The following is a 115,343-nucleotide window of genomic DNA, read 5'->3' as shown; positions in this document are numbered from 1 at the left end:
CTGGTGGAGCAGGGCATCCTGCCCGACCCCAAGACCTTCATCAATCGGACGCCGCACCAGAGCTTTGTCTGGGGCGAGAAGGACGTGGCCTTTCTCAAGCGCCGCTTTGAGCGTCTGAGTGCCCACCACCTGTTCCGGGACATGGAGTACACCGAATCCCCGCAGGATCTGGAAGAGTGGATGCCGCTGGTGGTCAAGGATCGGGACCCGATGCAGAGAGTGGCTGCCACCCGGATCAAACACGGGGCGGACGTGGATTTCGGCTCGTTGACCCGCAGCATGGTGAACTACCTGGAAAGCCAGCCCAATTTCGAGCTGATGCTGAGCAGCCCCGTACATTACATTGACCAGCGCGACAACGGGCGCTGGAAAGTCCGGGTCAGGAACCAGAAGACCGGCGAGCTTACCAAGCTGGAGGCCGGCTTCGTGTTCCTGGGTGCCGGTGGCGGGGCGCTGCCGATGCTGCAGAAATCCGGCATCGAGGAAGCCCGCGGTTACGGCGGTTTTCCGGTCAGCGGCCAATGGCTGGTGTGCCGCAAGCCGGAGATTGTCGAACAGCACCATTCCAAGGTGTATGGCAAGGCGCCGATCGGTGCGCCCCCCATGTCGGTTCCGCACCTGGATACCCGAATCATCAATGGTGAGCCGGCGTTGCTGTTCGGCCCCTTTGCCGGCTTCACCACCCGGTTCCTGAAACAGGGATCGATTTTCGACCTGATCGGGTCGGTCAAGCCAACCAACCTGCGCCCGATGCTGTCCGTCAGCAAGAGCAACATGGACCTGACCCGCTATCTGATCGGTGAAGTGTTCCAGTCCCACAGCGATCGGGTTGCCTCGCTGCGCAATTTCTTTCCGGACGCCCGTGAGGAAGACTGGGAACTGAAGATGGCCGGCCAGCGCGTGCAGATCATCAAGCAGGTGGAAGGCGGTGGCGGCAAGCTCGAGTTCGGCACCGAGATCGTGGCGGCCAAAGATGGCACGCTGGCGGCCCTGCTGGGCGCTTCTCCCGGTGCATCCACCGCAGCCAACGCCATGCTCGATGTTCTGGAGCGCTGTTTCCCGGAAAGTCTGAAGACTGAGGCGTGGCAGGAACGCCTCAAACGACTGGTTCCGTCCTACGGCCAATCGCTGGTCACGGATGAGGAATTGCTGACTCAGGTGCGTGCACGGACACTTTCGACCCTGAAGTTGGCTTGATATTCCTAATCGGTCTAAAAAGCCTAAAAGCACCGCTGTGTCTGGATCTTACTTGGACACACCCGGTGCTTTTTTCGTTTTCATTGGTTCCCCGATTTGCGATTTCTCAACAAGGGCTTAGGGTTAATAGGCACCCCCACGCAAAGGAGAGAGCCTATGAGTGACCATAAGTATAATCCTGACAAGGGGTACGTCGCGCTCCTTGGTTGGAGCCTTAATGCCGTAGAAGCGGCCGACAAATTCGACCGACGCTATGTGGTCGTGGCCCCGGACTGGGCCGAAGCCTACTGCAAAGAGCACGATATCCCCTACGTGCCCTGGAACTTTGAGCGCCTGAATGATCGCTCCGTTGAAATCGCCCAGACCCTGAAAGATATGGGGGTCGACGTCGCCATACCGTTGTTCGAGGAGACGGTTGAATGGGCCGGTGCCATCAACTCGGTGCTGATGGACAAGCCGAAACTGTTTGGCCAGGCCATGCTGCTGCGCGACAAAGCGCTGATGAAGCGTCGTGCCCAGCTTGGTGGTATCCGGGTTGGCATCTTTGAGGAGGCCCACGACAAGGGCGACGTCATCCGGTTCCTGAAGCGCGTCAACCAGACGCTGCTCAAGCTGGACGGTGACCCGAACGACCCCATCCACCTCAAGGCATTCGACAAGGCCGGTTGCCTCGGCCACCGGGTGATTCGTACCCCGGATGAGGTTGATACCATTCCCGAGGAAGAATTCCCGGTACTCATGGAATCGCACCTGGATGGCTGGGAATTCGCGGTCGAGGCCTGGATTCACAATGGCAAGATCGCCTTCCTGAACATTTCCGAGTACGTCACCCTTGGCTATTCGGTGTTTGTGCCGGCCACGCCGGACCTTGAGAAATACCGGGACCAGATCCGGGGTGAAATCGAGAAGCTGATCAAGACGTTCGACATTGATTTCGGCTTTATTCATCCGGAATACTTCGTGACCAGCGACAGCACCATGTACTTTGGCGAGGTGGCTTACCGTCCACCGGGATTCAAGGTATTCGAGCTGCTGGAGCGTGCCTACGGTTTCAACGCCTATCAGGGCATGATCATGACCTTCGATCCCAAGACTACCGATGAGGAAGTGAAAAACTTCTTCCCGAAAGAGGTAGTGGATGCCAAGGGTTACGCCGGATGCTTCGGTGTCTATCCGCGTCGCCGGGTGGTCAGCAAGCTGGAGATTCCGGAGGAAACCGAGAACCACGAGTATTTCGAGTCTCACGAACTGACTCCGCCGCTGGAAGAAACCGTGACCAAGCGGACCGCCTTCGGGACACACTGGGGGCTCGTGTATTTCTTCGGCGACGATCCGTACATCATGCGAGATCTCTTGAAACATCAGGAAGAGCTCGATTTCTATGTATAATCGGGAGGATCAGTAACAACAGATGGGTTGGCAGGCCCTGAGGATAATCGTTTGAACGATCACCAACCGGGCAGTGCAGCGCCGGCCGTCAATTTTGACAAGCTGGTGCAACGTCTGGATGAGGCAATCCAGGCACTGGAAGAGAGTCGGTCTTTTGCCAAGGCCGGCAAGCTTCCGCGCGTGTTTGATATTGCCAAGCGAGTACTGCTCCAGCCGGAGGGCTGCCGCGTGATCGAGGAGCGCGCCGAGCGCCTCGAACGGGCCGGTGTCTACATCGGTACCGACTGGGCCGATCCCGGTATCCTGCTCCCATCCCTGACCACGCATTCCCTGCAGAGTCAGAATGCAGACACGGTGGTCATTGAAGCGTTCAGCGAGCTCCGCCTCCTGGCGGTGGCTCGCGGCTTTTACCTGCATCCGTCGGTGTCGGCGGAGCAGGCCCACCATTACCTGACTCAGGTGCTTGCGATCAATCTGGGGCTCCTGTTCGGCATGACCGGCGAGGCTGAGCGTGAACAGGGCAAGCTGTCTCTCATCAGCCAGTCCCTGGTCCAGTACGTCGCGCAGCACATTGGCTACGAGCACGTCATTGACAGCCTGATTGAGGAAATCTGGCGGATTCTGCAGCAACGGCCCATTCAGGTCAGCGACGTGCGCCGGATGATTACCCAGATTGCCATTTGCCGGGCCGATCCAGAGGCGGATCTGGGCGGCGCGGGTCGTGGCGCAGACCGTCTGATTTCCAGTCTGTACGGACCCACCCGGGCCTGCAGCGAAGACCCCGGGACCGTGGTGTACGAACAACGCCTGGAATCCATGGATGCCCAGGCGCTGCAGAACGAGGCCACGGGCTTTGCCCGTTCCATGCACGATACCGGGCTGGTGTCGCCGTACCACGCCTCGTTTGTTCGATTTATCCTGGAGGATCAGGATGCCCTGCTCAGTGAGGCTTTGGGGCTGTCGAGCACCGGACGGGATTGCCTGCTGTGTTACCGGGAGCTGGTCTGCACCCTGATTGAGGAGGGCGTGTTTCCGGAAACGGCGCAGGCGCTGTATGGCCTCGCGCTGATGCTGGAGCGCGGCATTCTCTACCAGCCGCCGGTCGCCCCGGCGCTCTGGCGCCAGGCCCGGTTGTCCCTGTGTCCCCAGGCGAGGGAGCGGCTGCAACTGGCCTACGGCTATCAACCCCAGCCCGGAGCCTGGTTGATCCAGGGTGTGCTCAACATGCTTGGCCAGCCGCTGGGTGTGGGCCAGGGCAACAATCCCACCTGCCAGTCGGCGCGGGCTCTGTCGATGTGGGCGTACAACGATCCGGACTACCTGCTGCAGATGGTCGCCTGGGCCGCGCGGGACAACGAGATCATCATGCATTTTGAGGGCAAGCCCGTGTCCTCGGCTCGCAGTATGGGGGGCGTGGCCTCGGAGGTCACCCTCGATCTGGACCCGGTATCGGTGGTGGTGGTGCCCCACCTGGATCGCATTTACGCGGAGATGGGCCGGCTTGTGGCCGACCGCCCCGGTGATCCGCACCAGTGGGTGAACCCGGAATTTCACGGCTGGTCGGCCGGCCGTGGTTTTGCCATCAATGTCGATGTCGCCACCGGCCAACTGGACGACCTGGACGGATTCATTCGGCACTTCTACGCCAGTTACCACCCCTTCTACAACGGCAACCAGCCGCTGATCCACCCCCAGCCTGCGGGCATTGCGGTCACCGACAGTGCTGCCCGGTTCATCGGCTGGCATGCGATTACGGTGCTGCGGGTGGCGCTGGATCCGGAAGGCCTGATGCGGGTGTATTTCTTCAATCCCAACAACGACAGTGGTCAGAACTGGGGCGACGGCGTTCGTGTCAGCACGGCTGGGCACGGCGAACGCTTCGGCGAATCCTCACTGCCGTTTGAACAGTTTACTTCCCGCCTGTACATCTTCCATTTCGACCCTCTCGAACGCGGCGAACCGGCCGACGTGGGCGATGACGAACTGAAGCGCGTGGTGGATGGCATTTATCGTAGCTGGGGCGAAGGTCGCGTGCCGGCCGATGCCTTGCAAGCAGAACCTCGGTAGCCAACTGACGCCCCTCCCGTAATTTTATCCCCGCATCGGACATCCGTAGCCCTGACTGAACGTAACGTTAGTCAGGGAGGGTGTTCTGGCGACAGAATGCTATGCTCGGACTCTCATCCAGCCGCACAGGGGATAATCATGGCAAGCGAACAACCCGCCAACGCGCACAATGGGGCAGAACTGTTCATCAAGGCTCTGGAGAACGAAGGCGTCAAGTACATCTTCGGCGTGCCGGGCGAGGAGAATCTGGACCTGCTTGAGGCTCTGCGCACGTCCAGTATCCAGTTGGTGCTGAATCGCCACGAACAGGCGGCGGGATTTATGGCCGCGACCTATGGCCGGCTGACCGGACGAGTGGGGGTTTGCCTGTCGACACTGGGGCCGGGCGCGACCAATCTGGTGACCGCAGCCGCCTACGCCCAGTTGGGCGGTATGCCGATGATGATGATCTCCGGCCAGAAGCCGATCAAATCCTCGAAGCAGGGTCTGTTCCAGATCCTGGATGTGGTCGACTTGATGCGCCCACTCACCAAGTACACGCGCCAGATCAGCAACGCCAACACGATCCCTGCGAAAGTTCGCGAAGCCTTTCGTCTGGCCTCGGAGGAGCGGCCCGGCGCAGTTCATCTCGAGTTGCCGGAAGACATTGCATCGGAGCGCCCCGAGCCGGACACCCATATTTTCGAGCCCAGCGATGCCCGCCGGCCCTCCGCCAGTGAGAAAAGCCTGGAGATGGCTTGTGACATGCTGCGCAAGGCCCGGCATCCGCTGATCATGATCGGCGCGGGTGCGAACCGTAAGCGGGTGTCCCAGGCACTGATCCATCTGGTCAACGTCACCAACATTCCGTTCTTCACCACCCAGATGGGCAAAGGGGTGGTGGATGAGCGTCACCCCCGGTACCTGGGTAACGCCGCCCTGTCCGCCGGGGATTTTGTCCACTGCGCCATCGACCGTGCTGACCTCGTGATCAACGTGGGCCATGATGTGGTAGAGAAGCCGCCATTTTTCATGAAGGCCGGCGGCAAGCAGGTCATCCACGTGAATTTCAGCGGTGCCGATGTGGACCCGGTGTATTTCCCCCAGCACGAAGTCGTGGGCGATATTGCCAACAGCGTGGAGTACATGGCGGAGCACTGTGGGCATTGCGCCAGCCACGACTTCTCCTGGTTCATGGACGTCAAGGCGGCGGTGGACCGGCACCTGCAGGACCGGGCGGATGACGACCGGTTCCCGGTCATTCCACAGCGCATTGTCAGCGACGTGCGCCGGGTCATGCCGGAAGACGGCATCATTGCCCTGGACAACGGTATGTACAAGCTCTGGTTCGCTCGCAATTACCCGGCCTACGACAACAACACGGTGCTGCTCGACAATGCCCTGGCGTCCATGGGAGCGGGCCTGCCCAGCGCCATGATGGCGGCGATGCTGTATCCCCACCTGAAAGTGATGGCGGTGTGCGGCGATGGTGGGTTTATGATGAATAGCCAGGAAATGGAAACCGCGGTGCGGCTGAAGCTCAACCTGGTGGTGCTGGTGATCGACGACAGCGCCTACGGCATGATCAAGTGGAAGCAGCGCCAGGAAGGCTTTGAAGGCTTCGGCCTGGATTACCGCAATCCGGATTTCGTGAAGTACGCCGAGTCCTACGGTGCGATTGGCCACCGCGTCGAGCGCACCGAGGACTTGCGGCCGACCCTGGAGCGGGCACTGGCCGACGGCGGTGTTCACCTGGTGGACGTGCCGGTGGATTACAGCGAAAACCGCCGGGTGTTCGACGAAGAACTGGCGGACCTGACCTGCCGGCTCTAGGCGGTGTATCATGCCCACCTCGATTCGGAAACAGAGGAAGCATTGGCATGATCCGTTCGCTGTTGCGAGGCTTTGCCGCCGTATCAATGCTCGCGCTCCTGGCGGGCTGCAGTAACCCTGAAACGCCCCAGGAAGTCGCCGAGGTTTTCTGGCAATCGGTCATTGAGAATGACGCCGACGACGTCGCCGAGTTCTCGACGCTGGCCAGTGCCGACCAGTTCGACGGCTTCGGCATGGAGTGGCAGGACGTTTCCATTGCCTGGGGCCGGGTGGTCATCGATGAGGCTCGCGCTACGGTGGAAACCCGCTTCCGCAACGTCGGCGAAGGCAACGAGGACGGCCGGAAGGTTCTGACCTTCCTGGAACTCAGGGACGACGTGTGGCTCGTCGATTACGAGCGTACCCACCGAGTCGTCACCGAGCGCTCCATGTTCGATGGCGTCATCGGCACGCTCAACGACCTGCGGGATCGCCTGAACGAGAGCATCAACCGGTCGTCGGACCGTATGGGGGATCGGCTGGACGAGCTGGCCATTGAACTGGAGGCCCTGTCGGTGGAGGCGCAACAGCGTTCACGGGAAGCACTGGAGGAGTATGGCAACAAACTCCAGGAGCACATCGAGGCGTTGACCGAATCCATCGAAGAGGCTTTGAAAGATCAGCCTGACGCCAGCCCACGGGACCGGGAACTGCTGGAGGCCTCGCGGCAGGATCTGAGCACCCAGAGCGAGCGTCTGGACGAACCTGATCTCCGGGCCTTTGCCGAGAGCAGTCGGGCGGTTACCGAGACCCGGTTCCGGCTGACTGAAGTGGATCAGGCGCGATTCGAAGATTACCGGGACGACTGGCAGGAATGGATGGAAGAGATCGAAGCGGATCTGTCCGAACTGATGGACGAGATGGCCGCCGGGCGGGGTTAACCGCCCGGCGCACCTTCCGGGTTTACGCCATCAGAAGAACAGCGTGAATCCGGAAGACAGCTCGATGTTGTGGGTGAGCTGGGATTCGCGAATCAGGTCGCTGGTGAACATGTGGTCCCGAAAATCCACGTGAACCGTCAGCCAGTCCAGCAGAACCACCCGGAACCCGGTGCCGAGTGTGGTCGTGAAGTTGCTCTCGCCACCAAACTCGGTGTTTCCGACCCCGCCAACCAGGTAGAAGGCGGAGTTGAAGGTCAGCGAGTCGCTGAAAAACACCTCGCCCGGAAAAATGTTGTAGCCCACCAGAAAATCGTAGTAGCTGTACTCCCGGTCAGAATCGCTCAGTAGCCTGACGTTATCGCCACTGAGTTCCTCGAACGACGTCAGCCCCGCCTCGGTATAGCCGTAATTGAACTGCAGGAAGAAGTCCTCGGTGGCATGGAATGCCGCACTGACCCCCACCAACGGTTCACTGCTGAAGTTGTCGATCGTCATCATGCCGGCAAAGGCACCGACCTCGAAAAACTCCGCATCGATATCCGCCTCCTGGATACTGCGGGGTTTTACCTCAGGCGCGATGACCTGGACCGGCGCCGGCTTGTCACTGTCCCCGGTTTCCTGCGCCGTCGCCCACTGTGGAATGGCCAGCGAGCACGCCAGTAGCAGCGCCTTGCCGGTCCCGTAGTCAGAGAATCCTGACCTCAGAAGAAGGTGTTCAGACCGATTTTCCATTCACTTAAACCTGTGCTGTCTGAATTGGAGGAAACCGAATACACGCGGTACTCGGCACGAACAAGAAAATTGCGCCCGATGTAATAGCTCAGGCCGCCTCCGACGTTGACCGCATCGGCATCGCCAAGGTCGCTCAGCAGAACCTTCTGGCGGGCGTCGAAAGAAAAACGGGAGACCCCGGCCAGCGCATAGGGCGTCAGGTCCCACTGGTGGAAGGGCTCGATGATCACGTTGGCGCTGTAGTAGTCACTGGTCACTGACCGGTTGTAGATCTTGCCGGCCTCCAGTTCCGCACCAAGCCAGGTGAGGGGGCGATAGCCGACCGCCAGGCTGAAGCTGGTGGACTGCTCAAATAAACCGGTGGTAAAGCCTACGCGCCAGCTGGAGGCCAGGTATTCACCGTGTCCGACTTCGGGCAGGTCGGCCGGAAGCCCGGTCGGCAGCAGCGTGCGCCCCAGCTGGGCGGCTTTGGTCCAGCCCTCTTCGCCGGACGCAGACCGAACCTTGTACCAATTGGTCTTACGCTTCAGCAGCTCGACCTGCTCCCCTTTCTCGATCACATGGAACACCGGGTAGCCCCTTCCCGGCGCGGTGTGCAGTTCAATAAACGGGTCCACCACTTCCAACACCGCACTTTCATCATCAAAGGCCGTCTGTGCATCAGCGTCTGCCATCGCCACGGTCAACAGGATCATTGACAGGAAAACGTTCCGACAGAGGTTGCCCGGAAACGGAGACGGCAATTTAGAGATGGTGTCTGTGATCGCGTTCATAAGTTCGATGCCGGTTTTCAACAGGTTTGTTAAATAATGTGAACTAATGTAAAGAACTGTTTTTATTGAAAAAAATTGGCTATGTGAGGGAACTCTGACGAGCGCACGGGCGTTCAGCAATAGTCCATGCGTCGTTTCGCGAAGGGAATCACAGAATCTTAATCGAAAAGAAAATGATTAAGCTTCCGCCAAAGAACCTGTGCTAGCGTATTTAACGGTATTTAACGAATGAAGCATGTCTCAACAAAACCGACCGTCCGATCAAACAAGAGCCAATCAAAAAGAGCTTCCCGGACAGAGTCGGTCAACTCAAAAGTCAGTCCCCTGATTGTTCACGGTGAACTGTCAGCGCCCACCCGGCGATCTGGCACAGGAGCAAGATGGTGACGACTCAAAAACCGGGGTCTGTTTACAGGCCGGCAACAACGAAATCACTCTGGATGCGCGCCGGGCTTCTGTCCCTGGTGCTGTCTGCGGGTAGTCACGCGTTCGCAAGCGAAGACGTCGCTCCGCAAGGGCAGGGCAGTGCCGGGGTCGGTGCACCTGCGGCGGCGCTCGACCAGATCATTGAAACGCCGATGTCGGTTCGCAAAAGTCGGGAACGGGCGCAGCGTGCGGTCAACGAACTGTCCCGCGACATTCAGGACCTGAAGCAGTCCGTGGTGGTCCTGAACAAGGATCTGCGGGTGCTTGAGGAAGACCTGCTGTTCCCCGCGAACACCCGTTTTCACGTGTTCCTGTCGCTGAACGTGGGTGAGTTCTTCCACCTCGAAGGGGTTGAGCTGCGGCTCGACAACGAAACCATCGCGTCCTACCTGTACAGCGAGGAAGAGCGCTCGGCACTGGCCAAGGGCGGCATGCATCGCCTGCACCTGGGGAACATCAGTGCCGGCGAGCATACCCTGTCGGCCTTCTTTATCGGGCAGGGGCCCAATGGCCGCGAGTACAAGCGTGGCAGCAGTCTGCGTTTCACCAAAGCGCAGGGGCCGAAGTACGTCGAGCTGAGCATCGCCGACTCCGAAGCGCGGCAGCAGCCCGAATTCTCCGTTCGGGAGTGGTAAGCCATGATGTTCGCACGCGCTGCCCATCGAACGTTCAGAGGCGCCCTGGCCGGGCTGACCCTTGGGGCACTTTGCCTGCCGGCCGTTGCCGCTCCGACGGTTTCCGAGGTTCACGATCTTAAATACGGTGCGATCCTGTTCGAGTTCTACCAGCAGAACTATTTTGAGGCGCTGGTGGAATACGCCTGGGCCGAGGACCAGGGCGGTGTGCAGAATCACGGAACCTACCCGGAACTGCTCAAAGGCGGCATCAGCCTCTCCTACGGGCTGGATACCCAGGCCGAGGAAATCTTCTCGCGGGTTGCCCAGGGCAACCTCACCGAGGAAGTGCGTAACCGGGCCTGGTTTTACCTGGGCAAGATGCAGTACCTGCGGGGCGACACCAGCGTTGCTGCCCGCAACCTGAGCAATATCCAGGGGCCGCTGCCGGAGGCGGTGGACGCCGAGTACCGTTACCTGGCGGCGCTGGTGAACGTAAAGCTGGGCTACTTCTCGGCCGGTGAGGCGGTTGCCGACAGCATTGATGACGACAGCCCCTTTGCGCCCTACTTCTACTTCAACCTGGCCATCGCCTATGGCGCCCAGGAAAATTCCGGTCGCGCCATCGCCGCCCTGGAGAAAGTGATCGATCTGGAGGATGGCAGTGAAGAGCTGCGTCGCCTGGGCGACCGTGCCCGCATGGCGCTGTCCTTCCTCTACGCCGGCCGGGACGATCAAGCCAACGCGGGGCTGCAGCTTTCCCGCATCAGCAGCACCGGGGCCTACTCGAACCGGGGCCTGCTGGGTGCCAGCTGGATGGCCATTAACGAGGGTGCCTTCCCCGATGCCCTCGGCCCCCTGGCGGTTCTGACGACGCGTTCCATTGCCCTGCCGGAAGTGCAGGAAGCGATCCTGCTCCAGCCCCACGTGTATGAGCAAATGGGCCTGAATGGCCGGGCGGCCCGGGGTTTCATCGACGCCGACCACCGGTTCCGCGAGGCCCTGGACTGGCTCCAGAAAGCCCGGCAGTCGCTTGATCACGCGGATGTGATGGAGCTGTTTGTCCAGAACCTCGACAAGGTCCTGGGGGAAAGCGACTGGTTTGGCGCGGCGCCGTCGGTCTCGGTCAACCATCTCTCGCCGTTCCTGGTGGAGTTGATGTCGGACCACAGCTTCCAGTCCGTGCTCAAGGATCTGCGAGACCTCTATGCCATTCGCAACAACCTCGAAAACTGGCAGGCGCGGCGGGATGACTTCGACGTCATTCTCGCCGCCCGGGCCGGCAGCATCGACGGCGAAAGCCATCGCCAGGGCCTGTCCCGGATGGCTCGCCAGGTGGCCGAGAGCCGTAAGCGGTATCAGGTGCTGTCCGGCCGGATGTCCAGCCTCCCCGAAGATGTGCAGGAACGACTGAAGTGGCAGCTTGAAGACCTGGCGTTTGACATCACCCGGGGCGAAAACATGCTGGATGCGCTCAGCGGCGCGCACGCTATTTCCGAGGGGGACCAGTTCAGCCAGGCCGTGGTCAGGATGATGGCGCAGGTTGACGACCAGATGGTGCGCACGGAAGGACTGATCACTCGCCTTGAGGACGTCATGCGGACGCTGGTGGCGACCGAACTGGACATTCACCAGCAGCGCCTGGAGCAGTACCAGGTCGAGGCGCAACTGGCGAAGGTCCGGATTCTGGACCGTTCGCTGCAGGACCTGGAAGTCATCGAAGAGGACGGACAGTCGCCGGAGTCCGCTGCGGCTCCCGCAGACCAGGCGGAAGGAGGCGATCATGCGATCTAGGATTCTGCTGCTGACCCTGTTCATTGGCGGCTGTGCCAACTTCGATGGTGGCCCCACCATCGGCCGGATTCAGGAAAACCACCAGCCCATGGCGGATATTCCGCTGCCGCGGGTGATGCACGAGGACGTCCGCCGGGAGTACCGCGAGCTGCTGAAAACCATTGAGGACCGGAAGCTCAAGGAGCAGATCGAGCGCCGGATTGCCAGCGTTTACATGCTGGAAGGGGACTACAACCAGTTGCGGGGTGTGCTGCCGGGCGATACCGGTTATTTCCCCGACGCCATCGAGGCCTACCGGGACCTTCTGCAGAAGTACCCGGATTCCGAGGAGAACGCCGAGGCCATGTACCAGCTGGCCAAAGCCTACGATCTGGACGGTCGGGACCAGGACGCGCGTACGGTGCTCGAACAGTTCATCCAGGATCACCCCCACTCCGGGCGACTGGCCGAGGTCTATTTCCGCAAGGGCGATATCCATTTCCGGCACGAGGAGTACGAGCAGGCGGAACAGGCGTACAAGGCGGTCATCGCCCTGGGCGGGGATTCGGCCTTCCTGAACAACTCCTATTACCTGTTGGGCTGGTCCCAGTACAAGCTGTCGGATTATGACAACAGCCTGATGGCCTTCTCCCAGGTTCTGGACCGGCTGGTACCGGAAGACGGCAAGGTCGAGAAGCTGGATAACGTCAACCGCTCCCTGGTCGATGACACCCTGCGTATCATGAGTGTCGGCCTGGCCTACGCCGGCGGCGCCTCGAAAATCGACAGCATGTTCGCCAACCGGCCGGAGAGCGCCAAGTACACCTGGATTCTCTATTCCAGCCTCGGCAAGCATTACCTTGAGAAGGAACGGTACGAGGATTCGGCCTCATCCTTCCGGGCCTTCGTCATGCAGAACCCGGACTCCGACCGCGCGCCGGAAATGCACGCCGACATGATCCGCGCCTACGTGGATGGCGAATTCTCCCAGCAGGTGCTGCCGGAGAAAGAAAGCTACGTTCGCAACTACGGGATCCGGTCTGAGTTCTGGAAAACCAAGTCTCCGGACATCAAGTCCAAGGTCATTCCCAACCTCAAGACCTACATCGACGAACTGGCGCGGCACTACCACGCCACCGGCCAGCGCCTGAAGCGTGAGCTGGCAGAAGGCGCCGTGGATGCGGCCGCCAAGGTGGCCCGTGTTTCGGAACAGCGCACCAGTTTCCTGAAGGCGGCCGAGTTCTACGGTGAATACGAGCAGACCTTCCCGAACGATCCCCGTATCCCGGAAATGGTGTACATGCGCGCCGAAGCAGCCTTCGACGGTGGCGATTACCCGACGGCCATCACCCACTACGAGCGCAGCGCCTACGAATTCAAACATCCGAAGTACGGACCGGACGCCGGCTATGCCGCGATCATTGCCTACCAGAAAGAACTGGAGCGCCTGATCGATGCCGGTGGCAAGGGCTCGGAGAAGGTCACCGCCTGGCGCAGCAAGGGCGTCGACAGCCAGCTGCGGTTTGTCCAGGCCTACCGGGATGACGAACGCTCCGGTTCGGTCCTGGCCAAGACGTCCGAGGAACTGTTTGCCCTGGGTCGTTATGAGCGCGCCCTGGAAGTGGCCACCAGCATTGTCAGCCGCGAAGGGGACGTCGACCGGGAGCTGAACCGCACGGCCTGGGGGGTCATTGCCCACAGCCAGTACGAATTGGGCCGCTTCCCGGAAGCGGAAGCCGGCTATCGCAGCCAGCTGCGCTACATCGACGGCAGCGACCCACAGTTCGCCGAAGTCACCGAGCGCATGGCCGTCACCATCTACAAGCAGGGTGAGCAGGCTCTGGAGGCGGATGACCTGGCCGGTGCTGTGGATCAGTTCCTGCGCATCAAGGTGGTGGCGCCGAGAACCGACGTGCGGGTGATCGCGCAGTTTGACGCCGCCACCCACCTGATGACCCTGGAAAACTGGGACCCGGCCCTGGCGGAAATGAACGAGCTGCGCCGGCTCTTCCCCAACCACAAGCTGGCCGCGGACCTGCCCCAGAAGATTGCCTGGGCCTACGAGCAGGACGAGCAGTGGCTGAAGGCGGCACGCGAGTATGAAGACATCTACCGCAGCAACGCCAAGGCCGACGTGCGCCGGGATGCGCTGTTCCTGTCCGCCGAGCTGTATGAAAAGGCGGGCGAGGACCAGCAGGCCCTCACGTACTTCAAGAAGTGGGCCTTCGATTACGAAGAACCCTTCGACACCCGCATGGAAGCGCGCTACCACGTCGCCTACCTGTACAAGCGGATGGATGACCTGAACCGCCATCTTTACTGGTTGCGCCGGGTGATCGACGGCCACAACAAGGCACCGGCCAACTGGCAGAGTGACCGGTCGGCGTGGCTGGCGGCCTGGGCCAACAACGAGTACGGCGACTACTGGCGCATCGAGTTTGACCGGGTCCGGCTCCGTCATCCGCTGAACAAGAGCATTCCGCGCAAGAACGAGAAGCTCAAGAACGCCCTGGACCGGTACCAGAAAGCGGTGGGCTATGAGATGGCCGGGCAGACCACCCGGGCCACGTTCAATATTGCCGATCTCTACGGCCAGTTCGCCCGCGAGCTGATGGACGCGCCCCGACCGAGTGGCCTCAGCCAGCTTGAAGCGATGCAGTACGAGCTGGTGCTCGAAGAACAGGCGATTCCGTTCGAAGACCTGGCCATCGAGGTGCACCAGGCCAACATCGAACGGTCCTGGGGCGGCATGTTCAACCCCTGGATTGCAAAGAGCTTCGACGCGATGGCGAAGCTGAACCCGGCTCGATTCGACAAACAGGAAGTACAGGTGGCGTATGGCGATGGTATCCGTTAAGCACTGGCGCACTGGCGCCCTGATGACGGCGGTGCTGCTGTCCGGTTGCGCCGGTCTGGGCACGGTCGGCGGTCAGGGCAGCACCCCTGAGGCCCCGGCCAAGAAAGTGGTGGAGAGCAAACCGTCGGCACCGAACGATGGCGAGGCCAGCCAGCGCTACCTGCCGCAGCAGGCCTACGACAAGCAGGGCAATAAGATCGCCTACGAGCCGTCGCCGAACCCCTACACCGGAACCTCCGAGCCGGTTCCGCCCGAGGCCGTCACCCGCTTCCGTAAGGCAGACAGCCTGATGGCTGACGAGCAATACCGGGAGGCCCGTAAGGCGTTCGAAGCCATCACCCGGGACTACCCGGACCTGTCCGGACCCTGGGTAAAGCTGGGTGAGCTGGCGGAAATTGGCGAGCGCATGGAACGGGCGGAGAAGTCCTATAAGAAGGCGCTGGAGGTGAATCCGGAGAACGTGAATGCCTATCTTGCGCTGGCCCTGTTCCAGCGTCGCAGCGGGGATTTTGAAGCCGCCCGCGACACCTACATCGCGGCGCTGGCGCTCTGGAAGGACTTTCCCGAGGCCCACCTGAACCTGGCGATTCTGTTCGACCTGTATATGAACCAGCCGGCGCTGGCGCAGCCGCATTTCGAGGCCTACGACTTCCTGACCAGCGGCGACAACCCGCGGGTGGCTGACTGGCTGATCGAGATCCGGCGTCGTACCGGCATCGAGACCAGCTTCATCGACAATCCGCCCCCGGCGCCGAAAGCAACGGAAGAGGCTGCTGCCGCAGAGCCCATGTCAGCGGAGAAAGGCCCGGAAACCACAGCAAACGAAGAGAAAGGCTAGGAGATCGCCATGCCAAGAATCAGAGCGCACCTCGCCGTTATCGCCGTCCTCGCGTCACTGGCCCTGGCACCAGGGGCCTCGGGGCAGGACAAGATTGACCTGGAAAGCACCTTTGTCGGTGACAAGGAGCAGCCCTCGGTCAGTTACTTCATTCCCTGGAAACCACCGGAAGGGCCCGATCAGCTCTACCGGTCAATCACCTCTGTGTCCGGCAAGGTGTTTGAAGTGGTGGACCGGGATATTCACTCAAGAACCATGCAGTTCTACGACGAACTTTCTCTGGAAGCGCCCCCGGGCACGTCCGAGTAAAGCAACAACCAAAACCGATCTATTCGATTAGCGACGTGTGGAGTACCCAACATGAACTTTTACTCAAGCATTGTTTCATTCTTCCAGGAAGGCGGCGCCTTCATGTTCCCGATTGCGCTGGTGCTGATGGTCGGCCTGGCCATTGCCGTTGAGCGCTGGCTGTTCCTCAAGCGTGCCTTCCATTCCAACAAGCACGCCTACGGTGAGCTGTTGCCTCTGATGCACGAAAACAAGTTCGACGAGGCCGAGAAAGTGGCCCAGGACAACGGTTCGGCCATCGGCCGCCTGGTGGCCGTGGCGCTGGATACCATGCGTGCGTCGCCGCGTCGCGACGACATTCACGCCGCCATGCAGGAAGGCGTCATGGAGAGCATTCCGCGCCTGTCCAAGCGCACCAACTACCTGTCCATTCTGGCCAACGTCTCCACCCTGCTCGGGCTGCTGGGCACCATCATCGGTCTGATCGCGGCGTTTACCGCGGTCGCCAACGCCGATCCGGCGGACAAGGCCACCCTGCTGTCTCAGTCCATCTCCGTTGCCATGAACACCACCGCGTTCGGTCTGATCGCGGCGATCCCGTTGCTGCTGATCCACTCCCTGCTTCAGAACAAGACGCTGGAAATCGTCGAGAGCATCGAGATGGCCGGCGTCAAGGCCCTGAACACCATCGTTCGCAGCAACCGTCGGTCCGTTAATACCCGTGAATCCGACGCCTGATCGAAGCAGGTAACCCGTTATGTTTGTAAAACGCAGAGAACTGGAAGAGTCGGACATCGATATCACCGCGTTCATGAACCTCATGATCGTTCTGGTGCCGGTGCTGCTGATGAGCATGGTGTTCAACCATATCTCAATTCTTGAGCTCAACCTGCCCGACCTGACCGGCGCCCAGACCGCCAGTGCCGAGGAAAACCGGCAACTGGAAGTGGTGGTGCGGGAGTCCGCCATCGAGGTTTATTACCCGAGCGGAAACCTGGTGAAGACCATCGACAAGGTCGAGGCCACGGACGACGGCAAGGAGGCGCATCACGATTTCCGCGCCCTGTCCGATGTCCTGCAGGAGATCAAGCGTCGGCTGGCGGCGAAAAACATCGCCAAGAAGGATGCCCTGCTGCTGTCAGAGCCCGGGGTAACCTATCAGTCCCTGGTGTCGACCATGGATACGCTGCGCTCGGCCAAGACGGTCGTCGTTGCCGAAGCCGTGGACGTTGAGCTGTTCCCGGACATCTCCCTGGGCGATGCGCCGAAGAAAGGAGGAAAGTCATGAATGAGAAAGTGACTTCCTTCGGACTTCAGAGCAGCGCCAAGTCGTTCATGAAACCGGCCAAGCTGAACCTGGTGTCGTTGATGGACATCTTCACCATCCTGGTCTTCTTCCTGCTGTTGAACTCCGGCAGCAATGAAATTCTCAAGGTCAACGATGTTGTCCTGCCGGATTCGACGGCGGAAGAGCGTCCGAAGGAGACCACCGTGGTGACCATCACCGAGGACGACATTCTCGTGGACGGCCGCCCCGTTGCCACCATTGACGAAGTGATCACCTCCAACGGCCTGATTGACGGGCTGATGGAAGAGCTTCGGTTCCAGGCGACCAAGCGTACGGAACTGACCGAGCGCGAGAAAACCCTGGGACGGGCGGTAACCATTCTGGGTGACCAGGAAATTCCCTACGAACTCCTGAAGCGGGTGATGCTCACCTGTGCCAAGGCAGATTATCGGGATCTTTCCATGGCCGTTTCCCGCGTTTCCAGCACCAGTGGCGCCTAACGGAGGGAATCGATGACTGCAATGACAACAACACCCTACGAATTCGCTCTGCCCTGGGACGCCAGTGGTGACGAAGACAGCCGCTTCAAACGCATTCTGAAACGACTGTTGCTGTTGCTCCTGTTGCTGGCCGTGGTCTTCCCATGGCTGCCGCTACCGGAGATTGAGCGCGAGGAAAGAGAACGGGTGCCACCGAGCCTGGCCAAGGTGCTGATCGAGCAGCGCAAGGTCGCACCGCCACCACCACCGCCCGAACCGGTCAAGCAGGAAGAGAAGCCTGAAACGGCGGAGAAAAAGGCCGCTCCGGAACCGGCGCCCGCCAAGGAAGTGAAGAAGGCCCGGGAAAAGGTGTCCAAGATGGGTGTGGCGGCCTTCTCCGATGAATTGTCTTCACTGCGCAGTTCGCTGGACGTGGCGAAGCTTCAGGCTCAGAACACCAACGTGAAAACCGGTGCTGCAGCCAAAGCGGCCCGCTCGGTGCTGGGAGCCACATCGGCCACCAAGACCAGCGGGGGTGTGAACAGCTCGGTGATGAACGATTCGGGCAGCGGCACACAGCTGGCGGCGCACTCGTCCACTGCCGTTGATAGCCCGATCGGCAGTGGTACCGGAGGCGGCGGCAGTGGCAGCAGCAGTGGCGGCTCCCATCGCTCCAGCGTGGACGGTGGCCGCGACATGGAATCCATCCGCCGGGTGTTCGAGCAGCACAAGGGCGCCATCTACGCGCTGTATAACCGGGCGCTGCGAAGCGATCCGGGGCTCAAGGGCAAGTTCGTGTTTCATATCGTGATTGAGCCGGACGGCAGCATCTCCAGCATCAATCTGGTGGACAGTCAGCTGGCGGATCAGAAACTGGAGCTCAAGCTTCTGGCCCGGATTCAGATGATTTCCTTCGGACCGGAGGATGTCGCAGCAACACCGGTCAATTACAAGTTCGATTTTATGCCTGGTTAATGGTCAACGGGCTCCGGCCATTCCCGGTCGGAGCCTGATTGACGTTGGATGTTCAGGCAGGGGAGTAGGATCATGCATACATTTCAAAGGAAGGCCCGCGGCCTCGTGCTGGCTGGTCTGGCCGCCGTCGGCCTGAGTGGTTGCTTTGAGGGAGAACTGAGCGATAACGATCAGGCCATCCTCTCTGACCAGCCCTTTGCTTACGTGGTCCGGAATTATCCGGAGATGGGGGATACGTCGTCAGTCAATATACGACCGCCCCTGGATCCGCGTGCGCCCTACGCCTTCAGGCCCGGGGCCAAGCTGATGGTGCGTGATCGAATTGCCCTGAGCTCCAGTGAGCGCAGCATCCTTGATGACTACTTCGGCAGTACCGCCTACGACGTCAAGGATCTGGACGTTTCACCGGACGGTGAGCGCATGGTCTTTGCGGCCCATGGTCCTGCGAACAGCCCGGACAACTTCACCTGGAACATCTACGAATACACCTTCGCGACAGGCACGATTCGCCGCGTTCTGGCGGACGATGACCTTGCGAATGCGGGTGAGGACACCAACCCGACCTACACCAACGAGGGCAAGATCATCTTCTCGTCCTCGCGCCAGCATGGGCGCGGTGACTGGCGCCTGCTGGACCTGCGCGAGTACCTGGAGGATTTCAACGAGCCGGCCTCGCTGCTGCACTCGGTGAACCCCGATGGCACCGAGCTGGCGCAGATTACCTTCGGCCAGTTCCACGACATCGAGCCGAGCACCATGAACGATGGCCAGGTCGTGTTCATTCGTTTTGGTCGGCTCTACGAGACCCTCCAGGACTGTACCCTCGAGAACATCGATAACCCCAACTTCAACCAGCAGCCCCATGGTGGCGGTTTCGGGCAGGGCAATGGCGGCAAATTCCCGTCCGGCCTGGAGCAGCCCAAGGAATGGACCGTGGAAGACAAGTGCGGTGCGTCGCTGGCGGGTGAGGTGGAAGGCGAGCGCGTCTTCGTGGAGGACGTGCTCAGCATGTACCGCATTACCCCCAGCGGCGGCAACGTGCACCGTTACTTCGGTAGCCTCAGCGAGGAATTTTCCGATGCCTCGTTTATCCACTACATGGATCCGATCCCGCTGGATGATGGCAACCTGCTGACCATCATGCGCCACGTCTTCAACCCCATCTATGGCGGCGATGTGGTGATGGTCAACAGTCAGAACTTCTTTGCCGTGGGCAAGCCCGTGGACGAGAGCGTGATCGGCGAAGCGGAAGAATCCATGACCCCCGGCCTGGTCAACTTCTATCCGAACCAGGTGTCGCCGGCGGGTTGGTACAGCGCCGTGGCGCCCTACGGCGACGGCTCCGGCCGGCTGCTGGCCAGCTGGGCCCAGTGCCTGATCTCAGACGCTCAGATCACCGGCGTTTGCGAAGGCTCATCGACCGTCGATAACCTGAGCGATCCCCAGTACGGCATATGGATGGTGGATCCGCAGCAGAACACCCGGCTGCCGGTGGTCCAGGGCCACAAACGCGCGCTGTACACCGACATCGTGATCGCCGATGCCAACGAACTGGCGCAGCCCTACACCGGTGACCAGCACTCCCTGAACCTGGAAGAGAACACCGCCGTGTTCCATATTCGCAGCGTCTACGACATGGACGGTGCAGACATGGCGGAATTGTATGACGGCGGGATTGAAACCCGTCGCGATCCTTCCCTGACCCACCCGGATGACCGGTCTGAGCGGTTTATCCGGGTGCTGGGCATGCGCGAGATCCCGCCTGAGCTTGAACAGGCTATCCTGACCGACCCAATTCTCAATCCCAGTGACGGCCCACAGCCACCGTTGGGCCTGACACCACTGGTCGGTTCCGGTAACCGGATACTTTACGACGTGCTTTCATACGGTATGGTTGAGCCCGATGGCTCCGCCATGGTGAAAGTGCCGGCCGACACCAGCTTCACCTTCGAGGTGGTGAACAAATACGGTAAACGCGTGGATCTGATTGCCGCCGAGGATTACAACTACAACTACCTGACCCAGCACCCGCAGTCGCTGTTGCTGGAGGACGGCCAGCTGCTGAAGTGCTACGGCTGCCACGATCCGGAAGTGGATATCCCGCACGCCCGCACGGACATTGAGCTGGCCTCGGCCAACCCCGGCGCGCCGGGGGATGCCATGCCGTTCCCGAACGCCAACCCCACCATCATTGCGGCCAACTGGAAAGACACCATGGCCGAAGCCCTGTTGAACTCGCTGGGCCAGCTGACCACAACCTGGGCGGACACCGTTCGCTACGAGGACTACTGGAGCAATCCCCCGGACGAGTCCCTGGCGTTCGAGATTCCCTACGCGGACCTGACCACGCCTGCGCCGGTTACCGACGCATCGTGCCTGACCAACTGGACCAGCGACTGCAAGGCCACCATCAACTACAAAGAGCACATCCAGCCGATCTGGAGAGAATGCCGGATTAATCCGAACACGGGAAATACCACGGCGTGCCAGAACTGCCACACGGCTGCCGAGCAGGGTGGCAAGCCATGTCCTGGCGACTCTGGTAGTGGAGCTTCAAATGGTCTGTTACTGGGCAACGGCAATGCCTCCTGGGATGGGCGCCAGCTTGAATCCTATGTCGAGCTGTTCGAGCCCGATTACTACCTGAAGCAGGAGAACGGCGAGTGGGTTGAAGTCGACCCGACCGTGGACGGTGCCTGTCCCGAAGGCGTTCAGGGTGACCTGACCGTGCTGCCGGATCCCGGCGTGTGCTTTGCCCGGCGTTTGATGAGTGCCCGGGGTGCCATCGCCAGCGCGCGCTTCTTCAGCCTGTTCGATGACGATCCGGACGACGATTTGTACGAAGTGGAAACCGCGGGCACCGATGCCATCCGGCAATCTCACATGGGCATGCTCACCGACGCGGAGCTGCGCCTGATTGCCGAGTGGCTCGACAGTGGCGCCCACCTTTACAACGACCCGGAAAAATTTGAGTTCCCGACACCCTAAGAAGGATAAGAAACGTGACAGTTGCAGTAAGCCAGAGCGACATCATAGACCTGGACAACTGGGCCGCACCGAATCTTGAGTTACAACGCCCGGGGTGGGAATTGCCGCCCCGGGAGACCTGGCAGGTGAACAGCAAGCTTCGGCAAACCAATGTGCGTGCCAAGACCAGCACCTTGTTCAAGCGGTTCAATCAGCACTACCTGTTGATCAGCACCCACCGGCGGACGAAGGAGCTGCCGGAACAAGTGCTCGACCTGACTTTCGTGGACCCGGCACCGAGGGAAGTGAAGGACAACCGATACAAACTCTGGTTCGTCGCGATCTGCCTGTTGACCCTGCCGGCGGCCATCTACTCGTTTCTGCCGGCTGCGCCCCTGTGGCTACTGGCGCCGGCGGTGGTGGCGCTGGGGCTGATGGCGCTGGCGCTGCGCCTGCGCCGGCATTGCTATGAATTCGTGGCGTTGAACAGCGATGTGGTGTTGTTCCGCCTGGATGCCAAGCTGTCTGACGAGGCCCGCCTGGCGCTCTTTATTGAGGGGCTGTGCGCAGGAATTACACGGGGTCAGAGCCAGTTGCCGACAGGCAAGCGCCGCATTCCCCTGGCCGTCGCGGAAATGCGTCGGTTAGCCGAGGAGGGCATCATCACCAAAGAGCAGTACGAAACCATCAAGCAAAACTGGTTCGGATTCTAGCCGGATTCCCTGGCGCCCCGCAGCATGGCCTGTAACAGCTCTTTGGCATCAAACTTGGTCAGCGCCTCATTGGCGCCGACCTGGTTCGCGTAACTCAGGCTCATCTCGCTGTTCAGTGAGGTGTGAAGAATCACGTAGGGCTGTTTCAGGGCCGGGTTATCCCGCACGTTGAACGTGAGTTCGTAGCCGTCCAGCCCGGGCATTTCAATGTCGCTCACCAGGATGTTGATGGGGCGGGCCAGTTCGTCGTCCTTCAGCAGAATCTGCAGCGCCTCGTCACCGTTGGAGGTGACCTGGTAGGAAATGCCCTTGCTGTCGAGAACGTCTGACAACTGTTTCCGGGCAACCTGGGAATCGTCCACCAGCAGGATGTTCAGGGCCTTCAGGGTTTCGCTCTCGACATCGGTGAGCCTCACATCGCGGGTCACCAGAGATTGCGGATAGACTTTGGCCAATAACAGCTCCACATCCAGCAACTGGATGATGTCCCCCTCGACGTCCAGCAGGCCAGTTATGAAGGCCCTGTCCCCCAGTGCCTTCGGTGGCGGCATGACATGCTTCCAGTCCGCTTCGATGATCTGGTGCACGCCCCGGACGAGAAAGCCGATCTCCTGGCGCTGAATGTCGGTGATGATGATCGACGCCTTTTGCTGTTCCTCCGGGGTGAGGGGAGGGTGGCCGACCGCCGCCGCCATATCGATCACTGGCACCGCCGAACCGCGAAACGTGGCCGTACCAATCACCGCAGGATGACTGTGGGGCAGCTTGCTCAGCCGCATGAACGGAAGAATTTCACGGATCTTCAGAGTGCCGATTCCGAACAGGCGGGAACCGGACAGCCGAAACAGCAGGAGTTTCTGGGCCTGTTTCGTTTTGCTGGACATGCGGCGGTATCCTTTCAAATTCCAAGCCCCGGGCACAGGCGCTTGATGGCGTATCGATTGGGAATGGCACCCAGGAAATCAACAAGCTGGCGGTGCCTCAGGTGTGTAGCCATAGTAGCAGCTTTGCCCTGAAGCAATATTTAACAGCTTTGTTTCAAATGGTGACCAGGTCTTTCAGAGGGTATCGACCGGAATCGGGAAGTCATTAGGCCGGATAGACCATCCTCTGGCCCATAATTGGCTACGCTGTAGGAATCAGGATCTCTACGAAGCGAAGGTCTCTATGCAACCTCGCCAAGGGCGCAACCAGTCCCGTTCTGTTCCCCATTTCAAAGACCTGCAGGGCGTCTGGCGTTCGCAAGGTTACGGCAAAATACTGGCCATAGAGGGGGATCGATACACGTTGTTTGAGGAAACGGCCATCAGCTGTCTCCCGCTTTACAGGGGCAACCTTCAGGAACTCGGTCATTATTACGAGGATCTGGCGGTGTCTCCGGGTGGTCAGGCGTTCAGTGCCCACCGGGTCAGTGGTGTGACGCGCATTGGCTTTCGCCGCCTGGCCGCCTTGCCCGCCCACGCCGCTGCCACCCCGACACAGGACCCGGCGGACCCGGAGTACAACTTCGAAATCTTTTGGCGAACCTTCGACGAGCAGTACGCGCTGTTTGACCTGAAAGGCGTGGCGTGGGACCAGGCATACCACACCTATCGCCGGCAAATTCAGCCCGGCAGCTCACGGGAAACGCTGTTTGCCACCATGGCCGCCATGCTGAGGCCGCTCAAAGACGGACATATCCGCTTGCACACGCCCTCGGGCCACTACAATGCCGGCGCCCACCCGGCCCTTTACCAGCGGCTGACACGGGAACTCGAAGACGCCAATGATGACCGCGAACTCGCCAGCTACCTGGGCGATCTGAAAGACTGGCTCCACGGCCTCATCCGAGAGGATTACCTTGCCAGCGGTGGCAGGCACGGCGGCAACCGTCTGGTGGAGTGGGGCCGCCTCAGTGAAGGTATCGGCTATCTGAATATCCGGGCCATGGCCGGCCAGAGCGGGAGGACCGGTGAACCCGCCGCTGATCTGGATGCCATCGACGGCGTGATGAAGGCGGTACTCGCCGATGTCGGCCACCTACCCAATCTGGTTGTCGATCTCCGCAATAACGGCGGCGGCTACGACGGCGTTGCCTTGCGCTTTGCCGCCTACCTGATGGATCGGAAACGGCTCGCCTTCACCAAGTCAGCTCGCCATGGCAACGGTTTCACCGGCAAACAGGCCATCTACGTTAACCCTGCCTCGGAAACCTACCGTGGCAGCCTGTTTGTGCTGACCAGCGAGCTGACGGCCAGTGCCGCGGAAATCCTCGTGCTCGCTTTGCTTCAGCACCCCCGTCTCACCCTGATTGGTGAGCCCACTCACGGCATCCTGTCTGACACCCTGGAGCGCCACTTGCCAAACGGCTGGCACCTGACCTTATCCAACGAAATCTACCGGGCTTTCGATGGCCAGGTGTACGAAGACGTCGGCATTCCTCCCCATATCCGTCTGCATTACCTCGGCCGAAAAGGGCGCGAGGAGGGCCGGGATCCGATGCTGGAGAGGGTGTTGAAGCTGGTCGGGGGGTGATGGTCGCGGTTTGCTTGCTGACTTTTATGGGGGGGGTAAACGAAAAAAGCCCCTGAAATCAGGGGCTTTTCTCTGGGTATTTGGTGGAGACGGCGGGAATTGAACCCGATGCCGCAGCCTTCCAAAGCGCCACAGAGAACCACAATTCATGCCAAAACAGTTATTTCCGAAAACTGAAGTCCACTGAAAACCACACACGCTCACGGCTATGTGGACACTTTGTTGACACCTTCAGTTACGAAAACGTCCTGCCAATCTTGTCAGCAAATGACTAGTATGCTCATTAATTACATACATCTTCCGGGATCAAAGGAGCTGATTTTGAGATTTACAGGGACCGTTCTCGCTGTATTTGTTGCCAACCTGCTCACCATCGCCCTGCTAGCAGGCGCTTATTTTTTTCTCAAGTCCGACAACGGACAGATGATGCTCTATGAGATGGGGTTGCATTCCTTATTCATGGCTTCAATCGTTTCTCCTGGAGACAGATCTGAGCGAAAGCCTTCCAGCGGATTTACTCAGCAACGTCTCTCCGACATGCAACCGATGACTGTCAGGCCAGGTTCGTCGAGCACCAAAACCTCTCAGGCGACTCAGCCATCTAGTACGACGACTCAGCAATCTAGCGATCGGCAAAGAAACCAATCGGCCATCAGGTCCAGTTTGAAAATGTGTCGTTTCTGGAATGCTGAGTACCTCAAGGACGGTGCCCCACAGAGCAAAACCTACCGGGATGCAGCTTGCAAACGCTACGAGCGCTTCTCTGGGCGTGATAGTAGCAATGTAGTGAATCTGGCTAGCTCTTCTTCAGTTCCTTCACAGACGTCTTACCAGGAACAGCAGGAGATTAGAGATCGTGAACGAGAGGAAGAGCGCAAGGCAAAAGAGAAGAGAGAGCATCACCTCTACTGCGAGCGCCTAAGCGATCGGGTCGATCATTACGATTCCCTTTTAAGACGCGGCGGTTCAGCTCACTACGTAAACCGACTCAGGCGCGAAAGGCGGGATCTAAGCCTGGAGTACTCCCGTAAATGCCTGCTTGGTCAGTAGGGCATATAAGCGATATCTCACGCTGAGTTGGGACTTGTTCTCTGGTTTCCATCTTGGCGGCTGTCAGAATAGCGCCTGAGCCATTCGGTTAGGACGACCAGGGCTCACCGCCGGCAAGGATGCCTGGCAAGCGCGACACCTGCAAGGTGGTGTGACTGGTCAGGGAGAGATCTGGCGCCAACTGTTAGAAGGTAAATCTGTCCCATTTTCCCCTGTGGTGGCCGGAGGCGGAGTCCAACCACCGACACGGGGATTTTCAATCCTATGCGAGAGCTGCCCAATATCCCACAGTGCTGCACAAACAGCCACTTAAGGGAAATTGGCCCCACACGGAGCCACTCAAAAATACAATGGCGTGGACACTGCGAGGACACCAGTCGTTACCTTCATCAGATCTCACGCTTATTGTGTAAGTTGTCTCTTAATCCCTCTAAGCTTGAGGATACGGAGGGCTTCCCGGTTTTCATGTTTTCTTCAATCAATCAAGCGAGCGACTTTGTTGCTTCAGTAACAGCAGAATCATAATGCTCCTTGTGCCTATGGGAGCTAAAGTGTGATTCAAAGTTTTGCATGCAACTGCTAAATATATCCTCAGCTTTCACTGATACCTTTTTTCTACGTTTTTTGATCTGGCTATTTATCACTCTAATAGTGGCGCTCAAAAGAAAGTGACCTCTGACTATATCCATTGAGTCCATGTTAGAGTCACGTATTAGCTCTTTGGCTTGACGAATTTCATCTTGATTAAACTTGTTTTTTACTTCACGGATGAATAGCTTCAATTTTTCTTCACATACCTCTGCTGATTGAGGCGTCTTCATAAATCTTGCGCAGTTTTCCCCGAGGATTTTTACTCCCTTTCGAAAGCGATTCGCAGCAATTTCAAGTTCGATTAGTTCTTCAATTTCATCAAAGAAATTCTCCAGCCAGTCCTGAAGCTCTTCCTGGATCTCATTCAGTTCGTTTCGGGAACATCTTCCCAAATGAAGAACCATTTTCGAGAGAGAGCCTATATCAATTATAGAATTCTCTATTGAGTGGCCAGCTGTGTAGATCACCCGAGGGTGTTTGCACTCTTGTCCATCAAACCTTAGATAATCGGCGTCTCTGCAAATTATAATTTTTGCATTTTCATTAACGACCGAATCTTGGTAATCATCTATTTGACCGGATCCAAATTTTTGCTCAACTTGTACTGATTTAAACCCCAAATTATGGAAGACTGATTCCCAAAAAACTATATCGTCCTCTCCTTCGACATATACAACATATTCTTTGTCATAGAACTCGTTTAAAACATTTAACGCTGCAGAGGAATATCTTAAACCACTCATTTTACGATATTCTCCATTTTGATCAGAGAGTTTTCGTACTTTCCAGCAATTTCTGGAGAGTGGGTTGCAACGATAATTTGCGCGTTAGGGTTTAACTCTCGAATAGCAGGTATTATTTTTTGTTGCCATTCTATGTGCAGTGATATCTCTGGTTCATCTGCGAGAAATACAAAAGGCTCTTCTCTTTGAAGCAGAGCTTCTGTAAGTAAAATGATTAGCTGTTTTTCGCCAGAAGATAATCTAGTAATGTTTATTTCTGATCCATCTATCGATACCGTTAGATCTTCGTAGCTATCTAGTTTAAACTTTTTGTCCTTTATAAAGCTTTGAAGAACACTTAGGTATTTCTCGATCTTTGAAAAAATCTTTTTGGTTTCAGTTTCAGCGTCAAGCGATAGTTCTACGATCGACCTTGTTGTTTTCAATGACTCCAGTGGTGCAAGGTTAAGCGATGTAGTTGATGATGTTTCTTTCTTTTCTGAATCTTCAATAAAGGTTTTAACTTCTTTTACAGTTTTGTCAATTATGGAAACGTGCTTTGATATCTTTCTACGCAAAGGCCCATCCAAAACGCCTAGTTGTCTATAGGCAGTTTTTAGCTTGCGTTCTTCGTCTTCTTTATTAAAGTCCAGATCATAACCGATGTCGTTAGACTGTCCGTCGTAAAGAAGTGAGGCGAGTACGTCTTTCTGCAGCTTTTCAGATACTTGTCGAGCCCTATTCGATAGCTGAAGCTGGTAGTGGGTCAATCCTCCCATTAGCTCCTTGAGCCTCTCGTCAACAGGTGAGAGGGGTTGCATTCCTCTCCTGGAGCGATCCGGTATGTCAATATTCGAGTTCTGCTCTTGCCGAGTTCTGTATACTGTCAAGCTTGACGTCTTGACTATTTTGCTTAACTCCTCTTTTATTGTTTGCGACTGCAGAAGCATGCTTCTTCTGTATCGCAGAGGCGCTCTTCTTGATTCCTCATGACTCACAAGTCGCATTGAGTGAGATTTGTTCGATATTTTGTAGTTTATAGTGGGGAATGGTAGAAGGTCTTCAAATTCTTTTGTTGCTCGAATTGTTTTTCTTTTATTTCCTGTCTCACTTTTTAGCTTTATTTTCACTTCATCAAACTCATGCTCGAAAAGACCTTCTGTGTCTACGGTTAGCACAGAATGCATGATGTTCATGAATGTCGTCTTACCTGTGCCGTTTCGGCCTATAATTATATTAACATTGTCTTTAAATGATGCTTTAAGGGATTTCGTTCCCCAAAACCCTTTTAGCTCTACCTCATATACTCTAAACATTTCCGTCCTTTGATATTTCTTTCTGAAGGGTTCAGCATAATTTTCATGCTATTGCTATTTGGAAGTTTCGATTGCAGGCATTGATTCCTGGCTGGTTTAACTTTCGTTGTTATTTTTTCTTCAATTCGCTGATCTTTTCGATTAACTCAGAAATTTCTTCTTTAGTCTTTTCTTGATATTGTTTTTGAAGGTCATCTAATAATGACTCTAGCTTCCAGCTTGTTTGTTCTTTGTCAAACTCAGAAGGACTTACAAGGTCATTTATACAAACCTCATCATTTTCGAATTTTTCTCCTAGTACCAGCCATAAGGAGAAAATCACCCATTTTTGGGCTGCGAACTCTATGAAGTCTGCGGTTAGCCTTGCTCTGCCATTCAATACATTTACCCATCTTCGATAGTCGATTCCTGACTCGTTAGCCAGTTTTTGTATGGGCTCACCGGATCTTCTGACCAGGTGAGCGAACCTTTCTTGAATGTTGCTAGGCATAAATTTCTCACGTGCACAAAAACGCTATTGACACATAGTGCACGGTGCACTATGTTGTCAGGTGTAAATAATGCACCGTGCGTTTATGGGTGCATCATCAATTTTAGAAAGTGTAGCAGAGTGCAAAACAGTGGACGAGCAAAAGCAAATCATTCTGATCGCAACCCCCGTCATGACTCAGGACCGCTATGCCCAACTCACGGGCCTGACGGAAGGTCAGGTCAGGGGCCAGATCGAAAAGGGACATCTGCCTTCACTCAAGATCGGCCGGGTGCGCATGGTCAACATTGCTGCCCTGTCTCAGCAGGCCCTGGACCAGGAGGATTGGCAATGACTCCGGACCTTCGCAACCAAAAGAAAACCATCATGCGACTGCGCTTCCGGGAAGCCTGTGAAGCCCATCAGGAAGGCAACTACGAAGAAGCTGCCCAGCGCATCAGCCAGATCCACCAGATGGTCTCTGCCTATATGAAGGTCGATTCCGACCTCTATTGGTTTGGGCTTCGCCTGACCATCCTCTGGGCCGAGTTCCTCATCCAGGACGACACCCGCGATTTCAAAGCCTGGGCAGTCGGGCAGGCCTGCACCGCACTGAGGGCCGCGGCATGAGAGATCAGCGCCATGACATCAGCAAAGCCATCAACGCGGCCAGTTTTGCCTTCCAGGGCCCACGTCCGTCCTCTGCGCTCACTGCACAGGCTCTGGAAGGCCTTTTTGACAATCTCCTGCACCAGTTAAGCCACCTGCAGGAAGTCCGCACCGACTACCCGTGCGACTACATGGCCCGCTGCAAAGCCGGCTTCACTGACGCCCTGATCCACGAACTGGAAGCCAGCGGCCATCACAGCCCGGCCTTTGACCGCCTTATACAACTGCGGGACGCCTGGGACTGCGGCCATCTGGACCTTCCCAACGTCACGGAGACGCAACCATGAGCACCATTCCCCCGAGACAGAACCAGGTGGAAGACAAAGAGCGGCGTTTCTACGTCTGCGCCCCGTCCTCCATCTACCTGCAACTCCAGCAAGAAGCCATCCAACGAGGTACCGATCTGTGGACCCTCGGCGGTTCCGTCCTACGCGCCTGGCTAGAGGCTGGCTGCCCCAGTTTTGGCACTCAGGACCAACCCCCTGAAAAGCCTTCGAGTCCGCCCCCGTCATCGTCACCACTCGCGCACGAACAGGGGGCCTGACAGTGACCGTTACAAGGCTGGCGCGCAGCGCCAGGGCCGTAGGCCCCCTGGCCTTGTGGCGGGCTCTGGCTGGTCCACAGTGCGCATCCGGAGTGGTGAGGATGTCGGGGGAGGACGGCCGCCCCTTGATTCCGAACCATGAGCACAAGCGGCAAACGGAGTGCGGCAGGCGACAGGGATCGTCACCCGTAAGGGTGGCCACCTTAGGGGCCAGGAGCAACGCGAGTAGAGCCTGCCCCAAAGGGGTCGCAAACCCAGCTTCAACACCCTTTCCCAAGCAAAACCCGGAAAGGCTTTAACGAAAACCCAGTTTGTATATGCAAACCCGGCCCAGCCGGACAACTAAGCAACACCAAACCAAAACCAGAGGACACACGACATGGAAAACTACCTGAACCTCATGATCATCGGCGCCACCCGCTACGACATCGACGGCAACCGAGGCGGTTCCCTGTGGGCTTACTCCCCAGCCGAAGCGGACGACGACAACCGCGTCGGTAACGAAGTCATGAAGATCGCCTGCGACTGGAAGCACATCGACCAGCTGCGCAACCACGCCGAACGCCTGCCGAGCATGTTCACCGTCAAGGCCCAGATGAAAGCGGGGCAGGGCGGCAAGATCACCTTCAAGGCCCTGGAGCTCAAGCCCCAGGAACCCATCAAGAAATCTGCGTAACCGGGACAGGAGACTGACCGGTGAGCAAAGCAATCCTGTGTGACGGCGACTGGACACTCACAGCCAATGGCTGGGACTGCACCGGAACCATCACCCAGGTGGTGTTCTCGGTTCCGACCGAGGTCACCGCGGCAACCGTGACAGAAGGCATCTTCTACGGCTTTTCAGTCACGTTGCCACTCATGGCAGTCGCATGGGGCGGCCGCCAACTCCTGAAAATGCTGAGGTAATCACTATGAAGAAACAACTCATCGCGCTGTGCGCATTCGCATTCACCATCGTTGGCGGCCCTGCGGCTGCTGCGGACTGGTCCACCGTCACCGGCGGTCTGGATTTCTCCGGTGAAATCACCGGCGTCATCGCCGTTGTGGGTGTCCTCGCCGGCTTCTACGTCGTGCGCAAAGGTGCCCGCCTCCTGCTGAGCATGATCAAGTAGGAGCGTAACCGTGGCAGAGCTGTGGGACTGGACATTCTTTCTGATGGGGTCAGGACTATGCGTCTATCTCTTCAAGGATGTCTGATCCTGTGGCTCTGCCTTTTTTCAGTCACAGCCAATGCTGCGCCTTTCTACGTATCGAACGACCAGTGGCATTCCGGGCCGACCTGGTACGGCAGCGCCGCAGAGATCTGTTCTTACCTGGATAACAAAGTCCAGGACGGCTATACCAGCTACCCGTGCGAATATCCGCAGACGGACACCCGGACCGTCGGTATCGACGGCGTCACCTACACCAATCTCCCTTACCATCGGTTCGAAGTGCCTGTCGCGGGTACGGGCAATCCCGTGCTCTATGCCTACGATTTTGCAGGCGTAGACAACCCGCCGACACCCTGCGAACCACCGAACTACACCGACCCCGACACCGGGGAATGCCTTGCGCCGGACCAGCCTGAAGAATGCTACGAGAACGGCGAAATCTACGACGCTGAATACGGTCGCTGCGTCCTTGAATGCCCCAATGGCCAATTAAACGGCGTCTGCCTCCAGGACACCGCCGAGAACACCGATGACTGCAACGCCGACTCCTCCGACTACAAAGGCTTTATCGGTAACGGCTCCACCAAGCACAACCTTTGCACCTCCAACATGGAATGCGACGGCGGTGCCTTTGGTGTGGTCAACGGAACCCCGGCCTGCATCCCCGACGAATACGGTCCTCCAACGTGCGATAACCAGGGTGTCATTGTCATCGACGAATACGGCTTCGTCTGCTCCGATCCCGAAGACCAGCCGGAAGAACCCGAAACCCCGGAAGCACCGAACACTGATACCGACGGCGACGGGGAACCCGACGATTACCAGCGCGAAAACGATCCGGAATCTGTGGACAAAGGCCTCGATAAAGTCCGCGAAGGCATCAGCGACACCAACTCAAAAATCGACGGCACCAACGACCGCCTGGACAACGTCGGCAAGGGCATCAGTCAGCTCAACAAGAACATCAATGAAGGCCTGGGGAAAGCCAACAGCACCCTGGATGACATCAACCAGAAGATGGACGGACCCAGCGAGGGCTATTCAACGGAAGGCAAGGGCACCGCGCCCACCTTCGAGGAAACCACTAACCGTTTCCAAACCCTGCTGACCCAACATCCGACCATTCAGGCGGTCACCACCATCCCGACCATTGCCGAGAACAACACCTGCCCGGTCTGGACGATCCCTTCAACGGATTATTGGTCGGCCATGCCGCTCGATACCCACTGCGACATCCTGAACAGCCACCGTGGCCTGTTGTCCCTGCTTTTTATTGCCGCCTGGACCCTGGCCGCCATCTTCGTCTTCCTGAGGGCCTGACCCATGATCCAGAAACTCATCGATGCCTTGATCGACATCGTGCTCTTTGTGCCACGACTGATGTTCAGCCTCCTGGTGGATGCCGTGGAGCTCATGCTGGGTTGGCTGCCCGAGATACAGATCGTCGACGTGCAAAACGTCTTCAACGGTCTGGGCGGTCAGCTGCTGTATTTCCTGACCGTCTTCGAATTTGGATACGGGCTCACGGCCATCATGACCGCGCTGATCGCCCGATTCATTCTCCGCAGAATTCCGTTCATAGGGTAAGCCATGTCCATTGTCGGTTACTCGGGCCTGCCGGGATCGGGGAAGAGTTATGGCGTAGTCGAAAACGTCGTGATTCCTGCCCTGGAAGCAGGCCGACACATCATCACGAACATCCCCCTGAAGCTCGGACGACTGGCCGACGACTACCCTCAGGGCAAAGTCACCATGTTTGACAACAAGGAAGCGGAAGACGACTCCCGTTTCTTTGACCTGGAACGCCACCCGGCCGGGGTTATCTGGATCATCGACGAGGCGTGGCGCTTCTGGAAAAGCGGGATGAAGGCCACGAACATCCCGCAGTGCCAGAAAGAGTTCTTCACCGAACACCGCCACAACGTCGGCCCGGACGGACGCACTAACGAAATCGTCCTGGTCACCCAGGACCTCGCCCAACTCTGCGCCTTCGTAAGAGGGCTCATCGAGGAAACCTACCGGGCGGTCAAACTCACCGCGATCGGCCAGAAGAATAAGTACCGGGTCGATGTGTACATGGGCGCTGCGACCGGCCAGAAACCCGGCCAACCCATGCGCCAGCTCTTCGGCTCCTACAAGCCCGAGATCTACCAGTACTACAAGAGCCACACCCGCAACAAAACCGACTTCGCGGCGGGCATGGAAGAGAAGGCCGACGACCGCGCCAACGTCCTCAAGCACCCGCTCATCAAGTTCGGCATCCCGATCTCGATCCTCATCATGGCGCTGGGTGCCTGGAAAGCGGTCGCTTACTTCAGTCCGGAAGACCGCACCGACGAAACAACGCCAGCAACCGAGCAACAACAAAGAAACCAACAACCGGTGACCGCAACCCAGAGCGCCCAAACGGCCCAACGAACCCGCGCCGTCAAAGCCAGCCTGGAGGGCAGGGCGCCGCACCAGGTCAAACACGAAATCGAACCCGGCTGGCTGCCGCTCTCCAACAAGTGGCGGATCGTCGGGGAAGTTAACGGGGTCTACTGGATCTGGGGCGAAACCGGTACCCGCAAGATCCACTCAAGGAACTGCGCGAAGTTCCTTAAGACCGGGGAACCCTTCTGCGTCATCCGGGGCAAGCTCGTGACTTATTACAGCTATCGGGAACCGGAGCGGACCGACGAGGACAAGCAGAACCGGGCTTCTTACCTGGAAACAGCACTACCCGAGAAGGAAGGCGACGGCGCGTGAGCGCGAGCGGAGCGACCGCCACGCGCCGCGCAGCGGTTTGGAGACGTCCCTGTAACACGTCTCATAGAAAACGACGGTAGTCGATTTTAAACCACACAGAACCACAGTGAGCCATAGATGAAAATCAAAGACTTTGAACGGATGGACATCAGCACCGGGGAAATCGGGAAAGGGGATCTGTTTATCGGTCCCGAAGGCCAGCAAGTGAACCTCAAGGGTGTGAATGTGCTCTGGACCGGCACGGACACCGTGCGTCAACTCTTCCAGGGACGCTTAAAACCAGAAGTCCTCGCTGAGATCGCCACCGAATATGAATCCGGCTACGACGCCACCCTCACCATCAAAAAGATCCCGTTCCGGCTCCAGTCCGGTCGACGCGGTGGCTTTAAATACATCCTGCAAAATCGCGAATACGGCTTAACCATTCTTCTGCAGAACTTCTACGCCGAAGCCGACACCCTGGGCACGCACGTGAAAATCGAAACCTCCCCGCGCTGGCTTTATGAGCGTTCCAGTCAGGAGATCCACGACGAGCTGGCCGAGTGGGGTATGTACTTCCTTACTAACATCAATCCGGTCGGTATCGCGCTACACCTGGCCGTCGACTTTCAGGGCTGGGAACCGCCTCAGGACTTTGCCCAACACTTCGTTACCCGGGCTCGGACCATCAGCGTGCACAACGGCATGAGCGACTTTCACTTCCAGGGCTTGGAGGGCTCAACGGTAAACGGCCGGGGAGAAACCTACACCTTTGGAAAGGCCAACAGCCTTCAGGTCTGCCTCTACGACAAGTCCAAGGAAGTCGATGTCAGCGACAAGCGGGCCTTCATGGAGAGCATCTGGGAATGTGCCACCAACGAAGAGTGTTTCCCGGATACCTGTTATGACCCGGATAAGCCGGTCTGGCGTCTGGAAATTCGCTTCCATCATCGCATTGTCAACGAGATCTCCCAGGGCACGCCTAACATGAAGCCCATCTATACCTATATGGACGCGGTGCCGCACCTGACGGGCCTCTGGCAGTACGCCCTCCAGGGCAACCGCTATGAGGTAAAGCGGGAATGGGTACACCCCATCTGGACCAAGCTCAGAGAGGACATCGGCTTCGGCTATTCAGCCCCAGATTTGCTCTACAAACGCGCAAAAAAGGAACCCGGTTGCGGCAACGAAAAAAATGTCTCCCTGGCCTTTGGCAATCTCTTGTCCATTTATGCACGCAACCGTTTTAACCCTCGTCAGGCTTGGGACTGCCTCAAGAAATCGGGACTCTGGGAGGATCTTTGCGCCTACTACCGACGACGGGAGATCTATGAAAACGAGCTGTTCCAGCTCGTCCAGGACGGACTTATAAAACGACGACTGCTAACGAAGGTGGCTGCATGATTCGGAAGCTCCCATCAGGACGATGGCAGGTAGATCTTCGCACGGATGGTCGGGGTTCCAAGCGTATCCGGAAAAGCTTTGATTCGAAGGCAGAAGCCAAGCGTTTTGAAACTTTCGTTCTGGCCAAGCGGGCAGAAGGGCGAGAGTGGAACCCGTCGAAATCGGACAATCGAACGCTGAAGCAGTTGATCAAGGTGTGGTTCAACGCTAAGGGTGTTCATCTGAAAGACGGCGAACGGAGAAAGCGGTGTCTTGAGGCGATGGCCGAACTCATGGGCAACCCAATCGCTAGGACCGTAACACCGTCTTCCTTCCTGGCCTACCGCGCCCATAAGATCCAGGAAGGGGCGAGCAAGAAAACGTTGAACAACCACCTGGGCTACCTAAACGCGGTCTATAACCAACTCAATCGGCTGAACGAAATCGACTTCGACAACCCAATCAGGAACGTCGAGATGATACGCCTGGATGAACGCGAGCTATCCTGGCTGACGGTCGAGCAGATCCGTCACCTTCTCAAAACTATCGAGGAGGTCAGCAAGAATCCACACGTGCACCTCCTTACAAGGATCTGCTTAGCCACTGGTGCGAGGTGGGGCGAGGCTGAAAATCTTGAGCTGCGGCACGTTCAGGAGGGGAAGCTTACGTTTGTGAACACGAAGAGTGGGAAGTCGCGTGCTGTCCCATTGCCTCCGGATCTGTACCAGGAACTCCGTGAACATTTGAAAGAGCATGGTCAGTTCAGTTTTTCTTTATCTGCCTTCCGGAGAGCCTTAGATAAATCGGGCATTAGCCTACCACCTGGGCAGGCTGCTCACGTTCTAAGGCACACTTTTGCGAGTCATTTTTTGATGAATGGCGGTGATATTCTTGCACTTCAAAGAATTCTTGGCCATTCGACTATTTCGATGACTATGAGGTACTCGCATCTTGCGCCAAGTTATCTTATTGAGAGTCTGCAATATCTGCCGAAGTTTTGATGCTATCTCCGATGATTCGCCAGTTTGTTGGTCCACTCTCTAGAATTATTTGCTGCTCTTTATCCGTTAGGTGGTGCTTAAAGATTACTTCGAAGTCTTCTGTCGTGAGCAGGTTTGCCTTCATGTTTACTCGAACATTCTCCAGGCGTTGTGAAAGGGTCGAATTTGGATTGGAAGGGGTATCTTCCGATGTTTCCGCCACTATCATTCTCCAGAGATTGTAGAGCTTCAACATCGACTCGATTCTTTCGATGCAAAACTGCGTATCAGACTCTAGTTCAGAGAAATCTTCCTCAGCCCTATAGGTCTTGTGGAAGTTTGCACACTCCACTAATCCTTTTGCGCCATCCTCGTTCTGTCTGAGTGTCTGCGCTAACAGCTGAAGAGGGTCGGTTGTAACTCGCTGAGGATCAAACTCAGGCACGTCAATCAATTTGCGCAACTGATTGGTAGATCGCTCCATAGACGAGGCCAATAGACTATCTATAATTTTAAATCGCTTCTTTGTTAATGAGCCGTTTACGCATTTTTTTGCGCGGTCAGCAACGTATCTAGCCTCTTCGAGAAATTCACTGATACTTTTATTGGCCGGCTCCAAAGGGCCTTCCGCACTCTTGGGGAACAATCTTTGATAAAGGTGCGGAGCACTTATTTTTAGCCGCTTAAACGGCGCGTGTTCCGCGACATAGTCAAGAAAGTATTTCCGGTGTTCCAAGTAATTCGAAAAGATATTTTGTTGATTTTGTTCAATAATTTGCCGTGATGTCTGCATTGAACGGTGCACCGCAGCTGCCAGGGCACCTAACGGTATTGATAGACCCATTATTGCTATGGGGAGTTTGAAATCTTTAAGGAAGCTGTTGTACCCATCAGTTGTTAGTGTCCACACTTTGCCTTCGGTTATACCTGCATACACGGCAAGTCCAATTCCAATTAATAGCGGCGGTGCGATTGCTAACCAGAACCCAACAGTTTTGAAGAGGTGTGTTTCAGGAGCTTTCTCTCTTTCAGCCAATCTCTCGAAAAGGCTTGTCGTTCGCCGGGTGGACATTTGGTGGACATTCCTTGTGATATCTAATGCCTGGAAACGAAAAAAGCCCCTGAAATCAGGGGCTTTTCTCTGGGAGTTTGGTGGAGACGGCGGGAATTGAACCCGCGTCCGCCAGTACTCAACCTTGAGGATCTACATGCTTAGCGTCCTTCTATTAATTTAACTTCAAGCGACCCGAAGGTCAGGGTGCAAGAAGCGATCTCTTTAAATCTTAGCCGTTAGTCAGTGAGCTCTGGCTAACGGAGCATCCCGTAAGCGATGACGTCCTGAGATGTTGCTCTGGGCTACGGGCGACCCAGTCAGGACGACTAGCAGCTTACGCTGCTAGTGCGTAGTTTTCGTCGTTTGCGACTATTGCGTTGCAGCTTTGGATTAACGAGATTCGCTGCCATCTCGACATGCACTCAAGGGTTCGCCACCAGCGTCGAAGCCATGTCGTCCCCTTATGACCAGTATATGTGTCCGGTTTGCCGGACTTCAAGGTTTGTTTCTGTTTTACGGCCAATCAGGCCTGCTACTTGTACCTACCGGGCTATCCCGCTTTGCGATCCAGTTCGCTCTGGCGACCGGCAAGAGCCACGTGGCTCAGGGCCTGGAAGCTCTCTTGGAAATAACGCATCAGGGCATCCGGATTCGCCTGGATGTTTTTGTCCATGGTAATGCCGAACTGCACGGTGCCTGCGTAGCTGAAAATACTCATGCCAATGCCGATGCTTCCGCTCTGGGGTACCCAGAACATGGGCTGGGTGACCTTGGCGCCGGCCAGATACAGTGGCTCTTTGGGGCCGGGTACGTTGGTCAACACCGCTGATGCCTTGTTACTCAGAAGGTCCAGAGCCCGACGTTCCAGAATGTCGGGGCCGCGGCCAAACAAATCAAGGAGGCTGTAGGTCACCTGGGCCTGGTAGGAGCGTTTCAGTCGGTTCATGTTCTCTTGCACCTGGCGGAAACACATCACCGGATCCTGAACCTCCACCGGCAGTGGAACCAGCACCAGTCCAAACCGGTTGCCGAGGGTCTCGATGGGTTGATCCAAAGGCCGGAGGTTGAAGGGTACGGCCACACGCAGGCCGCACTCCGGAACGTTCTCCCGGTTTGCGGCAAAGTGTCGTTGCAGGGCGCCGGTGGCGGTACACATCAGGACATCGTTCACGGTGCCCCCCAGCGCTTTGGCGCAGGCTTTTACCTCGGCAAGGTCCAGAGGCTCGGCCCAGGCCACCCGTTTGCGACCGCACAGGGGCTGTCTCAGGCCGGTCTTGGGCTCAAACGGGGCCAGTCCGAGCTTCAGTAGGTCCAGGGCGACGTCTCCCGCGGTGGTTGCCAACTTGACCGGGTAGTTCGGCTCCTCGCGAACCGACTGAATGAACAGGCGGGTCTGGTAATTCGCCATCTGAACATTGTCCACAACCCGGTTGAGGGTGCTCTGGAGCCACGATTGTTTCCGTACCGGCACGGGAAGGGGGAGTGCCACGCGTTTCAGCTTTGGTTCCGGTGTCCGGTCGGTGAGCGACAGCATGACCCGAACCAGGGATATGCCGTCAGCAATGCAGTGATGAATGCGGATCAGTAAGGCGCTGCCGCCCAGGTAATTGTCGATGTAGTGCATTTGCCAGAGCGGGCGGCGGAAATCGAGGGCGGTACTGTTCAGGTCGCCAACCAGTTTCTGGAGCTGGGGTTTGTCGGCCTTGCCGGGGAGCGCGATCTGGTGCAGGTGATTGTCGAGGTCAAACAGGGGGTCGTCCTGCCAGTAGGCGCGATCGCCCTTGTCGACCACCCGTTGGCGAAACCGGCGGAATCGCAGGAAGCGCTCCTCCAGAATGCGCCTGAGGTGATTGACGGAAACCGGTCGGTCCAGCGCCAGTACGCCGCAGATCATCATCGGGTTTTCCGGCGTGTCCATGCGCAGCCACGCGCGATCAACCGAAGACATCGGAGTACGACTTGGTGACATATGCATTCCCTTTGCAAATGATCAGAACATTCGAGTATAGGCCTGATGAAATTTTGCGCAAAGAGGATGAGTATGCGACACATCTATGTGTGTCGCACTTGACGAAAATCAGCTTTGAGAGAGGTTGTTAGAGGAGAATCTCAGGCGTTGGCTTCGCGAATGATGCGTTGCTTCTGACGGTTCCAGTCGCGTTCTTTTTCGGTGGCCCGCTTGTCGTGTTGCTTCTTGCCTTTCACCAGGGCGATTTCACACTTCACCTTGTTCTTTTTCCAGTAGAGCGCGAGCGGGATGCAGGTATGGCCTGTCTGGTTCACTTTGCCCACGATCTTGGCAATTTCCTTGGCATGAAGCAGCAGTTTCCGGGTGCGGGTCGGGTCTGCAACGACGTGCGTGGAGGCCGTGGTCAGGGGCGTGATATGGGCACCAAGCAGCCAGGCCTCACCGTTTTTCAGCAACACGTAGGCATCCACCAGCTGTGCCTTGCCAGCACGCAGGGATTTCACTTCCCAGCCCAACAGGGCGAGGCCCGCCTCGAAGCGTTCCTCGATGTGGTACTCGTGTTTCGCCTTTTTGTTGAGGGCAATTGTACTGCTCGGCGTTCCGGGCTTTTTCTTGCTCATGAATCAGGTAATCCGGGTTCGGACGAATGAACGAATCGGCCGGCGTTTCGCCGGCAAAGCGCGCATTGTAGCTCAGGAGTGCCAGACCGGTCACGAAATCGCCGTTATCCGGGCCGTGCGCTCGTGCGTCTGTGACTCCATCGGCTACAATATGTGGCCAGAACCTATCAGGGACGCGAATGCCTACGCCGTATCAGACACCTATCGGGTCCTTCACCCGCCCAACCACGTTTTTCTGGGCTGCCGTCGGCGCTACGGTCGGCCTCGCGAATTTGTGGCAGTTCCCCTACCTGGCCAGCCTGCACGGCGGAGGGCTGTTTATCCTGCTCTACCTCGCGTGTCTGCTGTTGGTGACGCTGCCGTTAATGGTGACCGAAGCGACCCTGGGGCGGTATTCGCGCCATGGCATCGTGTTGGCGATGGACGGCTTCATCCGAAGCGCCAAGGTCTCCCGTTGGTGGATGTCGGCGGGGCGTCTCGGGATCCTGGCGGCGTTTCTGGTTCTGTCCTTTACCGTGGTTTTCGGCGCCATCGCTCTGGCTTACGTGTTCTTTGGGGCCATGGGAAAGTTCTCCGGGGTGGATCAGGGTGGCGCCACCGCGATTCTCTCCGGGTTGGTGTCCGATCCTGGGGAATACCGGCTGTTCATGGGGTGGCACGCGCTGTTCCTGATCCTGGTGATCTGGGTGTCGATCCAGGGTGTGGTCAAGGGTCTGGAACGCACGCTGAGAGTGGTGGTGCCCGGCACCCTGCTGCTGATGCTGGGGCTCTTTGCGTTGGCCGCCTCCCATGGACGCATTGATGGTGCGGTCAGCCACCTTCTTGAAATGCATCCCGAGGATGTCAGCCTCGATAGCGTGAAAGCCGCCCTGTTTCATGCCTTCTTCACCCTGGGCCTCGGGATGGGGGTATGGGCTATCTTCGGGGCTTATACCGCCCCCAATACCCGGTTGAAACGCTCGATTCTGGCGGTGGTGCTGATGGACACCCTGGTGGCGATGATCGCCGGCCTGATGATTTTTGCGATGGCCACCGATGGCTCCAGTTTTGACGGCGAGCGCGGGTTCGGCCTGTTGTTCGTGTCGTTGCCGGTTACCCTTGGGCAGCTTCCGGCCAGCCAATTCGTGATCGCGGCGGTGTTCCTGATGGTGGTGATGATTGTCTGGACCACCTCGCTGGCGGTGATGGAACCGGTGGTTGGCTGGTTTCGTGAATGGACGGGGGCTCCCCGTGGCTGGTCTGCCCTGATCGTGGGGCTGGCGGTCTGGCTCACGGGCCTGGCCTCCCTGCTGTCCTTTAACCTTTGGGCAGATGACCGGTTTGCGGGGGCGACCGTGTTCCGTTGGCTGGAGCTCATCACCGGTGGATTACTGATTCCGGCCGTTGCCATCCTGATTTCCGTATTCACTGGCTGGCGGCTCACCCGAAGCCTGTCGCACCGTATTCTCGGGCAGGCACCCGCGTTCTTCGCCGCCATCTGGTACTGGGTGATGCGGCTGGTGCTGCCGGTGGTGGTGGCCTACATCGGTATCCAGTACACCGCGTTCTCCCTGACCAACCTGTGCGATGCCGGCAGTGATGGCATCTGGTGCGGGCAACCCGCCACCGTGATGTCGGATATGAATGACGAGGGCGTCTTGGTGGAAGGGGGCGCGGATACACCCGGCGGTGAGGTTCCCGGGGAAGCGGGTAGCGGGCCATCTGAGGCACCGGAGGACGCCTCATCGCCGAAGAAGGCGCCGGCCGCCGACTCGGCGCCGGGTGAAAATGACCCCAAAGACGGTGATATCCTTTATCATAGCGTTTGATCAGGCGTGTCTTTCCACGCTCTTCATTGTTGAGTAAAGCGCGAATACAAGCAGGACAACCGGTTCCGATGCCCCATCAGATTGATAAAACTGCCCTCGTCATGCACTCCGCGGAGCGAATGTTTCACCTGGTGAATGACGTTGCCCGCTACCCGGAGTTTTTGCCCTGGTGTGCCAACACGGAAATCCATGAGCAAAACGACGGGGAACTTACTGCCTCTATGGAAATTGCCAAGGGTGGCGTAAGGCACACCCTGACAACCCGCAATCAGTTGCAGATGCCGGAAGCCATCGAGATGAGTCTGGTGGACGGCCCGTTTCGCAACCTGACCGGTCGTTGGCACTTCAAGCCGCTGGACCACAATGCCTGCAAGGTCATCCTTACGCTGGAGTTCGAGTTTGCCGGTTCGCTGTCGCGCATGGCGTTTGGAACGGTGTTCAGCCAGGCGGCGAACACCATGGTCGATGCCTTCTGTAAGCGTGCGGACCAACTGTATTCGGGAGACATGTGATGCCGCAGGTTGAGGTTGCATATGCCCGGCCGGACAAGCAGGAGATCGTGCCGGTCACGGTGCCGGAGGGCACCACAGCGTTGGAAGCGGTCAAGCTTTCAGGGATTGTCGGGATCTTTCCGGAAGTTGATCCGGATGCCATCGACATGGGTATCTTTGGCAAGGTGATCAAGGATCCCGCGGCCCATGAGCTGCGGGACGGCGATCGGGTGGAACTGTATCGGCCGCTCAAGATCGACCCGAAACAGGCGCGCCTGAACCGGGCCAAGAAGAAAGGGTAGTTTGCGGGTCAGTACGCCGGCGTCTCTTCCAGCAATTGGGCTTCGTAATGGGAGAAACGGTCGTTGTCGTAGTAGACGATGATGCGTTGTTCCCGGATGTCTCCGCCACTGCGCTGGAAAGTATAGATGTAGTATTCCCGGGAGGCATCGACCGGGTTCAGCATCATCGGGGTTCCCATCACCGCGTGCACCTGGCTGCGGGGCATGCCTTCGGTAAGTGCAGTCAGCTCTTCATCGGTGACGATGTTGCCTTGCTGGACGTTGATTTTGTAGACGCCCGGGAAGCCACATCCGGTCAGAATGAGAGTGAGAATCAGAGCTGTGAGCTTTTGCATCGCCGGGGGAAATCCTCTATCTTGAAATCGCCTGCCTGAGGCAGGTGTGGCACGGGGTAACCGTCTAATGGCGGCTTCATCATACCGGAAGCCGTGAAGCACACCAAAGAGCGAATAGTAACATGTCATCTGAAAACGCCGAATTACGAAAAGTCGGTCTCAAAGTTACTCTGCCGAGAGTCAAGATCTTCAACATTCTTGAGAACGCCGACGAGCACCACCTGAGTGCCGAAGATGTCTACAAGAAGCTCCTGGAGCAGGGGGATGACGTGGGGCTGGCGACCGTTTACCGGGTGTTGACCCAGTTCGAAGCCGCGGGCCTGGTGCTGCGCCACAACTTCGAGGGTGGTCACGCGGTCTTCGAAATGGCGGGCGATGATCATCATGACCACATGGTTTGCACCCAGACCGGTGAAGTCATTGAGTTCGTTGACGAAATCATCGAAGAGCGCCAGAAAAAGATTGCCGAGGAGCGTGGCTATGAGATCGTTGATCACAGTCTGATCCTCTACGTAAAACCGGTGAAGTCATAAAACAAAAAAGGGGCGGGTGAATCACCCGCCCAACAGCTCTCAGGATCGAGAGGGGTAGAGGTTCGATGGACTGCTTCAGTGGTGCGTGGCCTGCCCTTTGGAAAACATTTCCTGGGCGTGGGCGATGGTATGCTCGGTCATGTCGACGCCGCCTAGCATGCGTGCCACTTCACTGATCCTTCCTTGATCATCCAGTGTTTCAATCTTCGAGAACGTTGCGTCTTTTTCGGTGAACTTGCTGACGAACAGGTGTTGATGGCACTGCGCCGCCACTTGCGGCAGGTGCGTTACGCACAGTACCTGGCCGTTCTCACCCAGGGCTCGTAACAGGCGGCCGACCACTTCGGCGGTGCCGCCGCCAATACCGACGTCCACTTCGTCAAAGACCAGGGTCGGTGTGGTTGAGGTCTGGGCCACCACGACCTGAATAGCGAGGCTGATCCGGGACAGTTCGCCGCCGGAGGCGACCTTGGCCAGCGGCCGGGCTGGCTGGCCCGGGTTGGCGCTGACCAGGAACTCGATGTCCTGCTCACCGTGCGGCGCTGGCTCATTCCTGGCATTGCGGTTCAGGTGTGTCACGAACTGCACCGATGGCATGCTCAACTGCGCCAGCTCCTCGGCAATACGCTGGTCCAGCTCTACGGCCGCCCGCTCCCGGGCTTCCGTCAGCTGTCCGGCGAGTTCGTCAAACACGGCGCGCTGTTTTTCCAGTTCCGCTTCCAGTTGTTCCAGGCTTCCGGCGCCGCCGTCCAGTTCGGCCAATTCCGCGGACAGTCTCTGATGCAGTTCTGGCAGGTCTTCCGGGTTAATTCGATGCTTGCGGGCCATCTGAAAAATGGCGCTCAAGCGTTCTTCCACTTGCGCCAGTCGTTCCGGATCGGCTTCGTAGTCATCCACGAAGCGGCGAAGGTTGTCGCCCGCCTCGCTGATCTGGATCTGGGCTTCGTTCAGCATCTGAATGGTGTCGGCCAACGCCGGGACCTCGACGGGTAACTGCTCCAGTTGCTGCAACGCCTGACGTACCAGGTCGGCCGCACTGGTTTCCTCTTCGGTGCAAAGCAGGGCGGCCTGGTGGCTGCTGTGCAGCACGGCGTCGGCCTGGCTCAATTGCGCCTGTTCCTGTTCCAGTTGTTCCTGTTCGCCGTCCTCCAGGGCCAGTCGGTCCAGTTCCTCCACCTGGTAACGCATCAGTTGCAGCTTGGCTTCGGTTTCGTCGGCATTCTGCTGGCGTTCGCTGAGTCGCTGGCGAGTCTGGTGCCAGGTCTTCCAGGCGGCATGGGTGTTGGCGGCCAGGGTTTCAACGCCGGCAAACTCGTCCAGCAGTTTGCGGTGGGTTTCCTTGCGAAGCAGGGACTGATGCTGATGCTGGCTGTGAATGTCCATTAGCAGGCCACCGAGGTCCTTCAGGTGGGCAAGCGGGCAGGGTTGGCCATTTATGTAAGCGCGGGAGCGGCCATCTTTGCTGATCACACGGCGGAGGATGCAGTCGCTGTCGTCATCCAGTTCGTGGTCTTCCAGCCATTGGGCGGCCTCGGGAATGTTGGCGACGTCGAAGGTGGCGGTAATGTCGGCACGCTTGGCGCCGTGGCGAACGGCCCCGGCGTCAGCCCGGCCGCCCATGGCGAGCCCGAGGGCGTCCAGGACAATGGATTTGCCGGCACCGGTCTCACCGGTCAGGGCCGTCATGCCTTTGCTGAACTGGAGTTCCACCCGTTCGGCGATGGCGTAATTGGAAACCGTAAGCTGTGTGAGCATGCAGAAAACCTCCGCGTCCTTCGAAATGCTGCGCTGACCCACCCGGTCCGGGATCTGGTCGACTACTGTGATTTCATACAGTGACTGTGAATATATACAGGGTTTTTCCGGTTTGCAAATTCCCGGGCGTGAATTTGTGCCGGATTAATCGCCGGGGTGGTTGAAACCTGCAAGCTGGGCCCCATATCCGTTCGCAACTACAGTTTTCCGGCTCGCTGCGGTCGGAAGTCACGTTGAATCGGCCGTATCAGACATCGGCCGCCGGATAGTTAGCAGGAGTGGTCATGAGCACTGACGAAAACCGCAACGAACAGGTAGAAGACGAGCTGAAGGAAGCAACCGAAGCGGCTGCCGAGGAAGCGCAGGCAAACGATGAGGTTGCAGAGGGCGAAGATTCCGAAGTCGAGGCGCTGCGGGCTCAGGTCAAGGAGGCGCAGGAGCAGATGTTGCGCGCCCAGGCCGAGATGCAGAACGTCCGTCGGCGTGCCGAGATCGACGTCGAAAAAGCGCACAAGTTTGCGCTCGAGAAGTTCGTGAAGGAGTTGCTGCCTGTTGCGGACAGCCTGGAAAAGGCCGTCGAAAGTACTGAGGCCAACGAGAACACCGGTGAGGTGGTTGCTTCCATCCGCGAAGGTGTGGAAATGACCCTCAGCCTGTTCATGAGCAGTCTTGGCAAATTCAACGTTGAGCAGCTCAACCCGGTAGGCGAACCGTTCGACCCCCAGCAGCACGAAGCTATGTCCATGGTGCCGGCGCCTGATGCCGAGCCCAACAGCGTTGTGGCGGTGGTTCAGAAGGGTTACCTGCTGAACGGCCGTGTTGTGCGTCCGGCCATGGTGGTTGTCGCCAAGGCAGAGGATTCGCCAAAAATTGATGAGCAGGCTTGAAAAGCCGATTAAAGCGCCAATATAGCCAGTAAATGGCGAGAGCCGGGGCAGTTGTCTCCGGGAAAGCATTCAGAAGAATTGGAGTGACTCAATGAGCAAGATTATCGGTATCGACCTGGGAACCACGAACTCCTGTGTTGCCATCATGGATGGCGACAAGGTCAAGGTTATTGAAAACGCCGAGGGTGATCGCACCACGCCGTCCATCATCGCGTACACCGACGATGGCGAAACCCTGGTAGGTCAGTCTGCGAAACGTCAGGCGGTGACCAACCCGAACAACACCCTGTACGCCATCAAGCGTCTGATCGGCCGTCGCTTCGAAGACGACGTTGTTCAGAAAGACATCAAGATGGTGCCGTACAAGATCACCAAGGCCGATAATGGCGATGCCTGGGTTGAGGTGAAGGGCGAGAAGATGGCGCCGCCGCAGGTGTCTGCAGAAGTTCTGAAGAAAATGAAGAAAACTGCAGAAGACTACCTGGGCGAGAAGGTGACCGAGGCGGTTATCACTGTGCCGGCTTACTTCAACGACAGCCAGCGTCAGGCCACCAAGGACGCCGGCAAGATCGCCGGTCTGGAAGTGAAGCGGATCATCAACGAGCCGACCGCGGCGGCCCTGGCCTATGGCCTGGACAAGAAGAGCGGCGACCGCACGGTAGCGGTTTATGACCTCGGTGGTGGCACCTTCGACCTGTCCATCATTGAAATTGCCGATGTCGATGGCGAGCACCAGTTCGAAGTACTGGCCACCAACGGTGACACTTTCCTGGGTGGTGAAGACTTCGACCTGAAGATCATCGAGTTCCTGGCCGACCAGTTCAAGAAAGACAGCGGTATCGACCTGCGCGGTGACTCATTGGCCATGCAGCGTCTGAAGGAAGCCGGCGAGAAGGCCAAGATCGAGCTTTCCAGCAGCCAGCAGACCGACGTGAATCTGCCGTACATCACGGCCGATGCCAGTGGTCCGAAGCACATGAACGTCAAGCTGACCCGTGCCAAGCTCGAGTCACTGGTAGAAGATCTGGTCCAGCGCAGCCTCGAGCCGTGTAAAGTTGCTCTGCAGGACGCGGGCATGAAGGCCGGTGAAATCGACGAGGTGATCCTTGTTGGTGGTCAGACCCGCATGCCGTTGGTTCAGGAAAAAGTGAAAGAGTTCTTCGGCAAAGAAGCCCGCAAGGACGTGAACCCTGACGAGGCGGTTGCGATGGGCGCTGCGATTCAGGCAGCCGTACTGTCCGGCGACGTGAAAGACGTGTTGCTGCTGGACGTAACGCCGCTGACCCTGGGCATCGAAACCATGGGTGGCGTGGCGACTCCGCTGATCGACAAGAACACCACGATCCCGACCAAGAAGTCGCAGACGTTCTCCACAGCGGATGACAACCAGACTGCGGTGACCATTCACGTGGTTCAGGGTGAGCGCAAGCAGGCCGCCCAGAACAAGTCGCTTGGCCGTTTTGACCTGGCTGACATCCCGCCGGCGGCGCGAGGGGTGCCGCAGATCGAAGTGACCTTCGATATCGACGCGAACGGTATCCTGAATGTGTCTGCGAAAGACAAGGCGACCGGCAAAGAGCAGTCCATCGTGATCAAGGCCTCTTCCGGCCTGAACGACGACGAAATCGAGAAGATGGTGCGGGACGCCGAGGCGAACGCCGAGGAAGATCGCAAGTTCGAGGAGCTGGTTCAGGTCCGCAACCAGGGTGATGCGATGGTTCACGCGGTTCGCAAGACCCTGACTGAAGCTGGCGACAAGGTCAGTGACAGTGAGAAAGAGTCGATCGAGGCTTCCATCAAGGAGCTCGAGACCGCTCTGGAAGGATCTGACAAGGCCGATATTGAAGCCAAGACCCAGAAGCTGACAGAAGTCTCTTCGGAGCTGGCTCAGAAGATGTATGCAGAAGAAGGTGCACAGGCCCAGCAAGCGGGTGGGCAGGAAGACGCCCAGGCCCAGCAGGCTGACGACGCCGTTGACGCCGAGTTTGAGGAAGTCAAAGACGACGACAAGCGGTAATTCTGACGTACATCAGGTAGTTGGAAAACGCGGGGAAGTTCCCCGCGTTTTCCGCGTTTAAAAACAGGGTTTTAAAGCATGGCCAAGCGCGATTATTACGAGATTCTCGGGATTTCCCGGGACGCGGACGAGAAGGAAGTCAAGCGAGCCTACCGCAAGCTTGCGATGAAGTATCACCCCGACCGTAACCCGGACGACGCCGACGCCGAGAACAAGTTTAAGGAGGCCAGCGAAGCCTACGAGATTCTGGCGGACGACTCCAAGCGGGCCGCCTATGATCAGTTCGGTCACGCCGGCGTTGACGGTCAGGCCGGTGGTGGCTTCGGAGGTGGCGGCGCCAGCTTCTCCGACATCTTCGGCGATGTCTTCGGTGACATCTTTGGTGGCGGTGGCGGACGAGGCCGCAATACCCGTGGTGCGGATCTGCGCTACACCCTGGAGCTGGATCTCGAAGAGGCGGTGAAGGGCAAGAACGTTCAGATCAAGATTCCCGGCCACCGGGAATGCGAAGTCTGCGATGGCAGCGGCGCGGAGAAAGGTTCGACACCCGAAGCCTGTGGCACCTGTAAGGGCATGGGGCAGGTCCGGATGCAGCAGGGTTTCTTTACCGTGCAGCAGGCCTGTCCGACGTGCCGTGGCTCTGGCCAGATCATCAAGAATCCCTGTAAAGCCTGCCATGGACAGGGCCGGGTTCAGGAAGAGAAAACGCTGTCGGTGAAAGTGCCGCCGGGCGTGGATACCGGTGACCGCATTCGCCTCTCTGGCGAAGGCGAGATGGGGATCGATGGTGGGCCTCCGGGCGATCTTTACGTTCAGATCGCGGTGCGCGAGCATTCCATCTTTACCCGGGATGGTCGCAACCTGTATTGCGAAGTTCCGATCAGCATTGTGGATGCGTCCCTCGGCGGTGAGCTGGAGGTGCCGACCCTGGATGGCCGGGTGAAGCTGAAGATTCCACCCGAGACCCAGACCGGCAAGCTGTTCCGTCTGCGTAACAAGGGTGTGAGCCCGGTGCGTGGTGGTCCGGCCGGTGACCTGCTGTGCCGTGTGATTGTTGAAACGCCGGTCAACCTGACCAAGCGCCAGAAGGAACTGCTGGATGAATTCCAGCAAACTCTGGACGGCGGCAACGGTACCGAGCATGCTCCGAAGAAGACCTCCTGGTTCGAGGGTGTGAAAAGCTTCTTCGATGAAATGAAATTCTGAGCGGCCGATTAAAGGGAAGCGCGATTATGAGGGTAGCAATCATCGGCGCCGCCGGGCGCATGGGCAAGGTGTTGATTGAGGCGGTTGACGGTACCGAAGGTCTGGAGCTGGGCGCGGCCATCGTCGAGCCGGGCAGCAGCCTGATCGGGGCCGATGCCGGGGAAATGACCGGCATCGGCAAAACCGGTATCAAGATGGCCGGTGGTCTGGATGCGGTGAAAGACGATTTTGACGTCCTCATCGATTTCACCTTTCCGGACCTGACCCTGGCGAACGCGGAATTCTGCAAGGCCAACGGTAAAATGCTGGTGATCGGGACCACGGGTATGTCCGAGGCCGAGAAGGCCCAGCTTGCCCTGGCGGCGGAATCCACGCCGGTGGTGTTTGCCCCGAATATGAGTGTGGGTGTCAACGTGGTGCTCAACCTGCTGCGCACCGCCGCCCAGGCCCTCGGCGACGACTACGACGTCGAAATCATCGAGGCCCATCACCGACACAAGAAAGACGCGCCCTCCGGTACCGCTCTGCGGATGGGCGAGGTGGTGGCCGATGCCCTCGGTCGCGATCTGAAAGAGTGTGCGGTGTATGGTCGCGAAGGCTTCACCGGTGAGCGCACCCGTAAGGAAATCGGTTTTGAAACCATCCGTGCCGGCGATGTCGTGGGCGATCATACGGTGTTGTTCGCCACCGAGGGCGAGCGGATTGAGGTCACCCACAAGGCGAGCAGTCGCATGACCTTCGCCAAGGGTGCCATGCGTGCGGCGCTGTGGCTCAAGGACAAGTCCGCCGGGCTGTACGACATGCAGGACGTGTTGTCGCTCAAGTAGAGGCGCGCGGGTGATTTTGCATGGACAGAAAGCCGCATATTTTTTACAATAAGGCGGTTTAACTGCACCAAGCGTAGCTTTGAAAACGCTCAGGGAGCCGGTACGGTTCCCGGACAACAAAAAAGCGGGACGGAGTTTTGACTCCCTCTCGCTTTTTTGCGACCTGAATTTGCGCTTGCGTTCCTGTTCGTGACGAACCGATACGCCACTCGATGAGGATACAAGCCTTGAGCACACCTGCAATCCTTGCACTCGCAGACGGAAGCCTGTTCTACGGCACCGCCATTGGCGCTGACGGAGAAACCAGCGGTGAAGTGGTGTTCAACACCGCCATGACCGGCTACCAGGAAATTCTCACCGATCCGTCCTATTCCCGCCAGATTGTCACACTGACCTATCCTCACATCGGTAACACCGGTGTGAATGAGGAGGATGTGGAGTCTGATCGCGTCCAGGCAGCGGGCCTGATTATTCGCGATCTGCCACTGATGGCCAGCAATTGGCGCAGCAAAGGGTCGCTGGACGACTACCTGCGAAGCAATAACATTGTTGGCATTGCCGATATCGATACCCGTCGCCTGACGCGCATTCTCCGTGACAAGGGTTCACAGAATGGCGCGGTTGTGGCCGGGGCTGGCGCAACCGCAGAGCGTGCACTGGAATTGGCGAAAGCCTTCCCCGGCCTGAAAGGCATGGATCTGGCGAAGGAGGTCACCTCGGAAAAGATCTGGAACTGGACCCAGAGCGAGTGGACCCTGAACGACGGCTACGGCGAGCGCGGCGAAGCGCGGTTCAAGGTGGTTGCCTGGGATTACGGGGTCAAGTTCAACATCCTGCGGATGCTGGCGTCCCGCGGCTGCGACATCACGGTGGTGCCGGCCCAGACGCCCGCCGCGGACGTGCTGGCGATGAATCCGGATGGTGTTTTCCTGTCCAACGGCCCTGGTGATCCCGAGCCCTGTGACTATGCCATCAAAGCGATCCAGGAAGTGCTGGAAACCGAGATCCCGGTGTTCGGTATCTGCCTGGGGCACCAGCTGCTGGCCCTCGCCAGCGGTGCCAAATCCATGAAGATGGGCCACGGCCACCACGGTGCGAATCACCCGGTGCAGAACCTTGCTGACGGCACGGTGATGATCACCAGCCAGAACCACGGCTTCGCAGTGGACGAGAGTTCCCTGCCAGGCACGTTGGAGGCGACGCACAAGTCCCTGTTCGATGGCACTTTGCAGGGCATCCGGCGCACCGACAAGCCGGCGTTCAGCTTCCAGGGGCATCCGGAAGCCAGTCCGGGCCCCCACGACGTGGCGCCGCTGTTCGACGAATTTATCCGGCTGATGGAAGCCCGGTCTGCCTGAGGGCAGTGCTGCCGGACCAGTGTCCGGGAGCGACACGCGCCGCGTTTTGCGCTGCAAGAATTTTAACGTTGCTGACAGGTTTACCACGACATGCCAAAACGTACTGACATCCAAAGCATCCTGATCCTGGGCGCGGGCCCCATCGTGATCGGGCAGGCGTGCGAGTTTGACTACTCCGGAGCCCAGGCCTGCAAGGCCCTGAGGGAAGAGGGTTACCGGGTCATCCTGGTCAACTCCAACCCGGCGACCATCATGACCGACCCGGTGATGGCCGATGCCACCTACATCGAACCGATCACCTGGAAGACCGTCGCCAAGATCATCGAAAAGGAAAAGCCAGACGCCCTGCTGCCGACCATGGGCGGCCAGACCGCCCTGAACTGCGCGCTGGACCTGGAGAAGCACGGTGTGCTGCAGGAGCACGGCGTGGAAATGATCGGTGCCAATGCGGACACCATCGACAAGGCGGAAGACCGGGACCGTTTCGACAAGGCCATGAAGAAGATCGGCCTGGAATGTCCCCGCGCCACCATCGCCCATTCCATGGAAGAAGCCTGGAAAGTGGCTGACGATATCGGCTTCCCCTGCATCATCCGTCCCTCGTTCACCATGGGTGGCTCCGGTGGCGGTATCGCCTACAACCGGGATGAATTCGAAGAGATCTGTACTCGCGGCCTGGACCTGTCCCCGACCAATGAGCTGCTGATTGATGAATCGCTGATCGGCTGGAAGGAATACGAGATGGAAGTGGTCCGCGACAAGGCGGACAACTGCATCATCGTCTGTGCCATCGAGAACTTCGACGCCATGGGCGTACACACCGGGGATTCCATCACGGTGGCCCCGGCCCAGACCCTGACCGACAAAGAATACCAGATCATGCGGAACGCCTCCCTGGCGGTCCTGCGTGAGATCGGGGTGGAAACCGGCGGCTCCAACGTCCAGTTCGGTATCAACCCCGACACGGGTCGCATGGTCGTTATCGAGATGAACCCCCGGGTGTCTCGCTCGTCGGCACTCGCCTCCAAGGCCACCGGCTTCCCGATTGCCAAGGTCGCGGCCAAGCTCGCCGTCGGTTACACCCTGGACGAGCTTCGCAATGAAATTACTGGTGGCGTCACCCCGGCCTCGTTCGAGCCGAGCATCGACTACGTGGTCACCAAGATTCCGCGCTTCACCTTTGAGAAATTCCCCCAGGCCGACGCCCGGCTGACCACCCAGATGAAATCGGTGGGCGAGGTGATGGCAATCGGTCGCACCTTCCAGGAATCGCTCCAGAAGGCGTTGCGAGGCCTGGAAGTCGGCTCCGAAGGCTTCGATGAAAAGCTGGAAGATCTGAGCACCGAGGATTCCCAGGAAACCCTGATCAGCGAGTTGAACGTGCCCGGGGCGGAGCGCGTCTGGTACATCGGCGAAGCCTTCCGTGCCGGCATGAGCGTCGACGATGTGTTCCAGCATACCCATGTCGACCCCTGGTACCTGGTTCAGATTGAAGACCTGATCAAAGAAGAGCAGGCCCTGAAATCCGCCGGCAAGGCCGACATCGATCAGGCCACGCTGTTCCGCCTGAAGCGAAAGGGCTTCTCGGACGCGCGTCTGGCCAAGCTGCTGGGCATCTCGGAAGTGAGCCTGCGCAAACTGCGCCACGATCTGGGCATTCGCCCGGTCTACAAGCGGGTTGACACCTGCGCCGCGGAATTTGCCTCCGACACCGCCTACATGTACTCCACCTACGAGGAAGAGTGCGAAGCCGACGCCAGCGATCGCGAGAAGATTGTCGTCATCGGAGGCGGGCCGAACCGGATCGGCCAGGGCATCGAATTTGATTACTGCTGTGTGCACGCGGCGCTGGCCATGCGCGAGGATGGCTACGAAACCATCATGATCAACTGCAACCCGGAGACCGTGTCCACCGATTACGACACCTCCGACCGGTTGTATTTCGAGCCGATCACCCTGGAAGACGTGCTGGAAATCATTCACGTCGAGCAGCCCAAGGGCGTCATCGTCCAGTACGGCGGTCAGACCCCGCTGAAGCTGGCCCGAGGCCTGGAAGCGGCGGGCGTGCCGATTATTGGCACCAGCCCGGACGCCATTGATCGTGCCGAAGACCGTGAGCGTTTCCAGCAGATGATCACCCGACTGGGGCTCAAGCAGCCTGAAAACGCCACCGTGCGCAGTCACGAGGAAGGCATTCTGGCGGCGCGCGAAATCGGCTACCCGCTGGTGGTTCGTCCCTCCTACGTTCTGGGTGGGCGCGCCATGGAGATCGTCTACGATGAAGACGAGCTGGTACGCTACATGCGCAACGCCGTGCTGGTATCCAATGACAGTCCGGTATTGCTGGACCACTTCCTGAATGCCGCCATCGAGGTGGACATCGACGCCATCTGTGACGGCAAGGACGTGGTGATTGGCGGTATCATGCAGCACATTGAACAGGCCGGCGTGCATTCCGGTGACTCCGCCTGTTCGTTGCCGCCCTACACCCTGTCCCAGCAGGTTCAGGATGAAATGCGCGACGCCGTGAAAAAGATGGCGATCGAGCTGGATGTGGTTGGCCTGATGAACGTGCAGCTGGCGTGGCAGGACGGTGAGATCTACGTCATCGAGGTCAATCCGCGTGCGTCCCGAACGGTACCGTTCGTGTCCAAGGCCATCGGGGTCTCCCTGGCCAAGGTTGCGGCCCGTGCCATGGCGGGCGTGTCGCTGGCCGATCAGGGCTTCACCAAGGAAATCATCCCGACCTACTACGCGGTGAAAGAATCGGTGTTCCCGTTCAACAAGTTCCCGGCTGTAGATCCGATCCTCGGGCCGGAGATGAAGTCGACCGGTGAGGTCATGGGGTTGGGCGACAGCTTTGACGAAGCCTTTGCCAAGGCCGCGTTGGCAGTTGGCGAGCGCCTGCCGGTTAAGGGCACGGCCTTCATGTCGGTTCGGGATGTGGACAAGCCGGGCGCCGCGAAGGTTGCGCAGGATCTGGTGGATGCCGGGTTCAAGCTGATTGCCACCACCGGAACCGCCAAGGCCCTGAAAGAGGCCGGCATTGAGGTTGAGCGGGTGAACAAGGTCCGCGAAGGGCGTCCACACATTGTGGATGCCATCAAGAATGGTCAGGTTCAGCTGATTATCAATACCACTGAAGGTCGCAAGGCGATTTCGGATTCGGCGCAGATTCGCCAGTCCGCCCTGCAGACCAAGGTGACTTACACAACGACTCTGGCAGGTGGCGAAGCCTTCTGCCGGGCCATCAAATTCGGCCCGGAGCGCACTGTACGTCGCCTCCAGGATCTTCACGCAGGAAAGTGAGACTATGGCTGACAGAGTACCGATGACTAAGGGAGGCGAGAGCAGCCTCCGCGCTGAGCTTCAAAAGCTGAAGTCTGAAGATCGCCCGCGAGTGATTGCCGCTATATCCGATGCCCGTGAGCACGGCGATCTTAAAGAAAATGCCGAATACCATGCGGCCCGTGAGCAGCAGAGCTTCATTGAGGGCCGGATCCAGGAGATCGAGGGCAAGTTGTCCGCGGCCCAGGTGATTGACGTCACCACCATGGAAAATACCGGCAAGGTGATCTTTGGTACCACGGTTCATCTGTTGAACATGGATACCGATGAGCAGGTGGTCTACCAGATCGTCGGCGAGGACGAGGCCGACATCAAGGCAGGCAAGATTTCCATTTCCTCGCCCATCGCCCGTGCCCTCGTCGGGAAGACTGAAGGGGATGTGGTGGCTATTCGGGTGCCTTCCGGCACCGTCGAATACGAAATTGAAGAGGTGGAGTACGTCTGACCCAGAGGTGCGTCCATAAAAAAGCCGGCTCGGGAATCCCCAGCCGGCTTTTTTGTGCCTGGTCGGCGCCCGCCCTCAGTTCTTGTGGCGCAGCAGGTTGGATAGCTTGGGGTTGGGCTTCTTCGCCCGACGCAGAATAACCGCGATCTTGCCGATGGACTGGACCAGTTCCGCCCCGGCTGCTTCACACAGGGCGTTGACCGCCTCCAGGCGTGCATCACGGTCCGGGTTCGCAACCTTGATCTTGATCAGTTCGTGGTCGTTCAGGGCGCGCTCCAGTTCTTCCTGGAGTCCCTCGGACAGGCCCTTGTCGCCAACGATAATGACCGGCTTCAGGTTGTGGGCGATGGCCCGGTATTCCCGGCGCTGTTCCGGTGAAAGACTCATGATGTAATCTCTTTATGGGTGCAATTAAAAAATGGTCAGCGATGTAGGCGCTGGCAAAATTCTATAATGCGCGGATTGTAACAGATCACTTCCCGGTAGAAATGGCCGTTAACACTTACGGCGAGGGAATGGGGCCGATGCCGGAACATTTGAAGGGCGGCCGGGTCAAATCGGTCGACCGGGCGTTGTAATTTCCGATTTGGCGCCCAATATGAGGGTATGGCCGCAATTTTTCAGAATTGCAGGGGCTGTCCGGGCCGACCCGAGGGTCGCTCGTTTGTGGCCGATACGGATGGGCCGTTTCTGGTGGACGGGCGTACAATTGGTGTAAGGTGTCAGAAAAGGGTGGTTCCCGAGCGGACAGCTCTTCAATTCACAGGTGATGATCCTTGAACGATATGGCAAAAAATCTGGTTCTCTGGCTAATTATAGCCGCCGTACTGCTGATGGTGTTTCAGAATTTCTCTCCCACCACCAGCGGACAGCAAGTCAATTATTCCCAGTTTGTTGAGATGGTCCAGCAGGGCCAGGTCAGCAAGGTGACAATCGATGGCCTGGAAATCCAGGGCACCCGCGGTGACGGGTCCCAGTTCCAGACCATCCGGCCGCAGGTGTCCGACAACAAGCTGATGGATGACCTCCTGGCCAACAATGTGGAAGTCATCGGTAAGGAGCCCGAGCGCCAGAGCCTGTGGACTCAGTTGCTGGTGGCGGCGTTCCCGATACTGATAATCATCGCGTTGTTCGTGTTCTTCATGCGCCAGATGCAGGGCGGCGGAGGCGGCAAAGGCCCGATGTCGTTCGGTAAGAGCAAGGCGCGCCTGATGAGCGAGGATCAGATCAAGACAACCTTCGCCGACGTGGCTGGTGTTGACGAGGCCAAGGAAGACGTCAAGGAGCTGGTGGACTTCCTGCGGGATCCGAGCAAGTTCCAGCGTCTGGGTGGCAGTATTCCGAAGGGCGTTCTCATGGTGGGGCAGCCGGGTACCGGTAAGACCCTGCTTGCCAAGGCCATCGCCGGTGAGGCGAAAGTGCCGTTCTTCTCCATTTCCGGTTCGGATTTCGTGGAGATGTTCGTGGGTGTCGGTGCCTCCCGGGTACGTGATATGTTCGAGCAGGCCAAGAAACAGAGCCCGTGCATCATCTTTATCGATGAGATCGATGCAGTCGGTCGCCATCGTGGTGCCGGCATGGGTGGCGGTCATGACGAGCGCGAGCAGACCCTGAACCAGCTGCTGGTTGAAATGGACGGGTTCGAGGGTAACGAGGGCGTCATCGTCATCGCCGCGACCAACCGTCCGGACGTTCTCGATCCGGCGCTGCTGCGCCCGGGCCGCTTTGACCGCCAGGTTGTGGTGGGTCTGCCGGACATCATCGGTCGCGAACAGATTCTGAAGGTGCACATGAAAAAAGTGCCCCTGGCGGATGGTGTCGAACCAGTCCTGATTGCCCGCGGTACGCCCGGCTTCTCCGGTGCGGACCTGGCCAACCTGGTGAACGAGGCAGCGCTCTTCGCCGCACGCCGTAACCAGCGTCTGGTGTCCATGGAGGAGTTCGAACTCGCCAAGGACAAGATCATGATGGGCGCCGAGCGCAAGTCCATGGTGATGAGCGAGAAGGAAAAGCGGAACACGGCGTACCACGAGTCGGGTCATGCCATTGTTGGTCGATTGATGCCCGAGCATGATCCGGTCTACAAGGTCAGCATTATTCCCCGTGGCCGGGCCCTGGGTGTGACCATGTTCCTGCCCGAAGAGGACAAATACAGTCACAGCAAGCGATTCCTGATCAGCTCGATCTGCAGCCTGTTTGGCGGACGGATCGCGGAAGAGCTGACTCTCGGGTTCGACGGCGTCACCACGGGTGCCTCCAACGACATCGAGCGGGCGACGAGTCTCGCCCGTAACATGGTGACCCGCTGGGGGCTGTCCGAAAAACTGGGGCCGCTTCAGTATGACACCGACAGTGAAGAGCCGTTCCTCGGTCGCTCCGCTGGTCAGTCGCAGACGGTCTACTCGCCGGAAACTGCCCAACGCATTGATGAGGAAGTGCGGAACATCATCGATGAATGCTACGAAAAGGCGCGGCAGCTTCTGATCGACAACCGCGACAAGCTCGACTTGATGGCGGATGCCCTGATGAAGTACGAAACCATCGACCGGTTCCAGATTGACGACATCATGGAAGGTCGGGTCCCGCGTCCGCCGAAAGGCTGGGGCGACAGTGGCCCGACAGGTGGCGCCAAGGTTGATGAGCCTGAGCCGGCATCCGAGCCCAAAGGCTCCGATGATGGTCGTCAGCCTGGTGTTGGTCGGCCTGCAGGCGAGCACTAACGCCACCAGCGACCCGTAGGCACTACTTTTGCGCCGCCCGGATACCGGGCGGCGTTTGTTTTTGTTTTTCACAAAAGGTTTGCTATGGACATGAATTTTGCCGGGCGGGTGCTGGATATGTCCCGCTGTCACGTAATGGGCATCCTGAACGTCACGCCGGATTCGTTTTCGGACGGCGGTCAATTCAACCGCCCAGAGGCAGCGATGGCCCGGGCCCGGCAAATGGTCGCCGATGGCGCGGCTTTTATTGATGTCGGTGGCGAATCCACCCGGCCCGGCGCCACGCCAGTCTCCGTCCAGGAAGAGCTTGATCGGGTCTGCCCGGTGGTCGAGGCCATTGTCGGGGAGTTGGACGTGGTGGTGTCGGTGGATACCAGTGCGCCGGAAGTGATGGCTGAAACGGCGCGCCTGGGGGCCGGGCTTATCAATGATGTCCGGGCGCTGCAGCGTGAGGGTGCCCCTGAAGCCGCGGCAAAGGCCGATATACCGGTCTGCATCATGCACATTCAGGGGGAGCCGGACACCATGCAGGATCGCCCGGAGTACCGAAATGTCTGCCGGGATGTCAGTTCCTTTCTGACCGAGCGCATGCGAGTGGCTGAGCGTGCCGGCGTGCGACCCGAGAACATTATCCTGGATCCGGGATTCGGTTTTGGCAAAACCGTGGCGCACAACTTCCGATTACTCTCCGCCCTGGAACAGTTGCATGTGTTGGGGCACCCCTTGCTCATCGGTATTTCCCGGAAATCCATGCTGGGCGCGGTCACCGGCCGCGAGGTAAATGAACGGTTGCCCGCAAGCCTCGCCGCCGCGACAATATCAGCCATGAAAGGGGCCAGCATCATTCGGGTGCATGATGTCCGCGAAACAGTGGATGCCGTCAAGGTTGTGACGGCAATGAGGGAGGGGCGTTAATGTCCGCGAGAAAGTATTTCGGCACCGACGGGATTCGGGGTCGGGTCGGCGAGTCACCAATTACACCGGAATTCATGCTGCGTTTGGGCTGGGCGGCGGGCCAGGCCTTCAAGCGTGATGGTCAGCGCAACAGCGTGCTGATCGGCAAAGATACCCGCCTCTCGGGTTACATGTTTGAGTCGGCCCTGGAAGCCGGCCTTTCTGCGGCCGGTGTCGACGTCAAATTGCTGGGGCCGATGCCGACGCCCGCCATTGCCTATCTCACCCGCACGTTTCGGGCGTCCGCAGGCATCGTCATCAGCGCTTCCCACAATCCGCACCATGACAACGGTATCAAGTTCTTCTCGCCCGCCGGGACCAAACTCGACGATGCCCTGGAGGAAGAGATTGAGCGATGGCTCGACAAGTCCGTTGAGGTTTGCGATGCGAAAGAACTGGGCAAGGCTTCCCGGGTGGATGATGCCCCGGGGCGGTACGTTGAGTTTTGTAAAAGTACAGTGCCCAACGAATTCACGCTCGACGATATGAAGATCGTCCTCGACTGCGCCCACGGTGCAACCTACCACGTGGCCCCAAAGGTGTTCCGTGAACTGGGGGCGACCGTATCGGTGATTGGCGGGGAGCCGGATGGCCTAAACATCAACCTGAACGTCGGGTCCACACACCTGGATGGCCTCAAGAAGGCGGTGGTTGAAAAAGGCGCTGATCTCGGTATCGCCTTTGACGGCGATGGCGACCGGGTGTTGATGGTCGATCGAGACGGGTCTGAAGTGGACGGCGACGAGCTGTTGTATGTCATTGCGTCCCAGCGTTTCGCCGAGGGGCGGCTCAAGGGCGGTGTGGTTGGCACGTTGATGACCAATCTCGGTGTTGAGCTTGCCTTGCGGGAGCAGGGTATTGAGTTTGAACGCGCCAAGGTGGGTGACCGGTATGTGATGGAGCGGTTGCTGGCGAACAACTGGGTGCTCGGCGGCGAGGGCTCGGGGCACATGGTGATCCGGGACTGTACCAGCACCGGTGATGGTATTGTCTCGGCCCTGCAGGTTCTGCTCGCGGTCCACAAGTCCGGTAAAACGCTGGCGGAATTGCGTCAGGGCATGAGCAAGCTGCCCCAAACCATGGTGAATGTCCGGATTGCGGAACGCTTTGACCCCCTTGCGCGGGAAGATATTGTGGCGGCGGTTCGCAAGGCCGAGGCCGAACTCGGCGAAGCCGGTCGGGTGTTGCTGCGGGCCTCAGGCACCGAGCCGCTCATCCGTGTGATGACCGAAGGGCAGGATGCGGCGGAGATTGACCGCATCGCCCAGGAACTGGCTGCGGTGGTAAAGGCTTCCGCCGCATAATTTTGTATTTTCAGGCGGTTGTCTGTCGGGAGGGACTGCTGTATAGTTCGCCCTCCCTCGGATTTGGGAACTGTTATGCGTCGTAAGATCGTAGCCGGAAACTGGAAGATGAACGGGTCGAAAGACCTGGCCAAGAACCTTGTTGGCCATATCCAGGCGGAGGTCGGCTCACTTGATAATGGCGTGGAGGTTGTTATTATCCCTCCCGCAATCTATGTCAGGGATGTCGCAGAGCAGTCAGGCAGTGAGTTGGCTGTCGGGGTCCAGAACGTGGGTCAGTGGCAGTCAGGAGCCTACACCGGAGAGATTTCTGCGGAGATGGCGAAAGATCAAGGCTGTCACTATGCCCTGGTTGGTCACTCGGAGCGGCGCCAGTTGTTTGGCGAAAGCGACGATGTGGTGGCGGCCAAGGTAGAGCGGTTGACGTCCTGTGGTCTCACGGCCGTTGTCTGTGTCGGGGAAACCCTTGAAGAGCGCGAAAGCGGCCGGGCTGAAGCGGTGGTAGCGTCTCAGGTCAAGAAAGGGTTGGCCAATGTGGCTGCCGACCAGTGGGGCAGGATTGTGGTGGCGTATGAGCCGGTCTGGGCAATCGGTACCGGCAAGACGGCCACCGCAGAAGATGCCCAGGCAATGCATGCCTCGATCCGCGGGGTGCTTGCCGAGATTGGCGCGCCGGCCGAAAGCATTTCGCTGCTTTACGGCGGCAGTGTAAAAGCGGATAATGCAGCGGCGCTTTTTGCCGAGCCGGATATAGACGGCGGTTTAATCGGCGGGGCGTCCCTGGTAGCAGAAGATTTTGTGAGTATTTGCCGGTCCATTCCGGCGGGTACCAACAGTTAAAGGTTCGCGAGAGTCGATATGGATTGGATGGAAACACTGGTAGTCGTTGTGCACGTGGTAATCGCGGTGGCGCTGGTGGGTCTTGTTCTGATCCAGCAGGGCAAGGGCGCGGATGCCGGCGCTGCATTCGGTGGCGGCGCATCTCAGACGGTATTCGGCAGTCAGGGTAGTGGTAGTTTCCTGACGCGCTTTACGACGATTCTTGCGATCATCTTTTTTGTGACAAGTTTTTCGCTGGCGGTATTTGCCAAGCAGCGCGCCGAGGTGGCGGGTGAAGCTGGAATTCCTGTAGTTGAGGAATCCCGGGAAGCCGCACCGACAGAGCAGGCGGCTGAGGGTGAATCAGCGCCGGACAGCGAGACCGAGAGCAGGGAGTCTGATCTCCCTGAGCTCGAGTAAGAGTGTTGCCCGGGTGGTGGAACTGGTAGACACGCTATCTTGAGGGGGTAGTGGCGAAAGCCGTGCCGGTTCGAGTCCGGCCCCGGGCACCATATAAGAAAAAACGGCTTGGAATCTCCAGGCCGTTTTTTTTGGTCAGTCCTTGACCAGTTCCTCCGGCGTCTCTATACTCCGGCGGATATTGGAGCCAGCGGGCGAAAGCGCGCAGGTTTCTGGCAGGCCAGGTGTCTGTCAGCAGGAAGCGGTTCACCGGTTTGCTTCCTGTGAGTTCTTGCAACAAAGGGCCCCATTTTCAGGGGCTTTTTGATTAAGGGGCCTGGCGCATCAGGCCCTGGTGCATATAAAGGGCTGATCAACAGCCCTTTTTTTGTTTTTGGGGCCGGTAAATTTGAGAACGGAGACGGCATAACTTGTCAGCCAAGCTTAAGCAACTGGAAGACATCCTTCGGCCGGTGGTCGAGGGCCTGGGCTATGAGTTCTGGGGCCTTGAATATCGCTCGCAGGGTCATCACTCGAAGCTGCGGGTGTTTATCGATGATGTCGAGAAGGGCATTTCGGTCGAAGACTGCGAAAAGGTCAGTCGTCAGATCAGCGGTGTGATGGACGTGGAAGACCCCATCCAGTCGGAATACACGCTGGAGGTTTCCTCGCCCGGAATGGATCGGCCGCTGTTTCGGCTGGAACAGTACGAAGCCTTTGCGGGCCATCAGGTCCAGATCCGGTTGCGCATGGCGTTTGAGGGCCGTCGCAAGTTCCAGGGTCTGATCAAGGGCATTGAAGGTGATGATGTGATTGTGGTGGTTGACGACCACGAGTATCTGCTGCCGTTTGATAGCATCGAGCGCGCAAACATCATCCCGGTATTTGAATAAACTCATCTGAATAAAGTCAGTGGACGCACAGTTTATCTTGAGGGCAGGGCAATCGAATGAGTAAAGAGATCTTGCTGGTGGTTGAATCCGTCTCGAACGAGAAGGGAGTCGAGAAGGATGTGATTTTCGAGGCGATCGAGCTTGCGCTCGCCACCGCTGCCAAAAAACGGTACGAGGACGAGGAAGCCGATATCCGCGTTTCCATTGATCGTCGCACCGGCGAATACGAAACGTTCCGTCGCTGGCTGGTCGTTGATAACGATGCAGTCCCGGCCCTCGGTACCGAGCTGACCTTGCAGGAAGCCGAGGAGATCGACAGCAACCTGAAGCCGGGCGACATCTACGAAGAGAAAACCGAATCCGTGGCTTTCGGTCGGATTGGTGCCCAGGCGGCCAAGCAGATCATTTTCCAGAAGGTCCGGGAAGCCGAGCGCACCAAGATTGTCGACAGCTACCGGGATCGTGTCGGTGAGCTGGTGTCGGGCACCGTCAAGAAGGTTACCCGTGATAACGTTATCGTGGACCTGGGTTCGAATGCGGAAGCACTGCTGCCCCGGGAAAACCTGATTCCTCGTGAGACGTTCCGGATGGGCGATCGGGTTCGTTCGCTGCTTCTGGAAATTCGCACCGACCACCGCGGGCCTCAGTTGATTCTGAGCCGAAGCGCCCCGCAGATGTTGATCGAACTGTTCCGCATCGAAGTGCCGGAGATCGCCGAAGATCTGATCGAAATCCGCGGTGCTGCTCGAGACCCGGGCTCCCGGGCCAAAATCGCCGTCAAAACCAACGATCGCCGGATCGACCCGGTTGGTGCCTGTGTCGGTATGCGAGGTTCTCGTGTGCAGGCGGTGTCCAATGAGTTGGGCGGTGAGCGGGTCGATATCGTGCTTTGGGATGACAACCCCGCCCAGTTGGTGATCAATGCCATGGCACCGGCCGAGGTTGCCTCCATTGTTATGGATGAAGACCGTCACACCATGGAGGTCGCGGTCGGAGAAGATAACCTGGCACAGGCAATCGGACGTAACGGGCAGAATGTCCGCCTGGCGACTGAGTTGACTGGCTGGACCCTGAACGTAATGACCGAAGAAGAAGCCGGTGAGCGTCAGGAACAAGAGTACAATCGTCTGGTGGATCACTTCACCAGCAATCTGGATGTGGACGATGAATTCGCTGGCGTCCTGATTGATGAAGGCTTTACGTCCATCGAAGAAGTCGCCTATGTGCCGATGGAAGAGATGCTGGCGATCGAGGGCTTTGACGAAGAGACCGTCACAGAGCTGCGTCGACGCGCCAAGGACGTACTGTTGAACCAGGCGTTGGCAAGCGAGGAAGCGCTCGAGGGTGCCGAACCGGCAGAAGATCTTCTGGCAATGGATGGCATGGACCGCAGCCTGGCGTTCAAGCTGGCTGGTATGGGCGTGCGCACGATGGAAGATCTGGCGGAGCAGTCGGTAGGTGATCTGCTCGAGATTGAAGGTATGGATGAAGAGCGTGCGGGTCAGTTGATCATGACCGCACGTGCCCCCTGGTTTGAAGACCAGGCTTAATTCGGGAGGAGGACCAGTATGGCTGAAGTAACGGTAAAACAACTGGCCGATGACGTAGGCGCTCCCGTGGATCGTTTGCTGAAGCAGATCGTGGAAGCGGGCCTCAAGGCCCGTTCCGAAACCGATTCTGTGTCCAGCGATGAGAAGCAGCAGTTGCTGGCCTATTTGAGAAAGAACCACGGTGAGGCGGACTCAGAACCCCGCAAAATCACCCTGAAGCGGAAAACCACAACCACGCTGAAGGCGGGCAAGGCCAAGACCGTCAACGTGGAGGTTCGCAAGCGCCGGACCTATATCAAGCGTGCCGAATTGCAGCCTGAGGCTGAAGCGCCTCAGCCAGAAGTGCCTGAGGAAGAACCAAAGCAGGCGTCCGCGCCGGTAGCAGAAACACCTGTTACCCCTGAACCGGCACCCAAGGCAGAACCTGAAGCCGCTGAGAAGCCGGCGGCGGCCGAGCCAGTGGCTGAAGAAAAGCCCAAGAAGGCGGTTGAGCCAGAGCCGATTCCGGCACCCGAGGATATGCCTATCCCGCCGCCTGAAGGCGAAGGAAAGGATCGGAAGCCGAAAAAGAAAAAGGAAAAAGCTCGCGAGCGCGGCGATGAGATTGAAGAAGGCAAGCCGAAGAAGAAGTCGGCGGGCCATCGTGGTCCACGCAGCCGCCCGGTGGATGAGCCTCTGGTGATTTCCGAGGACGAGGAAGATACCACCCTGCGTAAGCCGCTGCGTGCGAAAAAGAAACCCAAAGAGAAGCGTCATGGCTTCGAGAGGCCGACCAAACCAATGGTCAGAGAAGTAGAGATTCCCGAAACGATCACCGTAGGTGACCTTGCCCAGCGTATGGCGGTCAAGGCCGCCGACGTCATCAAGACCTTGATGGGCATGGGCGTAATGACCACCATCAATCAGGCTCTCGATCAGGAAACCGCCGTTCTGGTTACCGAAGAACTGGGTCACAAGGCGAAGACCGTCAGTGAAGACGCGTTTGAAGAGGAAGTGCTGAGCGAGTTCTCCTTCGAAGGTGGCGAGAAGACCAAGCGTGCACCGGTCGTGAGTGTTATGGGTCACGTTGACCATGGTAAGACGTCACTGCTGGACTACATTCGCCGCACCAAGGTTGCCTCCGGCGAGTCCGGTGGTATTACCCAGCACATCGGTGCTTACCACGTCGAGACCGATCACGGCATGGTGTCGTTCCTGGATACCCCGGGTCACGCGGCGTTTACCGCCATGCGTGCTCGTGGTGCCCAGTGCACCGATATCGTGATCCTGGTTGTCGCCGCGGATGACGGCGTTATGCCTCAGACCAAAGAAGCGGTACAGCACGCGCGCTCCGCCGGCGTTCCGATCGTTGTTGCCATCAACAAGATGGATAAGGAAGCGGCTGACCCTGATCGCATCAAGAGCGAGCTGGCGGCCCTGGAAGTTGTGCCGGAAGACTGGGGTGGCGACATCCAGTTTGTGCCCGTCTCGGCCCACACCGGCGACGGTATCGATGCGCTGCTCGAAGCGGTACTGCTGCAGTCCGAAATCCTCGAGCTGGAAGCGTCTCCGGATGCGCCTGCCAAGGGTGTTGTGGTTGAGTCCAGCCTTGAGCGGGGCCGTGGTTCCGTAGCGACGGTTCTGGTTCAGAACGGTACCCTGCGCCAGGGCGACATGGTCGTGGCCGGTTCCTACTTCGGTAAGGTCCGCGCGATGACTGACGAAGCCGGCAAACAGACCAAAGAAGCGGGTCCGTCGATTCCGGTCGAGATTCTGGGCCTCAATGGCACGCCGGACGCCGGTGATGAGTTCTTCGCCGTCGCCGACGAGAAGAAGGCGAAGGAATTGGCGGAGTTCCGTCAGACCCGCGAGCGCGAGCAGCGCCTCCAGCGACAGCAGGCGGCCAAGCTCGAGAACCTGTTCGAGAACATGGGCAAGGACGAGGTCAAAACCCTCAATGTCGTGCTCAAGACCGACGTGCGTGGCTCACTGGAGGCCATCTCCAAGGCCCTGCAGGACCTGGGTAACGAGGAGGTTCAGGTCAAGATCGTGTCGTCCGGCGTGGGTGGTATTGCCGAGACCGACATCAGTCTGGCCATGGCGACCAATGCGGTCATCTTCGGCTTCAATGTTCGCGCCGACGCGGCATCCAAGCGCCTGGTTGAGCAGGAAGGCCTGGATCTGCGCTACTACAGCATCATCTACAACCTGATCGATGATGTGAAAGCCGCCCTGACCGGCATGCTGGCGCCGGAATTCCGCGAGGATATCGTCGGTATCGCCGACGTGCGGGACGTGTTCCGTTCGCCGAAGTTTGGCCAGGTTGCCGGCTGTATGGTGACGGAAGGCACGGTTTACCGTAACAAGCCGATTCGCGTCCTGCGGGACAACGTGGTGATCTTTGAAGGCGAGCTGGAATCCCTGCGTCGCTTCAAGGACGACGTCCCCGAGGTCCGCAATGGCATGGAGTGTGGTATCGGTGTGAAAGGCTACGACGTCAAGGTCGGTGACCAGATCGAAGTCTTCGACCGCGTTCGGGTTGAGCGCAAGCTCGAATCCACGGGGGCCTGATGCCAAGAGAGTTCAGTCGTATTGATCGCATCGGCGATCAGATGCAGCGTGAACTGGCCCAGCTGATCCAGCGGGAGGTCAAAGACCCGCGGGTCGGCCTGGTGACGGTTAATGCGGTAAAAGTGAGCCGGGACCTCGGTTATGCCGATGTTTACGTGTCGCTGTTGTCCACCGAGGAGTTGACCGAGGAGTCGCCTGAGGTGCAGGACTCCCTCAAGGTGCTGGCCAAGGCGTCCGGCTTTCTTCGAGGGCAGGTCGGGCGGGCCATGAAGCTGCGGGTTGTCCCCCAGCTTCGATTCCACTTCGACACCCTGCAGGGCTACAGTCGCAAGATGGACAGTCTGATCAAGAAGGCGGTGGGCGAAAAACCCGCTGTGCCCAAAGACGACAATGATGATCCGGTCTCTGGCAATCCGGAGCGGGACGCTTGAGTCGTCGGCGTAAGGGCCGGGACGTCAACGGCATTCTGGTCATCGACAAGCCGCAGGGTGTGACATCCAATGGCATCCTGCAGCAGGTCAAGCGCCTGTACGGGGCCGCCAAGGCTGGTCACACGGGGGCACTGGATCCGTTGGCAACCGGTGTGCTGCCGCTGTGTTTCGGCGAGGCCACCAAGTTCTCCCAGATGATGCTGGACAGCGACAAGGCCTACATCGCGACCGCCCGGCTGGGTGTTCGGACTGAAACCGGTGACAGCGAAGGCGCGGTGGTCGAGGAAAAGCCCGTTACCGCAGACCTGTCGCCGGAGCATCTGGAATCGGTTCTGGACGGCTTTCGCGGTGACATCCAGCAGGTTCCTTCCATGTATTCGGCTCTCAAGCATAAGGGGCGCCCCCTCTACGAATACGCCCGGGAGGGGATCGAGGTTGAACGACCGGCCCGTCCGGTGACCATCTACGACCTGACGCTCCTCGCCGTGCGGGACAACGAGCTTGATCTCGCTGTCAGTTGCACCAAGGGTACGTACATTCGCTCACTGGTTGAGGATATCGGGCTGGCACTGGGGTGTGGTGCCCATGTCACGGCTTTGCGCCGGACCATGGCGTCGGGCTTTACTCTCGACAACGCCCATCAGGTCCCGGAACTGGAGGCAATGCGCGAGCGTGGCGAGAGTCTGGATGGGCTGTTGGTTGCCCCGGATGCCGCACTGTCGATGTTCCCGGACGTGAAGCTGGCCGGTCCGTCGCTGGTGTCGATATTGAACGGACAACCGGTTAGAATATCCGGTCAATCTCAGGAGGGCTTCGTGCGCGTCTATGGCAACGAAGGCTTTGTGGGATTGGCGGAAGCAATCGCCGAAGGTGACGGGGTCAAGCTGGTCCCGCGCCGATTGGTGAAGAGCAGCGACAAACGCTAGACGTGTCGCTGGTTAGCCGGGCTGTAGAGATGCGCGGTTCGGCTGTATTCGAGAGCATCGCAAACAATGAGGTGAAATATGGCACTTTCTGCCAGTGAGAAGTCACAGATCGTTAAGGATTTTCAGCAAGGTGAGGGCGATACCGGTTCTCCTGAAGTTCAGGTTGCACTGCTGAGCGCCAACATCAACAAGCTGCAGGATCACTTCAAGACCAACAAGCAGGATCACCATTCCCGCCGTGGTCTGATCCGGATGGTAAACCAGCGTCGTAAACTGCTGGACTACCTGAAGCGCAAGAACGCTGACCGTTACCTGGAACTGATCCAGCGTCTGGGTCTGCGTCGCTAATCCGGTCTTTTCGACCTGAAGGCTGCTTCCGGCTCCGGCCGGGGCACGCCGACAACCGGCGGAACCGTTTCTGGTTCCGCCGGTTGTGCTTTTCACCCGAAATGCCGCAGTTGATGTGTCGGTGACGTCGAAGGATTCCCTGTCGTAATGGAAAGCCGAAATTGATAGCAGGTTGTTGAAAAGCCCGGGCGAGCCACTTTTGCACGTCCTTTGTCTTACCGGGGTTTTGCAACAGCCTGTTAGCTTTCAGACGGGTTGCCTTTCGATTCACATGACCAACTCCGGCGGCCGACGATCGAACGCATGGGCGTTACGATTGAATCAAACTGGAATAGTGAGTTACTAGGAGTTTTTTGTGGATCTGAAACCTTTCAAGAAATCATTCGAGCTTGGCGGCAAGACCGTCACTCTGGAAACCGGTCGCATCGCCCGCCAGGCTACCGGTGCCGTTCTGGTCACCATCGACGACGTATCCGTGCTGGGTACGGTCGTAGGTGCGAAGGAGCCGAAGCCGGGCCAGGGGTTTTTCCCGCTGACCGTTAACTACACCGAAAAGACCTACGCCGTTGGCAAGATCCCCGGTGGTTTCTTCAAGCGTGAAGGCCGTCCTTCCGAGAAGGAAACCCTGACCTCGCGTCTGATCGACCGTCCGATCCGTCCGTTGTTCCCCAATGGCTACATGAACGAAGTCCAGGTTGTCCTGACCGTGATGTCCGCCAACAAGACCCAGGATCCGGACATCGCTGCCATGCTGGCCGCATCCGCTGCCCTGGCCATTTCCGGCATTCCGTTCGACGGCCCGATTGGCGCCTCTCGCGTTGCGTTTACCAATGAGCGCGGTTACTTCCTGAACCCGACTTTCGAAGAGCTCGAAACCTCCCTGCTGGACATGGTCGTTGCCGGTACCGAGGACGCGGTACTGATGGTCGAATCCGAAGCCAAGGGGCTGACCGAAGACCAGATGCTCGGTGGTGTTCTGTTCGCGCACCAGGAAATGCAGGTTGCCATTAGCGCCATCAAGGAATTCGCCGCCGAGATTGGCAAGCCGCGCTGGGAATGGCAGCCAGAGACCGAGAACACCGAGCTGCTGAACGCCATCAAGGGCGAGTTCGCGTCCGCGATCGAAGAAGCCTACAGCATCCGTGACAAGATGGAGCGCTATGCGCGTCTGGGCGAGATCAAAGCGGCTGCGGTTGAGAAGTTTGCCGGCGAAGAGGAAGGTCAGCCGACTTCGGAAGAGGTCAAGAAGTACTTCGGCAAGATCGAGAAGACCGTCGTTCGCCAGCAGGTTATCGATGGCAAGCCGCGTATCGACGGCCGCGACAACAAGACCGTTCGTCCGATCGAGATTGAAGTTGGCGTTCTGCCGAGCACCCACGGTTCGGCCCTGTTCACCCGTGGTGAAACCCAGGCCATCGTGACCGCAACGCTGGGCACTGCCCGCGACATGCAGATCATCGATGCCCTGGAAGGTGAGCGCAAGGATCCGTTCCTGTTCCACTACAACTTCCCTCCGTACTCCGTAGGCGAAGCCGGCCGTATGGGCAGCCCGGGTCGTCGTGAGATTGGTCACGGCCGTCTGGCGAAGCGCGGTGTTGCCGCGGTTATGCCGACCATCGAAGAATTCCCGTACACCATCCGCGCGGTTTCCGAGATCACTGAATCCAACGGTTCCAGCTCGATGGCGTCGGTCTGTGGCTCAAGTCTGGCGCTGATGGACGCGGGTGTGCCGCTGAAGGCGCCGGTTGCCGGTATCGCCATGGGTCTGGTCAAGGAAGGCGATAAGTTTGCCGTTCTGACCGACATCCTGGGTGACGAGGATCACCTGGGTGACATGGACTTCAAGGTTGCCGGTACCAAAGACGGTGTTACTGCCCTGCAGATGGACATCAAGATCAACGGCATCACCGACGAGATCATGGAACTGGCCCTGGAGCAGGCTCACGAGGCACGTCTGCACATCCTGGGTGAGATGAACAAGGTCATTGCCGAGTCGCGTCCGGAGCTGTCTGCCCGTGCACCGAGCATCACCACCATCAAGATCAACCCGGACAAGATCCGTGACGTTATCGGTAAGGGTGGCGCAACCATCCGTTCTATCTGTGACGAAACCGGCGCGTCGATTGATCTGGACGACGATGGCAACGTGAAGATTTACGCGGACAACCAGGAAGCGGCGCAGGCTGCCGTTAACCGGGTTAAGGAAATCACCGCGGAAATCGAGGTTGGCGCGATCTACAAGGGTCGTGTTGAGCGCATCGTGGACTTCGGTGCATTCGTTAACATCCTGCCCGGCAAGGATGGTCTGGTGCACATCTCCCAGATTTCCGAGCGCCGCATTGAGAACGTAACTGACGAGCTGAGCGAAGGTCAGGAAGTTCTGGTCAAGGTCCTGGATGTGGACAACCGTGGTCGCGTTAAGCTGTCCATGAAGGAAGTCCAGGAAGGCGAGCAGCCGACCGACTTCTCTGCCTGATAGCAAACCGCTAGACGGCATTCAACAACCCGCCTTTCCCCTGGGATTGGCGGGTTTTTGGTTTTTGGGGTAGCCCCTATTAAGAGATGCTCGTCAAAACACGCTCCAAGCACATCCATGTGGGCTTGTTTCGGGCCGTCCTTGGCCCTCAACAGTTTTGAAAAGCCTCTTTTAATAGCGGCCTAGAATTGGTCTTTGGCCCGCGATAGAAAGTCCAGAACGGTTTCCTTGTAGGCAGGAATCACAAACGTGGCTGCGTGCGGAGTATCGGTCTGCAGGAACTCTTTCGGCTCGTCAGCCGCTTTGTAGAGCTCCTTGCCGTGATGGTAGGGGATGATGCCATCACGAACGCTGTGGATGATCAGCGTGGGTACAGGGCTGATGTCGTTGATGTGGTCGACGCCCTCATAGGTTCCGGGAATGGTCCAGCTCAGGGGGGCCTGGAATAGCCAGGTCAGCCAGAAACTGTCCAGCTTTTCCCGGGCGATGCCTCGAAAGCCCGAGAAGGTGCCATCCAGCACCACCCCCCGAATTTCAGGCTTCCTGTCCCGTTTCACCCATTCGCTGGCCAAGGGAATGCCAAGCGCACCTCCCAGGCTCTGGCCAAGGAGAAACACCGGGGTGTCTTCGGTCTCGGGTTTTGCTGCCAGCCATCGTATGCCGGTTTCGACATCGTGAAGGGCGCCTTCAATGTCCGGTGCCCCCGTGGACTTGCCATAGCCCCGGTAGTCGATCGCGAAGACGTTGTAGCCTTCCGAGGGTAACCAGGCAACGTTGAGGATGTGGCTGCTGATGTTCTGGGCGTTACCGTGGAGGAAGTAGACGGTACCCCGGGTGTCTTCCGGGGCGGTTTCTGCGGGCAGCCACCAGCCATGTAGGGTTTCACCGTCGGGCGTATCGAGGTAAACGTCCTCGTACGCCAGGTTCAGTCGGTCCGGGGTGATGTAGGTGACCTTGTCGGGAAAGAAGAAGACACTGCTACAGCCGCCCATCAAGAGGGCGACCGTCAGCAATGCCAAGGGCCGCGCGCAGGCCCTGAGTCTCGTTGCCGTTAAAAGTAGGCGTGCAGTCCGGTTTGCCATGTGCTCTGGTACCTGTCGTAGTGGTCTTCCCGGGTGAATTCGGCAAACACGCTGAAGTCCCGTCCGAGGTGCCAGTTGCCGCGGGCATAGACCTGGTCTTGTCGATGCTGGCTGCTGACAATCCAGGCCTTGGTCCGGGTGCCGGCCAACAGGCTGAACCGGTTGTTCTGGTGCAGCAGGCCCAGATCGGCGCCCGGCGCCGCGTCGTAACCCCGGCGGAGGTCGTCGTCAATTTCAAGGTCGGCCGTGGCAATGGCGAAAGCCTGAATCTGTTTGCCGAGCATCCAGCTACCGCCGGCGCCGCCTTCGAGATAAGGCGTCAGAACCCGCATGGTCCCCGTGTCGGTGCGACGACCGCCAAAGCCGACCTGCCAGGACAGCGGCGAGAAGAACTGGTTCCTCGGGCTCAGGGAGCGGATTTCCACGCCGATCAGCTGTTCCAGTTGCAGTTCATCGTTGTCGGTGTAATAGCGCGCATCCAGCCGAAGAAACTGCAGTTGCGCTCCGGCGCGGTATCCGGCCGGGGGATCGAGAACGTCGTGGTAGGCAGGCCGGAGCGTCAGTTGGGTGAATTCCCGGTGGGCCAGCTGTCCGGCCCCCAGACTGGCCCGGAAGGTGTCGTGTCCCTGGTCGTCCCGGATCTTAGGCTCGGGAGGTGGCGCCGGCGCTTCGGCGTTGTCGATTCTGCTGCGCTCGGTCAGAAGCTCGTGGGACAGGGGCGCGGCGAATTCACGAGGCCAGCCATCGGCCTCGCTCTGATAGCGAACGTAGTCGTAGGTGGCGTCCAGTACATGGGCCCGCTCCTCGGGACTGAGCACTCGGACTTCTTCCGCGCCCGGTTCGACGTAGCCGTTGGCCACTGCAGCAGCCAGGGTTTGATGGTCGTCCGGCAGGGTCTCAAGGCTGTAGGCCACCGAGGTGGCCGCGGATGGACGGTAATAAACCCCGGCGACCAGGTCCTTGTCGACAACCCAGCGAACGGTATCCGAGGGAATGGCGTGGGTGCTCACCTCATCCAGAAGGTCGGTGCCCGGCCGCGCCACATCAATCAGCGCCAGCAGGCGGTAGGCGCAGTTCTCGTCAAAGAAGTAGTAATCGAAGTTATGGTCCCGGATTTCCCAGGCATGCGCCAGCATCAGGTCGACTTCGGGTTGTGTCAGGTTGAGCTTGTACTCCCAGAGATCCCGATGTTCGATGTCCGAATAAAGGCGGATCTTTTCGTAGTAGGGCTGCACCGTGGTAATGCCCGGGTAACCCCCGAAAATGCCCTTGTAGGCAAACAGTATTTCGCTGTCGTGTGCAGCAGCATCCGCGGCATAGGAAATGGTGTTGGCCAGCAGCAGGTTGGTTTCCGCGTCTTCCTGGGGCGGATCGAGTCTCAGGAAGGTATGTCCAAACATGGAAGACGGGCTGTTCAGGTACGAGGCGGCAAACACCAGCGTGACGGTCTCGGTATTGAGGGTCTCGGTCCATTCCTCATAGGCCGGACAGTTCACGCCGGGTAACGAGAGTTCAAGTTTCTTCCTTAGCCACGTCGTTCGTGCCGGGAAACGGCACTGGGCATGCCCATTGCCATCGCCGGGGCGCTGGATCGCGGCGAGCGTCGCCTCCAGTTCGGATTGCGGGGAATGTTTGCCGTCGCCACTCAGAAAAAAGTCGGGGTCATCGGCCTGGCTGGTGAAACCGCTTCCCAGGGTGTCGGGTTGGTAGTGGCCCAGAGTCAGCCAGGCCGGGTCCTGAGAGAGCGTTTGGATGTCCCGGGGTGTGTCTGCCTGAACAGGCACAGTGAGGGCCAGCCAGAACAAGGCTGGCCCAAGGCGAAGCATATAGCCCATGGGTGTTTGAAGCGTCCGGATCTGAGAGCGAATGGGTCAGGATTGTGCGCCGTCCCTGGCGCATGAGCGTCCCTGTACGAGGCAGAATTACGCTGCGACGTATTTGCTCAGTGAGTCGTTCTGCTCAAGGAGGGCAACGATGGCGTCGACCGCTTCGCCGGAGGTGGTGTCAGAGCTCGGGAAGATGGTGGCAAAGTTGTCCTGCAGGACTTTACGGAATGTGTCACGGTCAGCTGCATCAACGCCGAGGAGAACCGCCAGGGTGTCGAGGTTCTCGCCGTTGCCACGGGACATGTCACGGGCAACCTTGTCGATGTTGCTATCCATGTACATAGCCATGGACTGGACCGCCTGGTTGGTCTGACAACCCAGGGTACCGGTGGTCATACCGAAGGTCTGGTTGCCAAAGGTGCCGTTGGTTGTGGCGGCGAGGACGTGAGGAGCAATACCGGATTGTCCTTTCCAGACCATTGCGCCAATGCCACAGCCGGGCTGTGCGAACGCCATGGAGGAAGCTCCGAGAAGAATTGCGCCTGCGATCAGTTTTTTCATTATCCACTCCTTTGTGTGGTTTAGCTGTCGTCGCATACCGCACCACCAGCTGGGTGAACTGGCGGCAATGCGGGAACGGCCCTGACTGGTTTCTATGGAGACAGGATGACCGTTCCACTGAGTATAGTGCAAATCCTGAAATCGCAAGCGTAAAGTTATGTGAGTAATTGATTTGGCCGCGAAATTTCCCGGAACTGTGGAATTGCGCAGGGACTGGACACAAAAAAGCCGGCGCCTGATGGTCACAGGGGCCGGCTTGGTCTGCACGTTGGCTGAAGAGGCGTCAGCCCCCGAGGTAGGCGTTCTGGACGTCCGGATTGGCCAGCAGGTTCTTGCCGGTATCCTGCAGGCGGATCTTGCCGGTCTCCAGCACGTAGCCCCGGTCTGCCAGGTTCAGCGCCTGATGGGCGTTCTGTTCGACCAGAAACACGGTAATGCCTTCGTCCCGGAGGTGCCCGATGATCTCAAAGATCTGTTTGATCACCAGCGGTGCCAGGCCCAGCGAGGGCTCGTCCAGAATGATCATGTTGGGCTTGCTCATCAGGGCGCGTCCGATGGCGAGCATCTGCTGCTCGCCGCCGGACATGGTGCCGGCACGCTGGTGTTCACGCTCTTTCAGCCGGGGAAAGAGTTCGTACACGTGGTCCTGGCTCTTGCGGATCTCGGCCTTGGTGTTGAAGAACCCGCCCATGTGCAGGTTCTCTTCCACCGTCAGCCCGGAAAAGATCCGCCGCCCTTCCGGGACAATGGCGATTCCGGAGCGCATGATCTCCGCCGTTGGCTGCCGGGTAATGTCCCGGCCTTCGAGGATAACGCGCCCGGAACTGGCCTGGGGGTTGCCGCAAACGGTCATCAGCAGAGTCGTTTTGCCGGCACCGTTGGCTCCGATCAGGGATACGATTTCGCCTTTTTTGACCTCGACAGAGACCCCGTGCAGGGCCTCGATCTTGCCATAGTGGGTGTGGACATCTTCTAGTACAAGCATGGTTCTTCCTCAGGCCTCGCCCAGGTAGGCTTTGATCACGTCGTCGTTCTGGCGGATCTCGTCCGGTGTGCCACTGGCCAGGGGACGCCCCTGGTTGATGACGTTGATCCGGTCGGAGATGTCCATCACCAGGCTCATGTCGTGCTCAATCAGCACCACGGAAACGCAGTAGTCCTCTTTCAGGCTGACAATCAGCTGATTGAGATCCTTGGTTTCCGCCGGGTTGAGGCCCGCAGCCGGTTCATCCAGCATCAGCAGCTTGGGCTCGGTGACCATGCAGCGGGCAATTTCCAGCCGGCGCTGCTGGCCGTAGGCCAGGTTGCCGGCTTCCCGGTTGGCCAGATCCATCAGGCCCACCCGGTCCAGCCAGTAGGCGGCCCGATCCAGCGATTTCTGCTCCCGTTCACGGTAACTCGGGGTCTTCAGCAGGCCGGCGACCAGGTTGGTGTTCAGGTGCCGATGCTGGGCAACCAGCAGGTTTTCCACCACGGTCATCTGATTGAACAGACGCACGTGCTGGAAGGTTCTGACCATTCCGAGCCGTGAGATCTTGTAGTCCGGTTTGCCCTGGACTTCATTGCCTTCGAAAAGGATCTTGCCACCGGTTGGCGTGTAAAACCCGCTCATGCAGTTGAATACGGTGGTCTTGCCGGCCCCGTTGGGGCCGATGATGGAAACGATTTCCCGTTCCTGAACGTCCAGTGACACCTGGTCTACCGCCAGCAGGCCGCCAAAGCGCATGGACAGATTCTGTACTTCAAGCATCGTCCGTCACTCCTGCTTTTTCAGTTCAATGTGAATACGGCGCATGGGCATGAGGCCCTGCGGACGCCAGACCATCATCAGTACCATCGCGGCACCGAAGATCAGCATGCGGTACTCAGAGAATTCCCGGGCAAGCTCCGGCAGGATCGTCACGGCAATCGCCGCGAGCACCACGCCAATCTGTGAGCCCATGCCGCCCAGCACCACAATGGCCAGGATGATGGCGGATTCCAGGAAGACGAACGATTCAGGGCTGATGAAGCCTTGCTTGGATGCGAACACGGTGCCGGCAAAGCCCGCGAAGAACGCACCGATGGTGAAGGCCGAGAGCTTGACGGCAGTACGGCTCAGGCCAAGGGAGCGGGCGGCGATTTCGTCTTCCCGCAGCGCTTCCCAGGCGCGGCCCACCGGCATGCGCATGAAGCGGCGGATGACCAGGGCGGTGAACACGGCCAGAACGAGCGCAATCAGGTACAGGAAAATCACCTTGTGCTCGCCACTGTAGGCGATGTTAAAGGTCTCGTGGAAAGAGGTGTTGCCTTCCTCTTTCACGCGGCGGCCGAATTCCATGCCGAACAGGGTCGGGTCGGGAATGCCACCGATGCCGTTGGGGCCACCGGTCAGCGTCGTCCAGTTATTCAGGAGGATCCGGATGATCTCGCCAAAACCCAGCGTCACGATTGCCAGGTAGTCGCCCCTGAGCCGCAGTACCGGGAAGCCGAGTACCAGCCCGAAGGTGGCGGCCAGCAAGGCACCGATTGGCAGTGCGAACCAGAACGACACGCCAAGGTACTGGGACAGCAAGGCAAAGGTGTAGGCACCCACGGCGTAGAAGGCCACGTAGCCCAGGTCCAGCAGGCCGGCAAGGCCAACCACCACGTTGAGGCCAAGGGCCAGCATGATGTAGATCAGCACCAGGGTGGCCAGGTCCACCGCGCCCCGGGATACAAAGAACGGCCAGAACAGGGCGAGTACCACGATCCCGGTCAGAACCCAGGATTCGATCTTCGCACGCTTGTTTTCGGCCATCGGCTCTTTGGGCTTGCCAGAGCTCAGGCTGGACAGGTTGCCCAGCTTGCCTGTGATGCTGTCACGGAACAGCTGGAAGACAAACACCACGATCGCCGCCAGGAACACGCCCACAATGGTGGAGGTGTTGGCACCGACAATAGTGACGTTGATGCCCTGAGCCTCAAGGTTAAACCCGAGGATGGGGTAGGAAATAATCAGGGTAATAACCGCACAGAAGAGTGCGTGTTTAAGGTTTTGAGCAGCCATCAGATCTTCTCAACCTCCGGTTTGCCAAGCAGGCCGGTGGGTTTGAACAGCAGAATGAGGATCAGCAGGCCAAAGGAGACCACATCCTTGTATTCACCGCTGAGGTAGCCGGAGGTCATGCTTTCGGAGACGCCGAGAATCAGGCCGCCCAGCATCGCGCCGGGAATACTGCCAATACCGCCAAGAACCGCGGCGGTAAACGCCTTGAGCCCGGCGATGAAACCGAACAGCGGGTCGACCGAACCGTAATACATGCCCAGCAGCAGGCCGGCAACGGCGGCCAGCGCAGCGCCGATGACGAACGTGGCCGCAATGATGCGGTTGGTGTCGATGCCCAGCAGGTTGGCCATGCCCAGGTCCTGGGACACGGCACGACAGGCGCGGCCTGTGCGGGAACGGGCGATGAACAGGGAGAGGGCGGTCATGCAGATGAGCGTGGTCACGAAGATCGTGATCTGCATGTAGGACAGGGACATCTGGAAGGCGCCTTCCGAACCGAACTGGAAGCCACCGTCAATCAGCGCCGGGAAGCCGATGTTGCGGGAACCCTGGGCAAGGTGCACATAGTTCTGCAGGAAAATCGACATACCGATGGCGGAGATCAGCGGAATCAGTCGGTGCCGTCCGCGAACCGGCCGGTAGGCGACCCGTTCCACCGCCCAGCCCATGGCGCTGGAGACGATCATGGCGCAGACCAGCGCAACGATCAGGATCAGCGGCAGCCAGGCGACACCGAGAGAGGCGAGGCCGGTAATGGCGATCAGCGCCGTGTAAGCACCGATCATATAGATTTCACCATGGGCAAAGTTGATCATGCCGATGATGCCGTAAACCATCGTGTAGCCGATGGCGATCAGGGCGTAGGTGCTCCCGATCGTCAGCCCGTTGATGAGCTGCTGAGAGAAATACAGGAGATCTTGCATTAGGGGACAACTCCGAAAGCCTGCTCCCTCCGCCTCCGCACGCCCGACCCGGGATATCCGGATCGGAGGTGGGGGAGGTTCAACAGGAGCCTAGAAAAACACCTTCTCCCGGATCGCGGTGAGAAGGTGCTCTAAAACTTACCGTTTGTTAACGATTTGGCTTAGTTTACCGGAGTTTTGCTTCCATCTGAATGCCATTCGTAGACAACGAACTCAAACGATTTCATATCGCCAGCTTGGTCGTACTCGACGTTACCGATCGGTGTCTGGAAGGAACCGCTGCGCAGGGCTTCGGCCACCTCGAACGGATCGGTGGAATCCGCTTTCGCGATGCCATCGGCCACCAGCTGAACGGCGGTGTAGGAGGTCAGCACGAACGGACCGGAAGGATCTTCACCCTTGTCCTGGAACGCGGCTACCAGCGCCTGGTTTTCCGCTTTCTTGTCGAAGCTGGGCGGCAGGGTAACCAGCAGGCCCTCGGCTGCTTCACCGGCAATGGTGTTGATGTCTTTGTTGCCGACGCCTTCCGGACCCATGAAGGTGGCGTCGAGATCAGCCTGGCGCGCCTGGCGCAGGATCAGGCCGAGTTCCGGGTGGTAGCCACCGTAGTAGACGTAGTCGACGTCAGCCTGTTTCAGCTTGGTCACCAGGGAAGAGAAGTCCTTGTCGCCGGCGGTGATGCCTTCGAACATGGCGATCTCGACGCCCTGATTCTTCAGTGTGTCGCGCACGGCGGTGGCGATGCCTTCACCGTACTGCTGCTTGTCGTGAACGATGGCAACACGCTCAGGGTTCAGGCTGGCAATGTAGTTACCGGCAACCGGGCCCTGCATGCTATCAAGGCCGATGGTCCGGAAAACCAGCTCATAGCCACGCTCAGTGATTTCCGGGCTGGTGGACGCCGGAGTGACCATCAGGATGCCTTCGTCCTCGTAGATGTCGGAGGCGGGCTGGGAGGAGCTGGAACACAGGTGGCCGATCACGAAGCGAACACCGTCGTTGACCAGGTTGTTGGCAACGGTGACGGCCTGCTTGGGGTCGCACACGTCGTCGTATTCAACAGCGACGAGTTCCTCACCCATAACACCGCCATTGGCGTTGATCTGTTCAATGGCCATGCGGGCACCGGAGAATTGCATGTCGCCGTACTGGGCAACAGGGCCGGTCATCGGGCCGGCAATACCGATCTGGATCGCGGCGGCGGCGTGGCCGGCGCCCATCAGCGCGATGGAAGTACTAACAGCGGTTGCGAGTTTTTTTACTGAGGTTCTCATTGGGTCTGTCCTGTTTGGTTCAGGGTTATTCTTGTGTTCTCAGAGAGTCAAACAAACACCACACCCCGCTGCTTGTCAAGCAGATCGGGCCATAGTTTGCTCGGGAACACAGGGCTCTGAAAGCTGGCTATCGTGAAAGCCGATAGCTTCCAACCATCAAGCCTGCCAGCAAAGCCTGTGCCGCTCTGAGAGGCGTCACGCGTCCGTGCTGTCATCCTGGTCGGTAAACACCAGTGTGCGGAAGCTTTCGTGCTCCCGCAAATGCTCGAAACTTAGATCGACAGAGGCATCGTCTCGATAGGCCTCTGAAATGTCTATTGCTTTTTGTAACGTGGCGATCGAATCCTCCCAGCGGCCGATCTCGGCGTAGGCGCAGGCAAGCTGGTAGTGGGCGTGGCCGTTGTCCGGAGCCAGCTTGAGCGCGCGCTGACAAAGGCTGATCGCCCACAGGGGTTCCTGGATCTCAAGGACGGCGTCAGCCTTGTAACTCAGTGCCTCCACATCGTCCGGACGCAAATCAAGAATCTGGTCGTAGGCGGCAATCTTGTTTTGCTGCGAGGTCTCCTGGCTTGCTTTAAGCCAGAGCGAGTGCACTTCATTAGTGCGTTCAATTTCCGCCTGGTTTTGATGGATGATGTCGGACTTCTGCTTCAGTTGCTCTTCGATGGCTTCCAGGCGTTTCTCGTACTCCACCACCAGTTCGTTTACCCGTTTCTCCGCCAGACTGGTGAGCTGGTTGCGCATGTCACGGATCGAGTTCCAGCCGATGACAACCAGGATCGAAGTGGCGCCGGCAATCAGGTAAAAGAAGTAGGTGACGGTGTCGGTGGCATAGGACATGGTCTTGTCGGCTACTGACAGTTCCTTGTCGACCACCTTTTCGATCAATTCGGCCCGGGTGTTCTGCATCTCCTTGCGCAGGGCTTTGCTCTCTTCCAGCAGGTACAGCTCAATAAATGGCGTGTACATCGGCTCTTCCAGATCCGAGAGGGCGGCGGCCACGTCATCCGCCGTTACGTCCTCGCGCCCGGGAGGTGCGGTGTCGGCACTCTGGGCCTGGGCCTGTCCGGGCAGAACCGTAGCGAGCAACAACAGGACCGCAAACGCCTGCAGGGTGGCGGTGAACCGGCCAGGTCGGTCCGGGCGGTGACGGGACGTTGGGCTCATGGGCAAAAACCGTTCTGGGTGTCGGCTGATCATTGAACTGCTTCCGTTTTTCGGGTTTCGGAAAGATGCAGACCTTAGCATAGTGGCCCCGGGAAAAAATGCCCTGACCGCTCAGGGTAATCGGGTACGAACTCTGCTAGGTAAATCTCGCAACTTGCATTTTGTGGTCTAAAGACCTGTAATAGTTAGTGGTATAAATAAATTGGTCGTATTCATTGATCCAGAACCATTCGGGACTTCATTGGAGTGAGGCTAAAGCCGATGGCGAATGACAAGCGTGCGTATTCCAAACCGCTCAACGCCACCGATTCACATCAGCAGGGTATCAAGACCCCAGATCGGAGCAGTGCTGTGAACAATTATGAGCAGGTACTTGTGGCGTTGCGGCGCGTTATTCGCGCTACGGATCTACATTCCAAACGACTCAGCAAGCACGCCGGTCTGACGGGGCCCCAACTGCTGATCATGAGGACGATCCGGGATCTGGGCGAGGTCACCATCGGTACCATTGCCGACAAGGTCAGTCTCAGCCAGGCGACCGTGACCACCATTCTGGACCGGCTCGAACATCGCCAACTGGTGTACCGGGTCCGCAGCACCCAGGACAAGCGCAAGGTGCATGCGCACCTGACCGAGGACGGCGCCGAGATCCTGGCCCGGGCGCCGAATCCCCTGCAGGAAGACTTCATCAAGAAATTCCAGAGCCTGGATGAGTGGGAGCAGACCATGATCCTGGCCTCGCTCCAGCGCGTGGCGAACATGATGGACGCTGACGATATCGACGCGTCACCGGTGCTCCATGTCGGACCGGTGCTGCGGGAGGACGGCTGGAAGGCGGATGCGAAGTCTTGACGAGCGTTCGCCCAGGCTCAGAAGCCCGGGGCGGCGTACGTGATGCGGTAAACAGCGCCGGTGCGGTCGTCAGAAATCAGTAGTGAGCCGTCCTTGAGCTGGGCAACGTCGACCGGGCGGCCCAGATACTTGCCGTTTTTATCCAGCCAGCCCTCGGCAAAGGGTTCGGTGTCGCCTGCGATCCTGCCTTGCGCATCAACCGGAGTGAACATTATCCGGGCACCAATGGGCACGCTCCGGTTCCAGGAGCCATGCTGGGCCGAAAAAATCCCGCCGCGATAGTGATCCGGAAACATGTCGCCCTGATAGAACAGCATGCCAAGGTCCGCGGCGTGGGCCACGGTTTCGGAGACCGGGAACACCACCCCACCCGGAACTTCCTCATCTTTGTATCCATTGGTTCGAACGTGTCCGCCACCGAACCAGGGAAAGCCAAAATGCTGGCCCATGGCGGTCTGTTGATTGATTTCCCCGGGTGGAATGTCGTCACCCATGCCATCCACCTGATTGTCGGTAAACCACAGGTCGCCGGTGGTTGGATGAAAATCCTGGCCAACCGAATTTCGAATGCCCAGAGCATAGACTTCGCGATCGGTCCCGTCTCGATTGATCCGGATAATCCCGCCGATGCCGATTTCATCGAAGGTGTTCAGGTATTCCCTTGGGGTTACGTTATATGGCTGGCCAAGTGAAATGTAGAGCCTGTTGTCCGGGCCCACGTCGCAGACCCGAGCGGTGTGGTTGGAGCTGACAAACTGTTCAGGAATCAGCGCACCCGCCGGTATGACCTCCGAGGTTTCCGGGTTGACGTCTTGAGTTTGGGATTCCGCCCTCGGAAACGCCAACACCCGGTTTTGTTCGGCGACGTAAAGCACGCCGTCCGGGGCAAAGCACGGGCCGTTAGGCACGGACTTTTCTATGAAGGGGGCAAAGTTCCTGACCTCATCCGCGATGCCGTTCCGGTCATGATCGATGATGGCCCAGACTTCAGATTTCAGGGTGCCCACGAAGGTGACCATGCCCTGTGGGCCGACGGCCATATGGCGGGCATGAGGGGCCAGTGCATAGAGTGTGATGGCAAAGCCATCGGGTAAGGAGATGTTTTTCAGGATGTCTTGGATGGCCCGCGCCTGTTCGCCCTGTTGCTCGATGATTTTAAATCCGGTTTGGGATTTCGCGAGTGCTTTCAGGGCGTCATTTGGCTGGGCAAATGCTAACGGGTGGAGCGCAGCAATACTCGCGGCCATGCAGAATGCAGAGGCGATTTTATTCATGGCCACCCCCTCCCTGGCCGAGCGTGGCGTGGCGAATTGGCCGGACGATTTCGATTCTCCGGTTTCCACGCCCGTCTCAAGGGAGTAAAGATGGCAGCCCCGTGAGCGTCAAGCCGAGCGCTCACGGGCCGCGCCGGTTTCTAGTGCACACGAACTCCCGAACGGGGTTTGTTGCCGAAGCAGACCTGAAATACGTCATTGTAATGCTTGGCAAAATTCACGGTCAGACCTTCTTTGAGGTAGTCGGGCAGTTCCTCGTAATCGCCGCGGTTTGCTTCCGGAAGGATCAGGTTGCCGATTTTCTGGCGGCGCGCGGCAATGACTTTCTCCCGAATACCGCCGACGGGCAGCACCTGGCCGGTGAGGGTCAGTTCCCCGGTCATGGCGATGTTCTGTTGCGGCGATTCCTTGCGGGCGATGGACAACAGGGCGGTGGCCATGGTGACGCCGGCGCTCGGACCGTCCTTGGGTGTTGCGCCCTCTGGGACGTGCAGATGCACGAACGATTTATCGAAGAAGGTCGGATCGCCTTTGAAGCGTTTCAGGTTGGACGAAACGTAACTGTAGGCGATCTCTGCAGATTCCTTCATCACGTCGCCCAGCTGGCCGGTCAGCCGGAAGCCGCGTTGACTGGTGTGGATGCGCGATGCCTCGATGCTCAGGGTTGCGCCGCCCATGGCGGTCCAGGCCAGCCCGGTCACCACGCCGATGCCTTTCAGGGACTTTTCCTTGCGGAACGCGGGCTGTCCCAGGTAATCCGCCAGGTCGGACACGCCCACCTTGACCGGGGTGTCGGGTGTTTCCAGCAGCTTCACAATGCCCTTGCGAATGATCTTGTGCAGCAGCTTTTCAAGGTTTCGGACTCCCGCTTCCCGGGCGTACCCGTCAATCACCTGTTTGATGGCAGCATCGGTAATGTTGAGCTGCTTCTTGAGCAGGCCAGCCCGCTTGAGCAGACGGGGCAGAAGGTAATGCTTGGCGATGGCGAGTTTTTCCTCGGCAATGTAGCCGGACAGGCGGATCACATCCATGCGGTCCAGTAAGGGCCGGGGAATGGTGTCCAGCTGGTTGGCGGTACAGATGAACAGTACCTTGGACAGGTCCATCCGCACATCCAGGTAGTGGTCGAGGAATTCCCGGTTCTGTTCCGGATCCAGGGTCTCCAGAAGTGCCGAGGCCGGATCCCCCTGGAACGAGGCCCCGATCTTGTCGATTTCATCGAGCATGATCACCGGGTTGGCGACCTTTGAGTCCTTGAGTGCCTGGACGAACTTGCCCGGCATGGCGCCGATGTAAGTGCGCCGGTGCCCCTTGATTTCGGCCTCGTCGCGCATGCCGCCAACGCTGAAGCGGTAGAACTTGCGGCCGAGGGCACCGGCCACGGAATGACCAATGGAGGTCTTGCCCACGCCCGGTGGGCCGACCAGCAACAGGATCGAGCCGCTGACTTCACCCTTGAAGGTGCCTTCCGCCAGGAACTCGATAATGCGGTCCTTGACGTCGTCGAGCCCGTCGTGGTCCTGGTCCAGGATGCGACGGGCTTCCGCCAGATCAAAATGGTCCTTGGAATACACGCCCCAGGGTACCTGGGTCAGCCAGTCGAGGTAGTTGCGGGTAACACCGTATTCCGGAGAACCCTGTTCGAGCACCTGCAGCTTCTGGACTTCGTCCCTGAAACGTTCCTGCACGGCTTCGGGCGGATTCAAGCTGGCCATGCGTTCTTCGAAGCGTTCGACGTCCGCCGTTTTGTCGTCCTTGGCCATGCCAAGCTCGCGCTGGATGACCTTGAGCTGCTCCTTCAGGAAGAATTCACGCTGGTGTTTCTGGACCTTGGCGTTGACCTCCTCGCTGATTTCCGACTGCAGGCGGGCCACTTCCTGCTCCTTGCGCATCAGCAGCAGTACCTTCTCCATGCGCCGGAGCAGGGGTACCGTGTCGAGCACATCCTGGAGTTCGTTGCCCGGTGCGCTGGTCATGGATGCGCCGAAATCAGCCAGGGGTGAACTGTCATCGGGCCCGAACCGGGACAGGTATTGCTTGACCTCCTCGCCATAGAGCGGGTTGGTGCGCAGCAGCTCCTTGATGGTACTGATGATGGCGAGGGTGTACGCCTTCAGCTCATCGGGGGCTTCTTTCGGTTCCCGCGGGTACTCCACCTCCACCAGATAGGGTGGTTTGCGCCGGAGCCACTGGACGATGCGAAAGCGTTGCAGGCCCTGGGCGATAAACTGGACCTTGCCGCCTTCATTCTGGGCGTGGTGCACGCGGACGGCGCAGCCCATGGTTTCCAGTTGTTCGCTGGCGGGAATGCCCTGTTCGGCATCGTGCTCTTCCACAAAACAGATCCCGAGCACCCGGTGGTCGGTCTCGCCCACGCGCTTGAGGGTTTCCTGCCAGGGATCCTGGTTGACCATGATCGGCTGGACCTGGGCCGGGAAGAAGGGCCGGTTGGAGACCGGCAGCACATACATGCGCGTTGGCATCATTTGCTGGGGCAGGGCGAGGCTCTTGCTGTGCTCATCCTTACCGATGTACTCAGTCAGGTCTTCTTCGAATTCCTCAAGCGACTCTGTGCGATGTTCGTCATTCATGCCGTGAAGTATCCATGGGGAAAAGTTGGGGGAATCGTATCTACTAGCTTATGTAACGGCAGTTACGGCTATTTCAAGGATTTGGCCTTGTGATGGCAGATGCTTGATTTTTGGCGCTCTGGCCCCATGTCCTGAGGCAGTTCCGATGAATCTTCCGACAACGCAGGTGCAATGGATGAGCGATTCTCCCTATATCTTTGATGCCACCATGGAAAACTTCCAGCAGCAAGTGATGGACGCCTCGGCGACCACCCCGATCCTGGTGGACGTCTGGGCCGAATGGTGTGCGCCCTGCAAACAGCTGACGCCGGTTCTGGAGAAGCTGGCCAATGACTACCAGGGTGGTTTCCTGCTCGCCAAGGTGAACGCGGACGAGCAGCAGGAACTGACCTCCAGTCTGGGCGTTCGAAGCCTGCCCACCATCATTCTGGTCAAGAACGGTCAGGCGGTGGATGGCTTTAACGGCGCCCTGCCGGAGGGTGAAATCCGCAAGGTGCTGGACAAGCATGTTGAAGCGCCCGAAGAAGACCCTTATGACAAGGCCCATCGTCTTTGGGAGGGCGGTGACGTCGATGGTGCCCTGGCCATTCTGTCTGAGCTCAACCGGAAGGATCCCGAAAATCTGAAAGTGTTGATTGACCTGGCCCAGCTGAAAGCCGAGATGGGCGATCTGGAAACCGCGGAGCAAGTGCTTGAGAGCCTTCCGCCGGAAGAGAAGATGCAGCATCAGGCCAGGCAGCTGGCGGCCCGGGTGAAGTTCTTGAAGCAGTCGGCGGAGCTGCCGCCGATCAAGGACCTGGAAATGGCCCTGGAGCAGGACCCCAAGGATCCGAATGCCTTGCACCAGCTGGCGCTGCACCACGTTCTGCTGGAAAACAACGCGCAGGCCATGGAGTTGCTGATCCGGCTCATGCAGGTCGACAGCAAGTACAAGGACGAGGCGGCCAAAACAACCCTGATCGAACTGTTCGACAAGCTGGGTAACAACAATCCGGACGTCCGCACCTACCGGCGCAAGCTCTACACCCTGATGCATTGATGCCATTCCTGCCTTCGGGCAGGAGGGAACCATCCGGCACGTTTTCCCTTCAAACGAGAAAGCATGTCGACAATGGTGACGCGTCATGGGACGTTGCTGCTGGTTCCTTTTGTGGGTAGTGCTGTTGCCGGTGGTGATGGCGGGGTGCGCAACCCGCCAGTACTCGTCCGTTCCCGCCGTTGCGGTGTCTGACGCCTGCGATCGCCAGTTCCTACGCTGGCGCAACCAGGTTGCTGATGAAGGGCGTTTCGACGCCCAGGATTGGTCACCGCCCGGCTTTCCCTACCTGCGGGTCGACCGCTTTCTTGCCAGTTTTGATCTCACTGAATTGTCGTCGTCTCAGCGTCGGGATTGGCTGACCCGTGCACAGGCGAAGGCGGCGACTGCCTGGCGATACGAGATGCAGGGTGGGCCAGAGGGTGCGTCCCAGTGGCTGGATGGTCTGGCTGACTGCGCCGAACGGGCGCGCGGGCAGCTGGCTTCGGACCCCGAATACTGGCCGCAGCTGGCGGAGGCCGCGGAGGTGCCCGACAGCTACAGCACCGGTGCCCAGGTTCTGGGCCTGTATCCGCTGGTCTCGCTGATTGTGCGATGGCGGGCCACCGTAACCATGACTGAGCTGGGGCAGGCGTTCGAGAACTACCGTCCTGACGCCGACTGGAGGGTGTATCGGCCCGCGAAGGTCAGTGACCATGCGCCGGTCCGCATCGACGGGTTCGAGCGGGACAGCCTGGGAATCCCGGTGCTGAGTGGTGAAACCCGCAGGGCGCTTTTTCAGCGCCACGCGCCCGTGTGGCGCATAGAGACCCGGGATCGCAATGACCTGCCGGGCATTCCCGGGCGCATTGGGGAGGGACGTCTGACGTTTCGACCGGAGCCGTTGGTCTTTACCCACCTCGGTATGACCTACCAGGATGGTCGCGTCCAGCCCCAACTGGTTTACCTTCTGTGGTTCCCGTCCCGACCGGCGGAAAGCTGGCTGGACATCTACGCCGGCGCCCTTGATGGATTCGTCTGGCGGGTCACCCTGGGTGAGAACGGTCAGGCCCTGGTGTACGACACCATCCACCCCTGCGGTTGCTACCACCAATGGCTGTTGGTCGGCAATGGCCTGGCGCCAAACCCGGCGGTGGATTTCGAGGCCGAGCAGCTCTGGCTGCTGGGGACCGTGCCGGAGCGCGTTGAGGCCCCGATGCTGTCACTATCTGCCGGCGATCATCAGTTGGTTGGCGTTGACGACCGGGCCCAGTATGCCGCCACCCCGGGGAATACGAGCAGCTACCGCATGGAGCCACTCGATGGGCTCAGGGGGCGCTCCCACTCCGGTGGGCGCCTGTATGGCGGAGATGGTCTGATTGCCGGATCGGAGCGGCCGGAGCGCTTCCTGCTCTGGCCGACCGGCGTGCCGTCGGCAGGCGGAATGCGCCAATGGGGTCACCACGCCGTATCCTTTGTCGGGCGCAGGCATTTTGATGACCCGTTTCTGCTGGACCAGTATTTCCTGTCGCCCCCTTAATAATGCGCGATTTGTAAGGAAGGTCGATTTCCCATGTTACAACTGCCGCCACAGCCCGATCGATGTGAGCTCTGCCTGCGCGCGGTGGCCAGACTTACCCGGCACCACCTGATACCGAAGCGCCTGCACCGGAAAAAGCGGTTCCAGAAACTGTTTGAACGCGAGGAGATGATTACCCGAACGCTCTGGGTGTGCCGTCCTTGCCACAATGCCATTCACAAGGCGTGTTCGGAGTACGAGCTGGGGTTGCACTATAACACCCGGGAAAAACTCCTGGCGCTGGACGAGTTGAGCGTGTTCGTGGACTGGTTGAAGGATAAGCCAGACGGGTTTGTGCCCAAGTTTCGCAGGCAATAAAAAAGCCGGACGTTGGTCCGGCTTTCTTCGATCGGGCGAAGTCGGGGTCAGCCGTTGCCCTTTTTCATCTGCTCGTATTCGTCCTCGAAGAAGAACTTCTCTTCCCCAAACGCCGGCTCCAGCTCGTGCAGCCAGGTGGCTGTCTCGCTGTACTTGGCGAAGAACGGACGCTGCACCCAGTCCGGGTTGCGGCCCTGAAGGAAGCGCAGGACGAAAACCTTCTCGCCGGCGACCTCGGTAATGCCCTGGACCTCAACCTTGCCCGGGCCCGCACTCATGGAGGGACCCCGTGCCGTGCGCGCCAGCCCGCTGACGCTCTTCATGGCCTCGCGGTAGATCTGGAACGCCTCGGCCAGAGGCACCTCGAAGTAGTTCTTGGCGCCGGTGTCACGCTCGACAAACATGTAGTAGGGGATGATGCCGAGCTGGACTTCTTTCTTCCACAGCTTGGCCCACGCCTCGGCGTCGTCGTTCACGTGTTTGATCAGCGGGCCCTGGGCGCGAATCTCGGCACCGGTCGCACGAATGCGGCGAATCGCCTCTTCGGCGATGTCGGTGGTGATTTCCTGCCAGTGGTTGTAGTGCGCCATGATGGCGACGTGCTTGCCCGCATCCACCAGCTTCGCGAACAGATCCATGAGCTCGTCGGCGTCTTTGTCGGTCACGAACCGATAGGGCCAGAAGGTCAGTGCCTTAGTGCCGATGCGGATGGTCTGGATGTGGTCGAACTCCGGCTCAAGCAGGGGTTCGAGGTACTGGACCAGGTTCTTGGTTTTCATCACCATCGGATCGCCACCGGTCACCAGCAGGTCGGTGACCTCGGTGTGTTCCTGCAGGTAGCCGTGCAGCTTTTCGGCCTCGGTGCTGGCCATCTTCAGGTCTTTGTCACCCACAAACTGCGCCCAGCGGAAACAGAAGGTGCAGTAGGAGTGGCAGGTCTGGCCCTGGGCCGGGAAGAACAGGACGGTTTCCCGATACTTGTGCTGCACGCCGTCCAGCACTTCGCCATCGAGCTCCGGCATGTTCATTTCCATCTGTCCGGCCGGATGCGGATTCAGTTCGTCCCGAATCTCCTTGGCGACCGCCTGGATCTCTTTCTTGTCGGCGCCTTCCCGGTGCAGCTGGGCCATGCGCTCGTAGTGGGCCTCTTTCAGCATGCCTTTCTGAGGGAAGACCAGCTGGTAGATCGGATCGTTGGGCACCTTGTCCCAGTTAATCAGTTCGTTGATCACATACTCGTTGACCCGGAAGGGCAGCACACTGGCCACGACCTTCATCTCGAACAGGGTTTCCTCGGGGAGGTTCTGGATGATCTCGATCTTGTCGAGCTGGCGGTCGGTGTAGACCTTGAAGCGCCGTTCCTCGAATTCAGTTGTGGGAATCCGATTCGGAAAGGTGACGATGGAATTCATAGATCGCCCTCTGAGTTGGGTGCCAAAAGACAGGAGCGTGGGATCACCACCACTCCGCTGGTTAAAAAACGGGCAGGCGAGTATACATAACTTAATCTTTATTTTCAGGTCTAATTAAAAATCCGTGCCCGACTGTGAAGTTATCTCGTTAATTTGGAGGTAAATGCGCAGAAAATCCGCTAACTATCGAGAAAGGTCGTAATTGGCGGCAGCTATTAATTTTTAGCGTGTGAACTAATTGCTCTTCGGTAGGATTCCTACGACCTTGGTCTGAATATGGTTGTTTGATGGTCTAAAAACGGTCATTCTTCCGTAACTAATCGGAAGTAATTTCATTTACAGGGATTGAAGTGGCTGTTTAGTTGATCTTGCTAACGATAATGTAGTAAAAATACTACGAAATAGGCGGGGGAATCCCTTAGTTCCTGGCACGACCGGTTGCCCGGGGCCAAAAGCCGTTAACTTACAGGGTGATCGGGCGTGAATCGGGCAGGAAAAGTGGGAAACCTGTTCTATGCTTGATGAAGGTTCTGCGCGCTCTCTGCCAGCGCCACCGTCACGTGGATGCACCCATAACAATACTCTGCAATCCATCGCAGCTTATCGACACCGCAAGCGCCTGGCTGCTGATCGTGGCCCGCGCTGCACTCTTTGATGCCAAGGGGAGGGTTTGATGTACCAGGACGATGATCCCATTGAAACCAGTGAATGGCTGGACGCGCTCGAGTCTCTGATCGAGCAGGAAGGCGTTGACCGGGCCAAGTATATTCTTGAAAGGCTGTCCGAGAGGGCCGCCCGTGACGGCACCGAACTGCCGTACTCGATCACCACGCCGTTCCGCAACACCATTCCGGTGACGCAGGAAGCCAGAATGCCGGGCGACCTGTTCATGGAACGTCGAATCCGGTCTCTCATCCGCTGGAATGCGATGGCGATGGTACTCCGGGCCAACCAGCGACCCGGTGAATTGGGTGGGCACGTGTCCTCGTTCTCCTCTGCAGCCACCCTCTACGACGTCGGCTTCAACTACTTCTTCCACGGCGGCGACGAAAAGCGGGAATCGGATCTGGTGTACTTCCAGGGTCACTCCTCCCCGGGCATCTATGCCCGTTCTTACCTGGAAGGCCGGTTTGAAGAGGAGCAGCTGGACAAATACCGGGAAGAGGTGGACGGCACCGGTCTGTCCTCGTACCCGCATCCGTGGCTGATGCCGGACTACTGGCAGTTCCCGACCGTTTCCATGGGGCTTGGCCCCATCCAGGCCATCTATCAGGCCCACGTCATGAAATACCTGCACAGCCGCGAGCTGATCGACATGGGCGAGCGCAAGGTCTGGTGTTTTGTCGGGGATGGCGAATGCGACGAGCCGGAAACCCTGGGCTCCATTTCCATGGCGGGCCGGGAAAACCTGAGCAACCTGATCTTTGTGGTCAACTGTAACCTGCAGCGCCTGGACGGCCCGGTACGGGGCAATGGCAAGATTATCCAGGAGCTTGAGGGTATCTTCCGGGGTGCCGGCTGGAACGTGCTCAAGGTCGTCTGGGGGCGGATGTGGGATCCGCTGTTCGAGAAAGACAAAGACGGGCTGATGCAGCGCGTGATGGACGAAGCCGTTGACGGCGACCTGCAGAACTTCAAGAGCAACGGTCCGGCGTACACCCGCAAGAACTTCTTCGGCAAGTACCCCGAGCTGTCCAAGCTGGTGGAGAACCTGTCGGACGAAGACATCAACAAGTTGAACCGTGGTGGGCACGACCCGTACAAGATCTACGCCGCCTATCACAAGGCGGTCCACGACCATGGCAATCGTCCGACCGTGATCCTGGCCCACACCATCAAGGGCTACGGTTTCGGCACCGCGGGCGAAGCCCAAAACACCGCGCACTCCCTGAAGAAACTGGATATCGACCAGCTCAAGGCGTTCCGGGACCGGTTCGGCGTACCGCTGAAGGACGAGGAGCTCAAAGACGTTCCGTATTACCGTCCCGCCCCGGACAGCCCGGAAATGGTCTACATGAAGAAGCGCCGGCAGGAACTGGGCGGCTTCTACCCGAAGCGCCGCAAGGACTGCCAGCGCCTGGAAACGCCGCCCCTGGATACCTTCAAGGCCCTGCTCGAGGGCTCCGGTGAGCGTGAGATTTCCACCACCATGGCCTTTGTTCGCATGTTGACGGCGCTGACCAAGGACAAGCGAATTGGCAAGCGAGTGGTTCCGATCGTTCCGGACGAGGCGCGCACCTTCGGTATGGAAGGCATGTTCCGTCAGCTGGGTATCTACACCTCTGAAGGCCAGAAGTACGTGCCGGAAGATCGTGACCAGATCATGTACTACAAGGAAGACAAGAAAGGTCAGATCCTTGAAGAAGGCATCAACGAAGATGGCTCCATGGCGGCCTGGATTGCGGCGGCAACGTCTTACAGCACCAACAACTTCCCGCTGGTGCCGTTCTACATCTTCTACTCCATGTTTGGTTTCCAGCGTGTGGGCGATCTGGCCTGGGCCGCCGGCGACATCCAGGCGCGGGGTTTCCTGATCGGTGGCACCGCCGGTCGCACCACGCTGAACGGTGAGGGACTGCAGCACCAGGACGGTCACAGCCACCTGCTGGCTCAGACCATTCCGAGCTGTAAATCCTACGACCCGGCCTACGGCTACGAAATGGCGGTGATCGTTCAGCACGGTATCAAGGAGATGTTCGAGGACAACCAGAACGTCTACTACTACCTGACCATCGAGAACGAAAACTATCAGCAGCCGGCCATGCCGAAAGGCAAGAAGGTCGAAGACGGCATCATCAAGGGCATGTATCTGCTGGATTCGATCGAGACCAAGGGGCGCAAGAAGTCTCCGCGGGTCCAACTGCTGGGCGCTGGCGCCATCCTGAACGAAGTGCGTGCGGCTGCCGACATGCTGAAGGACGATTTCGAGGTCGCCAGTGACGTCTGGAGTGTCACCAGCTTCAACGAGCTCGCCCGTGACGGCCTGCATGTCGAACGCTGGAACCGCCTGCACCCGGACGACTCGCCAAAGAAGGCCTACATCACTGACTGCCTGGAGAAGCAGCAGGGACCGGTGGTGTCGTCCACCGACTACATGAAGCTGTTCTCCGAGCAGGTCCGCGCCTTTATCCCCAAGACCTTCGTGACCCTGGGTACCGATGGTTATGGTCGGAGCGACACCCGAGAGAAACTGCGTAACCACTTCGAGGTGGATCGCTATCACGTGGCCGTGGCAGCCCTGTCGGCGCTGGCCCAGGATGGTGAAATCAAGAAGGAGGTGGTTCTCGAAGCCATGCGGAAGTACGGAATCGATCGCAACAAAACGAACCCGGTGCTGAGCTAAGGAGACCGCCATGAGTGAACAGGAAATCAAGGTTCCGGATCTCGGCGGTGCGGACGAGGTCGAGGTTATCGAAATCATCGTCAGCAAGGGGGATTCGGTTGAGGAAGAGGATCCGATCCTGACGGTGGAGTCCGACAAGGCGTCGGTCGAGCTGCCCTCCCCGGGCGCCGGCAAGATCACCAGCATCACCGTGAAAGTGGGTGACAAGGTGAAGGAAGGCGATGTCGTTGGCACGATGGAAGCCGACGGCGGTGCATCGGAATCCGACGAGGCGTCCGAGTCCAAGCCGGACGAGGAGGCCGAGCAAGCGTCCAAATCCGAGGACAAGCCTGAGGAAAGCAAGCCGGCTCCGAAGAAATCCGGAGGCTCCCGGAAGGAAACGGTCAAGGTTCCCGCGCTGGACGGCTTCGATAACGTGCCGGTTATCGAGATCAACGTCTCTGAGGGTGATTCCATTGAGGCTGATGATCCGCTGGTGACTGTCGAATCCGACAAGGCAACCATGGAGATTCCGTCGGCCTTCGCCGGCAAGGTCGGCAAGATCCTGGTGTCCGAGGGTGACAAGCTGTCCGAGGGCGATGACCTGATCGAAATGACCGTCGAGGAAGAGGGCGGAGAGCCGGAAGGCGACGAGGGCGCAGAGCCGGAGCCAGCGCCCAAAGAGCAGGGCAAGTCTGAAGGCAAACCGGAAAAGAAGGCAGCTCCGGAGCCCCAGGGCGCAACCTATGAGCCACCGGCCCCGGGCGCCAAGGTTCACGCCGGTCCGGCCGTGCGTAAGCTGGCCCGCGAGCTGGGCGCGGATCTGACTCGCATCAAGGGATCCGGGCCGAAGAGCCGGATCCTCAAAGACGACGTTCAGGCCTATGTGAAGAGTCAGTTGCAGCAGGCCCAGCAGGGCGGTTCGGTAGGGACCGGCTCTGGCATCCCGGGCGTGAAGCTGCCGGACTTCAGCCAATTCGGCGACATCGAGAAGGAAGCCATGTCCCGCATGATGGCGGCGACGGCCACCAACATGCAGCGCAGTTGGCTGAATGTGCCTCACGTCACCCAGTTCGAGGACGCGGACATCACCGACATGGAGGATTTCCGCAAGGCGCAGAAGGCGGCTGGCGAGAAGAAAGGCGTGAAGATGACGCCGCTTCCTTTCCTCCTCAAGGCCTGTGCTACCGCGCTGGCGGAGTTGCCGCAGTTCAATGTCTCCCTGGACATGGACAAGAAGGAAGTGATCCGCAAGAAGTACATTCACATTGGCATTGCGGTGGACACCCCCCACGGGCTGATGGTGCCGGTCATCCGGGATGTGGATAAGAAGGGGCTCTGGGAGCTGGCGGCGGAAAGCGCCGATCTGGCCCAGAAGGCCCGAGACAAGCAGCTCAAACCTGCCGAGATGCAGGGTGCCTGTTTTACCATCACCAGTCTGGGTGGTATTGGGGGCACAGCGTTCACGCCGATCGTGAACACGCCGGAAGTGGCGATTCTTGGCGTATCCAAGGCGGCCATGAAGCCCGTCTGGGATGGCAAGGACTTCCAGCCCCGGCTGATGCTGCCGCTCTCGCTGTCCTACGATCACCGTGCGGTGAACGGTGCGGACGCGGCACGGTTCACGACGGTGCTCAGTCAGCTGCTCGGGGATATCCGCTCCCTGTTGCTGTAACCGGCGGCGGGCTCCGGAATCCTCCGGAAATGAAAAAGCCGGGAGGGCATAGCGCTCTCCCGGCTTTTTATGTATAGGGTTTGGCCTTAATTGGCGAAGAACATCCAGTCAAAGTAATCGTGCAGGTCCTGCATCGTTGCGGCTTCATAGGGTTGGGTCAGTTCGAAGAGCAGGTTCTGGTCTTTGGCTTTTTTCATCGTGTCACCTCATTGGTCAATAAGCTGAACAGGGCGGAGTGTCTCCGTCGCATTCCATGCAAGGGAAACAAAGCATCAGCTGTGCCAAAATGTTCAGACTGCTAAACGTCTGAATTTATTGAGGTGGAATTCGGTGTGGTTCGAGGTGCAGCGGCGAAATGATTCAGGACGGTGCTGGTTGCACCGGAATGGAACGAAAAAGCCCCGGCGAATGCCGGGGCCTTCCCTGAGTTAACTTCTAAAGGTCTTAGAAGTTGTACTGCGCGGCAAACAGGATGCGGTTTGCATCGCCGTCGGTGCCGTCTACGTTTTCACGGTCCAGCAGCTGGTATTCAACGCCCATCATGACGTTCTTGACCGGTGTCCACTGGTAGTTGGCCATGATGGCAGAGTTGGTTTCGCTCTGATCCGCCACTGCAACGCCGTCAGCTTCTGCGTCGTCCCAGTCAACGGTGACCATACCGTAGCCGATGTTGACGCTGCGACCGCCGCCCAGGCCAATACCAGCACCGATGGTGCCGCCGTAGCCGGTGATGGTTTCGACGTCGCCGTTACCGTCAACATAGGCGCTGGCTGCGCCGAAGTTTTCACCGGAACGGTACAGGTAGCTGTTGGCACCGTCGGTGTAAGACAGACTGCCCTGGATGGTGAACATGTCGGACAGCGCGATCTTACCGGCAACGAAGGTGGCGAAACCGAACGATGACTCATCGTTGGTGCCGTCGTCGTAGCCTACCTGGTGCGCCAGAACCGCTGCCGAGTAAGACAGGCCGCCAGCGGAGTCTTCCAGACGCGCGGTCAGGGCTGGCATGGCATCTTTCGCGATGTCGTTTGCAGCATCGGTTACGAAGCTTGACTGCGGCTGCTCAAGAGACAGAGACAGAGGGCCAGTGGTGTAACGAACCTGTGGAGTCCGAGACTGGTAGCCCGCTACGCCCGGGAGGGAGTCAAAGTCGAGGGTGTTGGTGTTACCCACGAAGCTGGTGAAGTTGGACCAGGTCTGACCGGCCAGAACGTTCATGTAGGAGCCGTATGCGTGACGCAGGCGAAGGCTGCCGCCACCGCCGCCGCGGAAGTCACCTTCCACGTTGACCAGTACGCCTTCCGGGCTGGTCGCTTTCAGGCCGATCCGGCTCTGGAAGGCGTCAGCGCCGAAGTGGCCTTCGGCAGCATTGTCGTTGCCTGCAAGGCCGGCGTAGGAACCAGAACGGGTACTGAGTGCCTGGTTGCTGTCGATATCATAACTGGCGTTCAAACGCGCGTAGCCATAAAGGGCCATGTCGTAATCGCCGGCAGTGAAGCTAACTGCGCCAGCCTGCCCAGCTACACCGAATACTGCCGCCGCTGCCGTCGCACGAATTGCCGTTCTTAGTTTGTTGCTTTGCATCGTTGTTGTCTCCACACATTATTGTTGTTGGACCCAAAAACAAGGTAGTTACCAATTTGTGACAATTCAAATGAATTCGCACAATATTTAGACGAATGTCTATAGCAGCTTTTCCTTGTCAGACAGCCATCTGCGATCGATTAATAAACGTACAGTCACTTCATGACCTCCGAAAGTACATACCTCCAAGACACGACATTTGCGTTTCTCGATATCGAAACCACGGGAGGCAACTCCTCGCGGGACCGGATCACCGAGATCGGCATTCGGTTCTGGCGTGCCGGTGAAACAGTGGGCGAATGGCAGACCCTGCTGAACCCGGAGACCCGTATCTCCCGGTTTATAGAGAACTTTACCGGCATTTCCAACGAGATGGTCGCAGACGCCCCGCGATTCGCGGAGGTTGCCGACGACCTCGAAGCGCAACTGGAAGGCACGGTCTTCGTTGCCCACAACGCGCGATTTGACTATGGCTTTATCAAGTCGGAGTACCGCAGGTTGGGGCGTATGTTTTCGGCCCGGGTCCTATGCACGGTCAAGCTGTCCCGTCGGCTGTATCCGGAATTCCGCCGTCACAACATGGATGCGCTCATAGAGCGGCACGGGCTGGCGCAGGTGCAACGCCACCGTGCCATGGGGGATGTCGAGGCGATGCTGTCGTTCTTTCTCCATGCCCGGGCAGACCGGGGTGACGAAAGCCTTGAGCAGGCAATTCGTGACCTGCTCCAACGCCCGAGCATTCCCTCACATCTGCCCCCGGACACACTCCAGGACCTGCCGTCAGGGCCGGGGGTTTATCGATTTTATGGGGAGAACGACGTACTGCTCTATGTCGGCAAGAGCACCAACATTGCCCAGCGGGTGGCCTCGCATTTCTCCGGTGACCACAACACGAGCCGCGGTGTGCGGATGTCCGAAAGCCTGCGCCGCGTTGACTGGACCGAAACCGCCGGTGAGCTCGGCGCGCTGCTGCTGGAACTGAAGCAGATCAAAGCCCTAAAGCCGATGTTCAACCGCCGCTCCCGGGCGGCGAAGAATCTGGTGAGTATCGAGTTGAGCGAGAACGGCAGCGGCTTTCTGCAGGCGCGTCTGGTCCGGGAAATCGAGCCCCACCGGCTGGGGGACTATTTCGGTCTGTTTCGCAGCAAGCGGGATGCCGAACGGGCTTTGAGCGGCATCGCCGCGAAAAATGACCTCTGTAATCGTCTTCTGGGCCTGGAGCCTGACCATAACGGTGCCTGTTTCCAGCGAACGCTCGGGCGCTGCAAGGGCGCCTGTGAAGGGCAGGAGGATGTCACCCGCTATAACCTGCGAACCCAGATCGCGTTCCACAGCCTTCGCCTGAAGACCTGGCCGTGGAAAGGGCCGGTCGGTGTGGTCGAGCATAATCCGTTCGCGGGGCGCACCGATATCCTGGTGGTCTATAACTGGATGCATGTGGCCACGGTGCACGAGGAGAGTGAGGCCCATGATCTGTCGCTGCGGGGGCAGGCGGTCACCTTTGATCTGGATTCCTACAAGCTGCTGATCAAGGCCCTGATGGGGCGGGACGGGAAAAATCGGCAGATCATTGAATTGCCGGCGGTCGGGGAACCGGATGTTCTTATGCCCTGAGTGGCGTATCATAAAAAGGCATCCGCACACTTACTTACTTGCCCGGTGCGGCAACTTTACTATGGTAGTGCGTCCAACCGCGATTCCCGAGAGAGATTTATGAACAGAGAGCCCGTCACTCGCGAACTTTTCAATGAAGTCATGGTCCCCAACTACGCGCCCGGATCCATCATTCCGGTTCGAGGCGAAGGGTCCCGTATCTGGGACCAGGAAGGGCGGGAATTCGTCGATCTCCAGGGCGGCATCGCGGTTACCTGTCTCGGGCATTCCCATCCCGGGCTTATCGGAGCCCTGCAGGAGCAGGCGGAAAAGCTCTGGCACCTGTCCAATGTCATGACCAACGAGCCGGCCCTGCGTCTTGCCAAAACACTGTGCGATCTGACCTTCGCCGAGCGTGTGTTTTTTGCGAACTCGGGCGGGGAAGCCAACGAGGCTGCGTTCAAACTGGCCCGTCGCTATGCCTGGGAGCATTACGGGCCCGAAAAGAACGAGATCATTTCTTTCAAGAACGCCTTCCACGGTCGCACTCTGTTCACGGTCAGCGTCGGTGGCCAGCCCAAGTACCTTGAGGGGTTTGAACCGGCGCCTGCCGGCATTCACCACGCCGATTTCAACGATCTGGAGTCGGTGAAGAAGCTGATTTCGAAAGAAAAGACCTGTGCCGTGGTGGTCGAGCCGATTCAGGGTGAGGGGGGCGTAATGCCCGCAGATCCGGAATTCCTGAAGGGCCTGCGTCAGCTGTGTGATGAGCATAACGCCCTGCTGGTCTTCGATGAAGTCCAGTCCGGCGTCGGTCGTACCGGGCATCTGTATGCGTATGAAATGTATGACGTGATTCCCGATATCCTGTCCAGCGCCAAGGGCTTGGGCGGTGGCTTCCCGGTGGCCGCCATGCTGACCACCGCCAAGGTGGCCGCCAGCCTGGGTGTGGGCACCCACGGCAGCACCTATGGTGGTAATGCGTTGGCCTGTGCCGTTGCCCAGAAAGTTGTCGACACGGTCAGTCAGCCGGAGATCCTGAAAGGCGTGAAGGCCCGGTCGGATCGTCTGCGCAAGGGCATGATGGACATCGGGGAGCGCTACGGTGTGTTCAGCGAGGTTCGGGGTGCGGGCCTGTTGCTGGGCTGTGTGTTGACCGAAGACTGGAAGGGCAAGGCCAAGGATTTTCTCAACGCGGGTCTTGATGAGGGCGTGATGGTGCTGGTCGCCGGCCCCAACGTGGTCCGTCTGGCGCCGTCGCTGATCATTCCGGAAACCGATATTGAAGATGCGCTTGAGCGATTTGAAACGGCGGTGAAGAAGCTGACGGCGTAAGGAGTCAATATGTGGCTTGTACGTCCGGCGCAACCGGATGATTTGGATCAGATACTCGAGATTGCGGGCACCCAGGGTGCCCGTCTTTCCTCGACCCTGCCCAAGCAGTCGGAAGCCCTTGCGCAGAAAATAGAACATTCCCTGGCGTCCTTTGCTGGCAAGGTTCCGGCCGGTGAGGCACCCAGGTTCCTGTTTGTCCTTGAGAACACGGTGACCGGGTCCGTGGACGGCACCGCCGGCATCGACGCCCGCGCGGGTAACGGACAGCCGTTCTACAATTACCGCCGCGATGCCTTGATCCATGCCTCTCACGAGCTGGGGGTGTCGCGCCGCGTTGAAGTGCTGTACCCATCCCATTCCCTGACCGATCAGACCCTGCTCTGTTCCTTCTCCATCCGCCCGGAGCTTCGCAATACCGACGCGTTTGAGCTGCTGTCCCGCGCCCGGATCCTGTTTATTGCCGAGCACAGGGACTGGTTCTCGCCGCGGGTGGTCGTGGAGATTCAGGGGGTGCAGGCCGAGGACGGCAGTGTGCCATTCTGGGACAGCCTGGCCCGGCACTTCTTCAACATGGATTTTGAAACCGCAGATCAGTACTCGGCCCTGCTCAGCAAGACCTTCATTGCTGAGCTGATGCCCCCGAACCCGATCTACGTAACACTGCTCACTGAGGACGCCCAGGCCGCCCTCGGGCAGGCCCACACGCTGACCGCGCCGAATTTCGAGTTGCTGCAGCGCGAGGGCTTTCATGCGGGGTGTTACCTGGACATTTTTGACGCCGGGCCGGTGCTCGAAGCCCGCACCGATGCCCTTCGCACACTGGTGACCAGTCATCGGAAAACCCTGCATGGCCGGCACGAAGACACCGGGGATCTGTGCCTGATTGCCGCCGGCGAAGCGTCGGATTTCCGGTGTACCCTGACACATGTCGAGGAAACCCTGGATGACGAGCTCAAGGTATCGGTAAAGACCTGGGCGTTGCTGGGCAAAACCGCCGGCGATGCGGTAAGGATTGCGCCATTATGATGACCCCAACCCGGACGGAGGGCGCAACATGCTGGTGATTCGCCCCCTGCAGGAAAACGATCTTGATGATCTCTACGCCATGGCGCAGAACGCCGGCAAGGGCCTGACGACCCTGCCGGCGGATCGCAAGCTGCTGCAGAAAAAGATTGCCCATGCCCAGGAGACCTTCAATCAACGCTGCGCACCGGAAGCCGGACTGTACCTGTTTGCGCTGGAAGACACCGAGAAGCAGAAAACCGTGGGCATCAGCGGTATCCAGGCGCGGGTCGGACTGGACGAGGTGTTCTACAACTACCGGCTCAGCGTCACGGTGAACGCGTCCCGGGAGTTGGGGGTTCACGTGCGAACGCCCACCCTGCACCTGTCCAACGACATGACCGATACCAGCGAAATCTGCTCGCTGTTGCTGTCCGATGAATACAAGGGCGGCGGCTGCGGCCTGCTGCTCTCACGCTGCCGGTTCATGTACCTGGACGAGTTCCGTAAGCATTTCTCCGAGAAGGTGTTTGCGGAAATGCGCGGGGTGTCCGACGAGCACGGCCGCAGTCCCCTGTGGGATGCCCTTGGCAGCAAGTTCTTCGATATGGAGTTCAGCCAGGCCGACATGCTTTCAGGCCTCGGCAACAAGGCCTTCATTGCCGAACTCATGCCCAAATACCCGATCTACCTGCCGATGCTGCCGGATTCGGCCCGTGCCGTTATTGGCCGGGTCCATGAGAACACCGCTCCGGCCCTCAGGATGCTCCAGGCAGAAGGTTTCAACTTCAACGGCCTGGTGGATATCTTCGATGGCGGGCCGGTGGTCGAGGCGTTTGTGCACAACGTCCGGACCGTCCGGGATTCGGTGAACCGGTATGCCATGATCACGCAGACTCCGGTTGACCTGGACGTTCCAGCCGGCGAGCGGGTGATGGTGTCCAACCGCTCGTTCCGGGATTTCCGGGTGACCACGATACCGGCCAGCTGCATCGGGCCCGATACCGTCAAGATGCCTCCGGCAGTGGCCGAGGCGCTCAAGGTGGAATCCGGTGATCCGGTTCGGCTGGCGCCGTTGAAAGACAACGGTCCTCTGCCCATACATACTTACAGAGGGCAAGACAAAGCGGACGACAGGATCCGGGAACACCGAAGCCGTTCCTCGAAGAGCTGATTTCACAGCGCGTCGCCGTATTTCCAATCTACCGAATTCCAGTACCGGGAGGTGCTTTGATATGGCAAACCTGACAGGCGAACTTTTCATAGATGGATTATGGCTTCAGGGTCATGGTGCCTCGTTTGAGTCGATTCAGCCCGTTACCGGAGAAACCGTCTGGGATGGCAACGGTGCCAATCTTGAAGATGTTGACGCCGCCGTCCGTGAGGCCAGAAAAGCCTTCCTGAAATGGCGTCGGAAAAGCTTTGCGGAGCGCCAGGCTGTGGTCGAAGCGTTCGGTGCCCAGTTGGAGAGCCACAAAGAGGAGCTGGCCCATCAGATTGGTCTGGAGACCGGTAAGCCGCTCTGGGAGTCGCGCACGGAAGTAGCCGCCATGATTGGCAAAATCGCGATCTCCGTGAAAGCCTACAATGACCGTACCGGGCATTCAGAATCCGACGTTGCTGGTGGCCACGCGGTGCTCAGACACCGCCCGCACGGGGTGGTGGCGGTATTTGGCCCCTACAACTTCCCCGGGCATCTGCCGAACGGACACATTGTGCCTGCCCTGCTGGCGGGTAATACCGTCGTCTTCAAGCCCAGTGAGCTGACCCCCGGGGTGGCGGAAATGACGGTCAAGCTATGGGAAAAGGCGGGTGTGCCCGATGGCGTGGTCAACCTGGTCCAGGGGGCGTCGAGTACCGGGAAATCCCTGGCGAGCCACCCGATGATCGACGGGCTGTTCTTTACCGGCAGTTCCACCGTTGGCCACCTGCTGCACGAACAGTTTGGCGGCCAGCCTGAAAAAATTCTGGCGCTGGAAATGGGCGGCAATAATCCGCTCATCGTCCAGGACGTATCGGACATCGACGGTGCGGTCCACCACGCGCTGCAATCCGCGTTCCTCTCGGCTGGCCAGCGTTGCACCTGCGCCCGTCGCCTGCTGGTTCCGAAAGGGAAGAAGGGGGACGAATTCCTGAACCGTCTGGCGGAGTTGTCCGGCCGGATCCAGGTGGGTGAATTTGATGCTGACCCTCAGCCGTTCATGGGCTCGGTCATTTCCTCCGAAGCCGCGGAAAAACTGCTGGCCGCCCAGGCCAGCATGCTGGAAAAGGGCGCCAAATCCCTGCTCGAAATGAAGCAGATCAAGCCGGACACCGGGCTGTTAAGCCCGGGCATTGTGGATGCCACGGGACTGGATTTGAGCGACGATGAATTTTTCGGACCGCTGCTGACGGTCTATCGTTACAAGAGTTTCGATGAGGCGCTGGAGCTGGCCAACGACACCCGTTACGGGCTGTCTGCCGGTATCCTGACCGACGACCGGAAGCTTTACGAGCGTCTCGCGGACGAGGTGCGTGCCGGCATCGTGAACTGGAACCGGCCATTGACCGGTGCCAGCAGTGCCGCGCCGTTCGGTGGCGTGGGTGCCAGCGGTAATCACCGCCCCAGTGCCTATTATGCGGCGGATTACTGCGCCTGGCCGATGGCGTCCCTGGAGGCACGTAAGAGCGAGGTGCCGGAAAGTCTCGCGCCTGGCCTTAATTTCGACAAATAAGAACGGAACCGACAGCGATGGTGAAGCACGCGGTAGAAGCAAATTTCGACGGTCTGGTCGGCCCCACCCACAACTACGCCGGGCTCTCGTGGGGCAACGTTGCCTCGAAATCCAACGTGCGCGCAGAGTCCAATCCGCAAGAGGCCGCCCTTCAGGGCCTCGCGAAGATGAAGCGTCTGGCGGACCGGGGCTATGTACAGGGCGTGCTGCCGCCACATGAGCGCCCGCACATTCCGACGCTCAGGAAGCTTGGCTTCGAGGGCTCCGACAGTCAGATACTCGAGCGCGTGGCCAAGGCCAGTCCATCGATCCTGGCAGCGGTCTCTTCGGCCTCGACCATGTGGACCGCCAATGCTGCGACGGTATCCCCGAGTGCCGATACCGGAGACCATCGGGTTCACTTTACGCCCGCAAACCTGAGTGCCAAGTTCCACCGCTCCATTGAACACGTGGTGACCGGGCGAGCGTTGAAGGCGATCTTTGCGGACGAAAGCTATTTCGCCCATCACCCGGCCCTGCCCTCCGTTAGCCAGTTTGGCGACGAAGGCGCGGCCAACCACACCCGGTTATGCGGCGGATACGGGGAGCCGGGTGTTGAACTCTTCGTCTACGGCCAGATCGCGTTCAATGAGCAGGCGCCCGCGCCGAAGAAATTTCCCGCCCGCCAGACCCTCGAGGCCTCGCAGGCCATTGCCCGGCTGCATGGGCTCAAGGAGCAGGGTGTGGTTTTTGCCCAGCAGAACCCCGACGCCATCGATGCGGGCGTCTTTCACAACGATGTGATCGCCGTGGGCAATGGCAACACGTTGTTCTACCACGAGATGGCGTTTCTTGAGGAAGAACAGGTGCTGGCGGGGATTCGCTCCCGCCTGACCGGTGCGGAGCTGGACGCTGTCCGGGTCAGCAGTGCGGAGGTGCCGATTGAAGACGCGGTGGCCTCGTACCTGTTCAACAGCCAGTTGCTGAACACGCCGGATGGCATGCTGCTGGCGGTGCCGGGCGAGTGTCGGGAGGTGGCGTCGGTCAGTCGGTACCTGGATGAACTGGTGAAGTCCGGCGGGCCGATCACCTCGGTGGAGGTGTTTGACGTCAAGCAGTCCATGCGTAACGGAGGCGGCCCGGCTTGCCTGAGGTTGCGGGTGGTGCTGAGTGATGACGAGCTGCAGGCCATGCATCGGGGCGTGCTGCTGACCGATGCCCTTTACGAGCGCCTGACAACCTGGGTGAGGGCGCACTATCGGGACCGGCTCTCACAGGAAGACCTGGCCGACCCGATGTTGCTCGAAGAGGTGCGCAAGGCCCTTGATGAACTGACCGGTATCCTCGGTCTGGGATCAATCTACGATTTTCAGCGTTAGGCTGCGATCGACGACGTCAGCATCTCCATGGTGTGACGGATCAGGGCGTCGGCGGAGAAGTTGCCACCGGCGCCGCCTTCCCCCGAGCCCAGCTCAGACTGACACAGCAGTATGACCCCGTGCAGAGCCCCCCGCAGGTACAGTGCCGTCTGCACCGGGTCGGTGATCCGCTCCCGGCTCATGGTGCCATCTTCCAGCCCCTGCCTGATGGCACCGATCATCAATTCCATCAGCTCCGCTTTCGAGCACAGCATTTCTTCGGCCTGACTCTCGTCGGCTTCTGCCATGGCCGTCGACGCCTGGGTCAGTGCGGAAAAGTAATCCGGCTCATCCTGATAGAACCGGTAATAGGCCTCGCCCATGGCTGAAATCTGTGCCAGACCGGTATCGGCAGTCGCTTTGGCCTCCTGGAAGCGGGCGGTCAGGCTTTGACCCGCCCGCAGCATAATGCCCCGCTGAATGGCCGCCTTGTCTTTGAAATACACATACAGCAAGGCCCGGCTCAGGCTGGCGGTGCGAGCAATGTCGTCCATGGAGGTTCGCTCGTAGCCTTTCTCTGAAAACACCAGTTCAGCGGCATCCAGAATGGCATCGTATCGGGCCTGTTTCTCCCGTTCGCGGCGGGTCTTAAGCGGTTCACTCATGGCGTCTTCCATTTGTCGGCGACTGCAGGGGCATCATACCTGAAAGTGGATAAAAGCTGATTATTGACAAAATGTCAAAGAGTGACATTATGTCCATATGCAACGTTCGGGTTCCCGATGGAGCGGGCGCCTGCCACCGACATGAACATGGACGAAAGGATCGATCATGAAGCCACTCTCCCTCCCATTTGCCGCCGTTTCCCTGGTTGTCATTTCAATGGTACTGGCCGGATGCAAGGCCGGTGATGTGTCGTCGGAGACCGACATTCCGACGGTCTCGGTCCGTGTCGCCGAGGTAACCGGCGGGCAGACAGAGGGAATCCCCCTGCGCTTTTCCGGGATTGTACGGGCCACTCAGCGGGCGACCCTGACCTTCCAGGTGAGCGGCACCCTGAAGGAGCGGGCGGTGGAATTGGGTCAGCGGGTGGCGGTCGGTGAGGTGCTGGCCCGGGTGTACAACCCCGCGCTGGCACCGGCCCGGGATTCCGCCCGGGCCAAGCTGGAGGAGCTGAATACCCAGTATGAACAGGCCCGGCGGGAGTGGGATCGTTCGAGCCGATTGCATGAACGCGGCGTGGTGTCCGAGCAGAGCCTGGAACAGATTGCCGCCCGACGCGACGCACTCAGGGCCAGCGTGGCCACCGCCGAGGCTGCCCTTGCCGAAGCCACGCAGTTGTTGAACGAAAGCACCCTGCGCGCGCCCTTTGCCGGTCGGGTGGAAGCCCTGCTGGTCGAACCGGACGAGTTTGTCGCCGCCGGGCAGCCGGTCATGCGCCTGTCCTCGCCCCAGGGTCGTGAAGTCGAGGTTCGGGTGCCGGCGTACCTGCTGGACCACGTGGCACTGGAGCAGGAGTTGCCGGTCTGGTCCGTGCAGGACAGGCATCGTCCGCACCAGACCGGGTCAGTGATCGAAATTGCCCAGGCCGGTGCCGTGCGCGGCGAACTGCATCCGGTACTGGTCAGCCTTCCCGTGGATACCCTGGAGCCGGGTGAGCCCGTTGAGGTCGGCATTACGCCGGTCACCACCTCGGCGACGACGGTACCGCTGCTGTCGGTCATCCGTACCGCCGATGGAACCGGGGTCTTCCGGGTGCGTGGCGGGGAAGCGAGGCGTATCCCGGTGACCGTTGAGCGGGTGATCGGCGAACGGGTTGTGGTCCGTGCCGACGCGCTCGCTCCCGGAGACCAGGTGGTGTACGCGGGTATGACGCGCCTGACCGACGGCGATGCGGTGGAGGTGCGCTGATGACTCGCCGGCTCCTGAACTGCCAGCGCCTGCTCGGCATGGTGGTCACCATGTTGTGCCTGCTTGGGGTGGCCGCCTACAGCACCATGCCACGCCAGGAGGATCCCTCGTTTCCCTACCGCGCCGGCATGATCAATGTGAATTATCCGGGGGCCAGTGCCGATGCGGTCGAGCGGCTTGTTTTGCGTCCCCTGGTCGATGAACTGCGCCAGGTTGAGGAGGTGGAGTTTTCCCAGGGTACCGCCCGAACCGGTGTTGCGCTGGTGAGGCTGCGTCTCAATGACACCATCTACGATACGGACCCCGCCTGGGACAGGGTCCGGCTTGCCATGGAACGGGCTCGGAAGGATTTCCCGGATGACGTTGGGCAAATGGCCCTGGATGATCGATTGATCGATATTCCCGCCATCGTTCTGGCGGTTGCCGGTGGCCCGTCGGTGACGGAACTGAGCGCGGTCGCCGAACGCCTCAAGCAGAACCTCACGGACATCAACGGAGTGTCTCGCATCGACCTGGAGGGCGATGCCGACGAGCAGATTACCCTGGCGCTCGACGATGCCGCGCTGTACCGGCTGGGTATCTCGCCGGCCCGGGTCATGGACACGCTGGCCCGCCGCAACCAAACCATTCCCGGTGGTTTTGTGGTGGTTAACGGGCGGCGCCTGTCGGTGCTGCCAAACAGCGAATTTGCGGACATTGATGCCATTCGGGCGACGCCAATAGAATTGCCGGATGGCTCGCAGGTACCCCTTGCGGCGGCCGCCGATGTGTGGCGCGGCCCCGTCGAACCCAGGCAGCCGGAAACCTGGTTTGACGGCGAACGGGTTGTGCTGGTTTCCATCATTATGGAGGAGGGCACAACCGACGCGATCCGTTTCGGCCAACGGGTGCGGGAGCGGCTGAACGAGATCCGGACAGAATTCGAGCCCTACGAGATCCGGGAGATGTTCTTTCAGCCGGATAAGGTCGAAGACCGGCTGGATAACCTGGCCTGGAGTCTGGTGTTGTCGGTCCTGATCATTGTGGCCGTCGTGTTCACCGGCATGGGTATTCGCATGGGCCTGCTGGTGGCCTCGATCCTGCCCATGGTGGCGTTGATCAGCGTCGGCCTCTATGACCTTGGCGGAGGCGTGCTGCACCAGATTGCCGTCATCGGCATGGTCATTTCCCTGGGCATTCTGATCGACAACGCCATCGTCATCGTGGAAAACATTCAGGGTTACCTGGATGAGGGTGCGCGACGCCTGGATGCCCTGCGCCAGGCCGTTGCCGAGCTGGCAGGTCCGCTGGGTGCGTCCACCGGAACAACCCTGGCGGCATTTGCGCCGCTGTTGTTATCCAAGGGCGGCGCCGCCGACTTTACCCGCGGGGTGCCGGTCATGATCATGCTGACCCTGTCGGTCAGCTACCTGTTGGCGATCTCAGCGGTGCCCCTGCTGGCCGCCAGATTTCTGAAGCCCCGGCGCAATGTCGGCAAGGACCGGCTGTCGGGGCTTGCCCGTTACCTTGGAAGCCTGGTGTTTCGTTTCCCCGGCCGCCTCATTGCCGCGGGTGCCCTGTTGGTGGCGATCAGTGTGGCGATGACGCCGTTCATGGCCCAGCAATTCTTCCCGAATGCCGACCGGCCCCGGGTCATCGTTGAGTTGTTCATGCCTGAAGGTACCGATCAGGCCCGGACGGCGCAGGCGGCCGCGGACCTGGAACAGATGATCCGTACCCAGCCGGATGCTTTGGAAATTCACCGGTTCGTGGGTTTCACCGGGCCAAGCTTCTACTACAACCTCCAGCGGGCACCCCAGGCGCCAAACCGGGCCCGTCTGGTGATTCGCACGCCCACACTGGCGGATACGACCGAGATGATCCGCTGGGTCCGTGGGCACGTGGCCGACGAGATGCCGGAACTGGACGTCACTGTTGGTATTCTCGGCCAGGGGCCGCCCAGGGCGGCACCGGTGGAGGTTCGGGTCTATCACGCCAACGACGAAACCCGCACAGAGGCCGTGGAGCGGATCTTTGGCGTTCTTCGGGGTGTCGAGGGCACCGTCGATGTTCGCCATGATCTCGACATTGGCGTACCCAGCATCGCCATCAACGTTGACGATGCCACGGCTGCACGATACGGGCTGACCCGGGCCGATGTGGCCCAGAGCCTCTATGGCCAGAGTTTTGGTGTGGTGGCCGAACGCTACCGCCAGGAGGAGGACCCGATTCCCCTGGTCCTGAGATCCCGGGAGGGTACGTCTCTGCCGCTGTCCCGATTGCTGTCCGTCAACGTCTACAACAAACAGGGCGACGCCATACCGCTGTCGGCGGTCGCCAGTGTTGAAACCAGCTGGGAGCCGGCTGTGCGCTATCTCCGGGACGGCGTGAGGATGAACACGGTCACCGCAAACCTGCTCCCCGGGTATGGGTTCAGCAAGGCCCTGGATGGCCTGCATCGTGCGCTTGAAGCCAACCCCCTACCGGCCGGAACCCGCATCGAAATGGGTGGCGACGCGGAAGGATCGGGCGATGCCAACGGCGCATTGCTGACGGCGGCGCCTATCGGCGTGTTGCTGCTGCTGTTTTTCCTGTTGCTGCAGTTCAATTCGTTCCGTCGCGTGGGCATTATCCTGTTGACGGTTCCGCTGGCCACCGTGGGTATCTTCCCCGGTCTGGTGCTGTCGGATTCCCCGTTTGGGTTTCAGTCGCTGCTGGGCGTCATTGCTCTGGTGGGCATTGTGGTGAACAACGCCATTGTGTTGCTGGATGTCATGGACCGGCGATTGGAGGCGGGCGAGGGCATCCGTGACGCGGTACGCCAGGCCGTCGAGAAACGCACCCGGCCGATTCTGCTGACCACGGCCACCACTGTGGCTGGGCTGCTGCCGTTGGCTTTCTCAAGCTCAACACTCTGGCCGCCCATGGCCTGGGCGATCATCTCCGGCCTGCTGGCGTCCACCGTGCTGACCCTGCTGGTGATTCCCGCCGTGTGTACGCAGCTGATCAAAACCCCTGTGCCGGAACCGGAAAACGCCCCGGCCTGACGTCGGGACGGGTCAGGCGCCGACGCTTTGCCGGGGCCTGATCAGTAAGCCCACGCGCTGGCCGACCGGTACATCCCGGTTGGGGAACACGATGGATTCCGGGATAGCACCCACCCGGTAACAGGTGTGGTCATCTTCCCAGATCACTGTGCCGGGTGCGTACTCGGTAAAGTTGGCCACGTCATCAGGCACGTGAAATTCAAAGCGTGCCCCGGTGTTCAGGATTTCGTGCACCACTTCAAACACCGTCAGCCCGGCCGATGACGAGATGGGTTGCTGCGGCGCCGGGGCGCCACAAAACCGACGACGCAGGGCATCGCGAATGCCGTGAAACCGGGTCAGGTCGTTTTGCCCGAATGGCCGAACCTTTCCAAGCTCTACGGTAAAGCTCTCGGCCCCCAGCTGGGACGATGAAAACGACGAGAAGGTGGTGCCCGATTTGTGCTGGAGCAGCAGGGTTTCCACCTCGGCCTCCAACAGAAAATCACACTGATCAGATGGCACGCGACGACCTTCCACAAAGGGATACAGCGCAAACTTTTCCCGCCGGGACGGCCGGATCGCCGTATGCAGGTCATAGTGCGAAAGGGCAAGGTCCGGGTGGCTCTCTGAGAATTGCCGGCATAGCGTCTCGATCTGACGGGCCCGAGCCGCCTCGGGCAGGTCGCGATACTCGGGCTTGCTGTGGGCACCGTGGAACAGCCGGTTCATGTTCACTTCCAGAAACCGTTCGCCAGCCACCATGGCGGACGGGTTGCCAAGTATCAGCAGTAGCGGGCAGGCCAATTGCCAAGCGCCTTCCAGCAATTCGTTGACCAAACCATTGAGGACCTCAATGGGAGCGGTCTCGTTGCCGTGGATGCCGGCGGAAATGATCAGGGCTTCGTGGTTCGGATTGGGTCGGCTGGCAGGGGGCGTCAGTTCTAGTACACCGAGCATCCTTCGAACAACGCGGGTGCCGTCAACCAGCACTGCTTCGGACTCTGGCAACTCGGAGGAGGCGTTGGCCAAGGTGTGTGCCAGCCAATCCGAAGAATCAGAAAAGACGCTAAGGTGTGCCGCCATTGGGATCCCCGAATAAGGTTGATGGGTGGGCGGCGATCAGCTTTCCGGGAGTGTGTGAAACCATGGATGGTTTCACTCAAGCGCCCATGGATGGGCTCGTAGCGTCTCCCGGAAAGCTGATTGTCGGCCGCCCCGGCACCAGATCAAGCAACGGATCAGTTGCTGATTGGGCGCTGATGCCGCAACAAATGATTTTCAAGCTTGCGGAATGCAAACACCAGAATAAACGTCAGCATCATGTAGATCAGCGCGACAAAGATAAACGCATCGAACGGCGCATAGAAACGGGAGTAAATGTTCCGGGCCGCGCCGGTCAGGTCCACAATGGTCACCACGCTGGCGATTGCACTGGAATGCAGCATGAAGATGACTTCGTTGGAATAGGCTTGCACCGCACGACGGGCCGCACTGGGCAATACGATGCGCCGGATGCGCATGAACCAGTTCATGCCGTAGGCCTTGGCGGCTTCAATCTCGCCGTGGGGCGTTGCGGCAATCGCGCCCCGGATAATCTCGGTCGTGTAGGCCGCGGTATTCAGGACAAAGGCCAGCAGCGCCGGGTAGAACGGTTCCCGGAAGATTTCCCACCAGAAGGTTTCCTGAATACCCGGAATCTGGGCAATACCGTAGTAGATGATGTACAGCTGGATCAGCAGGGGCGTACCCCGGAACAGGTAGGTGTAAAGCCATACCGGGCCGGAAACGAACGGATTCCTGCTGGTTCGCATGATCGCCAGGGGAATGGCGCAGACCAGGCCGATGACGAGAGAGAGAAAAACCAGTTGAACGGTGTTCACCAGACCATTCCAGTATTCGAGGATGGTCATGGCGGTAAAGATTTCGTTCTGGTTCAGCCACTGGGTGATAAAGTCTGGCATCGCTTATCCCCCCTGAACCACGCCAACGTTGGCGCGTTTGTTGAGCCACTTGATGAACAGCTCGGAGCCGGCGGTCAGTGCCAGATACACGAACGCTACCGGTATAAAGAAGTGGAATGGCATCCGCTCGGCCTTGGCGGCCTCCTCGGCAACCCGGACCATGTCGGTCAGGCCGATGATGGAAACCAGCGCCGTGGTTTTGAGCAGAACCTGCCAGTTGTTGCCGATGCCTGGAAGGGCGTGGCGGAGCATTTGCGGGAAAATAATCCGGCGGAACGTGTGCCAGCGGGTAAAGCCGTAGGCCCGGGCCGCTTCAATCTGCCCGGTTTCGACCGCCAGGAAGGCGCCGCGAAAGGTTTCGGTCATGTAGGCGCCAAAAATCAGTCCGATGGTGACGACACCTGAAATGAACGGGTCGAACTGGAAGAAAAAGTCGATTTCGTACGCCTCCCACAGCAGATCGGAGAGGTTATTCACGGCCACCTGGCCACCGTAGTAGAACAGCAGCATCATGACCAGGTCCGGAACCCCGCGAATCAGCGTGGTATAGGCTGTCGCGACACCTTTGGCCAGACGGTTGCTGGATAGTTTGGAGGAGGCGCCAATCAGTCCGAGAGTGACGGACACGGCCAGAGAGAGGAAGGCCAGTTCAATGGTTATGACTGCCCCGTCGAGTAGTGCCGGGCCATAGCCTTTCAGATCGAGCATGGAAAAGTCCGGTGATCAGGGGTGGCCAGTGCGGCCACCCCTGCGGTTTTACATCTTGATGTCGTAGTTGAAGTACTTCTGCATGATGGTGTCGTAGGTGCCATCATTCTTCAGTTTCTTCAGGGTTGCGTTCACCTTGGCGGCGAGGTCTTTGTCACGCTGACGCATGGCAACACCAACACCTTCACCCAGCTTCACCGGCTCGCCAACTTCCTTGAAGCCGTCTTTGCCGAGGATGGTCTGCTCGCCAACGGGGTAGTCAACAAAGACCACGTCCAGGCGCTGACCTTCGAGGTCCAGAACCATGTCGTCAGCGGTGGTGTAGCGCTTGATGGTGACAATGCCGCCCATCTCTTCGGTCACGTAGGTGTCCATGGTGGTGCCGCGCTGAACGCCGACGACCTTGCCTTCCATCGCGGCCATGTCGGTGACGTCGGTGTCGAATCCGTCACGAGCGAACCAGCCGCCCGGTGTGTTGTAGTACGGCTCGGAGAACAGGACGCGCTCGGCGCGCTCCGGGGTAATGGACATGGAGGACATGATGGCGTCGAATTTGCGCGCCAGCAGTCCCGGAATCATGCCGTCCCATGCCTGGATAACGAATTCGCAGTCCGCTTTCATTTCCTCACACATGGCTTCAGCCAGCTCGACTTCAAAGCCGGTCAGCTCACCGTTTTCATCCTTGTATTCGAACGGCTCGTAAGGCACGTCGAACGCGATACGGATTTCTTTCCAGTCCTTGGCCTGGACCGTGCCGGCCGCCATGGCCAGGGCGCAACTCGCTGCAACAATCAGTTTCTTCATGTGTCACTTCTCCAGTGGTTTGCCTTTTCGGCTTATTTTTTATGGAAGCTTTGCATCCAGTACGAATTCAAGATAGCACCGAGTGTCAGAAGTTGGGAGCCAGGAACTGTTTCATGCGTTCCGAGTCCGGGTTATCAAACACTTTTTCGGGGGTACCTTGCTCTTCGATCACGCCCTGATGCAAAAACAGGACCTGAGTTGACACATCCCTTGCAAAAGCCATCTCGTGAGTCACCACGATCATGGTTCGGCCTTCCTCGGCCAAACTCTGCATGACCTTCAGAACCTCACCGACCAGCTCCGGATCCAGGGCCGAGGTCGGCTCGTCAAACAGCATCACCTCCGGCTCCATGGCAAGCGCCCGGGCAATCGCCGCGCGCTGCTGCTGGCCGCCGGACATCTGGGCTGGGTAGTAATCCTTGCGCTCGTAGATACCGACTTTCTGGAGGTAGGCCTCGGCCCGCTCGATGGCTTCCTTCTTGGGCACCTTCAGCACGTTCACTGGCGCTTCGATGATGTTTTCCAGCACGGTCATGTGGGACCAGAGATTAAAGCTCTGGAACACCATGGACAGTTTGGCGCGGATCAGTTCCACCTGCTTGTTATCGGCCGGAATTCGCTCACCCTTGCGGTTGGTCGTGAACCGGATTGGATCACCGTGCACGATAATGTCGCCGGATGTGGGCGTTTCCAGCAGATTGATGCAGCGCAGGAAGGTGCTCTTGCCAGAGCCGGAACTGCCGATCAGGGACACAACATCGCCTTTACGCGTTTCCAGGGAAATGCCCTTGAGCACTTCCAGCTTGTCGAAGGTCTTGTGAATATCCCTGCAGATCAAAGGCGCTTGGTCCGCCATCTGTCGCTCCCGAGGCTGTCAGTCAAAGGCGCATGTTTTACGGACTGTGGCTGCGGAAATCAATACCCATTGCCGAGGGTTTCCCGCGTGTCCCCACAGAACGTGGCATGCCGTTGTGTAACAAAATGTCTGATTTGCGCTGGCAGTCTACCGGCATCACAGGTTTGTTTGCGAATGTCGTGCCGACGCGTCCGGTGGAACCGGCATCCGGATCACCTCGCTGCCGTCTTTCTCCATATCTCGCATGGCATCGCTGACAAACCGGACATGAGCCGTGGCCGCTTTTTGTGCCGCACCGGGTTTGCCCGAAATCACGGCATCGTAGAGTTGACGGTGCTGGCGGACGATCTTCTTGCGCATTTCCTGGCGTGGGTTCAGGTTGGCCACCGACGCCTGAACCGTCATCAGCATCATGTTCTTCAAGCTGTTTAGAACATGGACCAATACCGGATTGTGCGAGGCCTCCACGATGGCGAGGTGAAAACTGTGGTCTGAACGGGCGTTGCTCAGCGGATCGGTTTCTTCCAGGGCCCGGAACGCCTTGGTGATTCGATGCCGGTCCAGGCTGGTCGCACGCTGGGCCGCCAGGAATGCCGCCTGTCCTTCCAGCTGTTCCCGCACTTCCAGCAGATCGTAAAGGGTGCGCGGGTGGCCCTCGAACAGATGCATGAGCGGGCTCTGGTCATCAATTCTGTTGGAGCCGGAGACCATGCTGGCAACAAACGAGCCTTTGCCGTGCCGGGTCTCAATGACGCCACGGCCCTGGAGCTCGTGCAGCGCCTCGCGAATGATCGCACGAGACACACCGAGGCGGGCAGCCAATTGGCGTTCGGACGGAATTTTCTGTTCCGGCGCCAGCCCGCCATCGAGGATCAGCCGCTCAAGTCGGTATGAAATTTCCTGGGATATCGCCATTGAAATGCCTATTTGTGCTTGCTGGTCTGACCAGTGACGTTTGTGATTGTAAGTGATTCGTCCATTGACCGGTACGGTCTCAAGCCCTGTAAATATGGCCGATTCCCACCAATTCGTCCATTTGTAATGCAGGAAAAACTGGTCTGACCAGTGCCCGGATAGCTGGACTAAACACGGAATGGCTACGAATATCTTTCTAATGTCGGTCGATGTGCTGCATCGGACCGGCGTTGATCTGACGCTGAGAAAAACAACGCTAACGGAGATGTGTCGATGAACTCGAATAAGAACATCCGTATTCACGGTGACACGGCCGAGGCTCCACCTCGGAGAAGTTTTCTGAAAACGGCCGCGGTGGGCGCGGCCTTCGCAGGCGCGATGCTGATGGGCGCCGGCCAGGCCCAGGCCGCAACGACCTGGAAAATCCAGTCAGTTTGGGACGCCGGCACGGTCGGCTATGACCTGTTCGAAGACTGGTGTAATGGCATGGAAGAGAAGTCCGGCGGTGAACTGATCTTCAAGTGTTTCCCTGCCAAGGCCGTCGCCGCCGATAACAACTCACTGTTCGATTCGGTTCGCAGTGGTGTTCTTCAGGGCATGAACCCGTTCACTCTGTACTGGTCCGGCAAGATTCCCGCTTCGGTTTTCCTGTCATCCTATCCAGGCGGCCCCGATCAGCCTCATCAGTGGGACACCATGTTCTACTCACTGGGCATGCTGGAGAAGACCCGGGAAATCTACGAGAAGTTCGGGCTGTTCTACGTGGGCCCGATCCAGCACGACGCAAACATCATTCACTCCAAGAGTCCGGTAAACAGCCTCGAAGACTTTAAAGGCATGAAGCTCCGGGTCCCTGGCGGTATGGTCGCTGAGGTGTTTCAGGCGTTCGGGGCTTCTACCGTGAGCCTGCCGGGCTCTGACATTTTCCCGGCCCTGGAGAAGGGCACCATCGACGCAGCCGATTACGTAGGGCCGGCGGTAAACTGGGAACTGGGCTTTTCCCAGGTGACGGATTACATCCTGTTCGGACCTCCTGGCGTGATGTCGATCTACCAGCCGGTGGACCTGATGGACCTGACCGTCAACCTGCGCGCCTGGAAAGCCCTGGATCCAAAACTGCAGAAACTGGTTGAGGACGAAGTGCGCATCTATTCCCAGAAGCAC

The 115,343-nt window shown here is 58.8% G+C and carries 100 protein-coding genes, 1 tRNA gene and 1 other RNA gene (2 of these 102 cut by a window edge); 69 read left to right on the top strand and 33 right to left on the bottom strand.

Features of this window, described 5'->3' with window-relative positions; translation table 11 throughout:
• From mqo to KXD86_RS08475, 5 genes are all read left to right on the top strand, one after another.
• Positions 1 to 1,197 carry the 3' portion of a malate dehydrogenase (quinone) gene (gene mqo / locus KXD86_RS08495; protein WP_218635601.1) on the top strand. The gene continues 285 nt to the left of window position 1, outside the view, so the window shows 1,197 of its 1,482 coding nt (coding positions 286-1,482); the start codon falls outside the window, past its left edge; its stop codon occupies positions 1,195 to 1,197.
• A gap of 156 nt (positions 1,198 to 1,353) precedes the next feature.
• Positions 1,354 to 2,586 carry an ATP-grasp domain-containing protein gene (locus KXD86_RS08490; RefSeq protein ID WP_218635600.1) on the top strand — a complete coding sequence of 411 codons (1,233 nt, stop codon included), beginning with the start codon at positions 1,354 to 1,356 and terminating at the stop codon, positions 2,584 to 2,586.
• Positions 2,587 to 2,637: 51 nt separating this feature from the next.
• The gene (locus KXD86_RS08485; protein ID WP_218635599.1) at positions 2,638 to 4,653 is read left to right on the top strand and encodes a hypothetical protein; all 2,016 of its coding nucleotides are present in this window, start codon (positions 2,638 to 2,640) and stop codon (positions 4,651 to 4,653) included.
• A gap of 138 nt (positions 4,654 to 4,791) precedes the next feature.
• Positions 4,792 to 6,465, top strand: a complete 1,674-nt coding sequence (locus KXD86_RS08480) for an acetolactate synthase large subunit (RefSeq protein WP_218635598.1) — start codon at positions 4,792 to 4,794, stop codon at positions 6,463 to 6,465.
• Positions 6,466 to 6,512: 47 nt separating this feature from the next.
• On the top strand, positions 6,513 to 7,385 hold the full coding sequence (locus KXD86_RS08475) for a coiled-coil domain-containing protein (protein WP_218635597.1): 873 nt from the start codon (positions 6,513 to 6,515) through the stop codon (positions 7,383 to 7,385).
• A gap of 30 nt (positions 7,386 to 7,415) precedes the next feature.
• Here the strand turns inward: KXD86_RS08475 and KXD86_RS08470 are convergent, their stop codons facing one another.
• Complete coding sequence (locus KXD86_RS08470; protein ID WP_228739352.1) at positions 7,416 to 8,117, bottom strand: outer membrane beta-barrel domain-containing protein; 702 nt, start codon at positions 8,115 to 8,117, stop codon at positions 7,416 to 7,418.
• On the bottom strand, positions 8,087 to 8,812 hold the full coding sequence (locus tag KXD86_RS08465; RefSeq protein WP_218635596.1) for an SH3 domain-containing protein: 726 nt from the start codon (positions 8,810 to 8,812) through the stop codon (positions 8,087 to 8,089). The genes KXD86_RS08470 and KXD86_RS08465 overlap by 31 nt, the downstream gene beginning before the upstream one ends.
• Positions 8,813 to 9,330: 518 nt before the next feature.
• Here KXD86_RS08465 and KXD86_RS08460 point away from each other — a divergent pair.
• From KXD86_RS08460 to KXD86_RS08410, 11 genes are all read left to right on the top strand, one after another.
• Positions 9,331 to 9,951 (top strand): hypothetical protein, encoded by a 621-nt coding sequence (locus KXD86_RS08460; protein WP_218635595.1) that lies wholly within the window; start codon positions 9,331 to 9,333, stop codon positions 9,949 to 9,951.
• A gap of 3 nt (positions 9,952 to 9,954) precedes the next feature.
• A complete protein-coding gene (locus tag KXD86_RS08455) occupies positions 9,955 to 11,724 on the top strand; it encodes a tetratricopeptide repeat protein (RefSeq protein WP_218635594.1) in 1,770 nt (589 codons plus the stop codon).
• Positions 11,714 to 14,560 carry a tetratricopeptide repeat protein gene (locus KXD86_RS08450; RefSeq protein WP_218635593.1) on the top strand — a complete coding sequence of 949 codons (2,847 nt, stop codon included), beginning with the start codon at positions 11,714 to 11,716 and terminating at the stop codon, positions 14,558 to 14,560. Before KXD86_RS08455 ends, KXD86_RS08450 begins: the two co-directional genes overlap by 11 nt.
• Complete coding sequence (locus tag KXD86_RS08445; protein ID WP_218635592.1) at positions 14,541 to 15,398, top strand: tetratricopeptide repeat protein; 858 nt, start codon at positions 14,541 to 14,543, stop codon at positions 15,396 to 15,398. The genes KXD86_RS08450 and KXD86_RS08445 overlap by 20 nt, the downstream gene beginning before the upstream one ends.
• Before the next feature lie 9 nt (positions 15,399 to 15,407).
• A complete protein-coding gene (locus KXD86_RS08440; RefSeq protein ID WP_218635591.1) occupies positions 15,408 to 15,707 on the top strand; it encodes a hypothetical protein in 300 nt (99 codons plus the stop codon).
• 51 nt (positions 15,708 to 15,758) lie between these two features.
• Complete coding sequence (locus KXD86_RS08435) at positions 15,759 to 16,424, top strand: MotA/TolQ/ExbB proton channel family protein (protein WP_218635590.1); 666 nt, start codon at positions 15,759 to 15,761, stop codon at positions 16,422 to 16,424.
• 19 nt (positions 16,425 to 16,443) lie between these two features.
• Positions 16,444 to 16,974, top strand: a complete 531-nt coding sequence (locus KXD86_RS08430) for an ExbD/TolR family protein (protein WP_218635589.1) — start codon at positions 16,444 to 16,446, stop codon at positions 16,972 to 16,974.
• Complete coding sequence (locus KXD86_RS08425; RefSeq protein WP_218635588.1) at positions 16,971 to 17,474, top strand: ExbD/TolR family protein; 504 nt, start codon at positions 16,971 to 16,973, stop codon at positions 17,472 to 17,474. Before KXD86_RS08430 ends, KXD86_RS08425 begins: the two co-directional genes overlap by 4 nt.
• Before the next feature lie 12 nt (positions 17,475 to 17,486).
• Entirely contained in the window at positions 17,487 to 18,428 is a 942-nt protein-coding gene (locus tag KXD86_RS08420) for an AgmX/PglI C-terminal domain-containing protein (protein WP_218635587.1), read from the top strand.
• 72 nt (positions 18,429 to 18,500) lie between these two features.
• Positions 18,501 to 21,416, top strand: a complete 2,916-nt coding sequence (locus tag KXD86_RS08415; protein ID WP_218635586.1) for a hypothetical protein — start codon at positions 18,501 to 18,503, stop codon at positions 21,414 to 21,416.
• A 14-nt stretch (positions 21,417 to 21,430) separates the two neighbouring features.
• A complete protein-coding gene (locus tag KXD86_RS08410) occupies positions 21,431 to 22,108 on the top strand; it encodes a hypothetical protein (RefSeq protein WP_218635585.1) in 678 nt (225 codons plus the stop codon).
• On the opposite strand, the gene KXD86_RS08405 is transcribed toward KXD86_RS08410, so the two are convergent.
• On the bottom strand, positions 22,105 to 22,992 hold the full coding sequence (locus tag KXD86_RS08405) for a chemotaxis protein (protein WP_218635584.1): 888 nt from the start codon (positions 22,990 to 22,992) through the stop codon (positions 22,105 to 22,107). The genes KXD86_RS08410 and KXD86_RS08405 overlap by 4 nt on opposite strands.
• A 283-nt stretch (positions 22,993 to 23,275) precedes the next feature.
• Between KXD86_RS08405 and KXD86_RS08400 the strand changes: the two genes are divergently transcribed.
• Together KXD86_RS08400 and KXD86_RS08395 are read left to right on the top strand one after the other, a co-directional pair.
• On the top strand, positions 23,276 to 24,622 hold the full coding sequence (locus KXD86_RS08400; protein ID WP_218635583.1) for a S41 family peptidase: 1,347 nt from the start codon (positions 23,276 to 23,278) through the stop codon (positions 24,620 to 24,622).
• Positions 24,623 to 24,898: 276 nt separating this feature from the next.
• Entirely contained in the window at positions 24,899 to 25,672 is a 774-nt protein-coding gene (locus KXD86_RS08395; RefSeq protein ID WP_218635582.1) for a hypothetical protein, read from the top strand.
• Between the two features lie 482 nt (positions 25,673 to 26,154).
• Here the strand turns inward: KXD86_RS08395 and KXD86_RS08390 are convergent, their stop codons facing one another.
• The 3 genes from KXD86_RS08390 to KXD86_RS08380 all read right to left on the bottom strand — a co-directional run bounded on the left by KXD86_RS08390 (position 26,155) and on the right by KXD86_RS08380 (position 28,791).
• The gene (locus tag KXD86_RS08390; protein ID WP_218635581.1) at positions 26,155 to 27,006 is read right to left on the bottom strand and encodes a DUF4435 domain-containing protein; all 852 of its coding nucleotides are present in this window, start codon (positions 27,004 to 27,006) and stop codon (positions 26,155 to 26,157) included.
• Positions 27,003 to 28,301, bottom strand: coding sequence for an AAA family ATPase (locus KXD86_RS08385; RefSeq protein WP_218635580.1), 1,299 nt, complete (start codon positions 28,299 to 28,301; stop codon positions 27,003 to 27,005). The genes KXD86_RS08390 and KXD86_RS08385 overlap by 4 nt, the downstream gene beginning before the upstream one ends.
• Before the next feature lie 109 nt (positions 28,302 to 28,410).
• Positions 28,411 to 28,791, bottom strand: coding sequence for a hypothetical protein (locus KXD86_RS08380; protein ID WP_218635579.1), 381 nt, complete (start codon positions 28,789 to 28,791; stop codon positions 28,411 to 28,413).
• Positions 28,792 to 28,861: 70 nt separating this feature from the next.
• Between KXD86_RS08380 and KXD86_RS08375 the strand changes: the two genes are divergently transcribed.
• The 12 genes from KXD86_RS08375 (at position 28,862) to KXD86_RS08320 (ending at position 36,248) form a co-directional block, all read left to right on the top strand.
• Entirely contained in the window at positions 28,862 to 29,125 is a 264-nt protein-coding gene (locus tag KXD86_RS08375; protein WP_228739351.1) for a hypothetical protein, read from the top strand.
• Positions 29,122 to 29,400: a hypothetical protein gene (locus KXD86_RS08370; RefSeq protein WP_218635578.1), complete on the top strand. Its 279-nt coding sequence runs from the start codon at positions 29,122 to 29,124 to the stop codon at positions 29,398 to 29,400. Before KXD86_RS08375 ends, KXD86_RS08370 begins: the two co-directional genes overlap by 4 nt.
• Positions 29,397 to 29,726, top strand: coding sequence for a hypothetical protein (locus KXD86_RS08365; protein ID WP_218635577.1), 330 nt, complete (start codon positions 29,397 to 29,399; stop codon positions 29,724 to 29,726). Before KXD86_RS08370 ends, KXD86_RS08365 begins: the two co-directional genes overlap by 4 nt.
• On the top strand, positions 29,723 to 29,983 hold the full coding sequence (locus KXD86_RS08360) for a hypothetical protein (RefSeq protein ID WP_218635576.1): 261 nt from the start codon (positions 29,723 to 29,725) through the stop codon (positions 29,981 to 29,983). The genes KXD86_RS08365 and KXD86_RS08360 overlap by 4 nt, the downstream gene beginning before the upstream one ends.
• A 379-nt stretch (positions 29,984 to 30,362) precedes the next feature.
• Positions 30,363 to 30,659 carry a hypothetical protein gene (locus KXD86_RS08355; protein WP_138438222.1) on the top strand — a complete coding sequence of 99 codons (297 nt, stop codon included), beginning with the start codon at positions 30,363 to 30,365 and terminating at the stop codon, positions 30,657 to 30,659.
• Between the two features lie 20 nt (positions 30,660 to 30,679).
• Positions 30,680 to 30,889 (top strand): hypothetical protein, encoded by a 210-nt coding sequence (locus tag KXD86_RS08350; protein ID WP_218635575.1) that lies wholly within the window; start codon positions 30,680 to 30,682, stop codon positions 30,887 to 30,889.
• A gap of 5 nt (positions 30,890 to 30,894) precedes the next feature.
• A complete protein-coding gene (locus tag KXD86_RS08345; protein ID WP_088829429.1) occupies positions 30,895 to 31,095 on the top strand; it encodes a hypothetical protein in 201 nt (66 codons plus the stop codon).
• 57 nt (positions 31,096 to 31,152) lie between these two features.
• Positions 31,153 to 32,457, top strand: coding sequence for a DUF948 domain-containing protein (locus KXD86_RS08340; RefSeq protein WP_218635574.1), 1,305 nt, complete (start codon positions 31,153 to 31,155; stop codon positions 32,455 to 32,457).
• Between the two features lie 3 nt (positions 32,458 to 32,460).
• The gene (locus KXD86_RS08335) at positions 32,461 to 32,724 is read left to right on the top strand and encodes a DUF2523 family protein (RefSeq protein ID WP_218635573.1); all 264 of its coding nucleotides are present in this window, start codon (positions 32,461 to 32,463) and stop codon (positions 32,722 to 32,724) included.
• Positions 32,725 to 32,727: 3 nt separating this feature from the next.
• On the top strand, positions 32,728 to 33,885 hold the full coding sequence (locus tag KXD86_RS08330) for a zonular occludens toxin domain-containing protein (RefSeq protein WP_218635572.1): 1,158 nt from the start codon (positions 32,728 to 32,730) through the stop codon (positions 33,883 to 33,885).
• A gap of 117 nt (positions 33,886 to 34,002) precedes the next feature.
• Positions 34,003 to 35,268, top strand: coding sequence for a phage replication initiation factor (locus KXD86_RS08325; protein ID WP_218635571.1), 1,266 nt, complete (start codon positions 34,003 to 34,005; stop codon positions 35,266 to 35,268).
• A complete protein-coding gene (locus tag KXD86_RS08320) occupies positions 35,265 to 36,248 on the top strand; it encodes a phage integrase (protein ID WP_218635570.1) in 984 nt (327 codons plus the stop codon). Before KXD86_RS08325 ends, KXD86_RS08320 begins: the two co-directional genes overlap by 4 nt.
• On the opposite strand, the gene KXD86_RS08315 is transcribed toward KXD86_RS08320, so the two are convergent.
• The 4 genes from KXD86_RS08315 to smpB form a co-directional block, all read right to left on the bottom strand.
• Positions 36,214 to 37,299, bottom strand: coding sequence for a hypothetical protein (locus tag KXD86_RS08315; RefSeq protein WP_218635569.1), 1,086 nt, complete (start codon positions 37,297 to 37,299; stop codon positions 36,214 to 36,216). The genes KXD86_RS08320 and KXD86_RS08315 overlap by 35 nt on opposite strands.
• Before the next feature lie 78 nt (positions 37,300 to 37,377).
• Positions 37,378 to 37,742, bottom strand: a transfer-messenger RNA (tmRNA) gene (gene ssrA / locus KXD86_RS08310).
• Between the two features lie 89 nt (positions 37,743 to 37,831).
• The gene (locus KXD86_RS08305; protein ID WP_218635568.1) at positions 37,832 to 39,250 is read right to left on the bottom strand and encodes a wax ester/triacylglycerol synthase family O-acyltransferase; all 1,419 of its coding nucleotides are present in this window, start codon (positions 39,248 to 39,250) and stop codon (positions 37,832 to 37,834) included.
• Positions 39,251 to 39,390: 140 nt separating this feature from the next.
• Complete coding sequence (smpB, locus tag KXD86_RS08300; protein WP_218635567.1) at positions 39,391 to 39,870, bottom strand: SsrA-binding protein SmpB; 480 nt, start codon at positions 39,868 to 39,870, stop codon at positions 39,391 to 39,393.
• A gap of 179 nt (positions 39,871 to 40,049) precedes the next feature.
• Here smpB and KXD86_RS08295 point away from each other — a divergent pair, with 179 nt between their 5' ends.
• The 3 genes from KXD86_RS08295 (at position 40,050) to KXD86_RS08285 (ending at position 42,471) form a co-directional block, all read left to right on the top strand.
• Positions 40,050 to 41,678, top strand: a complete 1,629-nt coding sequence (locus KXD86_RS08295) for a sodium-dependent transporter (RefSeq protein ID WP_218635566.1) — start codon at positions 40,050 to 40,052, stop codon at positions 41,676 to 41,678.
• 68 nt (positions 41,679 to 41,746) lie between these two features.
• Positions 41,747 to 42,190 (top strand): type II toxin-antitoxin system RatA family toxin, encoded by a 444-nt coding sequence (locus KXD86_RS08290; protein WP_218635565.1) that lies wholly within the window; start codon positions 41,747 to 41,749, stop codon positions 42,188 to 42,190.
• On the top strand, positions 42,190 to 42,471 hold the full coding sequence (locus KXD86_RS08285) for an RnfH family protein (protein WP_218635564.1): 282 nt from the start codon (positions 42,190 to 42,192) through the stop codon (positions 42,469 to 42,471). The genes KXD86_RS08290 and KXD86_RS08285 overlap by 1 nt, the downstream gene beginning before the upstream one ends.
• 8 nt (positions 42,472 to 42,479) lie before the next feature.
• Here KXD86_RS08285 and KXD86_RS08280 read toward each other — a convergent pair whose 3' ends face one another.
• The gene (locus KXD86_RS08280; RefSeq protein WP_218635563.1) at positions 42,480 to 42,806 is read right to left on the bottom strand and encodes an outer membrane protein assembly factor BamE; all 327 of its coding nucleotides are present in this window, start codon (positions 42,804 to 42,806) and stop codon (positions 42,480 to 42,482) included.
• Positions 42,807 to 42,928: 122 nt separating this feature from the next.
• Between KXD86_RS08280 and fur the strand changes: the two genes are divergently transcribed.
• Positions 42,929 to 43,339: a ferric iron uptake transcriptional regulator gene (gene fur, locus KXD86_RS08275; RefSeq protein WP_218635562.1), complete on the top strand. Its 411-nt coding sequence runs from the start codon at positions 42,929 to 42,931 to the stop codon at positions 43,337 to 43,339.
• Between the two features lie 75 nt (positions 43,340 to 43,414).
• Here the strand turns inward: fur and recN are convergent, their stop codons facing one another.
• Positions 43,415 to 45,094, bottom strand: a complete 1,680-nt coding sequence (gene recN, locus KXD86_RS08270) for a DNA repair protein RecN (RefSeq protein ID WP_218635561.1) — start codon at positions 45,092 to 45,094, stop codon at positions 43,415 to 43,417.
• 284 nt (positions 45,095 to 45,378) lie between these two features.
• On the opposite strand from recN, the gene grpE reads away from it, so the two are divergent.
• The 7 genes from grpE (at position 45,379) to greA (ending at position 55,182) form a co-directional block, all read left to right on the top strand.
• Complete coding sequence (gene grpE, locus KXD86_RS08265; RefSeq protein WP_218635560.1) at positions 45,379 to 45,981, top strand: nucleotide exchange factor GrpE; 603 nt, start codon at positions 45,379 to 45,381, stop codon at positions 45,979 to 45,981.
• Between the two features lie 91 nt (positions 45,982 to 46,072).
• Positions 46,073 to 47,998 carry a molecular chaperone DnaK gene (gene dnaK, locus KXD86_RS08260; RefSeq protein WP_218635559.1) on the top strand — a complete coding sequence of 642 codons (1,926 nt, stop codon included), beginning with the start codon at positions 46,073 to 46,075 and terminating at the stop codon, positions 47,996 to 47,998.
• A 78-nt stretch (positions 47,999 to 48,076) separates the two neighbouring features.
• Positions 48,077 to 49,204: a molecular chaperone DnaJ gene (dnaJ, locus tag KXD86_RS08255; protein WP_218635558.1), complete on the top strand. Its 1,128-nt coding sequence runs from the start codon at positions 48,077 to 48,079 to the stop codon at positions 49,202 to 49,204.
• 26 nt (positions 49,205 to 49,230) lie between these two features.
• Positions 49,231 to 50,031, top strand: coding sequence for a 4-hydroxy-tetrahydrodipicolinate reductase (gene dapB / locus KXD86_RS08250; protein WP_218635557.1), 801 nt, complete (start codon positions 49,231 to 49,233; stop codon positions 50,029 to 50,031).
• Positions 50,032 to 50,258: 227 nt separating this feature from the next.
• Positions 50,259 to 51,389 (top strand): glutamine-hydrolyzing carbamoyl-phosphate synthase small subunit, encoded by a 1,131-nt coding sequence (gene carA / locus KXD86_RS08245; RefSeq protein ID WP_218635556.1) that lies wholly within the window; start codon positions 50,259 to 50,261, stop codon positions 51,387 to 51,389.
• A 90-nt stretch (positions 51,390 to 51,479) separates the two neighbouring features.
• Positions 51,480 to 54,698: a carbamoyl-phosphate synthase large subunit gene (gene carB / locus KXD86_RS08240; RefSeq protein WP_218635555.1), complete on the top strand. Its 3,219-nt coding sequence runs from the start codon at positions 51,480 to 51,482 to the stop codon at positions 54,696 to 54,698.
• A gap of 4 nt (positions 54,699 to 54,702) precedes the next feature.
• Positions 54,703 to 55,182: a transcription elongation factor GreA gene (greA, locus tag KXD86_RS08235; protein WP_218635554.1), complete on the top strand. Its 480-nt coding sequence runs from the start codon at positions 54,703 to 54,705 to the stop codon at positions 55,180 to 55,182.
• A gap of 75 nt (positions 55,183 to 55,257) precedes the next feature.
• On the opposite strand, the gene KXD86_RS08230 is transcribed toward greA, so the two are convergent.
• Complete coding sequence (locus KXD86_RS08230) at positions 55,258 to 55,569, bottom strand: YhbY family RNA-binding protein (RefSeq protein WP_218635553.1); 312 nt, start codon at positions 55,567 to 55,569, stop codon at positions 55,258 to 55,260.
• 389 nt (positions 55,570 to 55,958) lie between these two features.
• On the opposite strand from KXD86_RS08230, the gene ftsH reads away from it, so the two are divergent.
• The 13 genes from ftsH (at position 55,959) to pnp (ending at position 70,552) form a co-directional block, all read left to right on the top strand.
• Complete coding sequence (gene ftsH / locus KXD86_RS08225) at positions 55,959 to 57,902, top strand: ATP-dependent zinc metalloprotease FtsH (protein WP_218635552.1); 1,944 nt, start codon at positions 55,959 to 55,961, stop codon at positions 57,900 to 57,902.
• A gap of 84 nt (positions 57,903 to 57,986) precedes the next feature.
• Entirely contained in the window at positions 57,987 to 58,817 is an 831-nt protein-coding gene (gene folP, locus KXD86_RS08220) for a dihydropteroate synthase (protein WP_218635551.1), read from the top strand.
• Positions 58,817 to 60,160, top strand: coding sequence for a phosphoglucosamine mutase (gene glmM / locus KXD86_RS08215; RefSeq protein ID WP_218635550.1), 1,344 nt, complete (start codon positions 58,817 to 58,819; stop codon positions 60,158 to 60,160). The genes folP and glmM overlap by 1 nt, the downstream gene beginning before the upstream one ends.
• Before the next feature lie 75 nt (positions 60,161 to 60,235).
• Complete coding sequence (tpiA, locus tag KXD86_RS08210) at positions 60,236 to 61,000, top strand: triose-phosphate isomerase (protein ID WP_218635549.1); 765 nt, start codon at positions 60,236 to 60,238, stop codon at positions 60,998 to 61,000.
• A gap of 18 nt (positions 61,001 to 61,018) precedes the next feature.
• Entirely contained in the window at positions 61,019 to 61,399 is a 381-nt protein-coding gene (secG, locus tag KXD86_RS08205) for a preprotein translocase subunit SecG (protein ID WP_218635548.1), read from the top strand.
• Positions 61,400 to 61,406: 7 nt separating this feature from the next.
• Positions 61,407 to 61,491 (top strand) — tRNA-Leu (locus tag KXD86_RS08200).
• A gap of 318 nt (positions 61,492 to 61,809) precedes the next feature.
• Entirely contained in the window at positions 61,810 to 62,271 is a 462-nt protein-coding gene (gene rimP, locus KXD86_RS08195; RefSeq protein ID WP_218635547.1) for a ribosome maturation factor RimP, read from the top strand.
• A gap of 56 nt (positions 62,272 to 62,327) precedes the next feature.
• Positions 62,328 to 63,821, top strand: a complete 1,494-nt coding sequence (gene nusA / locus KXD86_RS08190) for a transcription termination factor NusA (protein WP_218635546.1) — start codon at positions 62,328 to 62,330, stop codon at positions 63,819 to 63,821.
• An 18-nt stretch (positions 63,822 to 63,839) separates the two neighbouring features.
• Positions 63,840 to 66,371, top strand: coding sequence for a translation initiation factor IF-2 (gene infB, locus KXD86_RS08185; protein WP_218635545.1), 2,532 nt, complete (start codon positions 63,840 to 63,842; stop codon positions 66,369 to 66,371).
• Positions 66,371 to 66,802 carry a 30S ribosome-binding factor RbfA gene (gene rbfA / locus KXD86_RS08180; RefSeq protein ID WP_218635544.1) on the top strand — a complete coding sequence of 144 codons (432 nt, stop codon included), beginning with the start codon at positions 66,371 to 66,373 and terminating at the stop codon, positions 66,800 to 66,802. Before infB ends, rbfA begins: the two co-directional genes overlap by 1 nt.
• On the top strand, positions 66,799 to 67,728 hold the full coding sequence (truB, locus tag KXD86_RS08175; RefSeq protein ID WP_218635543.1) for a tRNA pseudouridine(55) synthase TruB: 930 nt from the start codon (positions 66,799 to 66,801) through the stop codon (positions 67,726 to 67,728). The genes rbfA and truB overlap by 4 nt, the downstream gene beginning before the upstream one ends.
• Positions 67,729 to 67,806: 78 nt before the next feature.
• On the top strand, positions 67,807 to 68,076 hold the full coding sequence (gene rpsO, locus KXD86_RS08170; protein ID WP_041339122.1) for a 30S ribosomal protein S15: 270 nt from the start codon (positions 67,807 to 67,809) through the stop codon (positions 68,074 to 68,076).
• A 361-nt stretch (positions 68,077 to 68,437) separates the two neighbouring features.
• A complete protein-coding gene (gene pnp, locus KXD86_RS08165) occupies positions 68,438 to 70,552 on the top strand; it encodes a polyribonucleotide nucleotidyltransferase (protein WP_228739505.1) in 2,115 nt (704 codons plus the stop codon).
• Positions 70,553 to 70,734: 182 nt separating this feature from the next.
• On the opposite strand, the gene KXD86_RS08160 is transcribed toward pnp, so the two are convergent.
• The 9 genes from KXD86_RS08160 to KXD86_RS08120 all read right to left on the bottom strand — a co-directional run bounded on the left by KXD86_RS08160 (position 70,735) and on the right by KXD86_RS08120 (position 80,413).
• Positions 70,735 to 71,634, bottom strand: a complete 900-nt coding sequence (locus KXD86_RS08160) for an alpha/beta hydrolase (RefSeq protein WP_218635541.1) — start codon at positions 71,632 to 71,634, stop codon at positions 70,735 to 70,737.
• Complete coding sequence (locus tag KXD86_RS08155; protein WP_218635540.1) at positions 71,604 to 73,469, bottom strand: Lnb N-terminal periplasmic domain-containing protein; 1,866 nt, start codon at positions 73,467 to 73,469, stop codon at positions 71,604 to 71,606. Before KXD86_RS08155 ends, KXD86_RS08160 begins: the two co-directional genes overlap by 31 nt.
• 87 nt (positions 73,470 to 73,556) lie before the next feature.
• A complete protein-coding gene (locus KXD86_RS08150; RefSeq protein ID WP_218635539.1) occupies positions 73,557 to 74,021 on the bottom strand; it encodes a DUF3015 domain-containing protein in 465 nt (154 codons plus the stop codon).
• Positions 74,022 to 74,304: 283 nt separating this feature from the next.
• Complete coding sequence (locus tag KXD86_RS08145; protein ID WP_218635538.1) at positions 74,305 to 75,006, bottom strand: ABC transporter ATP-binding protein; 702 nt, start codon at positions 75,004 to 75,006, stop codon at positions 74,305 to 74,307.
• 9 nt (positions 75,007 to 75,015) lie between these two features.
• The gene (gene livG, locus KXD86_RS08140; RefSeq protein ID WP_218635537.1) at positions 75,016 to 75,771 is read right to left on the bottom strand and encodes a high-affinity branched-chain amino acid ABC transporter ATP-binding protein LivG; all 756 of its coding nucleotides are present in this window, start codon (positions 75,769 to 75,771) and stop codon (positions 75,016 to 75,018) included.
• A 6-nt stretch (positions 75,772 to 75,777) separates the two neighbouring features.
• Positions 75,778 to 77,049, bottom strand: coding sequence for a high-affinity branched-chain amino acid ABC transporter permease LivM (locus KXD86_RS08135; protein ID WP_218635536.1), 1,272 nt, complete (start codon positions 77,047 to 77,049; stop codon positions 75,778 to 75,780).
• Positions 77,049 to 77,972, bottom strand: coding sequence for a high-affinity branched-chain amino acid ABC transporter permease LivH (gene livH, locus KXD86_RS08130; protein ID WP_218635535.1), 924 nt, complete (start codon positions 77,970 to 77,972; stop codon positions 77,049 to 77,051). The genes KXD86_RS08135 and livH overlap by 1 nt, the downstream gene beginning before the upstream one ends.
• 161 nt (positions 77,973 to 78,133) lie before the next feature.
• Positions 78,134 to 79,246 (bottom strand): branched-chain amino acid ABC transporter substrate-binding protein, encoded by a 1,113-nt coding sequence (locus KXD86_RS08125; RefSeq protein WP_218635534.1) that lies wholly within the window; start codon positions 79,244 to 79,246, stop codon positions 78,134 to 78,136.
• A 195-nt stretch (positions 79,247 to 79,441) separates the two neighbouring features.
• Complete coding sequence (locus KXD86_RS08120) at positions 79,442 to 80,413, bottom strand: tetratricopeptide repeat protein (RefSeq protein ID WP_218635533.1); 972 nt, start codon at positions 80,411 to 80,413, stop codon at positions 79,442 to 79,444.
• A gap of 351 nt (positions 80,414 to 80,764) precedes the next feature.
• On the opposite strand from KXD86_RS08120, the gene KXD86_RS08115 reads away from it, so the two are divergent.
• Positions 80,765 to 81,265, top strand: a complete 501-nt coding sequence (locus tag KXD86_RS08115) for a MarR family winged helix-turn-helix transcriptional regulator (protein ID WP_218636773.1) — start codon at positions 80,765 to 80,767, stop codon at positions 81,263 to 81,265.
• A gap of 17 nt (positions 81,266 to 81,282) precedes the next feature.
• Here KXD86_RS08115 and KXD86_RS08110 read toward each other — a convergent pair whose 3' ends face one another.
• Together KXD86_RS08110 and lon are read right to left on the bottom strand one after the other, a co-directional pair.
• On the bottom strand, positions 81,283 to 82,539 hold the full coding sequence (locus tag KXD86_RS08110) for a PQQ-dependent sugar dehydrogenase (protein ID WP_218635532.1): 1,257 nt from the start codon (positions 82,537 to 82,539) through the stop codon (positions 81,283 to 81,285).
• Positions 82,540 to 82,679: 140 nt separating this feature from the next.
• Complete coding sequence (gene lon / locus KXD86_RS08105; RefSeq protein ID WP_218635531.1) at positions 82,680 to 85,130, bottom strand: endopeptidase La; 2,451 nt, start codon at positions 85,128 to 85,130, stop codon at positions 82,680 to 82,682.
• A gap of 175 nt (positions 85,131 to 85,305) precedes the next feature.
• On the opposite strand from lon, the gene trxA reads away from it, so the two are divergent.
• From trxA to KXD86_RS08090, 3 genes are all read left to right on the top strand, one after another.
• Positions 85,306 to 86,169, top strand: coding sequence for a thioredoxin (gene trxA / locus KXD86_RS08100; RefSeq protein WP_218635530.1), 864 nt, complete (start codon positions 85,306 to 85,308; stop codon positions 86,167 to 86,169).
• Positions 86,170 to 86,254: 85 nt separating this feature from the next.
• Positions 86,255 to 87,685 (top strand): hypothetical protein, encoded by a 1,431-nt coding sequence (locus KXD86_RS08095; protein ID WP_218635529.1) that lies wholly within the window; start codon positions 86,255 to 86,257, stop codon positions 87,683 to 87,685.
• A 33-nt stretch (positions 87,686 to 87,718) separates the two neighbouring features.
• Entirely contained in the window at positions 87,719 to 88,042 is a 324-nt protein-coding gene (locus KXD86_RS08090; protein WP_218635528.1) for a hypothetical protein, read from the top strand.
• A gap of 47 nt (positions 88,043 to 88,089) precedes the next feature.
• On the opposite strand, the gene KXD86_RS08085 is transcribed toward KXD86_RS08090, so the two are convergent.
• Entirely contained in the window at positions 88,090 to 89,454 is a 1,365-nt protein-coding gene (locus tag KXD86_RS08085; protein WP_218635527.1) for a KamA family radical SAM protein, read from the bottom strand.
• A 673-nt stretch (positions 89,455 to 90,127) separates the two neighbouring features.
• Here KXD86_RS08085 and aceE point away from each other — a divergent pair.
• Together aceE and aceF are read left to right on the top strand one after the other, a co-directional pair.
• Positions 90,128 to 92,797: a pyruvate dehydrogenase (acetyl-transferring), homodimeric type gene (aceE, locus tag KXD86_RS08080; RefSeq protein ID WP_218635526.1), complete on the top strand. Its 2,670-nt coding sequence runs from the start codon at positions 90,128 to 90,130 to the stop codon at positions 92,795 to 92,797.
• A gap of 10 nt (positions 92,798 to 92,807) precedes the next feature.
• Positions 92,808 to 94,451 carry a dihydrolipoyllysine-residue acetyltransferase gene (aceF, locus tag KXD86_RS08075; protein ID WP_218635525.1) on the top strand — a complete coding sequence of 548 codons (1,644 nt, stop codon included), beginning with the start codon at positions 92,808 to 92,810 and terminating at the stop codon, positions 94,449 to 94,451.
• Positions 94,452 to 94,895: 444 nt separating this feature from the next.
• On the opposite strand, the gene KXD86_RS08070 is transcribed toward aceF, so the two are convergent.
• Positions 94,896 to 96,035 carry a DcaP family trimeric outer membrane transporter gene (locus KXD86_RS08070; protein WP_218635524.1) on the bottom strand — a complete coding sequence of 380 codons (1,140 nt, stop codon included), beginning with the start codon at positions 96,033 to 96,035 and terminating at the stop codon, positions 94,896 to 94,898.
• Between the two features lie 162 nt (positions 96,036 to 96,197).
• On the opposite strand from KXD86_RS08070, the gene KXD86_RS08065 reads away from it, so the two are divergent.
• The 6 genes from KXD86_RS08065 to astB all read left to right on the top strand — a co-directional run bounded on the left by KXD86_RS08065 (position 96,198) and on the right by astB (position 104,037).
• Complete coding sequence (locus KXD86_RS08065; RefSeq protein ID WP_218635523.1) at positions 96,198 to 97,649, top strand: exonuclease domain-containing protein; 1,452 nt, start codon at positions 96,198 to 96,200, stop codon at positions 97,647 to 97,649.
• 99 nt (positions 97,650 to 97,748) lie between these two features.
• A complete protein-coding gene (locus KXD86_RS08060) occupies positions 97,749 to 98,963 on the top strand; it encodes an aspartate aminotransferase family protein (protein ID WP_218635522.1) in 1,215 nt (404 codons plus the stop codon).
• Between the two features lie 9 nt (positions 98,964 to 98,972).
• Positions 98,973 to 99,989, top strand: a complete 1,017-nt coding sequence (gene astA / locus KXD86_RS08055) for an arginine N-succinyltransferase (RefSeq protein WP_218635521.1) — start codon at positions 98,973 to 98,975, stop codon at positions 99,987 to 99,989.
• A 28-nt stretch (positions 99,990 to 100,017) separates the two neighbouring features.
• Entirely contained in the window at positions 100,018 to 101,139 is a 1,122-nt protein-coding gene (astA, locus tag KXD86_RS08050; RefSeq protein ID WP_218635520.1) for an arginine N-succinyltransferase, read from the top strand.
• 61 nt (positions 101,140 to 101,200) lie between these two features.
• Positions 101,201 to 102,679 (top strand): succinylglutamate-semialdehyde dehydrogenase, encoded by a 1,479-nt coding sequence (astD, locus tag KXD86_RS08045; protein WP_218635519.1) that lies wholly within the window; start codon positions 101,201 to 101,203, stop codon positions 102,677 to 102,679.
• Between the two features lie 17 nt (positions 102,680 to 102,696).
• Positions 102,697 to 104,037 (top strand): N-succinylarginine dihydrolase, encoded by a 1,341-nt coding sequence (gene astB, locus KXD86_RS08040; RefSeq protein ID WP_218635518.1) that lies wholly within the window; start codon positions 102,697 to 102,699, stop codon positions 104,035 to 104,037.
• Here the strand turns inward: astB and KXD86_RS08035 are convergent.
• Complete coding sequence (locus KXD86_RS08035) at positions 104,034 to 104,681, bottom strand: TetR/AcrR family transcriptional regulator (protein ID WP_218635517.1); 648 nt, start codon at positions 104,679 to 104,681, stop codon at positions 104,034 to 104,036. The two genes, astB and KXD86_RS08035, sit on opposite strands and share 4 nt — an antisense overlap.
• Positions 104,682 to 104,847: 166 nt before the next feature.
• Here KXD86_RS08035 and KXD86_RS08030 point away from each other — a divergent pair, with 166 nt between their 5' ends.
• Positions 104,848 to 105,927: an efflux RND transporter periplasmic adaptor subunit gene (locus tag KXD86_RS08030; protein ID WP_218635516.1), complete on the top strand. Its 1,080-nt coding sequence runs from the start codon at positions 104,848 to 104,850 to the stop codon at positions 105,925 to 105,927.
• Entirely contained in the window at positions 105,927 to 108,953 is a 3,027-nt protein-coding gene (locus tag KXD86_RS08025) for an efflux RND transporter permease subunit (RefSeq protein ID WP_218635515.1), read from the top strand. Before KXD86_RS08030 ends, KXD86_RS08025 begins: the two co-directional genes overlap by 1 nt.
• A 12-nt stretch (positions 108,954 to 108,965) precedes the next feature.
• Here the strand turns inward: KXD86_RS08025 and KXD86_RS08020 are convergent, their stop codons facing one another.
• From KXD86_RS08020 to KXD86_RS07995, 6 genes are all read right to left on the bottom strand, one after another.
• On the bottom strand, positions 108,966 to 110,018 hold the full coding sequence (locus KXD86_RS08020) for a succinylglutamate desuccinylase (RefSeq protein ID WP_218635514.1): 1,053 nt from the start codon (positions 110,016 to 110,018) through the stop codon (positions 108,966 to 108,968).
• Between the two features lie 155 nt (positions 110,019 to 110,173).
• On the bottom strand, positions 110,174 to 110,896 hold the full coding sequence (locus KXD86_RS08015; protein WP_218635513.1) for an ABC transporter permease: 723 nt from the start codon (positions 110,894 to 110,896) through the stop codon (positions 110,174 to 110,176).
• 3 nt (positions 110,897 to 110,899) lie between these two features.
• Positions 110,900 to 111,604 (bottom strand): ABC transporter permease, encoded by a 705-nt coding sequence (locus KXD86_RS08010; RefSeq protein ID WP_218635512.1) that lies wholly within the window; start codon positions 111,602 to 111,604, stop codon positions 110,900 to 110,902.
• Positions 111,605 to 111,652: 48 nt separating this feature from the next.
• Entirely contained in the window at positions 111,653 to 112,408 is a 756-nt protein-coding gene (locus tag KXD86_RS08005; protein WP_218635511.1) for a transporter substrate-binding domain-containing protein, read from the bottom strand.
• Positions 112,409 to 112,493: 85 nt separating this feature from the next.
• Positions 112,494 to 113,264, bottom strand: coding sequence for an ABC transporter ATP-binding protein (locus tag KXD86_RS08000; RefSeq protein WP_218635510.1), 771 nt, complete (start codon positions 113,262 to 113,264; stop codon positions 112,494 to 112,496).
• Positions 113,265 to 113,420: 156 nt separating this feature from the next.
• Positions 113,421 to 114,179, bottom strand: coding sequence for an FCD domain-containing protein (locus tag KXD86_RS07995; RefSeq protein ID WP_218635509.1), 759 nt, complete (start codon positions 114,177 to 114,179; stop codon positions 113,421 to 113,423).
• A 273-nt stretch (positions 114,180 to 114,452) separates the two neighbouring features.
• On the opposite strand from KXD86_RS07995, the gene dctP reads away from it, so the two are divergent.
• Positions 114,453 to 115,343, top strand: partial view of a TRAP transporter substrate-binding protein DctP gene (gene dctP, locus KXD86_RS07990; protein WP_218635508.1) — the 5' portion only. 246 nt of this gene lie beyond the right edge of the window; 891 of the gene's 1,137 nt are visible here — the first part of the coding sequence; its start codon is at positions 114,453 to 114,455; its stop codon lies off the right edge, out of view.

It is taken from the genome of Marinobacter arenosus, from assembly GCF_019264345.1.
In the GTDB taxonomy this organism is placed as follows: Bacteria; Pseudomonadota; Gammaproteobacteria; order Pseudomonadales; family Oleiphilaceae; genus Marinobacter; species Marinobacter arenosus.
The sequence above is the reverse complement of the archived record's forward strand: the minus strand, read 5'-3'. Positions and strand labels throughout refer to the sequence as shown.

Coding starts and splice junctions, on each gene's coding strand:
- KXD86_RS08490 (WP_218635600.1), top strand. CDS start 1,354: ATGAGTGACCATAAGTATAATCCTGACAAGGGGTACGTCGCGCTCCTT.
- KXD86_RS08480 (WP_218635598.1), top strand. CDS start 4,792: ATGGCAAGCGAACAACCCGCCAACGCGCACAATGGGGCAGAACTGTTC.
- KXD86_RS08475 (WP_218635597.1), top strand. CDS start 6,513: ATGATCCGTTCGCTGTTGCGAGGCTTTGCCGCCGTATCAATGCTCGCG.
- KXD86_RS08470 (WP_228739352.1), bottom strand. CDS start 8,117: ATGGAAAATCGGTCTGAACACCTTCTTCTGAGGTCAGGATTCTCTGAC.
- KXD86_RS08465 (WP_218635596.1), bottom strand. CDS start 8,812: ATGATCCTGTTGACCGTGGCGATGGCAGACGCTGATGCACAGACGGCC.
- KXD86_RS08460 (WP_218635595.1), top strand. CDS start 9,331: ATGCGCGCCGGGCTTCTGTCCCTGGTGCTGTCTGCGGGTAGTCACGCG.
- KXD86_RS08455 (WP_218635594.1), top strand. CDS start 9,955: ATGATGTTCGCACGCGCTGCCCATCGAACGTTCAGAGGCGCCCTGGCC.
- KXD86_RS08450 (WP_218635593.1), top strand. CDS start 11,714: ATGCGATCTAGGATTCTGCTGCTGACCCTGTTCATTGGCGGCTGTGCC.
- KXD86_RS08445 (WP_218635592.1), top strand. CDS start 14,541: ATGGCGATGGTATCCGTTAAGCACTGGCGCACTGGCGCCCTGATGACG.
- KXD86_RS08440 (WP_218635591.1), top strand. CDS start 15,408: ATGCCAAGAATCAGAGCGCACCTCGCCGTTATCGCCGTCCTCGCGTCA.
- KXD86_RS08435 (WP_218635590.1), top strand. CDS start 15,759: ATGAACTTTTACTCAAGCATTGTTTCATTCTTCCAGGAAGGCGGCGCC.
- KXD86_RS08430 (WP_218635589.1), top strand. CDS start 16,444: ATGTTTGTAAAACGCAGAGAACTGGAAGAGTCGGACATCGATATCACC.
- KXD86_RS08425 (WP_218635588.1), top strand. CDS start 16,971: ATGAATGAGAAAGTGACTTCCTTCGGACTTCAGAGCAGCGCCAAGTCG.
- KXD86_RS08420 (WP_218635587.1), top strand. CDS start 17,487: ATGACTGCAATGACAACAACACCCTACGAATTCGCTCTGCCCTGGGAC.
- KXD86_RS08415 (WP_218635586.1), top strand. CDS start 18,501: ATGCATACATTTCAAAGGAAGGCCCGCGGCCTCGTGCTGGCTGGTCTG.
- KXD86_RS08405 (WP_218635584.1), bottom strand. CDS start 22,992: ATGTCCAGCAAAACGAAACAGGCCCAGAAACTCCTGCTGTTTCGGCTG.
- KXD86_RS08400 (WP_218635583.1), top strand. CDS start 23,276: ATGCAACCTCGCCAAGGGCGCAACCAGTCCCGTTCTGTTCCCCATTTC.
- KXD86_RS08395 (WP_218635582.1), top strand. CDS start 24,899: ATGCTCATTAATTACATACATCTTCCGGGATCAAAGGAGCTGATTTTG.
- KXD86_RS08390 (WP_218635581.1), bottom strand. CDS start 27,006: ATGAGTGGTTTAAGATATTCCTCTGCAGCGTTAAATGTTTTAAACGAG.
- KXD86_RS08385 (WP_218635580.1), bottom strand. CDS start 28,301: ATGTTTAGAGTATATGAGGTAGAGCTAAAAGGGTTTTGGGGAACGAAA.
- KXD86_RS08380 (WP_218635579.1), bottom strand. CDS start 28,791: ATGCCTAGCAACATTCAAGAAAGGTTCGCTCACCTGGTCAGAAGATCC.
- KXD86_RS08375 (WP_228739351.1), top strand. CDS start 28,862: ATGCACCGTGCGTTTATGGGTGCATCATCAATTTTAGAAAGTGTAGCA.
- KXD86_RS08370 (WP_218635578.1), top strand. CDS start 29,122: ATGACTCCGGACCTTCGCAACCAAAAGAAAACCATCATGCGACTGCGC.
- KXD86_RS08365 (WP_218635577.1), top strand. CDS start 29,397: ATGAGAGATCAGCGCCATGACATCAGCAAAGCCATCAACGCGGCCAGT.
- KXD86_RS08360 (WP_218635576.1), top strand. CDS start 29,723: ATGAGCACCATTCCCCCGAGACAGAACCAGGTGGAAGACAAAGAGCGG.
- KXD86_RS08355 (WP_138438222.1), top strand. CDS start 30,363: ATGGAAAACTACCTGAACCTCATGATCATCGGCGCCACCCGCTACGAC.
- KXD86_RS08345 (WP_088829429.1), top strand. CDS start 30,895: ATGAAGAAACAACTCATCGCGCTGTGCGCATTCGCATTCACCATCGTT.
- KXD86_RS08340 (WP_218635574.1), top strand. CDS start 31,153: ATGCGTCTATCTCTTCAAGGATGTCTGATCCTGTGGCTCTGCCTTTTT.
- KXD86_RS08335 (WP_218635573.1), top strand. CDS start 32,461: ATGATCCAGAAACTCATCGATGCCTTGATCGACATCGTGCTCTTTGTG.
- KXD86_RS08330 (WP_218635572.1), top strand. CDS start 32,728: ATGTCCATTGTCGGTTACTCGGGCCTGCCGGGATCGGGGAAGAGTTAT.
- KXD86_RS08325 (WP_218635571.1), top strand. CDS start 34,003: ATGAAAATCAAAGACTTTGAACGGATGGACATCAGCACCGGGGAAATC.
- KXD86_RS08320 (WP_218635570.1), top strand. CDS start 35,265: ATGATTCGGAAGCTCCCATCAGGACGATGGCAGGTAGATCTTCGCACG.
- KXD86_RS08315 (WP_218635569.1), bottom strand. CDS start 37,299: ATGTCCACCCGGCGAACGACAAGCCTTTTCGAGAGATTGGCTGAAAGA.
- KXD86_RS08305 (WP_218635568.1), bottom strand. CDS start 39,250: ATGTCACCAAGTCGTACTCCGATGTCTTCGGTTGATCGCGCGTGGCTG.
- smpB (WP_218635567.1), bottom strand. CDS start 39,870: ATGAGCAAGAAAAAGCCCGGAACGCCGAGCAGTACAATTGCCCTCAAC.
- KXD86_RS08295 (WP_218635566.1), top strand. CDS start 40,050: ATGCCTACGCCGTATCAGACACCTATCGGGTCCTTCACCCGCCCAACC.
- KXD86_RS08290 (WP_218635565.1), top strand. CDS start 41,747: ATGCCCCATCAGATTGATAAAACTGCCCTCGTCATGCACTCCGCGGAG.
- KXD86_RS08285 (WP_218635564.1), top strand. CDS start 42,190: ATGCCGCAGGTTGAGGTTGCATATGCCCGGCCGGACAAGCAGGAGATC.
- KXD86_RS08280 (WP_218635563.1), bottom strand. CDS start 42,806: ATGCAAAAGCTCACAGCTCTGATTCTCACTCTCATTCTGACCGGATGT.
- fur (WP_218635562.1), top strand. CDS start 42,929: ATGTCATCTGAAAACGCCGAATTACGAAAAGTCGGTCTCAAAGTTACT.
- recN (WP_218635561.1), bottom strand. CDS start 45,094: ATGCTCACACAGCTTACGGTTTCCAATTACGCCATCGCCGAACGGGTG.
- grpE (WP_218635560.1), top strand. CDS start 45,379: ATGAGCACTGACGAAAACCGCAACGAACAGGTAGAAGACGAGCTGAAG.
- dnaK (WP_218635559.1), top strand. CDS start 46,073: ATGAGCAAGATTATCGGTATCGACCTGGGAACCACGAACTCCTGTGTT.
- dnaJ (WP_218635558.1), top strand. CDS start 48,077: ATGGCCAAGCGCGATTATTACGAGATTCTCGGGATTTCCCGGGACGCG.
- dapB (WP_218635557.1), top strand. CDS start 49,231: ATGAGGGTAGCAATCATCGGCGCCGCCGGGCGCATGGGCAAGGTGTTG.
- carB (WP_218635555.1), top strand. CDS start 51,480: ATGCCAAAACGTACTGACATCCAAAGCATCCTGATCCTGGGCGCGGGC.
- greA (WP_218635554.1), top strand. CDS start 54,703: ATGGCTGACAGAGTACCGATGACTAAGGGAGGCGAGAGCAGCCTCCGC.
- KXD86_RS08230 (WP_218635553.1), bottom strand. CDS start 55,569: ATGAGTCTTTCACCGGAACAGCGCCGGGAATACCGGGCCATCGCCCAC.
- folP (WP_218635551.1), top strand. CDS start 57,987: ATGGACATGAATTTTGCCGGGCGGGTGCTGGATATGTCCCGCTGTCAC.
- glmM (WP_218635550.1), top strand. CDS start 58,817: ATGTCCGCGAGAAAGTATTTCGGCACCGACGGGATTCGGGGTCGGGTC.
- tpiA (WP_218635549.1), top strand. CDS start 60,236: ATGCGTCGTAAGATCGTAGCCGGAAACTGGAAGATGAACGGGTCGAAA.
- secG (WP_218635548.1), top strand. CDS start 61,019: ATGGATTGGATGGAAACACTGGTAGTCGTTGTGCACGTGGTAATCGCG.
- nusA (WP_218635546.1), top strand. CDS start 62,328: ATGAGTAAAGAGATCTTGCTGGTGGTTGAATCCGTCTCGAACGAGAAG.
- infB (WP_218635545.1), top strand. CDS start 63,840: ATGGCTGAAGTAACGGTAAAACAACTGGCCGATGACGTAGGCGCTCCC.
- rbfA (WP_218635544.1), top strand. CDS start 66,371: ATGCCAAGAGAGTTCAGTCGTATTGATCGCATCGGCGATCAGATGCAG.
- rpsO (WP_041339122.1), top strand. CDS start 67,807: ATGGCACTTTCTGCCAGTGAGAAGTCACAGATCGTTAAGGATTTTCAG.
- KXD86_RS08160 (WP_218635541.1), bottom strand. CDS start 71,634: ATGGCAAACCGGACTGCACGCCTACTTTTAACGGCAACGAGACTCAGG.
- KXD86_RS08155 (WP_218635540.1), bottom strand. CDS start 73,469: ATGGGCTATATGCTTCGCCTTGGGCCAGCCTTGTTCTGGCTGGCCCTC.
- KXD86_RS08150 (WP_218635539.1), bottom strand. CDS start 74,021: ATGAAAAAACTGATCGCAGGCGCAATTCTTCTCGGAGCTTCCTCCATG.
- KXD86_RS08145 (WP_218635538.1), bottom strand. CDS start 75,006: ATGCTTGTACTAGAAGATGTCCACACCCACTATGGCAAGATCGAGGCC.
- livG (WP_218635537.1), bottom strand. CDS start 75,771: ATGCTTGAAGTACAGAATCTGTCCATGCGCTTTGGCGGCCTGCTGGCG.
- KXD86_RS08135 (WP_218635536.1), bottom strand. CDS start 77,049: ATGGCTGCTCAAAACCTTAAACACGCACTCTTCTGTGCGGTTATTACC.
- livH (WP_218635535.1), bottom strand. CDS start 77,972: ATGCAAGATCTCCTGTATTTCTCTCAGCAGCTCATCAACGGGCTGACG.
- KXD86_RS08125 (WP_218635534.1), bottom strand. CDS start 79,246: ATGAGAACCTCAGTAAAAAAACTCGCAACCGCTGTTAGTACTTCCATC.
- KXD86_RS08120 (WP_218635533.1), bottom strand. CDS start 80,413: ATGAGCCCAACGTCCCGTCACCGCCCGGACCGACCTGGCCGGTTCACC.
- KXD86_RS08110 (WP_218635532.1), bottom strand. CDS start 82,539: ATGAATAAAATCGCCTCTGCATTCTGCATGGCCGCGAGTATTGCTGCG.
- lon (WP_218635531.1), bottom strand. CDS start 85,130: ATGAATGACGAACATCGCACAGAGTCGCTTGAGGAATTCGAAGAAGAC.
- trxA (WP_218635530.1), top strand. CDS start 85,306: ATGAGCGATTCTCCCTATATCTTTGATGCCACCATGGAAAACTTCCAG.
- KXD86_RS08095 (WP_218635529.1), top strand. CDS start 86,255: ATGGGACGTTGCTGCTGGTTCCTTTTGTGGGTAGTGCTGTTGCCGGTG.
- KXD86_RS08090 (WP_218635528.1), top strand. CDS start 87,719: ATGTTACAACTGCCGCCACAGCCCGATCGATGTGAGCTCTGCCTGCGC.
- KXD86_RS08085 (WP_218635527.1), bottom strand. CDS start 89,454: ATGAATTCCATCGTCACCTTTCCGAATCGGATTCCCACAACTGAATTC.
- aceE (WP_218635526.1), top strand. CDS start 90,128: ATGTACCAGGACGATGATCCCATTGAAACCAGTGAATGGCTGGACGCG.
- aceF (WP_218635525.1), top strand. CDS start 92,808: ATGAGTGAACAGGAAATCAAGGTTCCGGATCTCGGCGGTGCGGACGAG.
- KXD86_RS08070 (WP_218635524.1), bottom strand. CDS start 96,035: ATGCAAAGCAACAAACTAAGAACGGCAATTCGTGCGACGGCAGCGGCG.
- KXD86_RS08065 (WP_218635523.1), top strand. CDS start 96,198: ATGACCTCCGAAAGTACATACCTCCAAGACACGACATTTGCGTTTCTC.
- KXD86_RS08060 (WP_218635522.1), top strand. CDS start 97,749: ATGAACAGAGAGCCCGTCACTCGCGAACTTTTCAATGAAGTCATGGTC.
- astA (WP_218635521.1), top strand. CDS start 98,973: ATGTGGCTTGTACGTCCGGCGCAACCGGATGATTTGGATCAGATACTC.
- astA (WP_218635520.1), top strand. CDS start 100,018: ATGCTGGTGATTCGCCCCCTGCAGGAAAACGATCTTGATGATCTCTAC.
- astD (WP_218635519.1), top strand. CDS start 101,201: ATGGCAAACCTGACAGGCGAACTTTTCATAGATGGATTATGGCTTCAG.
- astB (WP_218635518.1), top strand. CDS start 102,697: ATGGTGAAGCACGCGGTAGAAGCAAATTTCGACGGTCTGGTCGGCCCC.
- KXD86_RS08035 (WP_218635517.1), bottom strand. CDS start 104,681: ATGAGTGAACCGCTTAAGACCCGCCGCGAACGGGAGAAACAGGCCCGA.
- KXD86_RS08030 (WP_218635516.1), top strand. CDS start 104,848: ATGAAGCCACTCTCCCTCCCATTTGCCGCCGTTTCCCTGGTTGTCATT.
- KXD86_RS08025 (WP_218635515.1), top strand. CDS start 105,927: ATGACTCGCCGGCTCCTGAACTGCCAGCGCCTGCTCGGCATGGTGGTC.
- KXD86_RS08020 (WP_218635514.1), bottom strand. CDS start 110,018: ATGGCGGCACACCTTAGCGTCTTTTCTGATTCTTCGGATTGGCTGGCA.
- KXD86_RS08015 (WP_218635513.1), bottom strand. CDS start 110,896: ATGCCAGACTTTATCACCCAGTGGCTGAACCAGAACGAAATCTTTACC.
- KXD86_RS08010 (WP_218635512.1), bottom strand. CDS start 111,604: ATGCTCGATCTGAAAGGCTATGGCCCGGCACTACTCGACGGGGCAGTC.
- KXD86_RS08005 (WP_218635511.1), bottom strand. CDS start 112,408: ATGAAGAAACTGATTGTTGCAGCGAGTTGCGCCCTGGCCATGGCGGCC.
- KXD86_RS08000 (WP_218635510.1), bottom strand. CDS start 113,264: ATGGCGGACCAAGCGCCTTTGATCTGCAGGGATATTCACAAGACCTTC.
- KXD86_RS07995 (WP_218635509.1), bottom strand. CDS start 114,179: ATGGCGATATCCCAGGAAATTTCATACCGACTTGAGCGGCTGATCCTC.